At 68.8% G+C, this 114616-nt stretch carries 106 protein-coding genes, 1 tRNA gene and 3 pseudogenes (2 of these 110 cut by a window edge); 32 read left to right on the top strand and 78 right to left on the bottom strand.

The features are described from left to right. On the bottom strand, positions 1-201 hold the 5' portion of the coding sequence (locus OG555_RS30865; protein WP_329476062.1) for a phosphotransferase family protein. It extends 690 nt beyond the left edge of the window; only the first 201 of its 891 coding nucleotides appear in the window; the start codon lies at positions 199-201; its stop codon lies beyond the left edge, outside the window. 25 nt (positions 202-226) lie between these two features. Between OG555_RS30865 and OG555_RS30860 the strand changes: the two genes are divergently transcribed. Next, entirely contained in the window at positions 227-1018 is a 792-nt protein-coding gene (locus OG555_RS30860) for a class I SAM-dependent methyltransferase (protein WP_329476061.1), read from the top strand. Between the two features lies 1 nt (position 1019). On the opposite strand, the gene OG555_RS30855 is transcribed toward OG555_RS30860, so the two are convergent. After that, positions 1020-2096 (bottom strand): DUF3068 domain-containing protein, encoded by a 1077-nt coding sequence (locus OG555_RS30855; protein WP_329476060.1) that lies wholly within the window; start codon positions 2094-2096, stop codon positions 1020-1022. Positions 2097-2196: 100 nt separating this feature from the next. Here OG555_RS30855 and OG555_RS30850 point away from each other — a divergent pair, with 100 nt between their 5' ends. Continuing rightward, entirely contained in the window at positions 2197-3957 is a 1761-nt protein-coding gene (locus OG555_RS30850; RefSeq protein ID WP_329476059.1) for a hypothetical protein, read from the top strand. Beyond that, positions 3954-5177 carry an acyltransferase family protein gene (locus tag OG555_RS30845; protein ID WP_329476058.1) on the top strand — a complete coding sequence of 408 codons (1224 nt, stop codon included), beginning with the start codon at positions 3954-3956 and terminating at the stop codon, positions 5175-5177. The genes OG555_RS30850 and OG555_RS30845 overlap by 4 nt, the downstream gene beginning before the upstream one ends. Before the next feature lie 857 nt (positions 5178-6034). On the opposite strand, the pseudogene OG555_RS42990 reads toward OG555_RS30845, so the two are convergent. Together OG555_RS42990 and OG555_RS30835 are read right to left on the bottom strand one after the other, a co-directional pair. Beyond that, positions 6035-9139, bottom strand: a pseudogene (locus OG555_RS42990) (alpha-(1->3)-arabinofuranosyltransferase); the annotation flags it as partial. Next, on the bottom strand, positions 9136-9882 hold the full coding sequence (locus OG555_RS30835) for a class I SAM-dependent methyltransferase (RefSeq protein WP_329484903.1): 747 nt from the start codon (positions 9880-9882) through the stop codon (positions 9136-9138). The gene OG555_RS30835 and the pseudogene OG555_RS42990, both read right to left, overlap by 4 nt. Before the next feature lie 117 nt (positions 9883-9999). Between OG555_RS30835 and OG555_RS30830 the strand changes: the two genes are divergently transcribed. After that, on the top strand, positions 10000-11184 hold the full coding sequence (locus OG555_RS30830; protein ID WP_329476057.1) for a glycosyltransferase family 4 protein: 1185 nt from the start codon (positions 10000-10002) through the stop codon (positions 11182-11184). Here OG555_RS30830 and OG555_RS30825 read toward each other — a convergent pair. Together OG555_RS30825 and OG555_RS30820 are read right to left on the bottom strand one after the other, a co-directional pair. Next, positions 11147-11236: pseudogene (locus OG555_RS30825) on the bottom strand (DUF2613 family protein); the annotation flags it as partial. The gene OG555_RS30830 and the pseudogene OG555_RS30825 overlap by 38 nt on opposite strands. Further along, positions 11224-12921 carry a hypothetical protein gene (locus OG555_RS30820; protein ID WP_329476056.1) on the bottom strand — a complete coding sequence of 566 codons (1698 nt, stop codon included), beginning with the start codon at positions 12919-12921 and terminating at the stop codon, positions 11224-11226. The gene OG555_RS30820 and the pseudogene OG555_RS30825, both read right to left, overlap by 13 nt. Before the next feature lie 37 nt (positions 12922-12958). Here OG555_RS30820 and OG555_RS30815 point away from each other — a divergent pair, with 37 nt between their 5' ends. After that, on the top strand, positions 12959-14212 hold the full coding sequence (locus OG555_RS30815) for a lipopolysaccharide biosynthesis protein (protein ID WP_329476055.1): 1254 nt from the start codon (positions 12959-12961) through the stop codon (positions 14210-14212). Between the two features lie 22 nt (positions 14213-14234). Here OG555_RS30815 and OG555_RS30810 read toward each other — a convergent pair whose 3' ends face one another. From OG555_RS30810 to OG555_RS30800, 3 genes are read right to left on the bottom strand one after another with little or no spacing between them, the layout of a single operon-like run. Next, complete coding sequence (locus OG555_RS30810) at positions 14235-15230, bottom strand: ABC transporter permease (RefSeq protein ID WP_329476054.1); 996 nt, start codon at positions 15228-15230, stop codon at positions 14235-14237. Beyond that, entirely contained in the window at positions 15227-16165 is a 939-nt protein-coding gene (locus tag OG555_RS30805; RefSeq protein ID WP_329476053.1) for a carbohydrate ABC transporter permease, read from the bottom strand. Before OG555_RS30805 ends, OG555_RS30810 begins: the two co-directional genes overlap by 4 nt. Beyond that, positions 16162-17724: an extracellular solute-binding protein gene (locus OG555_RS30800; RefSeq protein ID WP_329476052.1), complete on the bottom strand. Its 1563-nt coding sequence runs from the start codon at positions 17722-17724 to the stop codon at positions 16162-16164. The genes OG555_RS30805 and OG555_RS30800 overlap by 4 nt, the downstream gene beginning before the upstream one ends. Positions 17725-18160: 436 nt before the next feature. On the opposite strand from OG555_RS30800, the gene OG555_RS30795 reads away from it, so the two are divergent. After that, positions 18161-18640: an NUDIX hydrolase gene (locus OG555_RS30795; protein ID WP_329476051.1), complete on the top strand. Its 480-nt coding sequence runs from the start codon at positions 18161-18163 to the stop codon at positions 18638-18640. Between the two features lie 614 nt (positions 18641-19254). Here the strand turns inward: OG555_RS30795 and polA are convergent. Continuing rightward, complete coding sequence (gene polA / locus OG555_RS30790; protein ID WP_329484902.1) at positions 19255-21957, bottom strand: DNA polymerase I; 2703 nt, start codon at positions 21955-21957, stop codon at positions 19255-19257. 119 nt (positions 21958-22076) lie between these two features. Between polA and OG555_RS30785 the strand changes: the two genes are divergently transcribed. Beyond that, complete coding sequence (locus OG555_RS30785) at positions 22077-22496, top strand: hotdog fold thioesterase (protein ID WP_329476050.1); 420 nt, start codon at positions 22077-22079, stop codon at positions 22494-22496. On the opposite strand, the gene OG555_RS30780 is transcribed toward OG555_RS30785, so the two are convergent. Next, a complete protein-coding gene (locus OG555_RS30780; RefSeq protein ID WP_329476049.1) occupies positions 22459-23100 on the bottom strand; it encodes a GNAT family N-acetyltransferase in 642 nt (213 codons plus the stop codon). The genes OG555_RS30785 and OG555_RS30780 overlap by 38 nt on opposite strands. A 127-nt stretch (positions 23101-23227) precedes the next feature. Between OG555_RS30780 and OG555_RS30775 the strand changes: the two genes are divergently transcribed. Continuing rightward, positions 23228-23968, top strand: coding sequence for a DUF554 domain-containing protein (locus OG555_RS30775; RefSeq protein WP_329476048.1), 741 nt, complete (start codon positions 23228-23230; stop codon positions 23966-23968). 44 nt (positions 23969-24012) lie between these two features. Here OG555_RS30775 and OG555_RS30770 read toward each other — a convergent pair whose 3' ends face one another. The 8 genes from OG555_RS30770 to OG555_RS30735 all read right to left on the bottom strand — a co-directional run bounded on the left by OG555_RS30770 (position 24013) and on the right by OG555_RS30735 (position 32635). Continuing rightward, positions 24013-24729, bottom strand: coding sequence for an ABC transporter ATP-binding protein (locus OG555_RS30770; protein WP_329476047.1), 717 nt, complete (start codon positions 24727-24729; stop codon positions 24013-24015). Beyond that, the gene (locus OG555_RS30765) at positions 24726-25607 is read right to left on the bottom strand and encodes an ABC transporter ATP-binding protein (protein ID WP_329476046.1); all 882 of its coding nucleotides are present in this window, start codon (positions 25605-25607) and stop codon (positions 24726-24728) included. Before OG555_RS30765 ends, OG555_RS30770 begins: the two co-directional genes overlap by 4 nt. Continuing rightward, on the bottom strand, positions 25604-27316 hold the full coding sequence (locus OG555_RS30760) for an ABC transporter permease subunit (protein WP_329476045.1): 1713 nt from the start codon (positions 27314-27316) through the stop codon (positions 25604-25606). Before OG555_RS30760 ends, OG555_RS30765 begins: the two co-directional genes overlap by 4 nt. Beyond that, positions 27313-28629 (bottom strand): branched-chain amino acid ABC transporter permease, encoded by a 1317-nt coding sequence (locus OG555_RS30755; protein WP_329476044.1) that lies wholly within the window; start codon positions 28627-28629, stop codon positions 27313-27315. The genes OG555_RS30760 and OG555_RS30755 overlap by 4 nt, the downstream gene beginning before the upstream one ends. Before the next feature lie 84 nt (positions 28630-28713). Further along, on the bottom strand, positions 28714-29955 hold the full coding sequence (locus OG555_RS30750) for a branched-chain amino acid ABC transporter substrate-binding protein (RefSeq protein ID WP_329476043.1): 1242 nt from the start codon (positions 29953-29955) through the stop codon (positions 28714-28716). 178 nt (positions 29956-30133) lie between these two features. Continuing rightward, a complete protein-coding gene (locus tag OG555_RS30745; RefSeq protein WP_328527006.1) occupies positions 30134-30667 on the bottom strand; it encodes an ANTAR domain-containing response regulator in 534 nt (177 codons plus the stop codon). A gap of 72 nt (positions 30668-30739) precedes the next feature. Next, positions 30740-31234: a hypothetical protein gene (locus OG555_RS30740; protein WP_329476042.1), complete on the bottom strand. Its 495-nt coding sequence runs from the start codon at positions 31232-31234 to the stop codon at positions 30740-30742. A gap of 153 nt (positions 31235-31387) precedes the next feature. After that, positions 31388-32635, bottom strand: a complete 1248-nt coding sequence (locus tag OG555_RS30735; protein WP_329475051.1) for an IS256 family transposase — start codon at positions 32633-32635, stop codon at positions 31388-31390. A gap of 428 nt (positions 32636-33063) precedes the next feature. Between OG555_RS30735 and OG555_RS30725 the strand changes: the two genes are divergently transcribed. From OG555_RS30725 to OG555_RS30715, 3 genes are all read left to right on the top strand, one after another. Beyond that, a tRNA-Leu gene (locus OG555_RS30725) sits at positions 33064-33137 on the top strand. Between the two features lie 46 nt (positions 33138-33183). After that, positions 33184-33933 carry a transcriptional regulator gene (locus tag OG555_RS30720; RefSeq protein WP_329476041.1) on the top strand — a complete coding sequence of 250 codons (750 nt, stop codon included), beginning with the start codon at positions 33184-33186 and terminating at the stop codon, positions 33931-33933. Between the two features lie 19 nt (positions 33934-33952). Further along, entirely contained in the window at positions 33953-34336 is a 384-nt protein-coding gene (locus OG555_RS30715) for a VOC family protein (RefSeq protein ID WP_329476040.1), read from the top strand. Positions 34337-34381: 45 nt separating this feature from the next. On the opposite strand, the gene pyk is transcribed toward OG555_RS30715, so the two are convergent. The 4 genes from pyk to gltB all read right to left on the bottom strand — a co-directional run bounded on the left by pyk (position 34382) and on the right by gltB (position 43555). Then, positions 34382-35833 carry a pyruvate kinase gene (gene pyk, locus OG555_RS30710; RefSeq protein WP_329476039.1) on the bottom strand — a complete coding sequence of 484 codons (1452 nt, stop codon included), beginning with the start codon at positions 35831-35833 and terminating at the stop codon, positions 34382-34384. Between the two features lie 99 nt (positions 35834-35932). Next, positions 35933-37483: a metallophosphoesterase family protein gene (locus OG555_RS30705; protein WP_329476038.1), complete on the bottom strand. Its 1551-nt coding sequence runs from the start codon at positions 37481-37483 to the stop codon at positions 35933-35935. Between the two features lie 82 nt (positions 37484-37565). Then, positions 37566-39032 (bottom strand): glutamate synthase subunit beta, encoded by a 1467-nt coding sequence (locus OG555_RS30700; RefSeq protein WP_329476037.1) that lies wholly within the window; start codon positions 39030-39032, stop codon positions 37566-37568. Then, positions 39032-43555, bottom strand: a complete 4524-nt coding sequence (gene gltB, locus OG555_RS30695) for a glutamate synthase large subunit (protein WP_329476036.1) — start codon at positions 43553-43555, stop codon at positions 39032-39034. Before gltB ends, OG555_RS30700 begins: the two co-directional genes overlap by 1 nt. Positions 43556-43803: 248 nt before the next feature. Here gltB and OG555_RS30690 point away from each other — a divergent pair, with 248 nt between their 5' ends. Continuing rightward, positions 43804-44628: a phosphotransferase gene (locus OG555_RS30690; RefSeq protein ID WP_329476035.1), complete on the top strand. Its 825-nt coding sequence runs from the start codon at positions 43804-43806 to the stop codon at positions 44626-44628. 445 nt (positions 44629-45073) lie between these two features. On the opposite strand, the gene OG555_RS30685 is transcribed toward OG555_RS30690, so the two are convergent. Continuing rightward, positions 45074-45892, bottom strand: coding sequence for a hypothetical protein (locus tag OG555_RS30685; protein ID WP_329476034.1), 819 nt, complete (start codon positions 45890-45892; stop codon positions 45074-45076). Positions 45893-45948: 56 nt separating this feature from the next. Between OG555_RS30685 and OG555_RS30680 the strand changes: the two genes are divergently transcribed. Further along, positions 45949-46998 carry a 1-aminocyclopropane-1-carboxylate deaminase gene (locus OG555_RS30680; RefSeq protein ID WP_329476033.1) on the top strand — a complete coding sequence of 350 codons (1050 nt, stop codon included), beginning with the start codon at positions 45949-45951 and terminating at the stop codon, positions 46996-46998. Here the strand turns inward: OG555_RS30680 and OG555_RS30675 are convergent. The 12 genes from OG555_RS30675 to hisI all read right to left on the bottom strand — a co-directional run bounded on the left by OG555_RS30675 (position 46959) and on the right by hisI (position 56294). After that, positions 46959-47684, bottom strand: coding sequence for a VIT1/CCC1 transporter family protein (locus OG555_RS30675; protein WP_329476032.1), 726 nt, complete (start codon positions 47682-47684; stop codon positions 46959-46961). The two genes, OG555_RS30680 and OG555_RS30675, sit on opposite strands and share 40 nt — an antisense overlap. Then, positions 47677-48798: a prolipoprotein diacylglyceryl transferase gene (lgt, locus tag OG555_RS30670; protein ID WP_329476031.1), complete on the bottom strand. Its 1122-nt coding sequence runs from the start codon at positions 48796-48798 to the stop codon at positions 47677-47679. The genes OG555_RS30675 and lgt overlap by 8 nt, the downstream gene beginning before the upstream one ends. A gap of 72 nt (positions 48799-48870) precedes the next feature. Further along, complete coding sequence (locus OG555_RS30665; protein ID WP_329476030.1) at positions 48871-49578, bottom strand: thioredoxin domain-containing protein; 708 nt, start codon at positions 49576-49578, stop codon at positions 48871-48873. Continuing rightward, on the bottom strand, positions 49575-50051 hold the full coding sequence (locus OG555_RS30660; RefSeq protein ID WP_329476029.1) for a MauE/DoxX family redox-associated membrane protein: 477 nt from the start codon (positions 50049-50051) through the stop codon (positions 49575-49577). The genes OG555_RS30665 and OG555_RS30660 overlap by 4 nt, the downstream gene beginning before the upstream one ends. Continuing rightward, positions 50048-50668, bottom strand: a complete 621-nt coding sequence (locus tag OG555_RS30655; RefSeq protein ID WP_328521585.1) for an SCO family protein — start codon at positions 50666-50668, stop codon at positions 50048-50050. The genes OG555_RS30660 and OG555_RS30655 overlap by 4 nt, the downstream gene beginning before the upstream one ends. 45 nt (positions 50669-50713) lie before the next feature. Continuing rightward, positions 50714-51538, bottom strand: coding sequence for a tryptophan synthase subunit alpha (gene trpA, locus OG555_RS30650; protein ID WP_329476028.1), 825 nt, complete (start codon positions 51536-51538; stop codon positions 50714-50716). Then, on the bottom strand, positions 51531-52742 hold the full coding sequence (trpB, locus tag OG555_RS30645; RefSeq protein WP_329476027.1) for a tryptophan synthase subunit beta: 1212 nt from the start codon (positions 52740-52742) through the stop codon (positions 51531-51533). The genes trpA and trpB overlap by 8 nt, the downstream gene beginning before the upstream one ends. 74 nt (positions 52743-52816) lie before the next feature. Beyond that, positions 52817-53623 (bottom strand): indole-3-glycerol phosphate synthase TrpC, encoded by an 807-nt coding sequence (trpC, locus tag OG555_RS30640; RefSeq protein WP_328521588.1) that lies wholly within the window; start codon positions 53621-53623, stop codon positions 52817-52819. Between the two features lie 13 nt (positions 53624-53636). Continuing rightward, positions 53637-53894 carry an HGxxPAAW family protein gene (locus OG555_RS30635; protein WP_329476026.1) on the bottom strand — a complete coding sequence of 86 codons (258 nt, stop codon included), beginning with the start codon at positions 53892-53894 and terminating at the stop codon, positions 53637-53639. Between the two features lie 56 nt (positions 53895-53950). Then, positions 53951-54481, bottom strand: coding sequence for a Trp biosynthesis-associated membrane protein (locus OG555_RS30630; RefSeq protein WP_329476025.1), 531 nt, complete (start codon positions 54479-54481; stop codon positions 53951-53953). Continuing rightward, complete coding sequence (locus OG555_RS30625) at positions 54478-55968, bottom strand: anthranilate synthase component I (protein ID WP_329476024.1); 1491 nt, start codon at positions 55966-55968, stop codon at positions 54478-54480. Before OG555_RS30625 ends, OG555_RS30630 begins: the two co-directional genes overlap by 4 nt. Next, positions 55965-56294, bottom strand: a complete 330-nt coding sequence (gene hisI / locus OG555_RS30620) for a phosphoribosyl-AMP cyclohydrolase (protein WP_329476023.1) — start codon at positions 56292-56294, stop codon at positions 55965-55967. The genes OG555_RS30625 and hisI overlap by 4 nt, the downstream gene beginning before the upstream one ends. Before the next feature lie 89 nt (positions 56295-56383). On the opposite strand from hisI, the gene OG555_RS30615 reads away from it, so the two are divergent. Next, positions 56384-57493: a dipeptidase gene (locus OG555_RS30615; RefSeq protein WP_329476022.1), complete on the top strand. Its 1110-nt coding sequence runs from the start codon at positions 56384-56386 to the stop codon at positions 57491-57493. Here the strand turns inward: OG555_RS30615 and OG555_RS30610 are convergent. Then, the gene (locus OG555_RS30610; RefSeq protein ID WP_329476021.1) at positions 57490-58356 is read right to left on the bottom strand and encodes a GNAT family N-acetyltransferase; all 867 of its coding nucleotides are present in this window, start codon (positions 58354-58356) and stop codon (positions 57490-57492) included. The two genes, OG555_RS30615 and OG555_RS30610, sit on opposite strands and share 4 nt — an antisense overlap. Positions 58357-58726: 370 nt before the next feature. Here OG555_RS30610 and OG555_RS30605 point away from each other — a divergent pair, with 370 nt between their 5' ends. Both OG555_RS30605 and OG555_RS30600 read left to right on the top strand, forming a co-directional pair. Continuing rightward, positions 58727-59701 (top strand): hypothetical protein, encoded by a 975-nt coding sequence (locus tag OG555_RS30605; protein WP_329476020.1) that lies wholly within the window; start codon positions 58727-58729, stop codon positions 59699-59701. A gap of 521 nt (positions 59702-60222) precedes the next feature. Then, on the top strand, positions 60223-60531 hold the full coding sequence (locus OG555_RS30600; protein ID WP_328521596.1) for a Fe-S cluster assembly protein HesB: 309 nt from the start codon (positions 60223-60225) through the stop codon (positions 60529-60531). A 217-nt stretch (positions 60532-60748) separates the two neighbouring features. Here OG555_RS30600 and OG555_RS30595 read toward each other — a convergent pair whose 3' ends face one another. Both OG555_RS30595 and OG555_RS30590 read right to left on the bottom strand, forming a co-directional pair. After that, the gene (locus tag OG555_RS30595) at positions 60749-62545 is read right to left on the bottom strand and encodes an ABC transporter ATP-binding protein (protein WP_329476019.1); all 1797 of its coding nucleotides are present in this window, start codon (positions 62543-62545) and stop codon (positions 60749-60751) included. Then, complete coding sequence (locus OG555_RS30590) at positions 62542-64389, bottom strand: ABC transporter ATP-binding protein (RefSeq protein WP_329476018.1); 1848 nt, start codon at positions 64387-64389, stop codon at positions 62542-62544. Before OG555_RS30590 ends, OG555_RS30595 begins: the two co-directional genes overlap by 4 nt. A gap of 99 nt (positions 64390-64488) precedes the next feature. Here OG555_RS30590 and OG555_RS30585 point away from each other — a divergent pair, with 99 nt between their 5' ends. Next, on the top strand, positions 64489-65130 hold the full coding sequence (locus OG555_RS30585; protein WP_329476017.1) for a TIGR03085 family metal-binding protein: 642 nt from the start codon (positions 64489-64491) through the stop codon (positions 65128-65130). On the opposite strand, the gene OG555_RS30580 is transcribed toward OG555_RS30585, so the two are convergent. The 4 genes from OG555_RS30580 to OG555_RS30565 all read right to left on the bottom strand — a co-directional run bounded on the left by OG555_RS30580 (position 65116) and on the right by OG555_RS30565 (position 69050). Next, positions 65116-65712 (bottom strand): DedA family protein, encoded by a 597-nt coding sequence (locus OG555_RS30580; RefSeq protein ID WP_329476016.1) that lies wholly within the window; start codon positions 65710-65712, stop codon positions 65116-65118. The two genes, OG555_RS30585 and OG555_RS30580, sit on opposite strands and share 15 nt — an antisense overlap. Further along, positions 65709-66473, bottom strand: a complete 765-nt coding sequence (locus tag OG555_RS30575) for an MBL fold metallo-hydrolase (RefSeq protein WP_329476015.1) — start codon at positions 66471-66473, stop codon at positions 65709-65711. The genes OG555_RS30580 and OG555_RS30575 overlap by 4 nt, the downstream gene beginning before the upstream one ends. A gap of 3 nt (positions 66474-66476) precedes the next feature. Next, entirely contained in the window at positions 66477-68597 is a 2121-nt protein-coding gene (locus OG555_RS30570; protein ID WP_329476014.1) for an alkaline phosphatase family protein, read from the bottom strand. Between the two features lie 147 nt (positions 68598-68744). Continuing rightward, the gene (locus tag OG555_RS30565; RefSeq protein WP_329476013.1) at positions 68745-69050 is read right to left on the bottom strand and encodes a hypothetical protein; all 306 of its coding nucleotides are present in this window, start codon (positions 69048-69050) and stop codon (positions 68745-68747) included. 100 nt (positions 69051-69150) lie between these two features. Between OG555_RS30565 and dacB the strand changes: the two genes are divergently transcribed. Genes dacB through OG555_RS30550 form a run of 3 tightly spaced genes read left to right on the top strand, consistent with a single transcriptional unit; the run spans position 69151 to position 72665 of the window. Continuing rightward, complete coding sequence (gene dacB, locus OG555_RS30560; RefSeq protein ID WP_329476012.1) at positions 69151-70722, top strand: D-alanyl-D-alanine carboxypeptidase/D-alanyl-D-alanine endopeptidase; 1572 nt, start codon at positions 69151-69153, stop codon at positions 70720-70722. A 45-nt stretch (positions 70723-70767) separates the two neighbouring features. Next, positions 70768-71718: a GNAT family N-acetyltransferase gene (locus OG555_RS30555; protein ID WP_329476011.1), complete on the top strand. Its 951-nt coding sequence runs from the start codon at positions 70768-70770 to the stop codon at positions 71716-71718. 5 nt (positions 71719-71723) lie between these two features. Next, a complete protein-coding gene (locus OG555_RS30550; protein WP_329476010.1) occupies positions 71724-72665 on the top strand; it encodes a GNAT family N-acetyltransferase in 942 nt (313 codons plus the stop codon). Here OG555_RS30550 and OG555_RS30545 read toward each other — a convergent pair. Beyond that, a complete protein-coding gene (locus OG555_RS30545) occupies positions 72655-73257 on the bottom strand; it encodes a hypothetical protein (RefSeq protein WP_329476009.1) in 603 nt (200 codons plus the stop codon). The two genes, OG555_RS30550 and OG555_RS30545, sit on opposite strands and share 11 nt — an antisense overlap. Continuing rightward, the gene (locus OG555_RS30540) at positions 73250-73750 is read right to left on the bottom strand and encodes an RNA polymerase sigma factor (RefSeq protein WP_329476008.1); all 501 of its coding nucleotides are present in this window, start codon (positions 73748-73750) and stop codon (positions 73250-73252) included. Before OG555_RS30540 ends, OG555_RS30545 begins: the two co-directional genes overlap by 8 nt. A 124-nt stretch (positions 73751-73874) precedes the next feature. Here OG555_RS30540 and OG555_RS30535 point away from each other — a divergent pair, with 124 nt between their 5' ends. Both OG555_RS30535 and OG555_RS30530 read left to right on the top strand, forming a co-directional pair. Then, positions 73875-74462, top strand: a complete 588-nt coding sequence (locus OG555_RS30535) for a winged helix-turn-helix domain-containing protein (protein WP_329476007.1) — start codon at positions 73875-73877, stop codon at positions 74460-74462. Between the two features lie 22 nt (positions 74463-74484). Then, positions 74485-75741 carry an MFS transporter gene (locus OG555_RS30530; RefSeq protein ID WP_329476006.1) on the top strand — a complete coding sequence of 419 codons (1257 nt, stop codon included), beginning with the start codon at positions 74485-74487 and terminating at the stop codon, positions 75739-75741. On the opposite strand, the gene OG555_RS30525 is transcribed toward OG555_RS30530, so the two are convergent. The 4 genes from OG555_RS30525 to hisF all read right to left on the bottom strand — a co-directional run bounded on the left by OG555_RS30525 (position 75738) and on the right by hisF (position 79170). Beyond that, on the bottom strand, positions 75738-77345 hold the full coding sequence (locus OG555_RS30525) for an MDR family MFS transporter (RefSeq protein ID WP_329476005.1): 1608 nt from the start codon (positions 77343-77345) through the stop codon (positions 75738-75740). The two genes, OG555_RS30530 and OG555_RS30525, sit on opposite strands and share 4 nt — an antisense overlap. Continuing rightward, on the bottom strand, positions 77345-77851 hold the full coding sequence (locus OG555_RS30520) for a MarR family winged helix-turn-helix transcriptional regulator (RefSeq protein WP_329476004.1): 507 nt from the start codon (positions 77849-77851) through the stop codon (positions 77345-77347). Before OG555_RS30520 ends, OG555_RS30525 begins: the two co-directional genes overlap by 1 nt. Positions 77852-77929: 78 nt before the next feature. Then, complete coding sequence (locus tag OG555_RS30515) at positions 77930-78412, bottom strand: MarR family winged helix-turn-helix transcriptional regulator (RefSeq protein WP_329476003.1); 483 nt, start codon at positions 78410-78412, stop codon at positions 77930-77932. Next, complete coding sequence (gene hisF, locus OG555_RS30510) at positions 78409-79170, bottom strand: imidazole glycerol phosphate synthase subunit HisF (protein ID WP_329476002.1); 762 nt, start codon at positions 79168-79170, stop codon at positions 78409-78411. Before hisF ends, OG555_RS30515 begins: the two co-directional genes overlap by 4 nt. Positions 79171-79279: 109 nt before the next feature. On the opposite strand from hisF, the gene OG555_RS30505 reads away from it, so the two are divergent. Then, positions 79280-80464 carry an SGNH/GDSL hydrolase family protein gene (locus OG555_RS30505; protein WP_329476001.1) on the top strand — a complete coding sequence of 395 codons (1185 nt, stop codon included), beginning with the start codon at positions 79280-79282 and terminating at the stop codon, positions 80462-80464. Between the two features lie 58 nt (positions 80465-80522). On the opposite strand, the gene OG555_RS30500 is transcribed toward OG555_RS30505, so the two are convergent. Genes OG555_RS30500 through priA form a run of 5 tightly spaced genes read right to left on the bottom strand, consistent with a single transcriptional unit; the run spans position 80523 to position 87314 of the window. Further along, positions 80523-81455, bottom strand: a complete 933-nt coding sequence (locus OG555_RS30500; RefSeq protein ID WP_329476000.1) for a lysophospholipid acyltransferase family protein — start codon at positions 81453-81455, stop codon at positions 80523-80525. Next, positions 81455-83035 carry a lactate racemase domain-containing protein gene (locus tag OG555_RS30495; RefSeq protein WP_329475999.1) on the bottom strand — a complete coding sequence of 527 codons (1581 nt, stop codon included), beginning with the start codon at positions 83033-83035 and terminating at the stop codon, positions 81455-81457. Before OG555_RS30495 ends, OG555_RS30500 begins: the two co-directional genes overlap by 1 nt. A 33-nt stretch (positions 83036-83068) precedes the next feature. After that, positions 83069-84265, bottom strand: a complete 1197-nt coding sequence (locus OG555_RS30490; protein ID WP_442914543.1) for a zinc-dependent alcohol dehydrogenase — start codon at positions 84263-84265, stop codon at positions 83069-83071. Beyond that, a complete protein-coding gene (locus OG555_RS30485) occupies positions 84265-86580 on the bottom strand; it encodes an HAD-IB family hydrolase (RefSeq protein ID WP_329475997.1) in 2316 nt (771 codons plus the stop codon). Before OG555_RS30485 ends, OG555_RS30490 begins: the two co-directional genes overlap by 1 nt. Then, positions 86577-87314 carry a bifunctional 1-(5-phosphoribosyl)-5-((5-phosphoribosylamino)methylideneamino)imidazole-4-carboxamide isomerase/phosphoribosylanthranilate isomerase PriA gene (gene priA, locus OG555_RS30480; protein WP_329475996.1) on the bottom strand — a complete coding sequence of 246 codons (738 nt, stop codon included), beginning with the start codon at positions 87312-87314 and terminating at the stop codon, positions 86577-86579. The genes OG555_RS30485 and priA overlap by 4 nt, the downstream gene beginning before the upstream one ends. A gap of 123 nt (positions 87315-87437) precedes the next feature. On the opposite strand from priA, the gene OG555_RS30475 reads away from it, so the two are divergent. Further along, positions 87438-88553 carry a cytochrome P450 gene (locus tag OG555_RS30475; protein WP_329475995.1) on the top strand — a complete coding sequence of 372 codons (1116 nt, stop codon included), beginning with the start codon at positions 87438-87440 and terminating at the stop codon, positions 88551-88553. Here the strand turns inward: OG555_RS30475 and OG555_RS30470 are convergent. Genes OG555_RS30470 through OG555_RS30450 form a run of 5 tightly spaced genes read right to left on the bottom strand, consistent with a single transcriptional unit; the run spans position 88531 to position 92906 of the window. After that, a complete protein-coding gene (locus OG555_RS30470; RefSeq protein ID WP_329475994.1) occupies positions 88531-89289 on the bottom strand; it encodes an SDR family NAD(P)-dependent oxidoreductase in 759 nt (252 codons plus the stop codon). The genes OG555_RS30475 and OG555_RS30470 overlap by 23 nt on opposite strands. Next, entirely contained in the window at positions 89286-90527 is a 1242-nt protein-coding gene (locus OG555_RS30465) for a cyclopropane-fatty-acyl-phospholipid synthase family protein (RefSeq protein ID WP_329475993.1), read from the bottom strand. Before OG555_RS30465 ends, OG555_RS30470 begins: the two co-directional genes overlap by 4 nt. After that, complete coding sequence (locus OG555_RS30460; protein ID WP_329475992.1) at positions 90524-91276, bottom strand: DUF1365 domain-containing protein; 753 nt, start codon at positions 91274-91276, stop codon at positions 90524-90526. Before OG555_RS30460 ends, OG555_RS30465 begins: the two co-directional genes overlap by 4 nt. Next, positions 91273-92538 carry an NAD(P)/FAD-dependent oxidoreductase gene (locus OG555_RS30455; protein WP_329475991.1) on the bottom strand — a complete coding sequence of 422 codons (1266 nt, stop codon included), beginning with the start codon at positions 92536-92538 and terminating at the stop codon, positions 91273-91275. The genes OG555_RS30460 and OG555_RS30455 overlap by 4 nt, the downstream gene beginning before the upstream one ends. Further along, complete coding sequence (locus tag OG555_RS30450; RefSeq protein ID WP_329475990.1) at positions 92535-92906, bottom strand: hypothetical protein; 372 nt, start codon at positions 92904-92906, stop codon at positions 92535-92537. The genes OG555_RS30455 and OG555_RS30450 overlap by 4 nt, the downstream gene beginning before the upstream one ends. A gap of 98 nt (positions 92907-93004) precedes the next feature. On the opposite strand from OG555_RS30450, the gene OG555_RS30445 reads away from it, so the two are divergent. Next, entirely contained in the window at positions 93005-93916 is a 912-nt protein-coding gene (locus OG555_RS30445) for a MerR family transcriptional regulator (protein WP_329475989.1), read from the top strand. Here OG555_RS30445 and OG555_RS30440 read toward each other — a convergent pair. Next, complete coding sequence (locus OG555_RS30440) at positions 93897-94661, bottom strand: class I SAM-dependent methyltransferase (protein WP_329475988.1); 765 nt, start codon at positions 94659-94661, stop codon at positions 93897-93899. The two genes, OG555_RS30445 and OG555_RS30440, sit on opposite strands and share 20 nt — an antisense overlap. 46 nt (positions 94662-94707) lie before the next feature. Here OG555_RS30440 and OG555_RS30435 point away from each other — a divergent pair, with 46 nt between their 5' ends. Continuing rightward, complete coding sequence (locus OG555_RS30435) at positions 94708-95196, top strand: GAF domain-containing protein (protein WP_329475987.1); 489 nt, start codon at positions 94708-94710, stop codon at positions 95194-95196. A 3-nt stretch (positions 95197-95199) separates the two neighbouring features. On the opposite strand, the gene OG555_RS30430 is transcribed toward OG555_RS30435, so the two are convergent. Continuing rightward, positions 95200-95976, bottom strand: a complete 777-nt coding sequence (locus OG555_RS30430) for a sulfite exporter TauE/SafE family protein (protein ID WP_329475986.1) — start codon at positions 95974-95976, stop codon at positions 95200-95202. A gap of 106 nt (positions 95977-96082) precedes the next feature. Between OG555_RS30430 and OG555_RS30425 the strand changes: the two genes are divergently transcribed. Further along, complete coding sequence (locus OG555_RS30425; protein ID WP_329475985.1) at positions 96083-96883, top strand: hypothetical protein; 801 nt, start codon at positions 96083-96085, stop codon at positions 96881-96883. Positions 96884-97192: 309 nt separating this feature from the next. Here the strand turns inward: OG555_RS30425 and OG555_RS30420 are convergent, their stop codons facing one another. The 11 genes and pseudogenes from OG555_RS30420 to OG555_RS30370 all read right to left on the bottom strand — a co-directional run bounded on the left by OG555_RS30420 (position 97193) and on the right by OG555_RS30370 (position 105765). Continuing rightward, positions 97193-98956, bottom strand: a complete 1764-nt coding sequence (locus OG555_RS30420) for a proline--tRNA ligase (protein ID WP_329475984.1) — start codon at positions 98954-98956, stop codon at positions 97193-97195. A 97-nt stretch (positions 98957-99053) separates the two neighbouring features. Then, the gene (locus OG555_RS30415) at positions 99054-99431 is read right to left on the bottom strand and encodes a DoxX family protein (RefSeq protein WP_329475983.1); all 378 of its coding nucleotides are present in this window, start codon (positions 99429-99431) and stop codon (positions 99054-99056) included. 24 nt (positions 99432-99455) lie between these two features. Then, positions 99456-100280, bottom strand: coding sequence for a GNAT family N-acetyltransferase (locus OG555_RS30410; RefSeq protein ID WP_329475982.1), 825 nt, complete (start codon positions 100278-100280; stop codon positions 99456-99458). 48 nt (positions 100281-100328) lie between these two features. Then, entirely contained in the window at positions 100329-101582 is a 1254-nt protein-coding gene (locus tag OG555_RS30405) for an MFS transporter (RefSeq protein ID WP_329475981.1), read from the bottom strand. Between the two features lie 17 nt (positions 101583-101599). Continuing rightward, a pseudogene (locus OG555_RS30400) lies at positions 101600-102081 on the bottom strand (GNAT family N-acetyltransferase). After that, on the bottom strand, positions 102078-102380 hold the full coding sequence (locus OG555_RS30395) for a hypothetical protein (RefSeq protein ID WP_329475979.1): 303 nt from the start codon (positions 102378-102380) through the stop codon (positions 102078-102080). Before OG555_RS30395 ends, OG555_RS30400 begins: the two are co-directional and overlap by 4 nt. After that, positions 102377-102529, bottom strand: a complete 153-nt coding sequence (locus tag OG555_RS30390) for a CopG family transcriptional regulator (RefSeq protein WP_328521643.1) — start codon at positions 102527-102529, stop codon at positions 102377-102379. Before OG555_RS30390 ends, OG555_RS30395 begins: the two co-directional genes overlap by 4 nt. A 77-nt stretch (positions 102530-102606) precedes the next feature. Next, positions 102607-102942 (bottom strand): thioredoxin, encoded by a 336-nt coding sequence (gene trxA, locus OG555_RS30385; protein ID WP_329475978.1) that lies wholly within the window; start codon positions 102940-102942, stop codon positions 102607-102609. Then, positions 102939-103307 carry a MerR family transcriptional regulator gene (locus tag OG555_RS30380; RefSeq protein WP_329475977.1) on the bottom strand — a complete coding sequence of 123 codons (369 nt, stop codon included), beginning with the start codon at positions 103305-103307 and terminating at the stop codon, positions 102939-102941. The genes trxA and OG555_RS30380 overlap by 4 nt, the downstream gene beginning before the upstream one ends. A gap of 65 nt (positions 103308-103372) precedes the next feature. Continuing rightward, a complete protein-coding gene (locus OG555_RS30375; protein WP_329475976.1) occupies positions 103373-104983 on the bottom strand; it encodes a thiamine pyrophosphate-binding protein in 1611 nt (536 codons plus the stop codon). Further along, a complete protein-coding gene (locus OG555_RS30370) occupies positions 104980-105765 on the bottom strand; it encodes a cyclase family protein (RefSeq protein ID WP_329475975.1) in 786 nt (261 codons plus the stop codon). Before OG555_RS30370 ends, OG555_RS30375 begins: the two co-directional genes overlap by 4 nt. A 74-nt stretch (positions 105766-105839) precedes the next feature. Here OG555_RS30370 and OG555_RS30365 point away from each other — a divergent pair, with 74 nt between their 5' ends. Beyond that, positions 105840-106346, top strand: a complete 507-nt coding sequence (locus OG555_RS30365; protein ID WP_329475974.1) for an NUDIX domain-containing protein — start codon at positions 105840-105842, stop codon at positions 106344-106346. On the opposite strand, the gene OG555_RS30360 is transcribed toward OG555_RS30365, so the two are convergent. The 6 genes from OG555_RS30360 to OG555_RS30335 are packed head-to-tail and all read right to left on the bottom strand — an operon-like array spanning position 106327 to position 111701. Further along, positions 106327-106875: a nucleosidase gene (locus OG555_RS30360; RefSeq protein WP_329475973.1), complete on the bottom strand. Its 549-nt coding sequence runs from the start codon at positions 106873-106875 to the stop codon at positions 106327-106329. The genes OG555_RS30365 and OG555_RS30360 overlap by 20 nt on opposite strands. Continuing rightward, positions 106868-107083 (bottom strand): hypothetical protein, encoded by a 216-nt coding sequence (locus OG555_RS30355; protein ID WP_329475972.1) that lies wholly within the window; start codon positions 107081-107083, stop codon positions 106868-106870. The genes OG555_RS30360 and OG555_RS30355 overlap by 8 nt, the downstream gene beginning before the upstream one ends. Positions 107084-107123: 40 nt before the next feature. Beyond that, positions 107124-108275, bottom strand: coding sequence for a flavodoxin-dependent (E)-4-hydroxy-3-methylbut-2-enyl-diphosphate synthase (ispG, locus tag OG555_RS30350; protein WP_329475971.1), 1152 nt, complete (start codon positions 108273-108275; stop codon positions 107124-107126). Between the two features lie 24 nt (positions 108276-108299). Continuing rightward, positions 108300-109610, bottom strand: a complete 1311-nt coding sequence (locus tag OG555_RS30345) for a M50 family metallopeptidase (protein ID WP_329475970.1) — start codon at positions 109608-109610, stop codon at positions 108300-108302. Next, positions 109607-110818, bottom strand: coding sequence for a 1-deoxy-D-xylulose-5-phosphate reductoisomerase (gene dxr, locus OG555_RS30340; RefSeq protein WP_329475969.1), 1212 nt, complete (start codon positions 110816-110818; stop codon positions 109607-109609). Before dxr ends, OG555_RS30345 begins: the two co-directional genes overlap by 4 nt. A 46-nt stretch (positions 110819-110864) precedes the next feature. Continuing rightward, on the bottom strand, positions 110865-111701 hold the full coding sequence (locus OG555_RS30335) for an FHA domain-containing protein (RefSeq protein WP_329484900.1): 837 nt from the start codon (positions 111699-111701) through the stop codon (positions 110865-110867). An 86-nt stretch (positions 111702-111787) separates the two neighbouring features. Here OG555_RS30335 and OG555_RS30330 point away from each other — a divergent pair, with 86 nt between their 5' ends. The 4 genes from OG555_RS30330 to OG555_RS30315 all read left to right on the top strand — a co-directional run. Next, on the top strand, positions 111788-112543 hold the full coding sequence (locus OG555_RS30330) for a type 1 glutamine amidotransferase (RefSeq protein WP_329475968.1): 756 nt from the start codon (positions 111788-111790) through the stop codon (positions 112541-112543). Further along, on the top strand, positions 112540-113115 hold the full coding sequence (locus OG555_RS30325; RefSeq protein ID WP_329475967.1) for a DUF1707 SHOCT-like domain-containing protein: 576 nt from the start codon (positions 112540-112542) through the stop codon (positions 113113-113115). The genes OG555_RS30330 and OG555_RS30325 overlap by 4 nt, the downstream gene beginning before the upstream one ends. Positions 113116-113146: 31 nt before the next feature. Next, positions 113147-114310, top strand: a complete 1164-nt coding sequence (locus OG555_RS30320; RefSeq protein ID WP_329475966.1) for an acyl-CoA dehydrogenase family protein — start codon at positions 113147-113149, stop codon at positions 114308-114310. Between the two features lie 78 nt (positions 114311-114388). Continuing rightward, positions 114389-114616: the 5' portion of a DUF6458 family protein gene (locus OG555_RS30315; protein ID WP_329475965.1), read on the top strand. The gene runs 69 nt beyond the window's last position; the window shows 228 of its 297 coding nt (coding positions 1-228); the start codon lies at positions 114389-114391; its stop codon lies beyond the right edge, outside the window.

Here is a 114616-nt window from a genome sequence, read left to right as displayed (position 1 = left end):
TCCCTCGCGCTTGGTGTCCAGCACTCGCGGAACAGGCAACAGCCCGCGGACGAGCTGGAGGAGCGCCGCGTCCACAGCAGCCCGCCCAGGGTCCTTCACATACAACTTCAGTACGGCGTCCTCGCCGCCGGCGCTGACCGCATACGTCTGACCGCCGTACCCGCCCGTCAGGGGGACCGCACTGGCCGCGAAGTCGCTCATACAGCCGAACACTAGAGTTTCCTCCGTGACCGGGCCGGTGCGGGTGGAGTTGACCGAGGCGGAGACCTCCCGGGCCAGCCGGGCCTACTGGAACTCGGCGGCCGGCGAGTATCTCGCTGAACACGGCGACTTCCTCGGCGACGACCGCTTCATCTGGTGTCCCGAGGGGGTCGACGAGGAGCACGCCCACTTGCTCGGCCCGGTTCGGGGCCGGCGCATCCTCGAGGTCGGCTGCGGCGCCGCGCAGTGCTCGCGGTGGCTGGTCAAGCAGGGCGCGGACGTCGTTGCGTTCGACATCTCGCTGGAGCAACTCCGGATCGCGCGAGAGCTCGACGCCCGCACCGGCACCGTCGTCCGGACTGTCGCGGCCGACGCGACCGCGATCCCCTACCGCGACGCCACCTTCGACATCGTCTGCTCGGCGTTCGGCGCGCTGCCGTTCGTCGCCGACGCCGGGACCGCGTTACGCGAGATCGCCCGGACGCTGAAGCCGGGCGGCCTGCTCGTGTTCTCGGTGACCCATCCGTTCCGCTGGACCATGCCGGACGACCCGACGCCGGCCGGCCTGCGGATCACCCATTCCTACTTCGACCGGACGCCGTACGTGGAGGTCGACGCCGCGGGTACGCCGGTGTACGCCGAACACCACCGGACGACCGGCGACTGGATCCGCGAACTCACCGACGCCAGGTTCGTCGTCGACGACCTGCTCGAGCCCGAGTGGCCGGCCGGGCACGACCTGGTCTGGGGCGGCTGGGGACCAGACCGCGGCCGCCTGGTCCCAGGCACCGCGATCTGGTCCGCGCACAAGCAGTAGGTCAGTCCGCCTCGGTCCGGCGACGCGTCTGCAGGAAGCCGACGGCCCCCAGCAACAGCAGTCCGAGGATCAGCGACAGCAACGGCACCCAGAAGCCGATCAGGTGCAGCTGTGCCGCCTTCGACTGGTAGCCGCCCTCGTCGACCCCGTTCTCGGTCGCGCCCTTCACATTCTTCTTCACCGTCGCGTCGTCGTACGCGATGGTGACTTGTGTCGCGGTCAGCTTGTCCTCACCGTCGTACGCGATGGTGGCGAGCTGCTTCTCCTCGCCCTTGATGATCGCTCCGGTGATCGGCTCGATCCACAAGGTCCGGGTGTTCTTGTACGTCCGCTGGACTGCGACCGAGTCCTTGCTGAAGTCGTCGACCAGACTGCCCGGCACGAGCAGCGGCTTGGCCAGCGGCACCTCCTGCTTCGGGATCTCCTGCTCGAAGACGTAGACCTTGAGCCCGTCCAGCTTGGTCTCCTTCTTGTACTGGATCGGGAACGCCTTGCGGAGCGTGGTGTCCCAGAAGGAGTACGTCTTCTTCTCGGTGCCGAACGGGAACTTCAGCACCAGACCCTCGTGTCCCTTGAACAGCGGGCTCTTCGGGTCGGGCTTGAGCCGGTCCGCCTTCTCCAGCGTGGTCGAGATGTACTCGCCGCTGTCGTCGCCACCCGACGGGTTCCAGCGCACCGCCTCACCGGTGCGCGCGTCCAGGACGACGCGTTCCTGGACGAAGCTCAGCGGCATCAGACCGGTGAGCGACGCGTCGTCGGGGAACTTGTAGTTCTTGGAGTCGTCCGTCACCACGGCCGTGTCGAACACGACCACCTTGCGATTCAGTGCCTTGCTGATCTTGTCGGCCGCAACCACGTCACCGCGGACCGTCCGCCGGGCTTCCAGCTCGACGCCCTTCTTCTCCTTCAGGTCCGCGACGCTGAAGATGGTGGCGTCCGGACCGGCCGACACCGTATGTGCGATCTGGCCCGCGGGCGCGACCGCCAGCGTTGGATACGCATAGAACCTGGCCAGCGCCGCAACGCCGACGAAGAACACCCCGAGCCCGATCAACACCGCACGACTGCGTGTCCCCACTGCATCCCCTCCCGGTCTGTCCGCGGGACGCTACCAGCGGGTAGCCAGCTTGAACAGACGATGCGGGTGGGAATTTCGAACTGTCATATAGTCGCGCCGCATGAGGGGGAACCGGACACTGCCGGCGCCACCACAGACATCGGTGCTCCGCGGTGTCGTGGTGGCGATCGCGGTGCTGCAGTCGACGGTCCTCGGTCTGCTCGCCCGCCGGGGTTCGTGGCTGAGCGACGACCTCGACTTCCTCGTCCAGGGCGGTCGCGGCTTCGCGCCCGCCGAGCTGCTGACACCGGTGAACGACCACATCGCGCCCGGGCTGCGCCTCGTCTACGCGATCTTCGCCGAGGTCGCTCCACTGAACCATGGCTTCACCATCGGCTGGCGGGTGCTGATGCAGGCGCTCGCGATCACCCTGATGGGTCTGCTCCTCCAGCGCATCCTGGGCTCGAACTGGTGGGTGGTCATCGGCACGATCTTCTACGCGATCACCCCACTCAGCATGCCGTCGTTCATGTCGCTGTCGAGTGGTGTGAACAACCTGTCCGCGCACGTCTTCGGCCTCTTGTTGCTGCACGCAACCATCGACTGGCACGACGGCCACCGCCGGCGTGCCGTTGCCTACGGCCCATTGTCGCTGCTGATCTCAGTGGCCTGCTGGGAGAAGTCCGCCCTGATCCTGGTCACGGCCGTTGCCCTGGCACTCTATCTGCGCACCGGCCCGCTCCGCGACTGGCTCCGCGGCTGGTGGCGGTACGCCGCCGCTCTCACCGTGCCGATCATTGCCTTCGGCATCCTCTACCTGACGCACGGCAATCCGTCGACCGGCCGGCTGCCCGGCCCCGGCAAGCTGCTCGAGCTCACGGCGCGCGGCTTCGGCGTGCCGCTGTCCGCACTGGTCGGCGGCCCTTGGACCTGGGCCGGCACCGGGCAGTCGATGAGCGTCGCCACGCCTCCCGTCGCGGCGTTCGCGCTCGGTGGGCTGGTCGCCATTGTGCTGCTCGCGACCGCGTGGCGGCGGGGCCGGCGTGCGCTGCTGCTGTGGGCCTCGGTCGCCGTCTACGTTCTGGTGACCGTGCTCCTCGTGTCCTACGGACGCTTCCGTGGGTTCGGCTCGATCTTCACCGTGCACTACCACTACTGGTCCGATGTCTCGATCCCACTCGCATTGGCTGTGGTGCTGTCGCTTCGGACGGTCCAGCTGCGGCTGGCCGTCGTACCCGTCGCCTGTCTGGTCGTCGGCGTGGTCGTGTCGGACGCCGGATTCGCCCGGGAGTGGGGGAACAACCCGGCAAAGGCGTACTTCGCGACCGTCACCGCGGAGCTGGATCGGGCCGGACCGAACGTGAATCTCTGGGACACCCCGATGCCGCCCTCGATCGCCACTGCGCTGATGGCAGACATCCGGCTGTCGCCTGTACTGAGGATGGCCAGGATCCCGTTCCAGTTGCAGGCACCGACCAGTGAGCCACTGCTGGTCGACGACACCGGGCACCTCCGCAGGTCGCAGCTCGCGGTCTGGTCACGCGGTGCGCCGACGTCGCAGGCCAACTCCTTCTGCAACCTGCTGGTGCGTGGCACTGATCCGGTGACCGTGCCGCTGGTGCCCACCCAGCACGGAGTCGCGACCGCGGCGTGGTTCGTCAAGGCGGCGTACTTCTCCAACCGCGAGAACACCGTGGCGATCGAACTGCTGGACGCCGACGGCAACGTCGCGGCGCTCCCTGCGGCCGACTGGCCCGCTGGAGCCGGGAACATGTACTTCGGGCCGTCCCCCCGGATCACCGCCACGCAACTGCGGCTACGCTCCTCCGATCCCGCGACCAACCTCTGCGTCGAGAACCTCGAGATCGGATTGCCCAGATGACACGGACCAGATTCCCGGCGTTGGACGGGTTGCGGGCTGTCGGTGCGCTTGCGGTGCTGACCACCCATGTCGGGTTTCACACCGGGACCTCGCTGAACGGGCCGTTCGCCGGGATCCTTGCCCGGTTGGACATCGGGGTGGCGATCTTCTTCGCGATCTCCGGGTTCCTGCTCTACCGGCCGCACGCGGTGGCGTGGTTCGAGGGGACGCTGCCGCCGCTCACACTGCCCTACCTGCGCAACCGCGCACTGCGGATCCTGCCGGCGCTCTGGCTGGCGGTAGTGCTCGCTGTCGTCCTCGTGCCGCACAAGGACGGCGTGACCTGGGCGACGTACCTCCAGCACGCCACACTCACGCAGGTCTACTTCCACGGGCCGGCGGCGGACGGACTCACGCAGCTGTGGAGTCTGGCGACCGAGGTCGCGTTCTACCTTCTCCTGCCAGGGCTGGCGAAACTGCTGACCGGGTACGAGCGTCCCACTCGACGCAGCGTGCGCTGGCGACTCGTCGTACTCGGTGTGCTGATCGTTCTCGGACCGGTCTGGATGGCCGCTGTGAACGCGACCGGTCACCCGCAGGCGGGCCTCTGGCTACCCGGGTACGTCGGCTGGTTCGCCGTCGGGATGGGGTTCGCCCTGTGGCAGGTGGCTCGCAGCAGCGGCCGGCTCGGCCCGTCCGCGCTCGACACGCTCACCAAGGTCCCAGGGACGGTCTGGGGTGTCGGTGCAGCGCTGCTGCTCATCGCTGCGAGCCCGGTCGCCGGTCCGTACAACCTGTCCGCGTCCACACCAGGCCAGGCGTTCGTGAAGGCCATCCTCTACACGGGCATCGCAGCGTGCGTTCTCTTTCCGGCACTGACCCCGACCACCCGCATCGCCGGCGTCCTCGGCGGGAGAGTCGGCCACATCGCCGGAGACATCTCGTACGGCGTCTTCGCGTACCACCTGATTGTGCTGAGTCTGGTCGAGCGGATCAGCGGCTACAACCTGTTCAGCGGCAAGTTCGCCCTGCTCTTCTTCCCGACGCTCGTCATCTCGGCCGCCGTCGCCGCAGCGAGCTACTACGGGATGGAGCGGCCCATCATGCGCCTTGGCAGGCGAGACAGGTCGTACGACGTCTCACCGGTGAACGTGGACAACAGGGCCAGCGCACATCCGAACAAGATCGACGACTGGACGACTGCCGAGGTCACTCCGGCATCTCCGTTCGGCCAGGGCTGAACGGCCGCCACCAGAGTCCCCAGCGTCACCACAGCCGCGACCACGACAAGCACCACCCGCTTCGGCAGGAACCACGAACAGACGGCAGCAACCGCAACGGCGGCCAGGCCGATCCACCCGGACATGACCGTGCCCGCGACCGCACCGAGGGCCAAAGCGACCCATGGCCCGACATTGCGGCCTTCGCGCAGGCGATGCCCCGAATGCCTTGACCGACGCCGGAAGAACACGGCCATGGCGATCACCGACAGCAGTGCGAGCAGTCCGACCAGCAGACCGCCGCGGTACGTGCGATCCGGCATGAAGCGAGCTGTCACCACCTGCTCGGGCCCGGCCGGCAGCACCCAGCCCTGCTGCCAGCCGCCGATGCGGATCGGCGTCAGCTTGTGGCCAGTGCCGTCGTACGCCTCCCAGCCGTCGTTGTAGTTCTGGGCGACGGTCAGCACGGACTGCTCGTCCGCGGCCGGCACCTCGGCGGTCAGTTCGGCAGGGTTCGGCCGCCAGACGTCCACGTCCTGCACCGGCGTGACGGACACGTCGCTGAATCCTGCCTTGGTCAGCGTGGTCTCGATAGGTACGAAGCCTCCACCGGCCAGGACATCCACGGCATGGCGTCCTGCCTGCAGTGGAACCGCGGAGTCCTTTCCACACGTGCTGAACGCGACCGGCCGTCGCTGCAGCAGGTCCCGCACCGTCGCCTTGAGCTGTGTGTCCGCCGGTACGCCGTCAACGCGCACCCCCGGCCCATAGCCGCAGTACGCCCCGGTCTGGCTGTTCAGGTCGAGTGCCTTGCGCAGATCGTCGGCGCCGATCACTCGCACCTCGGCGACGCCTACCGGCGCGGTCTGCGCCAACCCGGTAGCCGAGTCGAAGTCCACCATCGGTCTGGTCTCGGCGAAGTCCACTTCGACCGTCCGCGCCTTCCGCTCGGCGAACCGAACGTAGCCCTCGGAGTCCACTGTGCTCCGGGTCGGCGCACCACCGTCGAACCGCAGCAGCACCTCGGTCGGCTGAGAGGCCGTCAGGTACGGATCGGTCAGGAACTGCAGCCCACTCAGCTCCCTTGCCGCAGGCAACCTCAGGGTCAGGCTCGGAGCCGGGTCGCTCGGGTCCGCTACCCAGCCGGTCCCGAGATCGCGATCGACGGCAGCGCCCGGTCGCCCCTCTGGGGCCGTCACGGCTCGGGACGATGCAGACGCGGTGATGGCACCCGGCATCACGAGCATGCCGTCGAGAGTCGCGCCGTCCTTCGGCAGTGCGGTCCCGTGCAGCTGGTATGACGCCGCCTGCGGCAGCTCGATACTGCGCAAGAGGCCGGTCGGCTCCTCCGAGTCCTTCGCCACGCTCTGCCGGCACAGTGGCCGGGTGTCCACGTGAAGGCAGGCAGACCGCCCGATCTGCTCGTTCCTGAACACCATTGCGCTCGGCTGCCGCTCAGTGGCCGGCACGCTGAGCCGACTGACCGCCTGCATGCCCGGCAGGGTCACCTCCGCGATCGACACACCACTCGGGTTCTTGCCGTCGGTCACACCGACACTCAGCCGCAACCGCTTCGTCTGACCCGGTGGGGTTGGGATGCTCTGCGCATCGCCCGACCCCGAGACCACTGACGTCAGCGATCCGGCGTCCGTGTCCACCTGCAACGTCCGGACCGGCTCGGTCGTGGGTGGCGCCAGCGAGAACTGGACCTTCAGCCCGTCGACCGTGCGCGGCGAGTCGAAGGTCAGCTCCAGCCATTCCCCACTGCTCCGGCCGAACGTCCCCGAGATCCAGCGACTGGACGGATCGCCGTCTACTGCGGCGAACGGTCCGTTGCCCGGCCCGGTCCGCAATGTGGCGTCCGCATCCGATGCCGACGAGGACGCCCGTACGTCGGCAATGCCGCCACCCCACGTCCTGGTCGTACTCGGAGTTGCGGTGCCGTCGTCGTACCCGAGGGTGCGGCGGTGTTGCCGGCTCCCCTCGGCCGCGGTGAGCACGGGCGAGTAGTTCTCGGCCGGACGGCCGACCGACACCTCACGACGTTGCATGCCGTCGGTCTGGACCAGCGGGAGTCCGTCGAGTCGCCCGGCGGCGTCGGAGCTGGTCACCGCGTCACGGTCACCGCCGAGTGCCGTCAACACCGCCGGTACGTCCTCAGCCGCGCCGCGGACTTCCACCAGTCGCGACTCCGGGACCAGCCGGCCCGCACTGGTGTCACCGACGTCGTAGATCTCCACGCTCGGGTACGGCAGCCGCATGTGGCCGTCGAGCGTCACGCCGGGCTGCTCGATGGTGCTGCCGGTGGGCGGGCCGAAGGACGCGACCCGCTTGATGCCCGACTCGGCCAGGCTCTCGTGCACGGCCAGGGTCGGCGTCACCTGCGCGTCGTACCTGAGGTCGTTGCGCACCACGACGTACCTGACGCCCGCACGCGCGAGGGCTTGCCGCAGTGTCTGGTCGCCGACGCCGGACCCCAGCCGGCGCTCCACCTCGTCGAGCCATCGCGTCGTCCCGGCAGACCCCAGTGGTACGGCGTCTCGCACAGCCATGGGTCGCTTCAGCAAGGCCTGGAACGGCTCGTCCTTCGTCGAGCCCCAGGTGAAGTCCGCGAAGGATGCGGCCGGCACGACGAGGACACTGCCCGGCGCGGACTGGTTGTCGAGCCAGGACGCGGCTTCCCGCCAGTGCGCCGGGATAGCGTCGTACCCCTCGCTCCTGGGCAGTTGACCGAAGATGGCCGGCGTTGCGACCGACACGACCAGACACGCCACCAGCACCGGTACGACGCGACGGTGGATGCGATGCGATACCGCCCAATCGGCGAGGCGGCTCAGGGAATGCGCTGCGGCGAGGGTGAGTGGCAATCGGACGACCAGCTCGAACTTGTGCGTGTTGCGAAGCGCTGCGAGCGGTCCGTCGAGCAGCTCCTGCAACTGCGGCGCCCAGGGTGAGCCGACCGCACCGGCGTGGCCGAGCGTCACCAGCAGGAGTCCTGCCACGAGGGAGAGCTGCAGGAACCCGCGGTTCTTCAGCGAGCCCATCGCGAGGCCCGCAAGGCCTAGCAGGGCGATGGCCGCGGTGGTGAGGATCAGCATCGGCTGCGTGACGTAGAGCCAGCCGGCCGGCCAGCTCGGTCCGCCGCCGCCGGACAGGAAGTTGAGCCACTGCGACGTACCGCGGAAAGACTCGAACACACTCGCCATGCCGGTCGTCACCCGGGCGTTCTCGATCCAGTCGAGGAACGGCGGGCTGTACCGGCCGAGCAGCATCAGCGGCACGAGCCACCAGATCGACACCGCCACCACACAGCCGAGCCAGCCGACCGCCACCTTCAGCGTCGACCTGTCCAGCCGCCGCGTCATCAGCCAGATCGCCGGCAGTACGAGCGTGGCACCGGTCGCGACGGCGTTGACTCCCCCGACCAGTGCGAACGCCACGGCCGACCAGCCGACCCGCCACCAGCCCGAGCGGGCGCGTGGGGTGACGAGTGGCAGCAGTACCCACGGAGCCATCGCGATCGGCCACACCTCGATCGAGGTGATCGACAGCTCGCCGAGCATGCGAGGGCTCAGTGCGTAGAGCAGCGCCACGGTAAAGCGCGTCCACGGCACGCCGTACTGCAGGGCGTTGCACAGCTTCCAGACCCCGAGGAACGCGACGCACAGGACCAAGGACCACCACAGGCGTTGGGTGATCCAGTCCGGCACCGACAGCGAGTCGAGGAGCCAGTGGAACGGGCCTATCGGCAGCAGGTAGCCGTAGGCCTGGTTCTGCAGCTGACCGAAGGCACCCTGTGGATCCCACAGGTGCAGAGCCCGAACGAGGAAGCCGCCCGGTCCGGCGGTCAGGTCGAGCTTGGTGTCGGGCACGATCTTGCCGGATGCCTGATGGAAGCACAGTGCGATCAGGACCAGGCAGCCCAGCACGAGCCTCGCTCGCCAGACCGCCTGCTCCGAACTGCCCGCCTTGAGTCTCCTCATCGGCGCCGGAGGACCAGGACGAGATTCCAGGTCACGACCTCCCGCACACCGGGCACCGCGAGTACGCCGTACGCCCAGCGCGGGTGATATCTCGGCACCGCCGCGACGAGGTCCGCTGTCCGGCAGGAGCGAGCCCACCGCAGTCCCCCGGCCACTGTGATCGGGAACAGCGACTCACCGAACTGGTTCTTCGGCGGATGCCCCTGCCGGCGCTCGTAGCGGCTGGCAGCGCGGTGTCCGCCGAGGTAATGCCACGGCGCGGTCTCGTGGCCGCCGTGCGGTCCCCACCAGCCGGTGTAGGACAGGAAGACCGTCCCACCCGGCCGAGTGACTCGGACCAACTCGTCAGCCATCAGCCATGGGTCGGGCACGTGCTCGAGCACGTTGGACGAGAAACAGATGTCGACTGCGGCGTCAGCAACCGGCAGTGCCATACCGCTGCCGAGCACAGTGCCCGGTGTGGGCTCGCCGCGCCCGCTCAGCTCGCCGAGGTCGGAGTCGATCGCGTAGTACGTCGCTCCAGCCCGGCGGAACGCGTCGGCGAAGTACCCGGGCCCGCCACCGACGTCGAGCAGCAGTGCGCCGGGCAGCTCGGCGTACTGCCGGACCTGCCCGACCGAATCTGCAGCAAGCGTTTCGTAGAAGCGAGCCGGGTCCGACTGCTCGACTCCGAACGCCCGGAACAGCCGGACCGCACGGCCGAGATCGGCCGTCCACTCCGGGCTTTCCGTCGCGTTCGTCATCAGTTGCACAGGCGGGACATTAACGGATCTCGCGAGGTCTGGCGGACATCGTTACTCCTTGGTAACGTCCCCGCCCATTACCTCGGGGGAGGTGACCGGAGGGGTGGGGCTGACCAGGTGCGTGCGCAGAGCGTGCTGTTGCTGAATTGGCGGGACACGACGAACCCGGAAGGTGGAGGTTCGGAGCGCTATGTGGAGGAGGTGGCGAGAGGCCTTGCAGCACTGGGCTGGTCGGTGACCGTGCTGTGCGCGGCGTACCCGGGGAGCCCCCGCGAAGCCCGTCGCCACGACGTCCGGTACGTGTATCGAGGCTCCAAGGTCACGGTGTACCTACGCGGTCTCGTGCACACCTTGCTGCACCAACCGGACCGCGTTGTCGACGTGCAGAACGGACTCCCATTCTTTACCCGTCTCGTACGTCGCAGTGTCGTCGTACTCGTCCATCACGTGCACCAGGAGCAGTGGCAGGTCGTGTACCCGGGCTGGCGCGGCCGGCTTGGCTGGTGGCTCGAATCGCGGGTAGCACCACGGTTGTACGACGACTGCCCTTATGTGACGGTGTCGTCGGCCTCCCGCGACGAGCTCGCCGGACTCGGCGTCAGCGACATCACGGTGATCCACAACGGCACCGATCCGGCACCGCCACGCCAGCGCCCGCAATCGACAGTGCCAACGGTCGTGTGCGTCGGACGGATCGTTCCGCACAAGCAACTCGAGCACGCGGTCGACGCGATCGCTGAAGCACGCAAGGTCCTTCCCGATGCGCGGCTGATCGTTGTCGGCTCAGGTTGGTGGGAGGACTCGCTCCGTGCGTACGTCGACGAGCGTGGTCTGCGGGACGCGGTCGAGTTCCGCGGCCATGTGAGTGAGGACGACAAGCACGCGGCGTACGACGAGGCCTGGGTGCTCGCACTGCCAAGCCTCAAAGAGGGTTGGGGTCTGGTCGTCGGCGAGGCCGCGGGTCACGGCGTACCGACGGTGGCCTACCGCAGTGCGGGCGGCCCGACAGAGTCCGTCCACGACGGAGTGTCGGGTGTGCTGGTGGACAGCCCGCAGCACTTCGCCGGCGCGATCACCGCGCTGCTGCAGGACGACGCAATGCGGCAGCGGTTGTCGGAAGGGGCGTCGGCCAGTGCGGGCAAGTTCACCTGGTGTGCGGCCGCACTGGCCTTCGACCGGCTGCTGACGCCTACTTCACCCCGTAGCCGACGATCGGGTCGTCCGCCTGCCCCTGCGTCTGGCCGGGCGGCGGCGCCGGGTCGTCCTTCACCGACTGCACCACCCCGACAACCGTCGTGGTAGCGACTGCCAGTCCGGCGAGTACGGCGATGGCCGCACCGATCAGTGATCCCATGGAACGTGTCCCCTCCCGGTCAAGTGAACCGAAGAGTAACAACGCCTCGCCAGAGAAACCAGAGCGGCGATCAAGGTCGCCGCGGCAGCCGCCCAGGCAGCCAGTACGACGACGATCCGCCAGGGCGCGTGGTGTTGCGGCACGGGCGTTCCCGCGAGCCGGTAGACGGTCACGGTCGGACCGGAGAACTCCTCCTTGAGCCCGTGCAACAGCGTTGTCGGGATCGGACCACCCGCCTCGCGATCGACCACGATCCAGCCCACACCATGCTGCAGCAGAACGTCAGTCGGATCCGACCCGTCCCGCACGCCGGCCCGGATCGCGGTTGCCACGTCGGCCGCCTGTGCATCCTCGCCGGCCAGGCGGTGCCCGCCGACGATCAGTTCGTCGGGCGCGATCGAAGGCTGCGCGAAGTAGCGGGGCATCGGGTCGAGCACCGGACGGCGGCTGTTCCACACCGGTGCCCGATAGGACTCGTAGGGCCAAGGAATGAAGCGGCCGGCGACCGCGTGCTGTGCCTGCTGCCAGTCCGACGGATACTCCGAGACCCTCAGGCCGGCTCCCCCGGCCAACGCAGGCAGAGCGGCGATCGGCAACAGCACCGCAGTGACTCCCACGACACGCTGCATGCGGACGTGGCGGAGTACAGCTGTCACCGCAACACCGAAGCCGACGGACTCGAGCAGGATCAGTGGTGGAAGATAGCGCTGCCCGTCGCGGAACAGGCCGGCTCCTGGCACGTGCGCAACGACCTGGGCGAACGCACCCGGTGCGACCACGCCGGCCAGCCCGATGAGCAGAGCGACCACGGCTGCCGTCACCAGTGCGCCGACTACGCGTTCTTGTCGCCACCACAGCACTACGCCGGCCACCGACAGGACCAGCATCGCGACTGCAAAGATGGTCGGCAGTAGGTCGCCTCGATTGCCGGGGACAACGTTTGCGTTCCACACGCCACCCAGCGTGAGGAGTGTGGGCAGCACTCCCCCATAGCCCTCGTCACGTGCCGCGAATGCAGTCACCGAGGCTGGATCGCTGGTTGCACCTCCGCCATGGACGAGACCCGCCACCAGCCACGGTGCATTGACGAGCAGTGCTGCGCCCAGCGGCCAGATCTTCGGAGCCCGTGGCGGCCAGAGCAGGATCAGCCCCGCCATCAGCAGTCCGGTGATTCCACCCGATGCCGTCAGCGCACACCCGGCCGACGCCAGCACGAATCCAGGCCACCCGTGTCCCCGCCGCAGTCGTAGCGCCGACCGCACCAGCCACGGCAGGGCTGCGTACCCGAGGAGGAGGGCCCACGCACCGAGCCGCAGCCGCTCGGCGACGAACGGGTTCCACAGGTAGAGCGTGGCGGCCGCAGCGCCCGGCAGCGCGCCACCCAGCCGGACCTCGCGCCAGAGAGCGGTCATGCCGAGGCCGGAGAGTAATGGGATGGCCACGAGGACGAGCTTGTTGACCAGTACGCCGCCGACCACGTCGAGCAGGGCCACGACGACATCCGACGGGACCGCGCGCGGCATGGCCGTTGTGACACCGAAGAGGTCAAGCCGTACCGTGAGGTCCGGCACGAACACCATGTCGTAGCCGACCACGAAGCCTGGAGCGAGTAGCGGAGCAGTGATCAGCAGGGTGAGCAGGACAGGCCACAACCACGGCAGGACGCGCTTGGCACGTTCTGACATGACCACCTCCCCACCCAATGCCCTGAGGCAGTAGAGCATGAGTTCAGACACCACTCCGGAGCAAGAGCCCAGACGGTTGGCATTCCTGCGCAGTGCCACGGTCGTTGCCGTCGGCATGGCCATCATGAACGTAGCCGCCTACGGTTTCACACTGATCGGGACGCACACGCTGGTGCCCGAGCAGTTCGGCGCCATGACCGCGCTGCTCGGCCTGCTGCTGATCGGCAACGTCGCCTCGCTCGGTCTGCAGGCTACCGGCGCCCGCCGCCTCGCCACTCACAGCGGGGACAGCGCCGCGGGCTTGGCCGACACCATGCTCAAGGCGGGTCGCCGTGCGGCTGTCGGACTCACCGCGGTGTGTCTGGTGGCGACGCCCCTGTTCATGTGGATGTTGCACATCGACTCCGTGGTCGCGGTCCTGCTGCTCGCTCCCACCCTCGGCTTCCTGACGCTGATGGGCTCACAGCTCGGTGTCCTCCAAGGCAGCCAGCGCTGGACCGAGTTGGCGGCCGTCTACACCGCTGTCGGCGTCGGCCGCCTCGTGCTCGGTGGTGGTGCACTGCTCGTGCACCCATCACTCGACTCGGCGATGATCGGTCTCGCTCTCGGCGCCGCCGTACCTCCGCTGCTGGGTGGCTTCCTGCTCCGGGGATCGGCCGGCGCTACCGCCGCGGAGATGAAGGCGGTACTGCGGGAGACGATGCACGGCACGCACACCCTGCTGGCGTTCTTCGCGATCGCCAACGCGGACGTGCTGTTCGCGCGTGCGTTACTGGACGGCAGGGACAGCGGGTACTACGCGGCCGGGCTGATCGTGTCGAAGGCCTGTCTGTTCCTGCCGCAGTTCGTCATCGTGATCGTGTTCCCGTCACTCGCCAGCTCCCCCGGCGACACCCGGCGGCTACGCCAGGCGATCGCCGCCGTTGCCGGGCTCGGCGTCTGCGCCGTCATCGGCACCCTCGTGCTGCCCGACTTGATCGTCGCGATCATCGGCGGCGAGGAGAAGTATGCGCCACTCGGTCCGTACACGTGGCTGTTCGCGGTCTCCGGCTCGGCATACGCCGTACTGCAACTGGTCGTGTACGCGGCGATCGCGCAGCAGGAGAAGCGTGCCGCCGTGGTGATCTGGGTCGGCCTCGCCGTACTCGCGGTCGCGGCCGGGATCGTGCTCGGCACCGGCATCGCCACCGGGCTCAACGGCGTGAAGGTGCTGGTCGCGATGACCAGCACCTGCGCGCTGCTGCTGTCGGCCGTGCTGGCGACAGGACTCCATCGCCAGGCCAGCACTTAGCTCACCAGAGGCTGGCCGCTCTTTACCAAAGGCTAGACCGCGCGAACCGGCGGGCGAAGGTGTTCGCCAGCACGAGCAGCACCAGTCCGATGACGGAGCGGAATAACCCGATTGCCGTCGCATAGCTGAACTGCGGCACCGCCGAGGCCAGACCGATCTTGTAAACGTAGGTGTCGATCACTTCCGCGGTGTCGAGATTGAGGTTGTTCTGCATCAGCAGCACCTTCTCGAACCCGACCGACAGGATCGAGCCGATGTTCAGGATCAGCAGGATCACCGCCACCGGCACGATCGCCGGCAGGTCGATGTGCCACATCCGCCGCACCCGGGATGCCCCGTCGACAATCGCCGCCTCGTGCAGTTCCGGCGGCACGCTGGTCAGCGCGGCCAGATAGATGATCGCGGCGAACCCCATCGTCTGCCACGCCCCCGACCACACATAGATGTGCCGGAACATCCCGGAGTCGCCCATGATGTCGACCGGCCCGAAGCCGAACAGCCCGAGGAACTTGTTCGCCACCCCGGTGTTCGGGTTCGTCAGTACGACGACCAGCCCGACCACGACCACCGTGGAGATGAAGTGCGGCGCGTAGGTGATCAGCTGCGCCGACCGGCTGAACCACTTCTTCCGGATCGTGTTCAGGCAGAGCGCGAGGATGATCGGCAGCGGGAACGTGGCCACCAGTTCGTAGACGTGCAGGTACACGGTGTTCTTGATCAGCCGCCAGAACTGGTACGACTCCACGAACCGGTGGAAGTGCTTGGTCCCGACCCACGGGCTGCCCCAGATCCCGGACACCACGTTGTAGTCCTTGAACGCGATGATCACGCCGTACATCGGCCAGTAGGCGAAGATCGCCAGCCAGATCAGCGGCAGCGCCAGCATCGCGTACAGCTGCCAGTTCCGGCGCATCCGCAACCCCAGTCCGACCGCGGACCTCGCCGTACGCGTGCGCTTGTGAGCCGCCGTCCGGACCGACGAGCGCGCTTGTGCTTCGGTGGAGGTGACCATGCTCATCCCTTCAGGGAGCCGATCATGGCTCCCTTGACGAAGTGCTTCTGGACGAAGGGGTAGACCAGCAGCGGCGGGATCATCCCGATCACGATCAGCGAGTACTTCAGCTGCTGCTGCAGCTCCTTCAGCTGGATCAGCTTGCTGGTGTCGGGCATCTGGGACGGGTCGATCCTCGACTGGATCAGGATCTGCCGCAGGATCACCTGCAACGGGAACAGGTGCTCGTTGGTCAGGTAGATCAGCGCGTTGAAGAACGAGTTCCACTGCCCGACCGCGTAGAAGAGCAGGTTCACCGCGATGATCGGCTTGCTCAGCGGCAGCACGATCCGCCAGAAGAACCCGAAGTCGCTGCAGCCGTCCACCTTCCCGGCCTCGACCAGCTCCTCCGGGATCGTCACCATGAAATAGGTCCGGGTGATGATCACGTTCCAGACCGCCAGCGCGGCCGGCAGGATGATCGCCCACCGCGTGTTCAGCAGGCCGAGCTTGTCCACCACCAGGTACGTCGGGATCAGCCCACCGCTGAACATCATCGTGAACACGAACGCCGCCATGATCAGGCCCTTGCCCGGCAGCCCCTTCCGCGACAGCGGGTACGCCGCCAGCAGCGTGAGGACCGTGGCCACCACAGCCCCGACGACCGCGTAGTACACGGAGTTGCCGAAGCCACTGACAATCGAGTCGTAGTCGAAGATCGCCTTGTACGCGTCCAGGGTGAACCCGACCGGCCACAGCCAGACCTCACCGGAGGCCACCTTCTCGGTGTTGCTCACCGAGGCGCTGAGCACGTAGATCAACGGGTAGAGGACGGCGAGGCAGAACAGTCCGAGCGCGGTGTAGATGCAGGCCGACGCGATCTTGTCGCCACGGGTGTCCTGGATCGACGCCCCCACCGCGAGCCGCCGCTCGTCCGGCGGCAGCGTACCGGCCGCGCTCATGCGTTGTAGGTCTCGTAGGCAGCCTGCTGGAGGTCCAGGTACGGCTTCACGCCGATCTTGCCGACCCGGTCCTTGAAGTCGTTCCACGCGCCGTCGTCGTTCGGGTCGAGCTGACCGGTGACGAACCGCGCGAGCGACTGGTTGACCTCGGTCTCCAGGTTCGTCTTCAGCTCCGACTCCTGCGCGGCCTGGTCCTGGTCCAGGGTGACCGGCGGGAACTGCATCTCCTGCGGCTGCTTGTACGGGAAGTAGTTGTCGACGGTCTGCTGGTAGAGCGGCTTCTCGAACGTCAGGTCGGCGGGGTTCACCCGCTCGGCGAGCCGGAAGTCCTGGGACCGGTACATCGTGTTGTCCTGGCTCCAGCTGATGTTCTTCTCGGTGTTCCAGGTCGCCGAGAAGCCGTACACGGCCTGCTTGCCGTTGATCCCGAGGTCGCCCTTCTTGGCCCACTCGAACTTCGGGCCGCCGTAGCCGCGCAGGACCGCCTCGAGCTCCATTTGCGCGTCGGCCCACTGGACCAGCAGCTCCGGCTTGGCGCACTTCTTGGTGATGACGAGCTTGGCCACCTCGACACCCACACCGAGATAGTTCCAGGCGGCGTACCGGACCTTGTTCGGTCCCTCCAGCGGCGGGATGGCCAGGTACTTGCGCCAGCGTGCGTTCGGGTCCTTCTGGTCGATGTCGAGGAAGCCACCCCAGTAGTAGGACCGGGCGCCGCCGATGATCGGCTTGCCCGGCGCCTTGCCGTACCGGTCCATCTGGTCCTGGTCGGCGGTGAACACGTCCTTGTTGATCAGGCCCTCGGCGTACAGGCCGTGGATGTACTTCAGGCCCTCGCGCCACTCGTCCTTGTCGAAGGTGACGTCGACCTTGCCGTCGTTGACGACCAGCCACGGGTCGCCGGGGTTGTAGAGGAAGGAGTTCATGAAGAACGTGTCGAGCGGCGCGTCCTTGTAGCCGGCGAACGGAATGGTCCGGCCGTTGCCGCCGAGGTCGGCCTTCTTGAAGGCGCGCAGCACCTCGCGGAACTCGTCGGTGGTCTTCGGGACGTCCAGGCCGACCTGCTTGATCCAGTCGGTGTTGAGGAACGTCCGGCTGTTGCTGGCCCGGCAGTGGTAGCAGTCGTTGATGTTCGGGAACGAGTAGATCTTCTTGTCCGGCGCCTGCACCAGCTTGCGGGTGTCCGGGTAGTCCTTCATCGCCTGCTGCAGGTTCAGCGCGTACCCGTCGATGTACTGGCCGACGTCGGTGAACAGTCCCTGCTGGCCGTACAGGTACAGCTGGGAGCGGGTGAAGTGCACACCCATGAACGCGTCCGGGATGTCGCCGGCCGCGATCATCGCGTTCACCTTGGTCATGATGTCGTCGTCGGTCCCGCCGACCTGGTTCCACTCGATGTGGATGTTGGTCTTCTGCTCCAGCCACTTGGTGAAGGCGTTGGTCTTCCAGTCGCCGATCGTCACGTCCTGCGGTACGACGATCTTGAAGGTGACCTTCTCGCTGGTGATCGGCTTCAGCTCCCGGGCGACCGGTCCGACGTACCCCTCCGGGTACTGCACCGTGGTCAGCTTCGGGCCGAGGGTGACGCTGGGCGCGGCCTGGCCGGCCCCGGCGGCAGCACCGCCGGCGCTGCTCGAACTACTCAGGCACTGAGCAGACCGCCGCCGGCTGTCGCGGCGGTCAGTCCGAGTGCCCCCGCGATGAGTGATCGACGGCTGAGTCCGGTGCTCCGGGCATCGAAGTTCGGCATGGGGTTCCTCCAAGGCGGCGGGGTCGGAACGACACGAAATATCCGAGAGCAATATCCGATAGGATCTCGGATCTTGCCCGGGAGGATGACAGAGAAAAAGACGGTGCGGAAGACCTCGACGGCAACCGACCGGAATCAGTCGCTCACTGTCCGCATCTTGCGTGCAAACGCTTTCCACTTGCTGTCAATCGGACACCTTTCTTGCGGAAAGTAAGTCCGGGCAGCGGCTCGATAGGGTGCTGCGCATGACGACCCCGAAGTTCATCCTCGAACTGCGCGAGAAGATCGGGCATGACCTGCTCTGGCTCACCGGCATCACGGGTGTGGTCCTGAACGACCGCGCGGAGATCCTGCTCGTCCGGCGCGCCGACAACGGGCGCTGGAGCCTGGTTGCCGGCATCCTCGAACCGGGCGAGCAGCCGGCCCACGGCCTGGCCCGCGAGATCCACGAGGAGACCGCGGTCGACGTCGCCGTCGAGCGCCTGGTCAGCGTCACGGCACTGCCGCCGGCCAGCTACCCCAACGGCGACCAGGTCCAGTACCTCGAACTCTGCTTCCGCTGCCGCCCGCTACGCGGCGAGCCCCGCGTCAACGACGACGAGTCCCTCGAGGTCCGCTGGTGGCCGTTGGCCGACCTGCCCCCGCTTACCTCCCGCGAGCACGAGTCGATCGCCAACGCCCTCTCCCCCAACCCGCTGCCGCTACTACCGGGAGTCGGGGGCTGAGACACCTCCCGGCTGCCTGAGACACGAAACAACGGCTGTCCTGCCGTTACCGTGGGTCCCCCCGGGGAACAACCCATCCCAGCGGACACCACTACGCCAGCCCGGTCGCTGGCCGCCGCCACTCCACCCGCCCGGCTGCCCGACAGCCCCGCCTCGCTACCCCGCGCGGCCGCCTTGGTCGGCCACTTTGTGCACCAGATCCGCACGGCGCCGGCCCTCCGCGTACTGAACTGGTGCACAAAGTCGATGTCTCTGCTGTGGCCGACACCCGCAGACAACCCAGCACGCGTCCGGACATCCGGTCCACTATCCCGGGGTGCCGTTGGGCGGGCCGGGGCGCGGACACCAGGTCGGGGCCTCGGACAACTCATGACTTGTCCCAGGTCCCGACACCTTGTCCCAGGCCCCGACACTTTTGCCCTAGCCCCCTGCTCCGGCCCGAAATCCCCGCCCACCGGCTCGGTGCTTGATCGGTGCACAAAGCCCGGCGGGGCCGAGACCCACAGGAACGACAGGAGAGCCGAAATAGCCTGCCTCGGCACACCAGTTCCTGTTTACGCCCCCGGCAACTGTCCTGCGGGCATGCGTACCTCCGGGCTGGAGGAGGCCGCCCGCTAGTGCGCGGCCTCGTGCCAGGTGCGGCCGATGCCCACGGAGACATCGAGGGGGACGGTCATCTCGACCGCGTGGCCCATGTCGCGGCGGACCAGTTCCTCGAGCGCCTCGCGCTCGCCGGGGGCGATCTCGAAGACGAGCTCGTCGTGGACCTGCAGGAGCATCCGCGACTTCAGGCCGGACTCGCGCAGTGACGCGTCGACCTTCAGCATCGCCATCTTGATCACGTCCGCGGCCGAGCCCTGGATCGGGGCGTTCAGCGCCATCCGCTCGGCCATCTCACGGCGCTGACGGTTGTCGCTGGTGAGGTCCGGCAGGTACCGCCGACGGCCCAGGATCGTCTCGGTGTACCCGCTCTTGCCGGCGTCGATGACGATCGACCGCAGGTAGTCCCGGACGCCGCCGAACCGCTCGAAGTACTCGTCCATCAGACCGCGCGCCTCGTCCACGCCGATCTTCAGCTGCTGGCTCAGCCCGTACGCCGACAGGCCGTACGCGAGCCCGTAGTTCATCGCCTTGATCTTGGCCCGCATCTCCTGCGTCACCTCGGACGGCTCGACCGAGAAGACCCGCGACGCCGTCACCGAGTGGAAGTCCATGCCCGAGTTGAACGCCGAGATCAGCCCCTCGTCCTCGGACACGTGCGCCATGATCCGCATCTCGATCTGGCTGTAGTCCGCCGACATCAGCGCCTCGTTGCCCTCGCCGACGATGAACGCCTGCCGAATCCGGCGGCCCTCCTCGGTCCGGATCGGGATGTTCTGCAGGTTCGGGTCGGTCGAGCTGAGCCGTCCGGTCGCCGCGATCGTCTGGTTGAACGTGGTGTGGATCCGGGCGTCCTTCGGGCTGATCGTCTTCAGCAGCCCCTCGACGGTCTGCCGCAGCCGGGTCGCGTCGCGGTGTGCGAGCAGGTAGGCCAGGAACGGGTGCTCGGTCTTCTCGAACAGCGCCTGCAGCGAGTCCGCGTCGGTGGTGTATCCCGTCTTGGTCCGCTTGGTCTTCGGCATCTGCAGCTCGTCGAACAGCACCACCTGCAGCTGCTTCGGCGACCCGAGATTGATCTCCTTGCCGATCACCTCGTACGCCGCCGTCGCGGCCTCCCGGACTCCGGTGGCGAACCGCTCCTCGAGCTCCTCCAGATACGGACGGTCGACCGCGATCCCGTCGCGCTCCATCCCGGCGATCACGTCGATCAGCGGCAACTCGACGTCCGCGAGCAGCGCCGTGCCGGCCTGCTTCTCGAGCTCGGCGTCCAGCGTGTCGGCCAGGTCGGCGATCGCCCGGGCACGCAGCATCGTGTGGTCCGCGGCCGGGCCGCCCTCGATGTCGTCGAAGCTGAGCTGACCGTTCTCGGCCTCCTCGTTGCGCAGCTCGCGCTTGAGGTAGCGCACGGTCAGGTCGGCGAGGTCGTACGAGCGCTGGTCCGGGCGGGCCAGATACGCGCTCAGCTGGGTGTCCGAGCTCAGGCCGGCCAGCGTCCAGCCACGCTCGAGGAAACCGAGCAGCGGGCCCTTCGCGTCGTGCAGCGCCTTCGGCTGCTTCGGGTCGGCGAGCCAGGCCTGCCAGGCCGCGTCGTCGTCCGGCGTCAGTGCGATCGGGTCGAACCAGGCCGCCGCGCCGGAGGTGTTCGCCAGCGCCAGGCCGGTGATCTCGCCGGTGCCGCGGCCCCAGCTGCCCTGCACCGCCACGCCGACGCGCTCGCCGGCGCTGACGTGCTCCTTGAGCCAGCCGGCCACCTCGCCCGGCTTGAGCTGCACACCGTCCAACTCGAACCCGTGGTCGACGGTCGCGTCGACCTCCTCGTGCTCGGCCACCAGCCGCTCGCGCAGCACCCGGAACTCGAGGCTGTCGAACAGCGTGTGCACCTTGTCCCGGTCCCACGGCGTGCGGACCAGGTCGTCGACCGTGACGTCCAGGGTCAGGTCGCGGACCAGCTCGTTGATCTGCCGGTTCCGGATCACGTCGGCGAGGTGCTCACGCAGCGACTCGCCGGCCTTGCCCTTGATCTCGTTGACCCGGTCGACCACGTCGTTCAGCGAGCCGAACTGGTTCAGCCACTTGGCCGCGGTCTTCGGCCCGACCCCGGGCACACCGGGCAGGTTGTCGCTCTGCTCCCCCACCAGCGCCGCGAGATCCGGGTAGAGCCGCGGGGTCACGCCGTACTTGTCCTCGACCGCCGCCGGGTCCATCCGGGCGATCTCGGACACGCCACGCTTCGGGTACAGCACCGTGACGTCGTCGCTGACCAGCTGGAACGCGTCCCGGTCACCGCTGCTGATCAGCACCTCGAAGCCCTGCTCGGCGGCCTGTGTGGCGAGGGTGGCGATGACGTCGTCGGCCTCCCAGCCGTCGATCTCGGTGGTCGGGATCCGGAGCGCCTCCAGCACCTCCTTGACCAGCGAGACCTGCCCCTTGAACTCGTCCGGCGACTTCGACCGGCCCGCCTTGTACTCCGCGTACTGCTCGGAGCGGAAGGTCTTGCGGGACACGTCGAACGCGACGCAGATGTGCGTCGGCTGCTCGTCGCGGAGCATGTTGATCAGCATCGAGGTGAACCCGTACACCGCGTTGGTGTGCTGCCCGGTGGTGGTGGAGAAGTTCTCCACCGGGAGCGCGTAGAACGCCCGGTACGCCAGCGAGTGCCCGTCCAGCAGCAGGATCCGCGGGCGGCCGGCGCCGGCCTGCGGGGTGTCCTTGGTCATCGTCGAGGTGTCGGTTTCTGGAGCCACACACCGACTCTAGTGGTTCCCACGGACACTTTTCCTTCCCCGCCCCTCCGCCCCGGACAGGCAGTTCCCGCACACCCGCGTAGTCTGCCTCTGTGACTGATCGAATAGACCTCGGGCCGGGCATGGGCATGGAGGGCACCCTGCTGCAGCTGATGGGAATCGTTGTCAGCGAAGCGACCCCGGACAGGGTGATGGCGACGATGCCGGTCAAGGGAAACACCCAGCCGTACGGACTGCTGCACGGCGGCGCTTCCTGCGTACTGGCGGAAAGCCTCGGCTCCATCGGATCCGCGCTGCACGCGGCCGGCTACGGCAAGGTCGCGGTCGGTGTCGACATCAACGCCACCCACCACCGCGCGGTCCGCGAAGGGACCGTGACCGGGGTCGCCACTCCGATCTACCTCGGCCGGACCACGACGTCGTACGAAGTGGTCATCACCGACGACCGCGCCAAGCGGGTCTGCACCGCGCGGATCACGTGCCAGCTGATTCAGGCTCCGCCGGGTAGCTGACGTCGGTGCCCAGCGCCGGCCCGTCGACCGGCAGCGGGCGGCCGAGCTGGGCACGGCGGGCGATCGCGGACCGTCGCGACGAAAGCAAGGCGAGCAGGTTCGGCGCGTGCTCGGCGGCGAGCCGGCGGCGCACCGTGTGCGTGGTCGCGAACCGCAGTACGCCGGCCTGACCGAGACCCAGCCGCGCGAGGAACCTGTTCGCCTCGCGAGCGATCGCGGGCGCGACCACGGCCAGGTGTGCACAGCACTCGTACTCGGCCCAGGCGACCGCTTCCGCGATCAGCGCCTTGCCGAGTCCGTGCCGACGGGCGGCGTCGCTGACGTGCAGGTACTCGATCGCCACCGTCTGGTCATCGTGCAGCGGGGTGACCGGGGTCCGGCGCAGGTAGGCCATGCCGTGCACCTCCCCGTCCAGCTCGCCCACCAGCAGCCGGCCGAACGGATCGTCCAGGTGCTTGCTGACGGCAACCTCGACGGCGGCCGCGGACGGCGTCGCGGGCAACCGGGACGGATGCGCGCCGGCGCCGGCCAGCTCGCGCCACAACGCGACGAGGGCATCGGCGTCACCCCGCCGGGCGTCCCGCACCTCGATGGCTGCTGCCACAGCGACCTCCTGGTCTGGTCCACCCCCGAGGTGAACGGAGACGGCGGTTACGCTCGTCCTCGCGCAACAGTAGGCCCTCGGAGGTCACTTGCAAAAGCAGCGCCGCACGGGGTGATCGGAGACAGTTTTGTTCATCGGAATCGGCACCGTGGTGAACGTCGCGACGGTGCTCGTCGGGTCGGTACTCGGCGTACTCATCGGCCACCGCCTGAGTCACCGGACCCGCGATCTGGTCACCGATGCGATCGGCCTGGTCACGCTGGTGATCGCGATCTCGGGGGCGCTCGCGGTCAGCGATCACGTCCTCAGTGAAGCCGTCGGCGACAGCGCTCCGGTACTGATCGTGCTCGGCGCGATGCTGATCGGCGGGATCGCCGGTTCGCTGCTGCGGATCGAGCTGCGGCTGGAGGGTTTCGGCGCGTGGATCCAGCAGCGGTTCGACCGGGGTGAGGGGCAGAGCACCTTCGTCGAGGGCTTCGTTTCGGCGTCGATGGTGTTCTGTGTCGGGCCGCTGACGTTCCTGGGGTCCTTGTCCGACGGGCTGGGCCGCGGCGCGGATCAGTTGTACCTGAAGGCGGTTCTGGACGGTTTCACCTCGATCGCGTTCGCCGCGTCGTTCGGCTGGGGCGTGGCCGCGTCCGCGCTGGTGGTGCTGGTCGTCCAGGGCTCGGTGACCGCCGTCGGTGCCGTACTGGGCGACGTACTCCCGGAGGCGCACGTGACCGCACTGGGGGCCACTGGTGGGGTGATGCTGATCGGTGTCGCACTGAGGCTGCTGAAGCTCAAGCAGGTCGCGGTGGCCGATCTGCTGCCGGCGCTGATCGTTGCTCCCCTGCTTGTGCAACTGCTGGTTGTCATCCGCGACTGAGCCCCCTGGTGCTGTGTCGCACCAGGGGGCTCAGAGCAACGGAGTCAGTCCTCGCCGAGGTAGGCCTTGCGGACCTCGTCGTTGACCAGCAGGTCGCGGCCGGAGCCGGACAGCACGATCTTGCCGACCTCCAGCACGTAGCCGTAGTCGGCCCGCTTCAGCGCCGCCTGCGCGTTCTGCTCGACCAGCAGGATCGTGGTGCCCTGCTGCTGCAGTTCGGTGACCGTCGACATGATCCGCTTCATCATGATCGGCGACAGCCCCATCGACGGCTCGTCCAGCATCAGCAGCTTCGGCCGGCTCATCATCGCCCGGCCCATCGCCAGCATCTGCTGCTCACCACCGGAGAACGTCCCGGCCGGCTGCTTGCGCCGCTCCCCCAGGATCGGGAACAGGTCGTACGCCGCGTCCAGATCGGTGCGCACCCCCGCCGGGTCCTTCCGGGCGAACGCGCCGAGCAGCAGGTTCTCCTCGACCGACAGCCGGGGGAAGATCCGCCGCCCTTCCGGCGAATGCGCCAGCCCGCGCGCCACGATGTCGTGCGCCGCCACCTGCTCGATCCGCTCGCCCTGGAACAGGATCTCGCCCGACGTCGGCCGGAGCAGGCCCGAGATCGTCCGCAGCGTGGTGGTCTTGCCGGCGCCGTTGGTGCCGATCAGCGACACCACCTGCCCCTGCTCCACGCTGAAGCTGATCTTCTTCACCGCGACGATCTTGCCGTAGGCAACTTCCAGGTCGCGGACCTCGAGCATCGCGGTCATTGTTCGTCCTCCCCGCCGTCGACGACATCCTGCGGCGGCTGCGGCACGACGTCCTCGGCCTCCTCCTCGTCGTCCTGCTCGCCGGTGCCGATGTAGGCCTCGATCACCCGCGGGTCGGACTGCACCTCCTGCGGCGTGCCCTCGATCAGCGCCTCGCCGCGGACCAGGCAGAGCACCCGGTCGCAGAGGTTGAAGATAAACCGCATGTCGTGCTCGATCACCACGACCGACAGGCCCGAGTCCCGGATCTTGAAGATCAGGTCACTGGCCTGCCGCGTCTCCAGCGGGTTCATACCGGCCGTCGGCTCGTCCAGCAGGACGAGTTTCGGGTCGGTGGCCAGCGCTCGCGCGATCTCGAGCCGGCGCTGGTCGCCGTACGGCATGTTCCGGGCCAGGTGGTCGGTGGACTTGCCGAGGCCGACGAAGTCGAGGAGCTCCTGGGCCCGGGCGATGGTGGCAGCCTCCTCGCGGCGGAACTTCGGCCCGCGCAGGACCGAGGTGAGCGCGCCGGAGCTGGTCCGGCAGTACCGGCCGACCATCACGTTCTCCAGCGCGGTCATGTTGGCGAACAGCCGGATGTTCTGGAACGTCCGCGCCATCCCGGCCTTGACGACCGCCCGCGGCTTCGGTGGCAGCGGCGTACCGGCGAACCGGACCTGGCCGCTGGTCGGCTTGTAGAGGCCGGTGAGGCAGTTGAAGAAGGTCGTCTTGCCGGCCCCGTTCGGGCCGATCAGGCCGACGATCTCACCTTCGCGAACGGTCAGGTTGACGTCGTTGACCGCCAGCAGACCACCGAACCGCATGGTCACGCCGGTGGCTTCCAGCACCGCGGCGCCGGACGCCCGGGCCGGTGCCGGGGTCGTTTCGGTGACGGTCATTTCGCCTCCTCGACGAACAGGTGCTCTTCGTCGATCTCGACGGCCAGCTGCTCGTCCTCTTCGTGGAACTCCAACTGGCGGCGTCTGTTCGCGACCAGACCCTCCGGGCGGAACCGCATCATCAGCACCAGCAGCAGGCCGAACAGCAGCAGCCGGTACTCCGAGAAGAACCGCAGCTTCTCCGGCAGCAGCTTCAGGATCGTTGCCCCCAGCAACACACCGGCGATGGTGCCCATACCGCCGAGCACGATCGCGGCGAGCAGGAACGCCGACTCCAGGAAGATGAACTGGTCCGGGCTGACCGCGCCGTCCTGATGGGCCTTGATGGTGCCGGCCAGGCCGGCCAGGAAGGCACCGGTCGCGAACGCGAGCAGCTTCAGCCCGAACGTGTTCACGCCCATCGCCTCGGCCGCCTTCTCGTCCTCCCGGATCGCCACCCAACCACGGCCGATCCGGCTGTTGTTCAGCCGCGAGAAGACGAGGATGACGAAGCCGGTCAGCACCAGCAGCAGGAAGTAGTAGTTCGAGAACCGGCCCAGCTCGATCCCCGCGACCGTGTGCACGTCGCCGAAATTGAAGCCGCCGATCTCCAGGTCCGGGATGCCGGGGACACCGTTCGGGCCGTTGGTCAGGTTCGGGCCGTTGTTGCCGTCCAGGTTGAACATCGAGAACCGGAAGATCTCACCGAAGCCGAGGGTCACGATGGCGAGGTAGTCACCCGAGACCCGCAGTGTCGGCGTGCCGATGATCAGACCCAGGGTCGCCGCGACACTGGCGCCGATCAGCATCACGACCAGGAACGGAGGCTTCCACCCGATGGTCGCGAACGCCGACGTCGACATGGTGGCGGCCACGTAGGCGCCGCATCCGAGGAACGCGATGTACCCGAGGTCGAGCAGGCCGGCCAGACCGACCACGATGTTCAGGCCCATCGCGGTCGCCGCGAAGACCAGCACCTGGGTGGCGATCGACATGTTCGCGTCCGAGCCACCCTGGGTGAAGGGGAACAGGAACGCGACCACGACCGCCGACAGCGTCAGCACCTTGCGCTGCCGCTGCGAGGCATGGCCGACCCAGGACATTGCCCCGGTCCGGAACAGTACGGCCACGACCGCGGCGATGAACACCAGGCAAAGGATGAACGACCAGGCGTCCTCCAACCCGAGCGCGTACGCCGCGAGGAACAGCACGCCGGCCATCAGCAGCGCGATCGCGAGGATCTCGACCCAGGCCGGCAGCTTGGCCTGGCTCATGTCGCGCAACTGCCGCAACGGCAGCATCCAGGCGCTGACCAGGATCAGCACGGCACCGACGAACGAGATGTACGCGCCGGGGTTCACGTTGATCAAGCCGTCGGAGTCGACCGAGATCGCGATCAGGACCAGCAGCATGTACAGCGTCAGAGTGAAGCCCAGTGCCCGGAGACCGGCCGTGGCGTCGAGCCACACGCCCAGCTTCGTCAGCGGGCCCTTCTCGGCCAGCAGCAGGACCAGCGCGAGCAAGGCGAGGATGATCGCCAGGATCTGCAGGCCACCCGGGTAGAAGTTGATCGACAGGTCGCCCAGGATCGTGCTGTCGTAGCTCCACGACAGGAACGAGCCCACGACGACCAGCACCACACCGGCCAGGCCCAACGGCCAGGCGAACCGGTTGGCGTGCGGCTGAGCCGTAGTCCCTGGCTCCGCCGGAGGCGTCTTCACATCGGTCATGCCCGGTCCACCACCCTCGCGCCGAGCAGGCCCTGCGGCCTGAACACCAATACCAGAATCAGGATCACGAAGGCCCAGACGTCCTTCCAGGTGCTACCACCGAACTGGCCCGGAATGTACTGCGTCGCCATCGCCTCGATGACACCGAGCACCAGACCACCGACGACGGCGCCGTAGATGTTGCCGATACCACCGAGGACGGCGGCGGTGAACGCCTTCAGACCTGCGAGGAAGCCCATCCGGAAGTCGATGTTGTTGTTCTGCAGGCCCTGCGACACACCCGCGATAGCCGCGAGTACGGCGCCGAGTGCGAACGCGACCACGATGATCCGGTCCACGTTGATACCCATCAGCCGGGCTGTGTCCGGGTCCTGCGACACGGCCTGCATACCGCGGCCGAGCCGGGTCCGGTTGATGAAGAACCACAGCAGGATGGCGCAGATCGCCAGCGCGCCCATGGTGAAGATCGCGGACCGCTGGATCGTCACGCCGCCGATCTCGATCGCCGTTCCGGTCACCACATCGATCTGCGGGAACGGGATACGCTGCTTGGCGCTCGGCCAGGTGATGCTGTTGATGAGCTTCTCGAAGAGCACCCAGCCCACCACCGCGGCGACGGCTGCGGTGGCCGCGGACGCCGCGATCGCCGGGATCTTGATCTCCGTGCGCGCCCTCCGTCGTGCGGCCAGACCGGCCAGCCAGCCGATCGCCGTGCCGACGATCGCGCCCACGATGACCACGCCCACCACCAGCACGGCGGTCAGGTCGTTGTTGATCTGCCGTACCACTGCCCAGACGGCGACGGGGCCGACCACGGCGCCGATCAGCGCGGCACGGTCGTACCACTTGGTCACCGGGTGGTTCAGCTCGGCCTTCGACACCCGCGTGCCGACGTAGTAGCCGATGCCCAGCGCCATGCCGGCGAAGGCGAACAACGTCCAGCCCGGGCGCTCGTAGAACAGCCGGACGAACTCCTGCAGGAAGACCGAGATGCCGATCGCGGTGATCAGCGGTGCGAGTCGTGGCGCGTTCCGCAGGGGACGGTACGCGACACGTTCCATCGCCACGGCCGTGCCGACCGAGGCGAAGATGGCGCCAATGATCATGATCGGCAGGATCCAGAGGTTGGTCTTGCCGTCGAAGAACAACAGGTACGTCGTCAGTGCGCCGAACGCACCGATCATGAAGACCTCGCCGTGGGCGAAGTTGATCAGCTGCACGATGCCGTAGACGACGGTGTAACCGACCGCGATCAGGGCGTACAGCGACCCCAGGGTGAGCCCGTTCACGAGTTGCTGGAAGAACTGGTCCACGTCGACCTCCCATCTACCTCAGCTATGACACACCACGGGGGTGGGAGGATCGCTCCCACCCCCGTGGTATGAGGTCGACTCCGGTTACTTGGCCTCGAACGCCTTGGTCTCGACGGTGGCCCACTTGCCGCCGGCGACCTTGTACACGGTGAGCACCTTCGACGTGGTGTCGCCGTACTGGTCGAAGGCGACCTTGCCGGTCACACCGTCGAAGGAAACCTTGCTCATGGCATCGACCGTGGCCTGGCGGGCCGACTCGGCGTCGCTGGCGTCCTTCAGCGAGGTCTTCAGCGCGTTGATGATCGAGTTGGCCGCGTCGAAGGAGTAACCGCCGTACGCCGCGTACGGGTCCTTGTAGCCCTGCGCGTTGTAGTCGGCGACGAACTTCTTCGCCGAGTCCAGCGTGTCCACCGGCGCGCCGACCGAGGTGGCCAGGTCGTTGTCGCTGGTCTTACCGGCCAGGGTGATGTACTTCGGGTCGTAGATGCCGTCGCCGCCCATCAGCGGGACGTTCAGACCGGCGGCCTTCATCTGCTGCGAGAGCGGACCGGCCTGCGGGTACTCACCACCGTAGTAGATCGCCTGCGGGCCGGACGGCTTGATCGAGGAGATCACGGCCTGGTAGTTCGAGTCGTCCGGGTTGATGGTCTGGGCCGCGACGACCTGACCACCCAGCTTCTTGAACTCCTCGGTGAAGGTGCCGACCAGGCCCTGGCCGTACGCCTTCTTGTCGTGGATCGTGGCGACCTTGGTGATCTTCGCCGTCTCGTACAGGTAACGAGCCGCGAACGGACCCTGGACCGCGTCGGTGGTGCAGGTGCGGAAGTACGTCGGGTACGGCCGCTTCGGGTCGGTCTGCCAGTTGGCGCCCTGGGTCAGGCCCGGGCCGGTGTTGGCCGGCGAGACCTGGACGATCTTCGCCGCGGCGAGGACCGGCTGGACCTGCTGGCTGACGCTGGTGTTCAGCGTGCCGACCACGCCGATCACGTCCTTGTCACCGGCCAGCGCGGTCGCGGCGTTCTTACCCGGGTCGGGCTTCGCCTCGTCGTCCTTCGGCACGACCTCGAGCTTCCAGCCCGGAATCGCGTTGGAGTCGTTGGCCTGCTTCACGGCCAGCTCGACCGAGTGCTGGATGCCCAGGCCCAGCGCCGACAAGTCTCCCGACAAGGGCGCGATCACGCCGATCTTGGCAGTTTTCGTCGAACCTCCGGAGTTCCCCCCGGAGTCGTTGCCACTGCGTGAGCCGCAGGCAGTCAGGGCCAACGACGCAACGATCAGCGACGCGCCGACCCTTACTACGGAACGCTGGTGCACTGTTCCTCCCATGTCTGGATAGTCCGGAGATCCCGGACCCCCGCGTTTCCCGCGAGCACCCGCAGGTTAGACCTCAGCAAGCTCTCCCGGCGATGTGACGGAGCGTGTGTTGTGAGGTCGTTACAGCGGTAAGCAGTGTGAGGATCAGTGATTGCTGTACACCCGCTCACGCCTGTGAGCGGAGAGTGATTCAGTCGCTACCGCCAGCCTCGTCAACAACCAACTCCGCGACCTGACGCATGGAAACTCTTTTATCCATTGCGGTTTTCTGGATCCACCGGAACGAGTCCGGCTCGGACAGCCCGAACTTCGTCTGCAGGATCGATTTGGCCCGGTCGACCAGCTTGCGGGTCTCCAGCCGCTCGGCCAGGTCGGCGACCTCACGCTCCAACTCGGCGAGCTCGACGTACCGGGAGGCGGCGATCTCGATCGCGGGCAGCAGGTCGGCCTTGGAGAACGGTTTCACCAGGTACGCCATGGCGCCGGCGTCGCGGGCCCGCTCGACCAGCTCGCGCTGCGAGAACGCGGTCAGCATCAGCACCGGAGCGATCCGGTCGCCGGCGATCTTCTCCGCCGCGCTCAGGCCGTCCAGCTTCGGCATCTTCACGTCGAGGATGACCAGATCCGGCCGATGCTCGGTCGCCAGCCGGATGGCCTCTTCCCCATCCCCCGCCTGCCCGACGACGTCGTACCCCTCCTCGGCCAGCATCTCGGCCAGATCCATCCGGATCAAAGCCTCATCCTCAGCGATCACCACACGCTTAGCAGTCACAACTGACACCTTATCGACCCGGAGTCAGCTCTTCGGACCCACGAAGGCATCCAGCGCGGCGACACCCTCCTTCCGGCTCACCGCGATCACGTTCCGCCGCGGCTGCCGCCAGGGGATGCCCAGCAGGTCGAGGGTTCGCGTGAGGATGCTCAGGATGTCCTCGGACTCGTTCGAAAACATGTAGCGCAGGTAGTCGTACCGTTTGCCTCCGGGTTTGCGGGCCCAGTTATGCGCACGACATCCGTCGGAGTGGAACAGCCCCCGCAGCAACTGTTGGGGGTACTTAGCAACAATCTCCCACTGCCAGGGCTCCAGTTCGATCTTCCGCAGGTGCTTTCGTCCGGGGCCATGCTGCGGGAACACACACGGCCAATGCTTCCACCGCGCCTCGATCCGGATCGCAGTCGACCCGCCACGCAGGCACGGACTCGCGTTCGGCTTCACCCGCTTGATCGTCGCCGCGATCTCCTGATTCAGCTCCGGATACTTCTGATCGTTCGCGATCTGCAGTGTGAACACACCCCGCCGCGCGCGTGCGATGGACCCGTCACCCAGATACCACCCGAGCAACAGCGCGTACGCCGCCTCATCCAGCTCGGCACCATCACACCGCGGACACGGCGGGTCAAGTCCCTTGTGGTGGTGTAGCGCTGCGCGATCCTTGGGCGGTTGTTAGGCGGTGAGTGCGGGCAGGTCGTCGGCTCCGATCTCGGGGTTGGTGGTGGGGATGGTGGTGAGGCGGCAGCGGGCCAAGATCTCGAGGCCGAGGTAGCGGCGTCCTTCGGCCCATTCGTCGGTCTGTTCGGCCAGGACGGCGCCGACGAGGCGGACGATGGCGTCGCGGTTGGGGAAGATCCCGACGGCGTCGGTGCGGCGGCGGATCTCCTTGTTGAGTCGTTCGGCGGGGTTGTTGGACCAGATCTGGGTCCATACGTCCTTGGGGAAGGCGGTGAAGGCGAGGACGTCCTCGCGGGCGGCGGCGAGGTGGTCGGCGACGGCGGGGAGTTTCTCGGCGACGTAGTCGAGCAGTCGGTCGAACTGGGCGTGCACGGCGGTCGCGTCGGGCTGGTCGTAGACCGAGTGCAGCATCGCTTTCACCGCCGGCCACATGCTCTTGGGGCAGATCGACATGAGGTTGGCGGCGTAGTGGGTGCGGCACCGCTGCCAGCTGGCGCCGGGCAGGTTGGCTGCGATCGCCTCCCGCAGGCCGGCGTGGGCGTCGGAGGTGACGAGCCGGACACCGGCCAGGCCGCGGGCGACCAGATCGGCGAAGAACTCGTTCCACGCCGGCCCGGTTTCGCTGGTGGCAACGCGCATGCCGAGCACTTCGCGGTGCCCGTCGCCGTTGACTCCGGTCGCCAGCAGGACCACGGCGTTGACCACGCGGCCGCCCTCGCGGACCTTCATGGTCAGTGCGTCGGCGGCCACGAACGTGAACGGCCCGGACGCGTCGAGGGGACGGTGGCGGAAGTCGTCCACGATCGCGTCCAGGTCGGCAGCCATCCGCGACACCTGGGACTTCGACAGCGAGTCGATGCCGAGGGTCTTGACCAGCTTGTCCATCCGCCGGGTGCTCACCCCGGCGAGGTAGCAGTCAGCCACGACCGTGATCAGGGCCGCTTCGGCGCGTTTACGGCGCTCGAGCAGCCACTCGGGGAAGTAGGTGCCCTTGCGCAGCTTGGGGATCGCGACGTCGATGGTGCCGACGCGGGTGTCCAGGTCGCGGTGGCGGTAGCCGTTGCGCTGAGCTGCACGGCCCGGGCTGGGACGGCCCCACTCGGCGCCGGCGACGGCATCGGCATCAGCCGACAGCAGGGCGTTGATGATCGACTGCAGCAGGCTGCGCATCAGATCGGGCGAGGCCTCGGCGAGCGCTTCGCCAAGCAGGCCGGCAGGGTCGACAATATGTGGTGCGGTCATCGTGGTTGGTCCTCGAGGATTCTGTGGAAGGTTGACTCGAAGGATCACGCGGTGGCCGCTTCTTCGTCCGACGTACACGCCGGTGACGAACTCGGCGACCGCGCTACACCACTATCGGGGACTCAACTACACGGCGTCCCCGGATACGCGGCACCCCCGCGAATCCGTCCCTCAAGCCGATATCGCCGCCGCCACGTCCGAATGGTCTGCAACGCAACGCCATGGATGTCAGCGTTGACACGATCGGGGATGCCTTCGTCGGACATCCGCAACGCCCACTCGACCGTCTCCCGCGACCTGAAGTGACCCATGTCTGATGCTCGGACAGAGCACCGACAGTTTCCTCGACGGCTGTCGGACCGCGTGCCCTTGTCACGTTCTGCCCGACCGGATGGGCTAGGATCTTGGAGCGCACATCGAGCGTAGATGCCCTGGTAGCCCAATCGGCAGAGGCCGTGCTCTCAAACAGCATCCAGTGTGGGTTCGAGTCCCACCCAGGGCACACATACGACTGACAAACTGTCGGTTGCGCCTGCAAATCTCGGCTCATGTACGACGAGCAGGTGCGTGCCGTAGCGCGGGCGGCGATGGCGGCCGGCGAGAGCCTCAACGCGATCAGCAAGCGGCTCGGGGTGAGTCGGGCTACGCTCCGTGATTGGCGGGACGGAGAGGGACGTAGGCCTTACCCGAGCGGCTGTCCCCGCTGCACGGACGGGGAGCTGGCGGAGGCGTCGTACGCGCATCTCCTCGGCCTCTACCTGGGCGACGGATGCCTTTCGAAGCACCGGAAGGACGTCTTCGCCCTGCGGATCGCCTGTGGCGATGCCTATCCGCGGCTCATCGACGAGGCGGAGGCGGCGATCGTCGCCGTTCACCCGAGCCGACCGGTGCACCGGGTCCAGGCTGTTGGTTACACGTCCGTCGTCTCGTACTGGAAGCACTGGCCGTGTTTGTTCCCCCAGCACGGTCCTGGGCCGAAGCACCGGCGCCGGATCGAGCTGACGACCTGGCAGCGGGAGATCGTTGCCGAGCACCCGGACCGGTTCCTTCGCGGGCTGTTCAACTCCGACGGCTGCCGGGTGGCGAACTGGGCCACGCGGACGGTTGGCGGCGAGGTGAAGAGGTACGAGTACCCGCGTTACATGTTCTCCAACGAATCCGCCGACATCATGCGGCTCTGCCAGTGGGCGCTCGACTTGCTGGGCCTCCCCTGGCGAATGCCTCGGCGGAACGCGTTGTCGGTCGCCCGGCGCGAGGCGGTCGCCCGACTGGACGAGTTTGTCGGGCCGAAGTCGTAGGCGAGGTGCTCGTCGTACTGTGAGGCTGGAGGGAGAGGAGTACGGCGTGTTTGTTGGGGCTCATGTGATTTTGTACAGCGGGGATGCGGAGGCTGATCGGGGGTTCATTGCGGAGGTGCTGGGGTTTCCGCATGTGGATACCGGGGGCGGGTGGTTGATCTTTCGGTTGCCGCCGGCGGAGGTCGCGGTCCATCCGAGTGATGGGGACGAGTGGCACGAGTTCTATCTGATGTGCGAGGACATCGAGGCGCTGTTCGACAAGCTGGCCGCTGCCGGGGTGGAGGTCTCGCGTGAGATCAGCGAGGAACGCTGGGGCCGGCTCGCCAGCATCCCGCTGCCCAGCGGCGCCCGCCTGCCCGTGTACCAGCCACTGCACCCGGTCGCCTACAACCTGCAGGAATGACGAGAGGCGGACAGCCGACTCGGCTGTCCGCCTCACCTCAGGTGGTTACGGGTTGGGGCTCCGGTAGGCCGGGGCAATGCCTTCGATCGCGTCGCCCATGCGGTGGACCCGGAGGGCGTTGGTGGAGCCGGGGATGCTGGGTGGGGAGCCGGCGACGATGACGACCAGGTCGCCCTTCTGGAGTTTGCCGAGCTCGAGCAGCCGCTGGTCGACCTGGCGGACCATCTCGTCGGTGTGGTCGACGGTGGGGACGATGTGCGTCTCGATGCCCCACACCACGCTGAGCCAGGCGCTGACCGACGGGACCGGGGTGAACGCGAGCAGCGGGACCTCGGTGCGGTAGCGGGCCAGCCGGAGCGCGGTGTCGCCGGACTGGGTGAAGGCGATCAGGTACTTCGCCTCCAGCCGCTCGGCCACGTCCGCGGCGGCCCGCGCGATCACGCCGCCCTTGGTCCGCGGCTCCCACTCGATCGACTGGACCCGGCTGAGGCCGTGCTCCTCGGTCGACTCCACGATCCGGGACATCGTCTTGACGGTCTCGATCGGGAACCGGCCGACGCTGGTCTCACCGGACAGCATCACGGCGTCGGCACCGTCCAGTACGGCGTTCGCGACGTCGGACGCCTCGGCCCGGGTCGGCCGCGGCGCGGAGATCATCGACTCCAGCATCTGGGTGGCGACGATCACCGGCTTCGCGTTCAGCCGGGCCTGGTCGATGATCAGCTTCTGCACCAGCGGGACCTCCTCGAGCGGGAGCTCCACGCCGAGGTCGCCGCGGGCCACCATGAACCCGTCGAAGGCGTCGATGATCTCGTCCAGGTTGGCGACCGCCTGCGGCTTCTCGATCTTGGCGACGACCGGGATCCGCAGACCCTCCTCGTCCATGATCTTGTGCACCAGCTGGATGTCGGCGGCGTCCCGCACGAACGACAGCGCGATCATGTCGGCCGGCAGGTGCAGCGCCCAGCGCAGGTCCTCGGCGTCCTTCTCCGACATCGCCGGCACGCTGACCGCGACACCCGGCAGGTTGATGCCCTTGTGGTTCGACACCGGGCCGCCGACGGTGACCCGGCAGACCACGTCGGTCAGGGTCACCTCCTCGGCGACCAGCGCGATCCGGCCGTCGTCGATCAGCAGCTGGTCGCCCGGCTTCACGTCGCCCGGCAGGCCGTCGTACGTCGTACCGCAGATGGTCGCGTCACCAGGCACCTCCCGGGTGGTGATGGTGAAGCGTTCGCCGTAGGTCAGCGTGGCCTTGCCCTCGGCGAACTCGGCCAGCCGGATCTTCGGGCCCTGCAGGTCGACGAGGATGCCGACGTTGTGGCCGGTCTCCGCCGCTGCGGTACGGATCCGCTGATAGATGCGTTCATGCTCGGCATGGGCACCGTGGCTGAGGTTCAGCCTCGCGACGTCCATACCGGCTTCGACGAGTTCCAGGATGCGCTCGGGGGCGGCCGTAGCCGGGCCAAGCGTACAAACGATCTTTGCGCGACGCACGTCACAAAACCCTACTCCTACAAACCACTACACCCGGTGGTCCGCCCCCCTTACTGGACCGTCAACAGGTGATGACAACCGGAGACGAAGCCTGAATCGTCAAGAAGGCAAGGGTGTGTAGGCGCCAACTGTGATGTCGCCGGTCAGTTCGGCGGTGACCGTCTGGAGGCCGATCGGCTGACCCTTCTGGTACGTGATGAGGGTGACCTCACCTGGCCGGCGCAGCGTGTAGCCGAGGGCGAAGGCGTACGCCGCTCCCCCGGTCGTGCCGTTCGTGTACGTCGTGACCGGGCGGTCGTCGACGACCTTGCTCTCGGGGCCGACCTGCCGGTGCAGGTGACCCGACAGCAGCAGGGTCGCGCAGCCCCGGGCGGCGGTGTCGGCGAACGACGACGGGTCGTGGACCACGAACGTCGAGATGCGCTTGTCCTCGGGCTGCTCGCAGGCGATGTCCGCCAGCCGCTTCGACTGCTCGGAGGTGGTCTCGTCGCCGGGCTGGTCCGCACTGCCCAGGCCGGTCTTGGTCGGATCGCTGTCACCGAGGAACCGGATGCCCTCGACCTCGACCGGCTTGCTGTCGAGCACCGTGAAACCGTTCTTGCGCATGGCGTTCTCGACGTGTCCACCGGCGTCGTGGTTGCCCGCGACGGCGACCACTTTGAAGTCCTTGAAGTGCTGGCGCAACGAGTTGATGCTGAACACCTCCCAGGACTGACCCGACGAGGTGTCGTCCCCGGCGTCGATCAGGATCTTCGCACCGGCCGCCTTCGCCACCTCGGCCGCGAAGCCGTCGATGCCGATGTTGTCGTGCCGGTCGCTGACCTGGATCGCGACCTTCTGGCCCTCGCCGGGCTGATGGATCTCGTCCGCGACGTCCCCGACCCGGTCCTTCAGCTGACCGTAGAACCGGGTGGATCGCTGGTACGTCTCGACCGCCGTACGGATCACCCCCACCCCACCCGTGGTGGAGAACCCGGACGCGACCTCGACCCCCTGCAGCTGTTTGTCCAGGGGGATCTCCGGCAGCAGCTGGGCGAGCGGGCGCCACTCGGTCGGCGGTACGTCGGCCGGCCGCATCCGCGCCGGGCCGAAGATCGACGCGATCGTGATCAGCATCGCGACCAGGACGACGATCGCGCGGTGCTCGACGCGTCGTTCGTGCCGGTGCACCAGGTGCCACAGTTCGCGGCGGCGCCGGGCGCCGATCACCGCCCAGACGGTCGCCACCACCACGACCACGAGCAGACCGGAACCGGCACCGGCCAGCCCGTCGTCGACAGCCATGGCCTGCACGACCTGCTGGATCCGCGCGATCTCACCGTCGGGCTGCGAGGCGATCAGGGCGTCGCGGTTGATCAGGTCGGTCAGGTTGTCGGCGTCGGTCTCCTGGACGTCGATGTTCACGCCGAGCCCGAGCGGATTGTGGGCGGCGATCCGCAACCGGGGCAGCACGGCACCGAGGTCGACGGTGGCGTGCCCGTCGAAGGTCGGCGAGACGGTTGCCGCATGGGCGCCGATCGTGACCCGCTCGGAATCGTTGGCGAACGCGAACAGACCGATCGCGACCGAGGTGACCAACCAGAGCGCGGTCAGTGCGGCCCACGGCGCGATCGCACGGAGCCGAGCCTTGGTCACCAGGCGCGTAGCCACCCTCTCAACCTATCGGGACGCCCCACCTTGGGCACCGACCAACCACTTCTCGTGACGAATCGTGGTTGGCGGGTGCACAAGGTCAGACCGCCAGCGGGCGGGCGGTCGGGGGGATGGGGGTGGGTAGGGTGGACGAACCGGTTAGGTGGGTGTCTACGCCGTTGGCGCAGGAGCGGCCCTCGGCGATGGCCCAGACGATCAGGGACTGGCCGCGGCCGGCGTCGCCGCAGGCGAAGACGCCCTCGACCGAGGTCTGGTAGGTCTTGTCCCGCTTCACGTTGCCACGCTCGTCGAGCTCGACGCCGAGCTGCTCCAGGAAGCCCTCGCGCTCCGGACCGAGGAAGCCCATCGCGAGCAGTACCAGCTGCGCCGGGATGGTCCGCTCGGTGCCCTCGACCGGGACGAACCTGCCGTCCTTGAACTCGACCTCGACCAGGTTCAGCCCGGAGACGTTGCCCTCGGCATCGGCCTCGAAGTTGACGGTCGAGACCGAGTAGACCCGCTCGCCACCCTCCTCGTGCGCCGAGGCGACCCGGTAGATCATCGGGTACGTCGGCCATGGCTGCCCGGCCGGCCGGTCGTCGCCAGGGCGCGGCATGATCTCCAGCTGGGTGACCGAGCGAGCACCCTGCCGGTGCGCCGTACCCAGACAGTCCGCGCCGGTATCGCCGCCACCGATGATCACCACGTCCTTGCCAGTGGCAACGATCTGGTTCTCGACCAGCTTGCCGAGCGAGGCCCGGTTGGACTGCGGCAGGTACTCCATCGCCTGGTGGATGCCGCCGTGCTCGCGGCCCGGCACCGGCAGGTCGCGGGCCGCGGTGGCCCCGGTCGCGATCACGACCGCGTCGTACCGCTGCTTGAGCTGGGTCCCGGTCACGTCCACGCCGACGTTCACGCCGGAGCGGAAGACCGTGCCCTCCTCCTTCATCTGCTGGATCCGGCGGTCGACCTGTTCCTTTTCCATCTTGAACTCGGGGATCCCGTACCGCAGCAGACCACCCGGGGCGTCCGCACGCTCGTACACCGCGACGGTGTGGCCCGCGCGGGTCAGCTGCTGGGCAGCGGCCAGGCCGGCGGGGCCGGAACCGACGACCGCGATCGTCTTGCCGGTCAGCCATTCCGGCGGCTGCGGCTTGACGTCACCGGACTCCCAGGCCTTGTCGATGATCGCGACCTCGACGTTCTTGATCGTGACCGGTTCCTGGTTGATGCCGAGCACGCAGGCCGGCTCACACGGCGCCGGGCAGAGCCGGCCGGTGAACTCCGGGAAGTTGTTGGTCGCGTGCAGCCGCTCGATCGCGCCGGTCCAGTCGTCGCGCCAGACCAGGTCGTTCCACTCCGGGATCAGGTTGCCCAGCGGGCAGCCGTTGTGGCAGAACGGGATGCCGCAGTCCATGCAGCGACCTGCCTGCTTGGTGATGATCGGCAGCAGCGCCTTGCCGGGCCCACCGGGGTAGACCTCTTTCCAGTCCTTCACCCGCTCGTCCACCGGGCGCCGCTCGGCGACCTCACGCCGGGTGGTCAGGAATCCCTTCGGGTCAGCCATCAGATGGCCTCCATCATCGCTCGCGTGGTGGCGTCCTCGTCCAGCCCGTCGCGCTCGGCGGCCGCCTTGGCCGCCAGCACCCGGGCGTAGTCGCGGGGCATCACCGTGGTGATCCTGGCGGCGGCCGCGGGCCAGTCGGCGAGCAGCTTGGCCGCCCGTTCCGATCCGGTCTCCTCGAAGTGCCTGCGGACCAGGTCGTGCAGCAGTTCGGACTCGTCCGTGGTGACCGGGTGCAGATCCACCAGCTCCGGGTTCACCAGGGCGTGGTCCAGATCGAGCACGTGGGCCACGCCGCCCGACATGCCCGCCGCGAAGTTCCGGCCGACGGCGCCGAGTACGACGACGCGCCCACCGGTCATGTACTCGCAGGCGTGGTCGCCGACCGATTCGACGACCGCGGTGGCGCCCGAGTTCCGGACACAGAACCGTTGCCCCACGCCACCACTGATGAAGAACTCGCCGGACGTCGCGCCGTACCCGATGACGTTGCCGGCGATGATCTGGCCGGCCGCGTCGAACCGCGCGTGCCGATCCGGCCGGATCACCACCCGGCCACCGGACAGGCCCTTGCCGACGTAGTCGTTGGCGTCACCCTCGAGCCGCAGCGTGACACCGCGCGGGACGAAGGCGGCGAACGAGTTGCCGGCCGACCCGGTGAAGGTCAGGTCGATGGTGCCGTCGGCCAGGCCGGCCGCGCGGTACCGCTTGGTGATCTCGTGACCGAGCATCGTCCCGACGGTCCGGTTGACGTTGCGGATCGCCAGCTGTGCCCGGACGGGTTCGCCGCTGTCCAAGGCCGGCTGGCAGATCCGGATCAGCTCGTTGTCGAGTGCCTTGTCCAGGCCGTGGTCCTGCCCGACCACCTGGTGCCGCGAGGCGCCCTCGGGCAGCGCGGGCACGTGCAGGATCGGCGACAGGTCGAGCCCGTCGGCCTTCCAGTGGTCGACCGCGCGCTGGATGTCCAGCACCTCGGCGTGCCCGATCGCCTCGTCCAGGGACCGGAAGCCCAGCTCGGCCAGGTACTCACGGACTTCCTCGGCGATGAACTCGAAGAAGTTCACCACGAACTCGGGCTTGCCGGAGAACCGCTCGCGCAGTACCGGGTTCTGCGTCGCGACGCCGACCGGGCAGGTGTCCAGGTGGCAGACCCGCATCATGATGCAGCCCGACACCACCAGCGGCGCGGTGGCGAAGCCGTACTCCTCCGCGCCGAGCAGCGCCGCGATGACCACGTCCCGGCCCGTCTTCAACTGACCATCGGTCTGGACGACGATCCGGTCGCGCAACCCGTTGAGCAGCAGGGTTTGCTGGGTCTCGGCCAGCCCGAGTTCCCACGGACCACCAGCGTGCTTCAGCGAGGTCAGCGGCGCCGCACCCGTGCCACCGTCGTGACCGGAGATCAGTACGACGTCCGCGTGCGCCTTGCTGACCCCCGCGGCGATCGTGCCGACGCCGACCTCGGAGACGAGCTTCACGTGGATGCGCGCCCGCGGGTTCGCGTTCTTCAGATCGTGGATCAGCTGGGCCAGGTCCTCGATCGAGTAGATGTCGTGGTGCGGCGGCGGCGAGATCAGGCCGACACCCGGCGTCGAGTGCCGGGTGCTCGCCACCCACGGGTAGACCTTGTTGCCGGGCAGCTGACCGCCCTCGCCCGGCTTGGCTCCCTGCGCCATCTTGATCTGGATGTCGTCGGAGTTCGTCAGGTACTCCGCGGTGACGCCGAACCGTCCGGACGCCACCTGCTTGATCGAGCTGCGCCGGGCCGGGTCGTGCAGGCGGTCGGAGTCCTCGCCGCCCTCACCGGTGTTCGACTTGCCGCCGAGCCGGTTCATCGCGATCGCCAGCGTGGTGTGCGCCTCGGCGCTGATCGAGCCGTAGCTCATCGCGCCGGTGGAGAACCGTTTGACGATCGCGCTGACCGGCTCCACCTCGTCGACCGAGATCGGCTCCCGGTCGGAGTTGAAGCCGAACAGGCCGCGCAGCGTCATCAGCCGCTCGGACTGCTCGTCCACGCGGGACGTGTACTGCTTGAAGATGTCGTAGCGCCCGGTCCGGGTGCTGTGCTGCAACCGGAACACCGTGTCCGGGTCGAACAGGTGCGGCTCACCCTCACGGCGCCACTGGTACTCGCCACCGATCTCCAGCTTGCGGTGCGCGGGCAGGATGCCGTCCGCCGGGTACGCGCGCAGATGCCGGCGGCGCACCTCCTCGGCGATCGTGTCGAGCCCGATGCCGCCGAGCTTGGACGACGTACCGGTGAAGTAGGTGTCGACCAGCTCCGGAGACAGACCGTTCGCCTCGAAGATCTGGGCGCCGGTGTATGACGCGACCGTCGAGACACCCATCTTCGACATGACTTTGAGCACGCCCTTGCCGAGCGACTTCACCACGTTGCGCACGGCCTGCTCGGGCTCGACGCCCGGCAGATAGGTACCGCGCCGACAGAGGTCCTCGACCGCTTCCAGCGCGAGATACGGGTTGATCGCGGCCGCGCCGTACCCCATCAGGAGGGCGACGTGGTGGACCTCGCGGACGTCGCCGGCCTCGACGACCAGACCGACCTGCGTGCGGGTCTTCTCCCTCACCAGATGGTGATGAACCGCGGCGGTCAGCAGCAGCGACGGGATCGGGGCGCTGTCGGCGTTCGAGTGCCGGTCGGACAGAACCAGGATCCGGGCCCCGCCCCTGATCGCCTCGTCGGCCTCGGCGCAGATCTCGTCGAGCCGTGCCTTCAGCGCCTCGCCGCCGCCCTCGACGTCGTACACCCCGCGCAGGACCGTGGTGGCCAGGCCCGGCATGTCGCCGTCGAGGTTGATGTGGCGGAGCTTCGCGAGCTCGTCGTTGGTGATCACCGGGAACGGGATCACTACCTGACGGCAGGACGCCGGGCTCGGGCTGAGCAGGTTCGCCTCCGGGCCGAGGCTCGACGACAGCGAGGTGACGAGCTCTTCGCGGATCGCGTCCAGCGGCGGGTTGGTGACCTGCGCGAACAACTGGGCGAAGTAGTCGAACAGCAGCCGCGGCCGGTCGCTCAGTACGGCGATCGGCGTGTCGGTGCCCATCGAGCCGATCGGCTCGGCGCCGGCCCTTGCCATCGGGGTGAGGATGACGCGGAGCTCTTCCTCGGTATACCCGAACACTTGCTGGCGGCGTGTCACCGACGCGTGGCTGTGGACGACGTGCTCGCGCTCGTGCAGGTCCTCGAACCGGATCAGGCCGGCGTGCAGCCATTCGTCGTACGGGTGCTCGGTGGCGAGCGCGTTCTTCACCTCGGAGTCGGTGATGATCCGATGCGCCTCGACGTCGACCAGGAAGATCCGGCCGGGCTCGAGCCGGCCCTTCTCGGTCACGGTCGCGGGGTCGATGTCGAGGACGCCGGCCTCGGACGCGAGTACGACGAGACCGTCCTCGGTGACCCAGTAGCGCGACGGCCGGAGACCGTTGCGGTCCAGGACCGCGCCGACCTTGGTGCCGTCGGAGAAGACCACGGACGCCGGGCCGTCCCACGGCTCCATCAGCGTCGAGTGGAACTCGTAGAACGCGCGCCGCTTCGGATCCATCGTGGTGGCGTTCTCCCACGCCTCCGGGATCATCATCAGCATCGCGTGCGGGAGCGAACGGCCGCCCAGGTGCAGCAGCTCCAGGACCTCGTCGAACGAGGCCGAGTCCGACGCGCTCGGCGTACAGATCGGGTAGAGCTGCTCGAGGTCGCCGGGGATCAGGTCGCTGCTGAGGAGCGCCTCACGGGCGCGCATCCAGTTGCGGTTGCCCTGCACGGTGTTGATCTCGCCGTTGTGGGCGATGTACCGGTACGGATGGGCCAGCGGCCAGGACGGGAACGTGTTGGTGGAGAACCGCGAGTGCACGACACCGATCGCGGAGGCGAAGTCGGGATCGGTCAGCTCGGGAAAGAACTTGTCCAGCTGGTCGGTGGTCAGCATCCCCTTGTAGGTGATGGTCCGGCCGGACAGCGACGGGAAGTAGGTCTCGGTCTCCTTCTCGGCCCGCTTCCGCAGCCGGAACGCCATCCGCTCCAGCGCCAGGCCGAGCACCCGGCCGGCCTTCGCGGCGACGAACAACTGCTTGAAGGTCGGCATCACCGAGCGTGCGGTCGCGCCGAGCAGGTCCGGGTCGGTCGGGACGTCCCGCCAACCCAGGACTTCCAGGTTCTCCTCGGCGGCCAGCTCCTCGATCCGGTCTGTTGCCTTTGCGGCGTCGTCAGGGTCGGCCGGGAGGAACGCGATGCCGGTGGCGTAACCGCGCTGCACCGGCAGCTCGAACTCGCACACCTTGCGGTAGAACGCGTCCGGGATCTGGATCAGGATGCCGGCGCCGTCGCCGGAGTCCGGTTCGGCGCCGGACGCGCCGCGGTGCTCGAGGTTGCGCAGGGCGGTCAAAGCCTTGGCCACGATGTCGTGGCTCGGTTCACCGGTCAGGGTCGCGACGAAGGCGACACCACAAGCGTCGTGCTCGTGCTGTCCGTCGTACAAACCCTCGCTCGGGAATGGGGGGCGACCAAACATTCAGGGGCTCCCGTCGTCCTACGGTCAACAACTGGCCGCGGGACAACATTGGCCCAAGCCGGGTGTCCCGAGACTACCTCATGACGCTCGACAGATGGACAGCCATTCCACCGTCACAACGCCCTCATAACCCTCAGTAGGCACGCGCTCACTGCCAGCCTCCATCATCCCCGCCAACCGCCCACACAACCACCCACAGCACCTGAAATTCACCTGCTGAGACCGCCCGTCCCTGATAAGCCACAGCCATGTCCTGGCACCCCTCCCCCGACTGGCAAGCCCTCACGTCCGGCACCGGACAAGCCACCGGCGGGGTCTGGCTCACACCCGACCAACAGGTCGTCAAACGCCTCGTCCCCGGCGTCACCGACCCACGCCACCACGCCTACTGGGAACGCCAGGCCTTGGTCGCCGAATCCGGCATCGTCGCGGCCACTCCAGGCCTCCGCGCACCGGCGTGTCTGGGCGTCGAACGCGACCCATCCGGCATCACGCTGCGGATGGCGTTCGTACCCCCGGTCGCGTCGACACCAGTAGCTCTGGCTGCCGCTCTGGGCCGCTTCGCACGCTCCCCGACGCCAGCGCCCGCCTGGGCCGCTCGGGACGTACTCCGAGACCGCCTGACGACCGTAGAGCGGCGCGGTGGGTGGAGTGCGTTGGCGCGCGCCGGGCTCAGCTCGGCGGCGACGGACGCCCTGTGGCGGCGGCGAGACGCAGCGCTGGCGGTCCTGGACGACCTGCCGCGAGTCCCCACCCACGGTGACGCACACCCCGTGAACCTGCTCGGCCGCGACGGCGACGACGTACTGGCCACCGACTGGGAGCAGTTCGGCCACGGCCCGGCCGGCTTCGACCTCGGCTACCTACTGCTGGCCGTGGACACGCCACTCGATCAACTACTGGCAGCTCACGGCGGCGACCTGGACGCCGTTCGACGAGGTGCGGTGCTGGTGGCGGCGTACACCGGCTTGTCGCGTACGGCCTGGGCACTCGGCCAGCCAGACCCCAACGATCACGTCGAGCGGCTCGTCAGGCTCTCCCCGGTGGTCGAAGAGGCAGTCGCGTATGCCTGAGCGATCCGGAAAGGGCATAACGACAGGAGGTAGTCGATCCAGCGCAAGACCCGGACAGGAGTTCAGGCGGGGACCGCCCCCGGGCCGGCGGCGTCGAACCGACTACCTCCTGGCGTTACGGCTCTTCGGCACAACCGACGCATCCGTCCACCAGCTGAACACGCGGCGCCGAGCCCGCGGACATCCTCTGGGGACCGCGGACAGAAATAGCGGCTGTCCTGCCGTTCCATGGGTGGCCCGGGGGCCAACCCCACCCCGGCGGACACCACTGCGCCAGCCCCGGCCGCTGGTCGCCGCCACTCGACCCGCCCGGCTGCCCGACAGCCCCGCCTCGCTACCCCGCCTCGGCTGCCTCGGTCGGTCACTTTGTGCACCAGATCCGTACGGCGCCGGCCCAGCGGGTACGGAACTGGTGCACAAAGTCGATCTCTCCTAGGCCGAAACCTCACCCAGGCGTGAGGCCGGCGGTCCGCCCGGCCGCGTGCCACGCCCGGTAGAAGGCGTCGTAGCTGGGATAGCGGGTGGTGGTGGCTTCCTGAAGTACGGCGTACTGGGCGTCGGTGCCGCGGAAGGCGGTCCGGTCCAGGCTGGCGTCGGAGAGGAAGACGAGGGCAGCGCGGGCGAGGACGTAGGCGGTGGTGCGGGTGTCGATGGGGGCGCCCAGGGAGTGTTGTTCGGGGGCCATCAAGCGGGTCGAGCCGAACATGCGGCCCATCGTGTTGCGGAAGGGGCCTCGATGGTAGGTGTCCAGATCGATGACGGTGAGTTGGCGGGCGTCGAAGTCGTAGAGAAGGGCGCCGTCGTAGAAGTCGCCTTCGATCCAGCCGGCCGCGTCGAGCCGAGCATGGAGGTCGTAGAGAGCATCCAGGGCGGCGAGGATCTCCGGCACCGGCAAGGCCTTGAAGCGTTGATGGGCGCTGACAGGGTCGTCGCGGTTGGTGCCGAGGTGTTCGCCGATGCGCCAGTCGTAGACGAGGAGCGGGCCGGCTGGGGACTCGATGACGGCGTGGAGGGCTGGGAGGGCCGGGTGTACGACGGACTCCGCAAGGGCGGCGGCGTTGCGCAACAACGCGACCCGGCCGTCGAAGTCGAGGTACGGCGCGGAGTCCGCGGGATCGCCCGCGGTCTTCACGAAGTACGTCCGGGTGGCGGTTCGGACGCCGTACGAGATGTTGCCGGAGTCCTGGGTGGTGAAGCGGGTGAAGATGGTGCCCAGGTGATTGAGGTAGGTGGCTGGGAGTACGTCGATCTCGCCGGGGAACATCTGGGGGACGCTAGTCAGGACCACGCCGGACGGCGACCGAGTTTTGGGAGGAACGTATGGCGCTGGGTGACTTTCCGCGGTATCCGCTCACGTTCGGGCCGAGTCCGGTGCATCCGCTCGATCGGCTGAGTGCGCACCTTGGTGGGGCTCGGGTCTGGGCCAAACGGGAGGACTGCAATTCGGGGCTCGCCTACGGCGGGAACAAGACCCGGAAGTTGGAGTACCTGATTCCGGATGCGCTGGCGCACGGTGCGGACACGTTGGTGTCGATCGGGGGCTATCAGTCCAACCACACCCGGCAGGTCGCGGCCGTCGCGGCGAAGGTCGGGTTGAAGGCCGTGCTGGTGCAGGAGAACTGGGTCGACTGGCCGGACGCGCTCAACGACCGGGTCGGGAACATCCTGCTCAGCCGGATCATGGGCGCCGAGGTCCGGCTCGATCCGGCCGGGTTCGGGATCGGCTTCAAGGACAGCTGGAAGGAGGCGCTGGCCGACGTCGAGGCGCGCGGAGGTACGCCGTACGCGATCCCGGCAGGTGCTTCGGACCACCGGCTCGGTGGACTCGGCTTCGCGAACTGGGCGGTCGAGGTCGAGCAGCAGGAGCGGGAGCTCGGGGTCTTCTTCGACACCATCATCGTGTGTGCGGTGACCGGGTCGACACAGGCGGGGATGATCGCCGGGTTCGCCGGGCACGACCGGCCGCGGCGGGTGATCGGGATCGACGCGAGCGCGAAGCTGCAGGAGACCCGCGACCAGGTCGAGCGGATCGCCCGCGCCACCGCCGAGCTGATCGAGCTCGGCCGCGACCTGCGCGACGACGAGATCACCGTGCTCGAAGGCTGGGCCGGCGACCGGTACGGGATCCCGGTGCAGTCCACGCTGGACGCGATCCGGCTCACCGGTCAGCTCGAAGGGATGATCATCGACCCGGTCTACGAGGGGAAGTCGATGGCCGGCCTGATCGACCTGATCCGGAACGGCGACATCCCCAAGGACGCCAACGTCCTCTACGCCCACCTGGGTGGCCAGCCCGCGCTCAACGCCTACAGCGGGCTGTTCACGCACAGTCAGCCGATGCCGGGTCCGACCAACGTCCCGACGCCATAGGTGAGTGCTGCTGCCAGACCACCGAGGAGGAGTTGGCGGAAACCGGAGTACCACCAGGACCGGCTGGTCACGCGGGAGACGATCGCACCGCAGACGAAGAGCGCGGTCAGCGACATGATCAGGGCCGGTACGACGCTGCCCGCGCCGAGCAGGTACGGCAGCAGCGGGATGAACGCGCCGACCGCGAAGCAGATGAACGACGACGCGGCCGCGATGACCGGGTTCGGCAGGTCGTTGGGGTCGATGCCGAGTTCTTCGCGGACGTGTTCCTGGAGGGCCTGGTCGGGGTCGGTGTGGAACTGTTTCGCGACCTTGCTGGCCAGGTCCGGGTCGAGGCCCTTGGCCCGGTAGGTCTCGGCGAGCTCGATCTCCTCGTCGATCGGGTGCCGCTGGATCTCCTTGCGCTCTTTCTCGATCTCGGCCCGGGCGAGCTCGCGCTGCGAGGCGACGGAGGTGTACTCCCCCGCCGCCATCGAGAACGCGCCCGCGGCCAGGCCGGCCAGCCCGGCGAGCACGATCACACTCGAGCCGGACGCCGTACCGCCGTCCATGCCGGCGATCAGGGCGAAGTTCGAGACCAGGCCGTCCATCGCGCCGAACACGGCCGGGCGCAGCCAGCCGCCGTTCACATCACGATGAGTGTGATCTCCGTGATGCTCGGCAGAAACCTCGGGAACCTCAGTCACGAGACCCATCTGATTCGGAACCGTTGGTCGCGTCAACCTTCGGCTTGTCTGCTGGCGTCGCCTCGGCAGCCGGTCCTCCGGCCGGCTCTGCCGAGGCGGAGGTGGAATCGCCGGAGCCCGTCCCAGCGGGCTTCGCGGAGCTCGCCTCCGGCGTCGGCGCGTCGGCGGCCGCGTCCTCCCCAGTGCCGGCTTCCGGTGTCGCCGCGTCGGCTTCGTCGGAGTCGGTGCCGGTTTCCGGCTTCTCGCTGTCGGTGGGCTTGCCGGCGGAGGGGCCGGTGGAGATGTCTTCCTGGCCGGGGTACTTGCGGGCGCTGATGATGAAGGCGGCGACGGCGAGGACGAACAGGATGATGGCAGTCCAGACGTTCAGCCGGAGGCCGAGGAAATGGTTGACCGTGTCGATGCGCAGGTTCTCGATCCAGGCGCGGCCCAAGGTGTAGCCGGCCACGTAGAGGAAGAACGCCCGGCCGTGGCCCAGCTTGAAGCGGCGGTCGACCAGGATGACCAGCGCGACCACGCCGAGGTTCCAGATCGCTTCGTACAGGAACGTCGGGTGGAAGGTGGCGAAGTCGGCGTACCCGTCCGGGCGGTGCTCGGGCGAGATCTCCAGGCCCCACGGCTTGGTCGTCGGCTTACCGAACAGCTCCTGGTTGAAGTAGTTGCCGAACCGGCCGAACACCTGCGCCAGCGCGATCCCCGGCGCCATCGCGTCCGCGACCGCCAGGAACGGCACCTTGGCCCGCCGGCAGGCGATCCAGGCGCCGAGCGCACCGAAGCCGACCGCGCCCCAGATGCCGAGCCCGCCGTGCCAGATCTTCAGCGCGTCGATCGGGTGCCGGCCCTCGCCGAAGTACAGCTCGGCATCGGTGACGACGTGGTAGATCCGGGCGCCGACCAACCCGAACGGGATGGCCCAGAACATGATGTCGGCGAGCACGGTCGGTGAGCCGCCGCGGGCGACCCAGCGGTGGCGGCCGAGCCAGTAGCCGGCGAAGATACCGGCCAGGATGCACAGCGCGTACGCGCGGATCGGCAGGCCGGCGATGTGCCAGACACCCTGGCTCGGGCTGGGAATGAACGCCGGAACCATCACGGCGGGAATCAGACTAGACATGGCAAAGGGGAACGCTACTCGACCGGCCAGGGCACGACCAGAAACTCATGGTCACGATGGGGACTCGGTGCGTCAGCTCGCGATGTCATCGACGGCCTTCTGCAAGCCGTCGGCGGTCAGCTGGTTGGCTTCCAGCTGCTTGTCGTTGACGTAGACCGTCGGCGTCCCGGTCACGCCGCGGTCGTCCGCGGCCTTCGATACCGTGTCGAGCCAGCCGCCGTAGGTGTTGTCCCGCACGGCCTGCTGGAACTTCGCGTCACCGATGCCGAGTTGGCTGCCCAGGTCGAGCAGCTGGTCCGTGGTCCACGACTTGCTGAAGTCGCCGTACATCTCGTCGGCGTAGCTGAGCGCCTTGCCGTTCGCGGCCGCGGCGGCGAAGGCGTTGGCCAGCCGGGGCGAGGCGTCCGGGTTGACGAAGGCGAGCGGCCAGTAGGTCAGCGTCGCCGTACCGTCCTGGACGAGTTTGTCGACTACTCCACCGGTCGACTCCTCGAACTCCGCGCAGTGCGGGCAACGGAAGTCGAGGTAGATGTCGATGTGCACCTTGGCGTCGGCGTTGCCGACGGTGACGCCCTTGCCGGACGTGCCCGGGCCGGTGATCACCGTGGGCTCGGGTTTGCCGTTCGAGCTCACCTCGACCTTGGAGTGCCCGCGCCAGTACTGCACGCCGACGCCGCCCGCGAGGGCCAGCACCAGCACGATCACCACGATGATCCCGGGCGAGATCCGCCGCTTCGGCGGCTGCAGCAGCGGATTCGCGGGGGCCTTGGTGTTGCTCACGACGCAATGACTCCTTGCGGTTCGGGTTCCAGGGCGAACTTGCTGGTGGGGTTCAACCACAGCCAGGCCGCCAGCAGCAGCAGGCCGACGTCCCGCAGGATCTCCTGCAGGTACTTCGTCTGACCGGGGGCGACCTGGCCACCGCCGCCGAAGCAGCCGCAGTCGATCGCCAGGCCGCGCGCCCAGGCGGACGCCACCGCGGCGATGAACACGACCAGGAAGACACCCGCGGCGGCCGCCGCGGCGCGGACACCGAAACCGACGATCAACAGCAATCCGATCGCGATCTCCAGGAACGGCAGCCCCCAGCCCACCGGCGCCGCCAGCGACGCCGGCAGCAGCTCGTACGCGCGGACCGCCTGGGCTGCCGTCTCCGGATCGGTCACCTTCAACGCGCCCGCCACCAGCATCACGCCGCCGAGCAGGAGCCGCGCTCCCAGCGAGACCCATTCGAACCAGGGTCGACGATTCACTGGTTGTCCTCCACCAGCTTCCCGAAGTCGTGGGCCAGGTCGCCGATGGCGGCGTTCGACAACCAGAGCACGTTCGCCTTGTCGTTCTTGCCGAAGCCGATCACCTGCGCACCGTGACCGACCTCGTACCCGCCGGAGGGCAGCTTCTGCATCCCTTCCACCGGTACGCCGACGGCCTTCGCGATGTCCTTGATCGACGTCAGCGAACCGGTCAGCCCGACGAACGACGGATCGAACCGGTCCAGGTACTTGCGAATCACCGGGCCGGTGTCACGGGCCGGGTCGGTGGTGATGAACAGCAGCTGGACCTGGTCCCGCACCGGCTGGTCCAGCTTGGTCAGCGCGGACGCCACATCGGCCATCACGGTCGGGCACACGTCCGGGCAGTTCGTGTAGCCGAAGAACACCAGCGTGACCGGCTTCTTGGTCGAGGTGACCAAGTTGAACGGGTTCCCGCCGGTGTCGGTCAGCGTGGCCGCCGGCAACGAGTACGGCCGGTCCAGCGTCGCCCCGCGCAGACCGTTCGGATCCTGCGTGGTGCGGATGATCGCACCACCGGGGTTGTCCGCCTTCTCCTTGTCGCCGCCACTGCAGCCCGCGAGGGCGAGCAGAGCCACCGCGGCCAGTAGAAGTGCCGCGTTCCTGGTTCGACTCACGGCGTACTAACGACTCGCGGCGGCGCTGGGTTCCCTGCGGACGCCTTCGGACAGGGCTTCCGCGAGCGCGCGGACCCCGGCCGGGCCGCCGTCCTCGAGCGCCTTGACGAGGGCCGCGCCGACGATCGCCGCGTCCGCGAACGCCGCCACACCGGCCGCCTGGTCGGCGTTCGAGATTCCGAGGCCGACGCCGACCGGCAGGCCGGTGACCGCCTTCGTCCGCGCCACCAGTGGCGCCGCCAGCTCCGACGGCTTGTCCCGAGCACCGGTGACACCCATCACAGCGGTCGCGTAGACGAAGCCGCGGCAGGCGGCCGTGGTCATCCGGATCCGCTCGTCGGTCGACGACGGTGAGACCAGGAACACCTTGTCCAGGTCGTTCTTGTCCGCGGCCGCGATCCACTCCGCACCCTCGTCCGGGATCAGGTCGGGCGTGATCAGGCCCGCTCCCCCGACGCCGGCGAAGTCCGCGGCGAACCGGTCCACGCCGTACCGCTCGACCGGGTTCCAGTACGTCATCACGAGCACCGGGACATCGGAGTACGCCGCGACCTTCTCGATCGTGCTCAGCACGTCGCGGGTCCGCAGCCCGCCGGCCCGGGCCACCTCGGTGGCGCGCTGGATGGTGACGCCGTCCATCACCGGGTCGCTGTACGGGAGGCCGACCTCGACCACGTCGACGCCGCCGTCGATCATCGCCTTGATCCCGTCCACACCACCGTCGTACGTCGGGAAGCCGGCCGGCAGGTAGCCGACCAGGGCGCCGCGGCCCTCGTCGTTGGCCTTCCGGATCGCGGTGCCGGCCTTGCCCAGGGCAACCAGATCACTCACCGGTGGCCTCTTTCTCGCCGAGGCCGAACCAGGTGGCGGCCGTGTCCATGTCCTTGTCCCCGCGACCGGAGAGGTTCACCAAAATGGTTGCCTCCGGCCCCAACTCCGTCGCGATGTCGAGCGCGCCGGCGACCGCGTGCGCGGACTCGATCGCCGGGATGATGCCCTCGGTCCGGGACAGCAGCTTGAACGCCTCCATCGCCTCGGCGTCCGTGATCGGCCGGTACGACGCCCGCCCGGTCTCGGCCAGCCACGCGTGCTCCGGCCCGACCCCGGGATAGTCCAGCCCGGCCGAGATCGAGTGCGACTCGATCGTCTGACCGTCCTCGTCCTGCAACAGGAACGACCGCGCACCATGCAGTACGCCGACCTGCCCGGCGGTGATCGTGGCCGCGTGCCGGCCGGTCTCGAACCCGTCGCCACCCGGCTCGATGCCGTACAGCTTCACGCTCTCGTCGGGGATGAACGCGGTGAACAGGCCGATCGCGTTCGACCCGCCGCCCACGGACGCCACCGCGGCGTCCGGGAGCTTGCCGAGCAACTCGAGCGACTGCTCCCTGGCCTCGTCGCCGATACCGCGGACGAAGTCGCGCACCATGGCGGGGAACGGGTGCGAGCCGGCCGCCGTACCCAGGATGTAGTGCGTCTTGTCCACGCTGGCGACCCAGTCCCGCAGGGCCTCGTTGATCGCGTCCTTCAGCGTCCGGCTGCCGGTCTTCACCGAGATGACCTCGGCGCCGAGCAGCTGCATCCGGGCCACGTTCAGCGCCTGCCGCCGGGTGTCGACCTCACCCATGTAGACCACGCACTCGAGGTCCAGGTAGGCGCACGCGGTCGCGGTCGCGACGCCGTGCTGGCCGGCGCCGGTCTCGGCGATCACCCGGGTCTTGCCCATCCGCTTGGTCAGCAGGGCCTGGCCGATCGCGTTCCGGATCTTGTGCGCACCGGTGTGGTTCAGGTCCTCGCGCTTCAGCAGGATCCGGGCGCCGGCCGCGTCGGACAGCCGGGTCGCGTCGTACAGCAGGCTCGGGGCGCCGATGTACTCGTGCAGCATCCGCTCGAACTCACCGGTGAACTCCGGGTCGGCCATGGCTTCGCGCCACGCCGTAGTGAGCTCGTCGAGTGGCGCGATCAGCGCCTCCGGCATGAACCTGCCGCCGAAACGGCCGAAGTGCCCGAGCTGGTCGGGCAGCACACTACTCATCCGACAAACCTTCCAAAACCCGGCTCTACAGCGCGGGAGAGTGTCCGTCCCGGTGCCGTTTGGACCGGCCGGGTCTAGTGCCGCTGCTGGATGGCGGGATGCGATCCGGCGGCGACGAGGTCGGCGACCGAGGCGCGGGGGTCGCGGCCGGTCACCAGGGTTTCACCGACGAGGACGACATCGGCCCCGGCGCGCGCGAACTCGATTACATCATGCGGGCCGCGAACTCCGGACTCCGCCACCCGGACCAGGTTCGACGGGATCGTCGGCGCGACCCGGGCGAAGGTGTCCCGGTCGACCTCGAGAGTCTTCAGGTTCCGGTTGTTCACGCCGATCAGCTGAGCGCCGGCATCCACCGCACGCCGGGTCTCCTCCTCGTCGTGCACCTCGACCAGCGGGCACAGGCCGATCGAGTGCGCGCGCTCGATCAGTGAGACCAGGGCCTCCTGCTCCAGCGCCGCGGCGATCAGCAGCACCATGTCGGCGCCGGCCGCACGGGCCTCCCAGAGCTGGTACGACGAGACGATGAAGTCCTTCCGCAGGACCGGGACGTCGACCCGGCCGCGCACCGCGCGCAGGTCGTCCAGGCTGCCGTTGAACCGGCGCCGCTCGGTCAGTACCGAGATCGCCGCCGCGCCGCCCTCCTCGTACTCCCCGGCGAGCGCGGCCGGGTCGGTGATCTCGGCCAGCTCGCCCTTGGACGGGCTGGATCGCTTCACTTCGGCGATGATCGCGATCCCGTCACCGCGGAACACCGGCATCGGGTCCTTGGCGTCGGGCTTGCGCTGGGCTTCCTGCTTCAGGTCGTCCAGGCTGACCCGCGCCTGGCGCTCCGCGAGGTCCTCCCGGACCCCCGCGAGAATGTCGTCAAGCACAGTCATGTCCGTCCGCCCCTCAGTGGTCGCCGTCGGCCGGGACCCCGAACCCCAGCAGTTGCATGACCTTGCCGGTCAGCGCACCCAGCACAGCGATGGCGACCGCGATCCAGAACAGCACCCAGTTCGGACCGAGCACCATCGCGATGGCGCCGACCGTGAACGCGATCAGCACGATGGTCACCGCGGTCCACGCCGCCGGGCTGTTGCCGTGCAGGTCGTGGGGAGCCTCCTCGCTCACCCGCGTCGCTACTTGATCGGCCGTCGTATTGTCCATGGTTGGCGCCACTCCTCGTTGTCGTCCCGTCCTATTGTGGCGGTAGGCCGCCGCGGTCAGAGAGTCGGGTCCTCCCCGGCGTCGATCGCCTTCCACTGATCGGCCGGTGCGGCGGCCGGATCACGCTCGTAACGCGCGGTCGCGCGACGCCAGCGATGCGCTGTCAGCAAGGCGATCAGACCAGTCGCGACCAGCGCGACGCCCCCGGCCAGGGCAAACCAGGGCGCCGGACCGCCGGACAGACTCACGTGGTCGGTGACCGCCTGACTGAGCTCCGGCCGGATCCTGCTCAGCTCACTCACGTCGGGCCGCACCTGCAGCGCGACGGCGATCGCGGCAACGCCCATCAACAGCACCAGCGCACCCAGCACGCGACGCAATGCTGTACCTGCGAGTTTCGTAACGACGATCGCGACCACCGACGCGAGTGCCAGCGTCACCGGTGCCTTCGTGACGGTGTATCCGTTGAAGTCCACACTCGGACGCCCGCTCCCCGGGTGCGCCGTAGACCACGTCAGGTACGCCGACAACCCGAGCAGGACCAGCGCCACGACGGCGAGGAGATCGACGAGTCGCTGCGGCTTCATACGTCGCTGAACGTTCCCGCGACCGCGATCGCGTTCAGGACGGCGGCCGCCTTGGTCCGGCACTCGGCGTCCTCGGCGGCCGGGTCGGAGTCGGCGACGATGCCCGCGCCGGCTTGCACGTACGCCGTGGAGCCGCGCAACACCGCGGTCCGGATGGCGATCGCGGTGTCCACGTCACCGGCGAAGTCCAGGTAGCCGACGACACCGCCGTACACACCGCGCCGGGTCACCTCGAGCTTGTCGATGATCTCCATCGCCCGCGGCTTCGGCGCACCGGACAGCGTCCCGGCCGGGAACGCGGCGGTGAGCGCGTCGAACGCGGTCTTGCCGGCCGCCAGCTGCCCGGTGACGGTCGATTCCAGGTGCATCACGTGGCTGTAGCGGCGGACGTCCATGAAGTCGACCACCTCCACGGTGCCGGGCGCGCAGACCCGGCCGACATCGTTGCGGCCGAGGTCGACCAGCATCAGGTGCTCGGCGCGCTCCTTGGCGTCGGCGCGCAGCTCCTCCTCCAGCGCGTGGTCCTCCTCCGGCGTAGCGCCGCGGCGGCGGGTGCCGGCGATCGGGTGCAGGATCACCTTGTTGTCGGTGACCTTGACCAGCGCCTCGGGACTCGATCCGACGATGTCGAAGCCGTCCAGGCGGACCAGGTACATGTACGGGCTCGGGTTGGAGCGGCGCAGCACCCGGTAGATGTCGAGCGCGGACGCCGTGGTCTGCAGCTCGAACCGCTGGGACACGACGATCTGGAACGCCTCGCCGGCGCGGATCTCCTCCTTGGCGTGCTCGACCGCCTCCCGGTACTCCGCGCTGGACCGCTGCCGGTGGGGATCCGGCACCGCGGTCCGGTCCGCGCGCACGACATACGACGGGGTTGGCTGCGCCAGATCCGCCTCCATCGCGTCGAGGCGGCGTACGGCGTCCGCGTGGGCCTCGTCGACGCGCTCGTCGGAGTCGTCCCAGTTGACCGCGTTCGCGATCAGCCAGATCTCGCCGGTCTCGTGGTCGAGGGCGGCCAGGTCGGTGGCGAACAGGAACGTGAGCTCGGGCAGGCCGAGGTCGTCGGTCGTTGTGTCGGGCAACCGTTCGAGCCGGCGGACCGCGTCGTACCCGAGGAAGCCGACCATGCCGCCAGTCAGCGGCGGCAGGTCGGGCAGCCGGGGCGTGTGCAGGATCTCCAGCGTCTCGCGCAGCGCCTTCAGCGGGTCACCGGTCTGCGGCAGGCCGACCGGCGGGTTGCCGGTCCAGATCGCCTCGCCGTCGCGCTCGGTCAGCGTCGCCGCGCTGCGGACGCCGATGAACGAGTAGCGCGACCAGACGCCGCCGTTCTCCGCGGACTCCAGCAGGAAGGTGCCTTCGCGCTCGGCAGCGAGCTTGCCATAGACACCGATCGGCGTCTCCGCATCGGCCAGCAGCCGCCGCGTCACCGGGATGACTCGACGGTCCTTGGCATAGTCGCGGAAGGTCTCGAGGTCCGGTGAGTTCATGCCTTGACCTCGATCTGGCCGTGCTCGAAGCAGGTGCGGGTGCCGGTGTGGCAGGCCGGGCCTTCCTGGTCGACGAGGACGAGCAGGGTGTCGGCGTCGCAGTCGACGAGGATCTGCTTGACGTGCTGACGATGGCCGCTGGTCTCGCCCTTGACCCAGTACTCCTGCCTGCTGCGGGACCAGAACGTGCTCCGCCCGGTCGCCGCGGTCCGGCGGACCGCCTCGGCGTTCATCCAGCCCACCATCAGGACCTCACGCGTGTCGTATTGCTGCACCACTGCTGGGATCAGCCCGGCCGCGTCGAAGGTCAGCTCGTCAATACTCACCCGCCCATTGTCGCCGATCACCAGGAGCACTCCGAACACGGTGCCTCGCGATGAACACGCGTAGTGGGACGGGCTGACAGTATGAGGGCATGACGACGAGTGAGGCACGCGTCCAGGAACTGCTGACCGAGCACCCGGTGATCGACGGCCACAACGACCTGCCGATCGCGTTCTACGAGCTGTGCGGGTACGACCTGGACGCCCACGACCTGAGCGGCTCGGTGCCGTCCCTGCACACGGACCTGCCCCGGTTGCGGACCGGACACGTCGGCGCGCAGTTCTGGTCCCTGTGGGTCCCACAGGACGAGCACTCGGTACGGCGTACGTTCGAGCAGGTCGACTTCGTGCATCGGCTCGTGGAGCGGTTCCCGGCCTGGCTCCAGCTCGCATCGACCGCGGATGACGTCGACGCCGCGATCAAGGCCGGGCGGGTCGCCTCGTTGATGGGGATGGAGGGCGGCCACTCGATCGGTGAGTCGCTCGGGGTGCTGCGGGTCATGCGGGAGCTGGGCGTGCGCTACATGACACTCACCCACAACAACAACGTGTCCTGGGCGGACTCCGCGACCGACGAGCCGGTCCTCGGCGGGCTGAACGAGTTCGGCGAGGAGGTCGTCCGGGAGATGAACCGGATCGGCATGCTGGTCGACCTCTCGCACGTCTCCGCGGACACCATGCGGCACGCGTTGCGGGTGACCAGCGCGCCGGCGATCTTCAGCCACTCGTCGGCCCGCGCGATCTGCGACGTACCGCGGAACGCGCCGGACGACGTGCTCGAGACCCTGGCGGGCAACGACGGCGTCTGCATGGTGACCTTCGTCCCGTACTTCGTCTCCCAGGCGTACGTCGACTGGGTCAAGGGAGCCAAGGAGGCGCAGCCGGACCTGAACCCGATGAACCCGGCCGACCAGGCGAAGCTGGCGGAGTCGTACGACGTGCCGAAGCCCGAGGTCACCCTGGACGACGTGGTCGAGCACGTCGACCACGTCCGCGGTATCGCCGGCGTCGACCACATCGGCCTCGGCGGCGACTACGACGGCTGCCCCGAATTCCCCACCGGCCTCGCGGACGTCGCGTCGTACCCGGCCCTCTTCGAGGCCCTCGCCGACCGCGGCTGGAACGACACCGAACTGGCAAAACTTGCCAGCGGCAACATCCTCCGCGTCCTCCGCGCCGCCGACGACGCAGCCGCTGCCTAAGCGTCCCGGTAGTGGTCTCTGGTCTCGGGCAACCGCTCGAAGCCGGCCGCTTCGTAGGTGGCGATCGCGCCGACGTTGAAGCCCGGCGTGCACACGACCGCGCTGCACGAACCCAGCTCCTGCAGAGCTCTCGCCGCCGCGACGGTGATCGCCGTGCCGTAGCCGCGCCCGCGGTGCAGTCGATGCACGCCCATCGGCTCGATCAGTCCTGGCTTGTCTGCCCCCGCGGACCACACGGTCACGGCCGCCACGGACTCACCCAGCTGGTTGCGGCCCACGAGACAGCGCGCGTCGGCGTACGGCTCGCCGTCGGCCATCGCGTGCCACCGGGCGTCGGTGAACGTCGACCCGTCGAACGACGCCCGCTGGACGGCGGTCCGCTCGTGCGCCTCCTCGGCACCGATGACATCGACCCGCAGGCCGGGGTCCGGCACGGGCTCGCTCAGGTCGCGCCGCAGCGGCACCCACGGGTCCGCCGTCATCCAGCCGTCCTTGGAGAGCAGGTCCTGGACGAGCGCTCCCATCGGCGCCTCCACGTACACCTTGCCCTCGATCAGTACGCCGGCCTCCGGCGCGGACACGTCCTCGACCAGGCGCTGCGCGAGCTCCTCGTCACGCTGAGCCTCCGGCGCGATCGCGAGCCGCAACAACTCCGGATCGTCGAGCAGGCCGACGGCAATAATCTCGCCGCCCCGCCTCCACGTCCTGGTAGCGGCCGCGGTCTGCCCCACCCCGAACCGCCAGAACCACCCCAAGTCCCCCGGATGCAGCTGCACCGGACCCTCGTCGCACTGCCACTCCCGCAGCACCCGCACAACCTCGCCCAACCCATCGATCCCCAGAGTCCCCAACACAATCGCCATCCCCCGATCACACACCACCCCACCGACACCCGCACCCGACTTTCCCATCCACCACCCCCACCGCCAGGCCCCTCAGGCCCTTCCTCCAGGCGCCCGGACCCGGCTCCCGCCCCGAGGTCCGCCCTTCCCCCCAGTCCCCGGCTCCCGCCCCGAGGTCCGCCCTTCCCCCCAGTCCCCGGCTCCCGCCCGCACGTCCCCCCTCGCCCCCGGCCTCCGGCCGTCCGCCCTCGGCCCTCGGTGCCGCCCAAAGAGGCGACTTTGTGCACCACGTCCGTACATTTCGCGAGCCGCCGTACGGATCTGGTGCACAAGGTCGGGTTATCCACAGGCGCCTGAGCGGTCGGGCGGCGATCTCGGGGAGGATCGGGCGGTGGAGAGGCTCGGGGACGACGTGCGGCAGCGGCTCGTCGATCAGTGGGGCAGACCGCTGCGGCACCTGGAGCTGATGGAACTCGGCTTGCAGAAGTACGACGTGGAGCGGCTCGTCCGAGGCGGTCAGCTTCAGACGGCCCACGCTCGCTATGTCGGCGGGCAGGTTGACGCACGTCTCGCCTGCATCGCCTGTGCTCAGGCGGCCCATCCGAGGTCCGTCATCAGCCATTTCACGGCTGCGGAGCTGATGGGGTTGAGAGTCTGGACGAGCCAAGACCGGTCTCCGGACATTGTCTGGCTCAGCTGCGAGCCGGGTTGCCGTCGCAACCTGAAGCGCGCGGACGTGGTACTCCGCCGGGCCGCCCTCACCGAGGCGGACCTCCGACTGCACCGGGGGCTGTGGCTCACCTCAGAAGCACGAACCACAATCGACATCGCCCGGGAACTGCCCCTGCGTGAGGCGGTTGTGACGATTGACCACGCCTTGTCCGGATTCGTGTCCCGCGCCGCGCTCGAGGCGGCACTCGAGCGCCAGTACCGCTGGCCCGGTGTGCAGAACGCACGGGCAGCAGTAGGCCTCGGGGACCCGCGCTCCGAGTCGGCGCTGGAGTCGTTCGCGCGTGCGGTGTTCGTGGAGTGTGGTCTGCCGGCGCCGATCCTTCAAGCGGAGTTCTGGAACGGTTATCGCTGGTTGGCGGACCGGGTCGACTTCTGGTGGCCGGAGTTCCGGACGGTCGGCGAGGCGGACGGGCTGGCGAAGTTCGAGGCGTCGACGGCCGCCGAGCGCCGGTGGCTGCTCCGACGGGCGTTCGAACGCGACCAGCGACTGGCCGATCGTGGTCTCGAGCTCGTCCACTTCGGCTGGGAGGACGTCGTACGCGGCCCCGACGAGCTCGCCCACCGCTTCCGCGCCGCGTTCGACCGCGGATCGCGCCGTACCGAGCCCTCACCCACCTGGCGCCCCGCAGCCTGACCCGCCCAGCCCGCCACCCTCAAGCAGCCCTGTCCCCGCGACTTGCGTACGGCGGGCAGCCCGGCCGGCGTAGTTGCGCCGGGCGGTGGTGGGGGCGGCGCGGCCAGGGCGGTTGCGTACGGCGGACGGCCCCGGCCGGTGCGGTTGCGCCGGCCGGTTGCCTACGCCGGCTGCCGCGGCCTGACCCGCCCGCGCCGCCACCCTCAAGCCGCCCTGCCTCGCTGACTTTGTGCACCACGTCCGTACCTTTCGCGTCCCGCCATACGGATCCGGTGCACAAAGTCGCGGACTTGCGCACGGCGGCCGGCCCGGCCGGCGTGGTTGCGGCGGGCGGGCGTGTTGCGGGGTTGCGGGCGGCGAGCGGCGCGGGCGGCGTCGTGGCGCCAGGTGCTTGCGGTCGGCGGGCGGCGCGGCTGCATGGTTGCGTACGGCGGGCGGCGGGGTGGTTGGGGGCGGGTTGTTTGGGGTTTGGGTGAGGGGGCACGGGGCGGGTTCAGTGTTGACCGACGGATGGAGTGGTTGTGCTTACCCTGACTGAGAACGCGACGCTGGTGATCAAGAGCATCACCGGGGTCGAAGGCGCGCCGGAGGGGGCCGGAGTGCGGATCTCGCAGGAGAACCCGGCGGATCCGGCGCTCGCGGTGACGACGACGGAGGCGCCGCGGCCCGGTGACCAGGTGGTCGAGGAAGCCGGAGCGCGGGTGTTCCTGGAGCAGAACGCGGCGAACGCGCTCGACGACAAGATTCTGGACGCGGCGGTCGACGACAAGGGCGGGGTCGAGTTCCTGCTGGTACCGCAGCCTGGTGCCGGCACTGCGCCGACCGCCTGACAGGTGAGACCGCGAACGGCCGGGACCCTCTCCTCCCTGAGGTCCCGGCCGTCGCGCTACGTGTAGACGGCCCGACGTCGCGCACGTCCAGACGAGCCCAGCTGCCGCGCACGGCCAAGACCATCCCGCCCGTCCACACGGCCCCAGCCCATCGCGCCGGTCTAAACGGTCCCAGCCGTCGTTGCCCGTCCAGACGAGCCCGGCCGTCGCGCGGGTCCTAGACGGCGCTTCGTTGGGCGATCCAGCTGTCGTGGAGGCGGGTGTAGACGCCGCCGGCGTCGACCAGGTCCGCGTGCGGGCCTCGCTCGACGATCTCGCCGTTGTCGAAGACCAGTACCTCGTCGGCCGCCTCCGCGGTCGACAATCGGTGCGCGATGGTGACCGACGTACGCCCGGACATCAGTCGCTCCAGCGCTGCGTTGACCCGCACCTCGGTGCCGGGGTCGACGGCCGATGTCGCCTCGTCGAGCACGAGCAGATCGGGGTCGGCGATGTTCGCCCGCACCAGCGCGACGAGCTGACGCTCACCCGCGGACAGCGACTCGCCCCGCTGGCCGACCGGCGACTGCAGACCGTCGGGCAGCGACTCCAGCCAGTCGGTCAGCCCGAGCGACTGGAACGCATCGAGTAACTGCTCGTCCGTCACCTCCGGACGCCCGAACCGCACGTTCTCGGCCAGTGGCGCGTCGAACAGGTACCCGTCCTGCGGCACCATCACCACCCGCTCCCGCAACGACTCGAACGAGATCTCCCGCGCGTCCACCCCGTCCAAGCGGACCTCGCCCGCGGTCGGATCCATCAACCGGGTGAGCAGTTTCGCGAACGTCGTCTTGCCGGACCCGGTCTCACCCACCACCGCGACCCGCCGGTGCGGCTCGATCCGTACGTCGACATCGCGCAGGACGAGCTCGCCTTCCGGGTAGGCGAAGTCCACATCCGCGAAGTCGACCGTGATCGGACCGCGCGGCTGCTTCACCCCCGTCTCACCCGGGTCGACCACGTCGGCCGGGGTCGCGATCACCCCGAGCACCCGACGCCACCCGGCGAACGCACTCTGCGCGTCGGTCAGCACCTGGGTCGCGATCTGCACCGGATCCGAGAACAGCGCGACCAGGAACATGAACGCGAGGAGCTCCCCCAACGTCGCCTGCTTGTCGACACCCAGCAGCACACCGACCGACAGCACACCGGCGTTGGCCAGGCCCGCTGCCAGACCGCCGATCGAGAACGTCAGACCGGTGAGCGCCTGCGCCCTGGTCGCGGTCCGCCGGTAGTCCTCGATCGAGGCGTCGATGCGGTCCTGGGTCCGCTTCTCGACCGCGTACGCGCGGACCACCTGTGCGCCGACCACGGGCTCCGAGATCGCGGACAGCATCTCGCCGACCTTCGCCCGGACCACACCGTAGGCCTTGGACATCGCGCGCTGCAGGTACTTCAGGCTGGCGAACAGCGGGATGAAGCACCCCAGCACGACAAGGGCCAGCTGCCAGGAGTAGAAGAACATCACCACGGTCGCGAGCAGCATCTGCCCGATGCTGACCAGGAAGATGAACCCGCCGAACTGCAGGAACTGCGACACCGTGTCCACGTCCGACGTGACCCGGCTGACCAGCGCACCGCGCCGCTCCGTGCTCTGCGTCAGGACCGGCAGGTCGTGCACGTGCCGGAACGCCTTGATCCGCATCGTCGCGAGCCCGTGCTCGGAGTTGATCGCGAGCCGCACGGTCGTCAGGTACGACGCTCCCGCCGTGACCACGATGCCCAGCGTGCAGACCAGGCACATCCACGCGACGTACGAGATGTCCGGCCCGCCCGCACCGGACAGGCCCTTGTCGATCGTCTGCTGAACCGCGATCGGTACGACAATCCGCCCGGCCGTCATGGTCAGCGCGAGGATCCCGGTGACCCACCAGCCGTTGGCCAGCTCGGGCGAGACCTTCAGCCCCTGCCGCAACGTGTCCAAGCCACTCGCGTCGTCGGCATGGTCGAGCCGACTTGCTTCCGCCCCGCTCACGCGGATGCTCCTTCCGTGTCCAGATCGTCGAGCTCGGCGGCCAGGTCCGCCTCTTCCTGGCGGCGCTCCGCGTCCTTCTCGTAGGCGTCGACCAGGTTGCGGTAGGCAGCCGACGTCTCCTGCAGGTCGGTGTGCGTCCCCTGCGCCGCGATCCGGCCCTCGTCGAGGAACAGCACCTCGTCGGCGAGCGAGATCGTCGCCTTCCGGTAGGCGATCACGAGCACGGTCGTCGCGGCTTCGGCACCCTGCACCGCGGACCGCAGCCCGGCCAGGATCCGCGCCTCGACCTGCGGGTCCACCGCGCTGGTCGCGTCGTCCAGGATCAGCAGCCGAGGTCGCCGTACCAGCGCCCGGGCCAGGGCGATGCGTTGCCGTTGGCCACCGGACAGCGTCGTACCGCGCTCGCCGACCTTGGTGTCCAGACCATGCGGCAGCCCCTTCACGAAGCCGTCGCCCTGGGCGATCCGCAAAGCGTCCCAGACGTCCTCGTCGCTGTAGTCGCCGCCGAGCGTGATGTTGCCGCGGATCGTGTCGTCGAACAGGAACGCGGTCTGCGCCACCAGCGCGACCGAGCCGGCCAGCTGGTCCCGGGCCAGGTCGCGCAGATCGACGCCGTCGAGCTTGATCGCACCCTCCTCCGGGTCGATCAGCCGGGTCAGCAGCGTGGTCATCGTGGACTTCCCGGAACCCGTCGGTCCGACCATCGCGACGGTCCGGCCGGGCTCGATGACGAAGTCCACGCCGGCCAGTACGTCGCGCTCCGGCAGGTACCCGAACCGTACGTCGGCCACCTGCAACCGGGCCGCCTTCGCCGACGTCAGCACGGCGTCGCCGTACTCCATCCCGCCCTCGGCGGTGAGCACTCGCTGGATGCGATCCCACCCGACGACCGAGCGCGGCAACTCGCCGAGCACCCAGCCGAGCGCACGGATCGGGAACCCGATCAGCGTGAACAGGAACGCGACCTGGACCACGTCACCCGCGTCGGCGCCGCCGGAGCTGACCCGGTAGACACCGACCAGCAGCACCCCGAGCACCCCCAGCCGGGGCAGGCCGTCGATCACCGGATCGAACATGCCGCGGGCCTTGTTCACCGCGATGTTCGCGTCCCGGAGCGCGTACGTCGGGGCGCGGAAGCGCTCGGTCTCGGCGGACTCACGGCCCAGCGTCTTCACCACGAGCGCACCGTCGAACGACTCGTGCGCGACCTCGGAAACATCCGCGCGCAACTGCTGCGCCCGGGTGGCGAGCGGCTGCAGGTAGCGCTGGAAGATCACGTTCGCCAGGAACACCAGCGGGAACACCAGGCAGCCGACCAGCGCGAGCCAGACGTCGGCCGCGAACATCGCCACGGTCGCGAACCCCAGCATCGCCAGCACCCCGATGGCCATCGGCAGCGGAGCGATCACGAACCAGGTCGACTCGACGTCCGCGTTGGCGTTCGAGAGCAGCATGCCGGTCGAGTGCTGGTGGTGCCACTCGAGCGGAAGCTTCAGGTACTGCCGGGTGACCCGGCGGCGGTACGTCGCCTGCAGCCGGAACTGCATCACACCGGCGCCGAGCCGACGCCCGACCACGCCGATCGCGTTCAGGATCGCGATCCCGATGAACAACCCGATCAGCGAGGCGATCGCGGCGAAGGTGGTCTCACCGCTCTCGAAGGCCGGCCGGAGCACGTGGTCGGTGGCCCAGCCGAGCGCCAAGCCGCCGGCCACCGTCATCGCGCCGTACAGCATCGCGGCCAGCACGGACAGCGCGAAGATGCGCGGCTCCTCCCAGATCGCCACCCGCAGAACCGCGAGCCCTCTCCGGGTGACGCTGCCCTTGTCGGGGACCTTCGGCATGGGCAAGACGCTCTCCAGGTCAGTCAGGTGCGAACACCGGGCATAGGCATGACAACGATTGACATTCTGCCATTGGGAGCCGACAACTACGATCGAGTTGTGACCGACTACAGCCGGGTAGAACGACTCGCTCTGTGTGATCTGTTCGACCAGTTGGGGCCTGACCAGCCCACGCTGTGTGAAGGGTGGTCGACGTACGATCTCGCCGTCCATCTGTATGTCCGGGAAGCGGATCCGATGGCCGGGCCGGGGATCATGATCGCGGCGCTGGCGGAGACCACCCAGCGGCGGATGAAGCGGGCCAAGGAGCGCTACAGCTTCACCGAGGTGGTCGACAAGGTCCGTAACGGGCCGCCGCCGATCTCGATCTACGCGTTCCCCAAGTTCGGTCACCAGCTGAACACGACCGAGTACTTCGTGCACCACGAGGACGTCCGCCGGGCACAGCCGACGTACGACATTCGCACACTGCCGGCCGATCAGGAGGCGGGACTGTGGAAGTCGATCCGGCTCGGCGCGAAGACGCTGACCCGAAAGGCGCCCAGTGGCCTGGTGCTCCGGCTCCCGGACGGGACGACGTCCGTCGCGAAGCGGCCGACCGAGCTGGGGTCGGTGACCATCACCGGCGCGCCGGCCGAGCTGGTCCTGTTCTGCATGGGCCGCCAGCAGGTGGCCGACGTGAAGCTGGACGGCGACGCGGAGACGGTCGAGCGGCTCCGCAGCGCCTCATTCGGAGTCTGACTTCGCGGCGGCCCGCTTGCGCCGGGCCCGCTGGACCAGGCTGCTGAGCACGGTCACGAGCACGACGAGCACGATCGCCGCCAGCACGCCCTGCCACGGCTCGTCGAAAAGCGCGTACCCGAGCAGCCCGATGGCCATGTAGACCGCGGCCCACAGCGACGACGCGGCCAGGTCGACCAGCGCGAACCGCTCCCACGGGTACCCGGCCAGGCCGGCCGCGAGCAGCACCGGCACCCGGCCGCCCGGGATCAGCCGGGAGGTCAGCAGCACGCTGATCTCGTGCGCGTCCAGCCGGACCCGCAGTGCGTCGAGCGAGGCATTGTCGCGCAGCCACCCGACCCGCTTGGCCAGCCGTTCACCGCCGAACCGGCAGCCGGCATACACGATCAGGTCGCCGGCATACGCGCCGGCCATACCGGCGATCAGTACGCCGCCCAGCCCGATCGGATTGTTGTGCAACGCGAGTACGGCGCCCGCCGAGACGGCCGCGCCGGTCGGGAGCACCGGCAGGACCGCGCCGACCAGCACCGCCCCGGCCAGCGCGATGAGATACCACAGATCGAACCGGGTGTCCCCACTCACGCGTCGACCTCGGTCGACTCTCCCGGTGCCAGGACCTCCACCGACGCCTCAGGAGCCACTTCGGTCATCGCGGTCTTGAACTTGTCTCCCGGTGGCAGGAACAGATCCGGCTTCAACCAGTCGCACCCGATCGGCCAGAACGTCCCGAAATGGATCGGGATCGCGATCCGGGCGCGGACCAGGCGAACCGCTTCCGCCGCACGGACCGGATCCAGGTGTCCCGGACCGAGCGACGGCCCCCAGCCACCGACGGGCACCAGGGCCAGGTCGACCGGTCCGGCTTCCGTGGCCAAGTCGTCGTACAGGTCGGTGTCGCCGGCGAACCACACGCTGGGCGAACCTTCGACCCGGTATCCCAGGGCCGGTCCCGCGTACGACGACCACGGCAGCCGGCGCCCGTCGTGCAGGGCGGTGACCGCGGTGATGTCGAGCGACCCGATCCGGATCTGGTTGCCCGGGGCAACTTCGATGCAGCGGTCCGAGAACGCGGCGCCGCTGTCCTGGTGGATCAGCTTGGCCGCGCCCCGGGGCACCACCAGCGCGGCGTCCGGCGCGACCAGCGGCAGCGAGCTGAGGTGCAGGTGGTCGGCGTGCATATGCGAGACCAGTACGGCGTCACACTGGCCGGCCTCGGGCAGCGGAGCCGGTCCGCGCCGCCGGCGCACATGCGCGATCCGCGAGGTCAGCACCGGGTCGGTCAGGAGCCGCGTGCCGTTGGCCTCGATGGTGGTGGTGGCGTGCCCCCACCAGGTGATTCGCACGCTTCAGGCCTCCACACTCGACTCGACCGATTCCCGCAGGTCCTTGCGCTGACCGAGCTTCTCCAGCCAGCTGATCAGCAGTTCGTGGACCGCGTCGGAGCCTACGGGAGGCTCCTTCAGGACCCAACGACTCGGGTGCACCAGCACCGCCTCGGTCTGCCAGCCGCCGATGCCGCCGTGGCACCCGACCAGCTCCTCGAACGCCGCCACCTCGTGGGTGTAGTCGTCCAGCCGGCTGACCACCACGATGTCGCCGTTGTGCGGCATCTCGGCCTGCCGCAGCATCGACGCCGGCGCGAACGGCCCGTACGGCGCCAGTGGGTCGTCCCCCTCGATCCGGCCGGACCGCAACACCCGGACCCCGGCCCGCCCGATCGCGACCGGTCCCTCGGCCAGCGAGTCGACCACGATGAACCCGACCCCTGGGTGCGTCGCCAGACCGTTGACCAATTTCGGGTGCAGCAGCTCGATCTCCTCGAGCGGCACCCTGCCCGGGGTAGTCGCGAGGTAGATCAGCGCGAGGTTGCCCGAAGCGGTGACCACGACCTGCTCGTCGGCGGCGACCGGCGGCTCGCAGTCCTTCGGGCCGAGCTCGACCTCACCGCTCCTGGCCTTGCCATGCAGCGCTCTGCGGGTGACGGTTCCGGCCACGCTCCGGCGCAGCGACAGCTCGGTCAGGAACGCGTTCACCGGACCCCAGCCCTCGGACCTCCCGACCGCCGCGACCGGCTGCTTGGTGGTATCGACCAGGTCGTCGACGACCTGGGTGAGCGTCCGGCCGTACCGCTGCAGGAAGGTCGAGCCCTGGCTCTGGCCGTGGTCGGACAGGACCACGATCTCGTACGAGTGCGGCAGGATGTCGATGATCCGCTGCAGTGCGCCGAGCACCCGGTCCAGACCTTCCAGCGTCTGCATCGACTCCGGCCGGGTCGGGCCGGCGTGGTGCGCGACCTCGTCGTAGTCGACGAAGTCGCAGTAGATCACCGGGGTGCCCTTGACCAGTTCGTCGGTGATCAGCGAGACGTTGAGGTCGCGGAGCAGGACGTTGCTGATCGCACGCAGGAAGATGTAGGACCCACCGCGCTTGACCCGTGGGACCAGGTGCCGGACTCGCTGTCGCCGGGCTTGGTGCAGCTCCTTCACCATCTCGGCGACGCACAGGATCAGACCGCGGGCCGCACCCTGCGGACTGGAGAAGAACCGGACATAGCCGCGGCTCCGGCTGTCCGGCAGACCGGCCCGGCTGAACACGAGTTCGCACTTGTCCGCGTCCCCGGACCAGTTGTTGCTGATGCTGACCCCGCCGTCGGCCAGCAGCCCCCGCCCGGTCGACATCCGCGTCTCGATCTCGGCGGCGTCCCGGCCCCGGTTGGTCACCATCACCCGGCCGGTGTCCTTCTCGTACCACCGGAACGCGGGGATCTGCCCGGAGCCGCCGTGCAGGATGCCGGCCTGACTGGCCGGAGTGGTCGCCGGTACGCCGGTGTGCCAGCCGACCATCGAGTGCCGGCCGTCCCGGATCCAGCCGCCGAGGTTGGGCAGGTTCCCGGCCAGCACCATCCAGTTCAGCAGCGGCTCGGACAGCCCGTCGATCTGGATGATCAGCATCCCTGTCTTCGGCGCCGCCTCGATCTTCCGGGCCCGCCGGTGCACGACCCGCATCACCTCGGCGACGTACGCGTCGTCGGTGCCGGCGTACGCGACCCAGCCGACGAACGCGCTCACCGTCGACATCCAGATCGCGACCAGCAGCGGCGCCTCGACGCCGCCGTGCAGAGTCACGCCCGGATCCACGGTGATGCCGAGGTAGACGACGCCGAACTGCGACAGCAGTCCCCCGACCAGGACGCCGATCGAGCCGATCAGGATCGCGACCCCGGCCAGCGCCCAGCGCATCAGCATCGAGAAGACCGCCAGCAGCACGACCAGCCGCAGGATCGGCAGCCGGCCGTCACTGCTGATCTGCGGCAGCGTCCAGAACACGATGATCAGCGAGATCAGCGAGGCCAGACCACCGAGCAGCATCGCCTGCAGGCCCCGGCCGGTCCGGCGCAGGTCCAGCCAGATCGGCCGCGGGCGTCTCCGCCGCCGGTCGCCGGACATCTGTTCTGGTGGTTTCGTCATCGCCCGCTTCATGCTCCCCGTCGGTCCCGCTGTGCTCTACGAGGGTACGAGGCGCGCCGCAGGGCCGTGGCACCACGCCACGCGCCGGACGGGTGGTTCCCGGGTCAGGACCGGGGTCACGCGGGGTGATCCCCTGACCCGGCAGCCTCATTGCAACTCGAGGTAGTCGACCTCCGTGTGCAGATCACCCTTCGTCAGGCGGATCGTGTTCCACCCGGCGTTGAGCGTCACCGAGACCGGCTGCCAGTTGTCCCAGCCGGTGACCGGGTAACTGAGCACACCCTGACTGTTGCCGTTGACAACGAGTCCGTGGCTGGCGGTCGCACCCGAGCCGTTCGCGTACCCGACGTGCAGCGTGTAACCACCCGCGACCGGCGCGAAGACCGAGTTCTCCACCCAGGAGTCGGCGTAGTCGGGCGGGTACCTGTGCGGAGAACTTTTCCATCGATTCACCTGAAGAGCGAGAGGTCAATCGCGCTGATCACTGGACCCGGGGCGATCCGGGGTGGAGACTCCCGCTAGTTGATTTCCGCCTGGGTTGAGGGAGTTTCTCGTGAAGTATTTACCGAGAGTGTCGGGGCGCGCGATGGTCGCCTCCGTCGCCGCAGTGGCGGCGGCCGTCGGTGGGGTGGTCTCCCAATCGGCCGGAGCGCCGACCGCCGTCCAAGGGACGGCGCTGCAACAGCGGCTGGACAGCCTGCTGAACGACAGCCGGTACGACGGCTCGCAGGTCGCGCTGGTGGTCCGCGACGCGACGACCGGCGAGACGTTGTACGACCGGAACGGCGCCCAGCGGATGCTGCCCGCGTCGAACACCAAGCTCTTCACGTCGACGGCCGCGATGCACGTCCTCGGCCCGTCGTACCGCTTCCACACGGATGTGCTGGCGACCGCGCCCGTCGTCGGCGGCAAGCTGCGCGGCAACCTGTACCTCAAGGGGTACGGCGACCCGACCGCACTGGAGTCCGATTACGTCGGACTGGCCAAGCAGCTGAGCGCGGCCGGCGTACGCCGCGTCGACGGTGACCTGATCGCCGACGACACGTACTTCGACCACGTCCGGCTCGGTGACAGCTGGGCCTGGGACGACGAGCCGTTCTACTACAACGCCCAGATCTCGGCCCTCACGCTCGCCCCGAACACCGACTACGACTCGGGTACGGCGATCGTCGAGAGCCGGCCCGGAGCGGCGGCCGGTACACCGGTGAAGCTCTCCCTGGTGCCGGCGAACGGCGTCATCAAGCTGATCAACACCGCGACGACCGGCGCGGCCGGGTCGTCCAACACGCTGAACATCGAGCGCGATCACGGCACCAACATCGTCCGCGTGACCGGTTCGGTTCCGCTCGGCGCCTCGGTGGGTCAGGAATGGGTGACGGTGTGGGAGCCGGAGCTCTACGCGGCCGACGTGTTCCGGCGCGCACTGGCATCCCAGGGCATCCAGGTCAGCGGCCGGATCGAGAACGCCGCCACTCCCTCGACCGCCAAGCAGCTGGCCCGGGACGAGTCGATGACGGTCGGCGAACTGATGACGCCGTTCCTCAAGCTGTCCAACAACATGCACGCCGAGACGCTGGTCAAGGCGATGGGCGCGGTCGTCGAGGCCGACGGCAGCTGGTCGGCCGGACTGGGCGTCGTCACTGACTACGCCCAGAGCATCGGCGTCGACACCAGCCGGATCCGGCTCTCGGACGGCTCCGGCCTGTCCCGCAAGGTGAACGTCACCGCCGACAGCGTCACCGACGTACTGATCGGCGCCAAGAAGGAGCCGTGGTGGCAGCAGTGGTACGACGCGCTGCCGATCGCCGGCAACCCGGAACGCTTCGTCGGAGGGACACTGCGCAGCCGGATGCTCAACACCCCGGCCGCCAACAACCTGCACGGCAAGACCGGCTCGCTGACCGGTGTGACGGCGCTGTCGGGTTATGTCAGCACCAAGGACGGCCGCAAGCTGGTCTTCTCGATGCTCAGCAACAACTACCTGGTCAGCCCGCGTTCGATCGAGGACGCGGTCGGCGTCACGCTGGCCTCCTGGTCGGACCAGGCCGCTCCGGCGGCAGTCTCGCCCAACAGCCTCAAGACCACCCAGACCACCTGTGACCTGGAGTGGGACAAGGCTTGCTGAGCTAATCCGTTCGACAGTACGGCGGTCGTTCACCACGATGGGTGAATGACCGCCGTCCTGCCGGATACCCACACCGTTCGCCCACCGACGAAGGACGACGCGGAGGCGGTCTTCGACCTGGTAGCCGCCGCCAACACCGCCGTGATCGGGTTCGCCGACTACACGCTCGACGACATGATCGACGAGCTCACCGATCCGGGATTCGAACCCGAGACCGACGGCTGGCTGGTCTTCGACGGCAACCGGCTGGTCGGCTACGGCTCGGTCTTCGGCAAGGGCGACCATCACCAGCTTGCCATCGACGTCATCACCGCCGATCCGGCGGTGATGGGCTACCTGCTCGGTGAGATCACCCGGCGTTCGCGCGAGATCGCCGACGCGTTCGGGCATTCGTCCGTGCTGCTGGATATCGGTGTCTACCGCGCCGACGAGTTCCGCGCGGCCTGGCTGGCCGAGAACGGCTTCACGTCCGGTACGACCTACCACCGGATGCGGATCGACCACCACGGGCCGGTGGACGCGCCCGAGGTCCCGGCCGGGATCACGGTGCTCCGGGGTGCGCCCGACGATGCGAGCCGGCGGACGGCGCAGGGCGTGCTGAACGCGTCCTTCGCAGGCCAGTTCGGATTCAGCCCACGCTCGTACGAGGAATGGCATGCGGCACACGAGAACCAGTCGACATTCGAGTGGTCGCAGATCACGCTGCTCGACCTGGACGGCCGGACGGTGGCGTTTCGCGAGTGCACAGATCAGTACGTCGAGGACGAGAACTGCACCTACATCGGGCGGTTGGGAGTTGTGCCGGAGGCCCGTGGAAGGGGGCTCGCGACGTTCCTGCTCGGCGACCAGTTCGCCTTGGACGCGGCGGCGGGCCGGACCGGCACGATCCTGCACGTGGACACCAACAATCCGACGCCGGCGCTTGACCTGTATCTCTCGGTCGGCATGACGGCGTCGCTCGTGATCGATGTCTGGCAGCTGGAGGTGGAGGCCTGACGATCTTGCCCGCCGGCTACACCGCCCGGCCGATGCGGCTGGACGACGCCGCGACGATCGCCGAGCGATCCGGCGCGTACACGCGGGCGTTGCTCGGCTTTGCGAAGCACAGCCCCGAGGACGTCGCGAACTATCTGGGCGACCCCGGTTTCCACCCCACGACGGACGGATGGGTCGTGCTCGACCCAGACTGCCGCTTCGCCGGATCCGCGACTGCCATGTCTTCCGGCGACGGGTCGCGAGTGAACGTCGAAGCGCTGAGTGAGACGCCCGCGATCGTGACGTGGCTGCTTGATCGGGCCGCGCGCCGGGCCGTCGAGGTCGCGCAAGCCGCTGGACGAACCGACGTGCTGATGAGCGTCGCGGTCATCCGGCAGGACGAGTTCCTGCGAGGAATCGTCTCCGCCCGGGGGTTCGAGCTCGGTACGTCGGTGCATCGCATGCGCATCACCTTCGACGGCCCGGTCCCGGCACCCGCGGCGCCGGACGGTGCAGTGGTACGGCGCGGGGCCCTCGACGAACCGAGTCGCCGGGCGGCGCACGCCGTACTGATCGAGGCTTTCAGGGGGCAGCCGTCGGCGTTGCCGCGGCCGTTCGAGGAGTGGGCGGCGTCGCGGGAGAGCCGATCGACCTTCGACTGGTCTCAGCTGACCACGGTTGAACTCGACGGGCAGGCGGTCGCTGTGACCGAGTGCAACGACAACTTCGTCAGCACCGACAACTGCGGGTACATCGGGCGGCTGGCCGTGGTCCCGTCGGCTCGCGGTCGCGGCCTGGCCAAGTTCCTGCTGCATGACGCCTTTGCGGTCGACGCCGCCGCCGGACGATCCGGCACGATCCTGCACGTGGACAGCAGCAACCCCACGCCGGCGGTCGCGCTCTACACCGGGGTCGGCATGCGGCCCGACCTGATCAGCGACATCTGGCGCCGGACCATCACGGTCTGAGGACGACTCGCTGACCGGTGCTGCCGGCGTACACGGTGCGGCCGTCGAGCGGGCTCCGCAGCCTGATCCGCAGCGTGGTCGGCGCCCTGCTCCGCTGGGCGCACAGATGGCCTTCGTTCTGATCCGGTCCGACGCCGTACCGGTACGCCGCGACCCGGATCGACTGGTCGTCCTGGGACAGGATCCGGACGATGGTGTTCGGCGCGCACGGCTCGATCGCGATCTCGTCGGGCGCGACGTTCACGATGAGCACCGATGCGTCGCGAGGATCCGGGGTGACCGCTGTCACCGCGATCTCGCCACGCAGCAACAGCCGGATGGAACCGATCCTGAACTGCTGCGGCGGCGGACCGTCGTCCAGCGCCGTCGGCGCCGGCACCGTGGGCGTCGGCTGCGGGGTGACCGGTTCACGCAGTGCCCGCGGAACCCCGATGCCCGCAATGATGCCGGCCACGACCACGACCGCCGCGACTGCAGCGGACACGACGTACTTTCGCCGGCGCCGCTCCCGGACGGCCTGCTCGACGTACTCGAACGGCGGCGCCTCGTCCGGTGTCTGTTTGTCGACGTACTCGACCAGAGGGCTACGCATTCTCGGACACCTCCAGCACCGGACCGAGTGCATGCCGGGCTCGGGCCAGCCGGGACTTCACCGTTCCCGGCGGGACTTGCAGTTCTTCTGCGATCTGCTCCACCGGCAGATCCATGACGTGATGCAGTACGACGACCGCCCGCTGATCCGGCGTGATCCGGGCCAGCGCGGCCGCCACGTCGAGGGCATCGCCATCCGGTCCCCGAACCGTTCCGGGCCGGCCGGTGAGCTTGGACAGCGCCCGGTGTGCGACCTGCTGCCGGCGCAGCCGGCTGATCAGCGTCCGGACCGCGACCGCCCGGACCCAGGCCTCCGGATCGTCGTACCGGCGGATCGAGTCCCAGCGGGCGAGGAGCTTCACGTACGCGTCCTGGGCGACCTCCTCGGCATCGGCCCGCGATCCCCCGATCGACACCAGCACGCCGATCAGCCGCGGCCAGGTCCGTCGGTACAGCGCGGCCACGTCCGACACCAGCTCAGGGTCGTCCGGCACCCGGTACCACCTCCCCACCGCTCATTACACGGCTAACACGCGCGACCTGCCAGTCCGGTTCCGTCCGCCGGGGAGAAAGTCTCCGGGGTTGCCCCCCGGAGATCTGAGAGATTACTCTCGAAACATGTCTCTCAGAAATCCGTACGGCGATTTCGAGATCACCGACCCACAGGCCATGCGGGCGCTGGCGCATCCGGTTCGGCTCGCCGCGCTCAGCTACCTGCAGAAGAACGGCCCGGCCACCGCCACGCAGTTGTCCGAGCACGTCGGTGCCTCGCCGTCGGTCACCAGTTGGCACCTGCGGCATCTGGCGACCTTCGGCCTGGTGGTCGACGGCCCACCACCGAGTGGGTCGGACCGGCGGCAGCGGTGGTGGAACGCGGTCGCCCGTGGGTTCCGGTACGCGATGCCGGACACCCCGGAGGGCACCGAGGCGGGGCGCCTGCTGCGGACCGAGATGATGAACCAGGCGCTCGAATCCGCCCAGCACTGGATCGCCGAGACCGAGCCCGTCCTCGATCCCGAGTGGAGCCGGCTGGCCGGATCCGCGAACACCCTCCTGGTCCTCACGCCCGCGGAGGCCGAGGCGATCGAGTCCGCGATCGAGCAACTGCTCGCGCCGTACGTCCAGCGCCGCGACGCCGGCGACACACCGGCCGGCGCGCAGCCGGTCCGCTACCTCCGCATGTCATTGCCCGAAGCAACCACCTGACCCGGATCCTGGGGGGATTACTGTGCGGACACTCTCCGCCACCAGCCTGTGGCGCGACCGACGATTCCGGACCTTCTGGTCCGCGCAGACCGTGTCCGAGTTCGGCGACCGGATCACCGAGCTCGCCCTGCCGCTGATCGCGGTCACCGTGCTCGACGCCTCCCCCAGCCAGGTCGGCTTCCTGACCGCCGCGGTCTGGCTGCCGAACCTGGCCAGCCTCTTCATCGGATCCTGGGTCGACCAGCGCCGGGACAAACGGCCGTTGATGATCGCCGCCGACCTGGCCCGGACGATCCTGCTGCTCACGCTTCCGGCGGCGTACTGGCTGGACCTGCTCACGCTCGGCCAGCTCTACGCGATCGCGATCCTGACCGGTACGGCGCACGTCGTGTTCAACACCGCCTACGCGTCGTTCTTCGTCCGGCTGGTCGACCGGGACCACTTCCTCGAGGCGAACAGCAAGCTGTCCGTGACCCGATCCATCTCGTTCATGGGCGGTCCGGCGGTCGGTGGTGTGCTCGTGCAGTGGCTGAGCGCGCCGGTCGCGATCGTCGTGGACGCGCTGTCCTTCGTGTTCTCGGCGGTCCAGATCAGCCGGCTCGACATCCCACCGGGCGAGGCCGACGAGGCATCGGAGCCGCTGCTCAGCCGAGCCCGGGCCGGCATGCGCTATGTGCTCAAGCACCCGTATCTGCGGGGCAGCCTCGGCTGTGCGACCACGGTCAACTTCTTCAACATGATGGGAATGGCACTGCTGGTGCTGTTCGCGAGCCGCACCCTGGGGCTGTCCGCCGGCACGATCGGTCTTGCCTTCGGCATCGGCGCTTCCGGCGGACTCCTCGGCGCGATCGCCGCCGGGCCGTTGACCCGGGTCTTCGGGGCCGGCCGGGTGATCGCAGCCGGAGCGATCGTATTCCCCGGCGCCATGGCGTTGGTGGTCCTCGCCCAGGGGCCGGTCTGGGTTCGCGCCGCCGCGCTGGCCGCAGGCGAGTTCGTCGCGTCCTTCGCCGTGATGTGTTTCGACGTACCGCTGAACTCGTTGCAGGCCGCGGTCATCCACGACCACATGCGCAGCCGCGTCGCGGGCGCCTTCAGCAGTATCAACTACGGCGTCAGGCCGCTCGGCGCGGTCGTCGGAGGATTCCTCGGCACCTGGATCGGTGTTCGCGAAACCCTTCTCGTCTCCGCGGCCGGCGGCCTGTTGTCCGTGCTCTGGCTGGTCCGTTCACCGATCATCCGCACCCGCGACCTGACCGGTCTGCAACCACCTGAGCTTTAGTCGTGCACGCTGCTGTCGACCAGGTCCTCGATCTCGTCGACCTTGGCGACGGTGCGCCGCAGCGGAACCTCCTTGATGAAGAACACGGCCACCAGGCTGACCAGGGCGCACGCGGCCGCGATCAGGAAGACCCGTCCGGTGGCGTCGCCGTACGACTGACGCACCAGCTCGGCCAGCTGCGGCGGCAGGTGGTTGACGTCCAGCAGGCTCGTGCCGCCGGATCCACCCTCCTGCAGCTTCCGCGCCGCCTCGGCGCCGCCCGGTCCGGCCAGCAGACCCTGGATGATCAGGTCCTTGACCCGCGCCGCGAGTACGGCGCCCAGCACCGCCACGCCGACCGCACCACCGAGGCTGCGGAAGAACGAGACCGTGGCACTCGACGCGCCGATCTCCCGGACGTCGACCGTGTTCTGTACGGCGAGGACCAGGTTCTGCATGGTCATACCCATGCCGAGCCCCATCGCCAGCATGCCGATACCGGTGTACCAGTACGGCGTGGTGTGGTCGATCGTGCCGAGCAGGACCAGGCCGATGACCAACAGGATGGCACCACTGACCAGGTACCGCTTCCACTTGCCGTAGCGGGTGATCATCTGCCCCGAGCCGATCGACCCGAGGAACGAGCCGAGCATCATCGGGATCGTCAGCAGGCCGGCCTCGGTCGGGCTGTAGCCACGGGCGATCTGGAAGTACTGACCGAGGAACAGCGCGCTGCCGAACATCGCGACGCCGACCGCTACGCTCGCCACGATCGCCAGCGCGGTGGTGCGCTGCTTGACGACCTTCAGCGGAACCAGCGGCTCCGGGCTCCGGCTCTCGACCAGTACGGCGAGGAGGCCGAACAGGAGCGTGCCACCGACGAACAGGGCCGACTGCCAGGAGATCCAGGCGAAGTCCGAGCCGGCGAAGCTGACCCAGAGCAGCGGCAGGCTCGCGGCCACGGCGATCAGGATCGCGCCGAGGTAGTCGATCCGGACCTCACGCTTGAAGGTCGGCAGATGCAGGTACTTCTGCAGGATCACCAGGCTGATCACGGCCAGCGGGACGCAGACGTAGAAGCACCAGCGCCAGCCCAGCCAGGAGGTGTCGACGATGACGCCGCCGATGAGCGGGCCGCTCACGGTCGCGACCGCGATCACCGCACCCATGTAGCCGGAGTACCGGCCGCGGTTGCGGGGCGGGATCGCCGCGCCGATGATGGCCTGCGCCAGCGCCATCAGACCGCCCATCGCGAGGCCCTGCAGGACGCGGGCACCGATCAGGAACGGCACGTTGTGGGACAGGCCGGCCAGAGCGGAGCCGACCACGAACAGCGAGATCGCCAGCTGCACCAGCAGCTTCTTGTTGATCAGATCGGCGAGCTTGCCCCAGATCGGGGTGGACACCGTGGTGGCCAGCAGGCTCGCGGTCAGCACCCAGGTGTACTGCGTCTGGGTGCCTTCGAGGTCGGCGATGATGGTCGGCAGAGCGTTGCTGACGATCGTCGAGCTCAGCATCGCCGTGAACAGCGCGGCGAGCAGGCCGATCAGGATCTCGAGGATCTCGCGATGGGTGAGTTCCGGTGCAGCGGGCAGGTGCTGCTGCCGGGTCTCCGTGACAGTCATCAGTCTCCAGTCGATTGGGTGCGCCGCACGACCTGACTGGCCTCGGTGATGGCGTGCGCGATCCGCTGCATGGTGTCCGCAGCGGCCAGCAGCGCGTCGTCGTCGAGGTCCGCCAGGGCGGCACGAAGATGCTGGGTGTAGGACGAGTAGAGGGACTCCAACTGGGCCCTTCCGCGCGGCGCCAGGCAGACCAGCCCGACCCGGGCATCGGCCGGGTCCGGTCGACGGCTCACCAGTCCGTCGGCCTCCAGGGCGGTCAGTTGCCGGCTCACCACCGACGCGTCGACGCCGAGCTTGGCGGCGATCTCGCCACCACGCTGCTCGCCGTCGCGCAGCAGGACCTTGAGCACACTCGCGTCGGAACGGCGCAGACCGCCGTCGGGCATCAGGTGCCGATGTTCGATACAGCGCACGGCCCGCACCAATGAGCTGACACCTTCGAGCAGCTCCTGGGCCGACGCGTCCCGCTCTACCCCCGGGACAAGGGGTTGCTGAGCTAGTTGCATAACCCAACTATATACCGAATTAGTTGGTTTCCACAACCATCTACGCAGCCTGTGGATACCTGCTGACTGCGGGTGAACTCAGCCCAGGTCGGTGTTGAGGCGGGCCAGGAGGCGTCCGAGGTCGGCGAGGTCGGTGGGGTTCCAGCGGGTCAGGATCGCGCGGAACTCGGTCTGGCGCTGGGCGCGCATCGCGTCGAAGCGCTCGGCGCCGGTGGTGGTGAGGCGGAGCAGCCGGGCGCGGCCGTCGTCGGGGTCGCCGACCCGTTCGATCAGGCCCAGGTTCTCGAGCTGGGTGATGCCGCGGCTGACCGTGGACTTGTCCAGGCCGAGGACCTGGGCCACGTCCGACGCACGGACCCCGGCGCCACCGCTCGCCGTACCGAGCTCGATCTGGGAGATCAGCGCGTAGCCGGCCGCGTCCATCTCGGGGTGCACCCGGCGGGCGAGCCGCAGCGAGGCAGACCGGGATCGGCGGAACAGGGCGGACAGTTGCTGCTCGATGTCCGCGACCAGTTGCTCGCCGTGCTCCGATCGTCCGGTGTCCGGCATCTGCACACTCACCGGACCACGATCCCGGCGTCGCGCAACGCCTTCTTGACGTCCGCGATCCGGAAGTCCCCGAAGTGGAACACACTGGCGGCGAGTACGGCGTCCGCCCCGGCCTCGACAGCGGGCGGGAAGTGCTCCGGCGCCCCCGCTCCCCCACTGGCGATCAGCGGTACGTCGACCACCTCGCGGACCGCCCGGATCAGTTCGAGGTCGAAGCCCTGCTTGGTGCCGTCGGCGTCCATCGAGTTCAGCAGGATCTCCCCTGCGCCCAGCTCACACCCGCGCTGAGCCCACTCGATCGCGTCCAGTCCGGCCGACCGGCGGCCGCCGTGGGTGGTCACCTCGAACCCGCTCGGCTGCTCCGCGGAACGCCGTACGTCGAGGGACAGCACCAGCACCTGGTTGCCGAAACGGTGGGCGATCTCCCGGATGACTTCCGGCCGGGCGATCGCGCCGGTGTTGATGCCGACCTTGTCCGCACCGGCCCGCAGCAGCCTGTCCACGTCCGCCGCTTCGCGGACCCCGCCGCCCACGGTGAGCGGGATGAACACCTGCTCGGCGGTCCGCCCGACCACGTCGTACGTCGTCTCGCGCGAGCCCGAGGACGCGGTGATGTCGAGGAAGGTGAGCTCGTCGGCGCCCTCCGCGTCGTACACCTGGGCCATCTCTACCGGGTCCCCGGCGTCCCGCAGGCCGGTGAAGTTCACACCCTTGACCACCCGCCCGGCATCGACGTCCAGACAAGGGATCACGCGCACGGCAAGAGTCACGCGGAAAGGGTACCGACTCGAACCTCGCAAACCTGGTCTTCCTCGAAATCTAGTTGCATTGCAACTAGATGCCCTGCAACTATCGGATCTTCCCTACGAGAGGACCACGATGCGCACCACCCTGCTCGCCGCGCTTGCCTTGACCGCCGCGGCGCTCGTCACGTCGCCGGCGCAAGCCATGCCTCGCGATCCCACCTGGTCGGCTGCCTGGGCGACGGCGATGCAACGTCCCACCCCGGCCACCGGCAACTGGAGCACGACCGGCTTCCATCACCAGACGATCCGGCAGACGATCCGGCTCAGCACGGGCGGCCGGAGCCTGCGGATCCGGCTCTCGAACCAGTACGGCACCAAGCCGCTCCACCTCACCGGCCTGACACTCGGCGAACGGCACCTGACGGCGACCTTCCACGGCTCACCGCGGACCACCATCGCGACCGGCCGGACGATCACCTCGGACCCGCTGAACCTCGCGACCACCGCCGGTGAACAACTCACGTTCTCGCTGTACGTCGACGGCGCCACCGGGCCGGCCACCTTCCACGAGGACGCCCTCACCACGACGTACGCGGCCGACGACAACCATCTGTACGACGACGCGGCCGGTGGCGAGACCAGTCACTCGGTCTACTACCTCACCGGCGTCGACGTGACCGGCGCGACCGGCACTGTCGTCACGTTCGGCGACTCGATCACCAACGGACACAACTCGACCGTCGGTGCCGATCACCGCTACTCCGACGCATTGGCACAGCGGCTCCGGACACGTCGGCTCGGCGTGGCCAACGTCGGTATCACCGGCAACCTGCTGCTCAGCGAGTTGCCCTGCTTCGGCGCGCAGGGCGTGTCCAGGTTCGATCGCGACGCCCTGGGGCAGCCGGGGGTTCGCACCGTGATCGTGGAGGAAGGCGAGAACGACATCTGGGACAGCGAGCACAACTTCGGCTGCGGCGTCACTCCGAGGGTCACCGCGGAGCAACTCATCGGCGGTTACCGCCGCATGATCGCCGCCGCGCACGCGCACGGTGTGCGGATCGTCGGCGGCACGATCACGCCGTTCAAGGCCGATTACATGGAACCGGCCGAGTTCGCCCGGGCGGAGGCCATCCGCGACCAGGTCAACCACTGGATCCGCACCTCGGGCCAGTACGACGCGGTCGCCGACTTCGCCCTGGCCGTCGGTGATCCGGCGGACGAGCAGCGGCTCGACCCCGCGTACGACTCCGGCGATCACCTGCACCCGAACGACGCCGGCTACGCGGCGCTGGCCGCTGTCGCCGCCGGCACCATCTGACCGTTGCGTCCGAAGATCTGAGGCTGATAGCCCACAGATCTTCGGACGTAACGAGGTTCTACTTCCAGGCGCGGTGGTTGGTGCGGGCCGGCTTGATCGGGGCGGTGGATTCCCAGACGCGGCGCCAGCGGGCGGCGTCGGGACCGGACTGGGACGGGGACTGCCCGGCCGCGACGCGACGGCGGGACTCGTACCAGGTGGTGGACTCCTCGTCGAGGAGGGCCGAGACCGCGGCGGAGATCTTCGGCGCGAACTCGCGCGCGCTCTCCCCCTCGGCCGGGTGCAGCGGATCGCCGTACCGGACCGCGACCGCCGGGCGGCCGGGGATCGGCCAGCCGCGGCCACGTGGCATCGCGGCGAACGAACCCTTGATGCCGACCGGGATCACCGGCACACGGTGCTCGACGGCGAGGTACGCCGCACCCATCCGGAACCGCTCCATCCAGCCGTCGGGCGAGCGCGTCCCCTCCGGGAAGACGACGACGTTCCAGCCGTCCGCGAGCAGGTCGCCCGGGGTCGAGCTGAGCTTGCCGCCCCGACGCTCGATCGGGAACGTGTTGAACACGATCGCCGAGGCGGTCGCCCGCCACCAGGTGTCGAAGAAGTAGTCCGCTGCCGCGGCCACCGCGGTCTTGCGACGCATACCGTCCGGCAGCGTGCACAGCAGCAACGGAGTGTCCAGGTGCGACGAGTGGTTCGCCACGATCAGCGCGGGGCCGTTGAGCTTCAGCAGCGAGTCGAGCCCGCTCACCTGCGGGTTCACCTCGAAGCGCAGCACCGAGTTGAGTGCGCCCTTCTGCAGCACCTCGCGGACCGCGATCGCCGCCGGCGTCCGGGCCCACTTCGTCGGGAAGACCGAGGTCTCCTTCGGGATCACGTACGGCTCGGCCGACCGCGGCACCTGCGGCCGCCGGCCCCACCGCCAGCCGCGCGCGACCTGCTTCACGTCACGCGCGGTGTCCCGGCTGAACTTCACCAGGCCGGTACCCATCAGCGCACGTCCGCGAGCAGGTGCGGCGGGTTGTGCAGGTAGGTGATCGACGGCGACCGGCCGACCGAGTGGCTGACCATCTCGAGCGCGTCCTGGAGCGTCGATGCGGACCGGAAGCCCATCCGCTCGACCGTCTTGCGGTTCGCGCCGACCCAGACGATGTCGCCGCAGTGGTCGAGCGCGTGCGAGATCCAGTACCACATGTAGAACGGGTGCACGCCGTGGTACGCGTACGACGTCCGGTACAGGTGGATGTACCACGGGTCCTCGGCGTACTGCTTCTCGAACTTCGCCTCGATCGTCGCCGGGTCGGTGCTCTCCGAGAGCACCTCCTCGAAGAAGTCGACGTACGACGGGTGGTGCAGCTGGCTGAACTCGTACGGCACCGGGTGGTAGAGGATGACCGCGCCGTCCTTGCGGACCACGGGATTGCCCCGGTACGAGTTGAAGTAGTAGCCCAGGCCCATGCAGGCGGCCAGGATCGGGTTCATCACCGAGTTCACGTTGTACGGGCCGACGAACGGCACGCCCATGATCGCGACGTCGGACTGACCCTGCACCTCGACCAGGTGCTGGCGGTGCACGTTCGCGATGGTCTTCTCGTGCACCGGCTCGATCGCGCCGGCGTGGATCCCGGTCAGCCCGTAGTTCGACCGGACGTCGGTGAAGATCCGGTGCCGCAGCTTGTTCGGCGCCGCCGCGAGCGCGCGCTTGGTGCCGAGCATCGAGGCCTGGTCCTTGATCGACCACTCCCACTCGCGCTTCTGCAGGAACTCCAGCGGACCACCGAAGATGTCGTTGTTCAGCGTCGTCTCGATCTGGAACACCTTGACGTGCTGGGTCAGCACCTCACCCATCCGCCAGGCGGAGTGGTGCATCTTCGAGGCCTTGTGGTCCATGAACGAACGGGAGTGGATCATCGTGTGGCTGTTGTGGTGGTGCTTCAGCGACTTGTACGACGCCAGCCCGATCGACGTCGACTTGTGGCCGCCGTCCATCGCCACCAGGTTCACGTTCACGTAGACCAGCAGGTCGGACTCGGCCGCCCGCTTGGAGATCTCGACGTCCTCGCCGTGCTTGGTCTGGCCCAGGTGGGTCAGGTTCGCGGTGTCCTCGGCGTCGAAGTTGTAGAGCTTGCCGTCGGGGAAGAACGACCGGAAGACCCGCTCGCCGACGATGTCGCGCAACTCGTTCGGGGTCAGCCGGCGGTGCAGCGCGTTCGCCGAGATCAGCTCGACGTCGTCGACGCCCGCGTCGGCGGCCAGCGTCAGGACGGCCTCGATGACGCGCTGGCGGATGTCCGGCTTCTTCATCGGCGGCAGCGGCAGCGAGATGTCGTCGAAGGCGATGGTCAGCCGCATCCCCGCGTGCAGCAACTCCGGCAGCGGCTCGGAGTCGATCGGGTTCAGCAGCGCGTTCTGGATCGCCTCCTCGACGTCCCGGACCGGCGGCAGCGCCTCCGGCGGGTACACCACCCGGGTGCCGAGCGGGAACCGCTCCAGCAGGAAGCCCTCACCGTTGTGCACGAGCAGCGGCGGCGTCCGGTCGTCAACCTCAAGCACAAACCCTGGCCGAGACATGTCAGAACCTCTCTCGTCGTACGTTCGGCGCCCTCATGAGGCCCTCACATCGAATGCGACCTTGACCGTGCCGAGTCGGCCGGCCGAATGCGCGTGGTCGATCGCCTCGCGCCAGCGGTACAGCGGGTAGCGGGCCCCGACGATCCCGTCCAGCGGGGCCCGGCCGGCCAGGTCGAGCGCGGTCTCGAACGCCGGGCGGCCGTTCGGTTCCTCCCGCGCGGACGCGTAAGTGCCGGTCACCTCGAGCTCACGGAACCACACCGGCGACAGGTCGGCGCCGCTGGCCGGCATCCCGGACAGGACCACCCGGCCGCCGGCCTTGGTGACCCGCAGCACGGTGTCGATCGAGTCCTTGCTGCCGACCGCGTCGACCGCGACGTCCACACCACCGAGCAGGAACTCGCCCGCCCCGAAGTCCGGCTTCAGCCGGAACGCGCCGGTCGACCGCCGGACGCCGCGGAACACCTCGTCGGGCGCGACCACGTCGCTGGCACCGAACGCCCGCGCCAGCTCACGCTGCCTCGCGTGCTTGGCGACCACCGTGATCCGGCCGGCCTGGGTCAGCTCCCGCAACGCGAGCGTGGCGAACAGCCCGACCGCACCGGCACCACTGACGAGCACCGACTGCCCCGGCTCGACCTTGGCCCGCAGCGCGGCATGCACCGCACCGGCCAACGGCTCGACCAGCACGGCCCGCTCGTCGGACATCCCGTCCGGTACGGCGTACAGCTGGCTGCGGTGCGCGATCATCACGTTGCCCCAGCCACCACCGGTGTCGTGGCAGAACCCGGTCTGCAGGCCCGGCGCCACGTGGCCGACGGTGATCCGGTCGCACCGGTTGGTGTTGCCGGACGCGCAGCCCGCACAGGGCTCGACACCACGGGCGGCGCAGGTCAGGACGGAGTCCATCACGACGCGGGTGCCCTTCGGCAGGTCCTCGCAGTCGTCGAGCAGCTCGCCGACGATCTCGTGGCCGGGCACGAACGGCATCGACACCACCGCGGAGAAGTACAGCTTGGTCGACCCGGTCACCATGCCGAGGTCGGAGCCACAGATGCCGGACAGGATCGGGCGGATCCGCGCCCAGCCCTCCCGCTCGGCCTTCGGCTCGTTGATCGTGACAAGACGCAGCGGCGCGGCCGGACCGGTCAGGATGCCGGGGATGCGGCCGCCGACCGCCTTGGCCGCCAGGAACTTGGCCGGCGACCGGTACATCTCGAGCGCGAGCATCATCGGGCGTTCACCCCAGGGAGCTCCAGTCGGGACGAGGTGGATGGGGTCTTCCAGTCGACGATCTGCCAGCGCGCGGCCCGGGCGGCCCGGAACAGCGACACGTCCGGCGAGACCGCGACCGGATTGCCGACGGTCGTCAGCATCGGCAGGTCCGAATGGCTGTCGGCGTAGGCGTAGGACTTGGACAGGTCGATGTTCGTACCGCGGGCGCGGTGCTTGATCCACGCGGCCCGGGACTCACCGACCAGCGGCGGCCCGGACAGGAAGCCGGTGCAGCGGCCGCGGTCGTCAACCGCCAGCTCGGCGGCGACGATCTCGTCGAACAGCGGCTCGAGCGGCCGGGTCAGCGGCCGGATCGCGCCGGTGATCAGGATCGTCTTGTGCCCGGCCGCGCGATGCTCGCGGATCCGTCGTACGGCAGCGCCGCTCAGCCGTTCCAGCACATGCTCGGCGAGGATCTCGTCGACGATCCGGTTCAGCTCCTCCAGATCGGCGCCCTCGTAGCGGCGGTAGATCGTGCGGAGGAACGTGCCCCGGTCCTTGCGCTCGGCCGAGATGAGCTTCGGCAGCCGGCGCAGCATCGAGCCGATCTCGCCGACCCGCTGGTGACTGTCGAGCTCGGGCAGCCGCATCCACAGGTAGGTCTCGATCACGTTCGACGACAGCAGCGTGCCGTCCATGTCGAACGCGGCGATCACCTCCGCGTCTGTGTTGCTACCAGCCGGCTCGTCGATTTTCTTGAGCACCCCGGCGGACTCGGCCAGCGCCTTGTTCCGCTTCTTGCGTACGACGTCCAGCCGGCGGAGCGAGTCGGTGACACTCGGGCAGTGCACCTCTTGCAGGTAGTGCTGCCAGTCGACGATCGAGGTGTCGCACCAGAACTTCTCCTGGTCGTCGCCTTCGAGCGCGTTGTGCAGGGCGAGCACGTTGTCGTCGATGAACTGGAGCTCCGCCTGGGCGTACTCGGAGTACAGATCCATGTAGCGGCGGAGGAAGTCGAGCCGGCGCTTCTGCACATCGAGCTCGCGGGCGTACTTCCGGGTCCGCTCGCCGCGCGGGACGCGGGTGATCACGGCGTCGGCCAGCTTGTGCGCGCGTTCGCCGTACCGGAGCATCGACTCGACCGAGTCGCCGCCGGGGAACTTCCACACCGGCAGCCGGACCGCGCCGCGCTCACCCAGGTCGAACGGGTGCTTGGAGAAGTACGCGCGGACTCCGGCGTACAGCTGTTCGAAGGTCAGCGGGTTCCGCGCCCCGGAGCTGACGTGGTAGTACTCCGGCTTCGACAGCTCCGGCTCGGTCGCCATCACGGCGCAGATCGCGCCGACGACGTGGTCGACCGGGATGATCTCGACCACGGAGTCCGGGCTGGCCGGGAACTCGGGCAGCTCGCCGCGGCCGTAGGCCAGGATCAGCGGCTCGGCCATCTTGAAGCCCTCGATCCAGCCCGGGTGCGGGCTCTGCACCGCGGACTCGATGATGGCCGGCCGGACGATCGAGGTCGGCAGCTTCGACGAGAACTCCTCGACCACGCGCTCGCCGAGCGCCTTGGTGAACGTGTAGCAGTCGGTCCAGCCGAGGCTGCGGGCCCGCTCCGTGCCGGTCTCGACCAGCTTCTTCGCGACCCACTCGGTACGGCGGCGCTCGGTGTCGGCCGCGGCCGTCAGGTGACCGGCGCGACGGTGCAGCTTCTCGGCGTCCTTGCGGAACTTGCCCAGCATCGGCGCGGACCGGGACTGCTCCTCGATCCGGGACTTCATCGCCATCCCGGCCTCGGCCTCGGCCCGCCAGTCGACGGTGTGCTCGACCGACGCCTCGGGAATCGCGCCCCGGCGCCGTCCGGCGGTGTACGCGGTGGAGATGTGCACGTAATGAATACGACGGCCGGTCCCTGCGCGGCTTTCATCGATGCGCTCGAGCAGGCTCTTGGTGCCGAGCACGTTGGTCGTGAACGCCTCGTGGATCGGCGGGTCGAAGCTGACGTCGCCGGCACAGTGCACGACGATGTCGAGATCCGTCGGCAGCTCCGGTACGTCGGACAGGTCGCCGTCGATCACCCGGATCCGGGCCGCGGACAGCGCCTCGGCGTCGGCGTGCTCGGTGCCCTCGCCGTAGAACGGCTTGAAGATGTCCTTCTTCAGCAGCTGCGCCATCCGGTCGGTGCCGGTGAGCGAGCCCTTCGGGCGGATGATCGCGACCACGGTGGTGCCCGGCAGGTCGCCGATGATCCGATGCAGCAAGGCCTCACCGACGAACCCGGTGACGCCGGTGACCAGGACCTTCTTGTCCTTGAGCTTGTCGGCCAGACTCACTTCTCGCCTCCACGCGTGAGCTCGAGTGCCTCGGTCAGGGTGAACGCACCGGCGTACAGAGCCTTGCCCACGATGACGCCTTCGACGCCGTCCGGGACCAGTGTGCTCAGCGCCTTCAGGTCGTCCAGGCTGGAGACGCCGCCGGAGGCGACGATGGGCTTCGCGGTGCGCGCGCACAGATCGCGGTACAGGTCCAGGTTCGGGCCCTGGAGCATGCCGTCCTTGGTGACGTCGGTGACCACGTACCGCTCGCAGCCGGCCGCTTCCAGCCGCTCGAGCACCTCGTACAGGTCGCCGCCTTCCTTGGTCCAGCCGCGGGCCGCCAAGGTCCGGCCGCGGACGTCGAGCCCGATCGCGACCCGGTCGCCGTACTGCTGGATGATCCGGTCACACCACTGCGGGTCCTCGAGCGCGGCGGTGCCGATGTTGACCCGGCGCGCTCCGGTCGCGAGCGCTGCCTCGAGCGAGTCGTCGTCGCGGATGCCACCGGAGAGCTCGACCTGGACGTCCAGCTTGCCGGTCACCTCGGCTAGCAGTTCACGGTTGCTGCCCCGGCGGAACGCCGCGTCCAGGTCGACCAGGTGGATCCACTCCGCACCCGCGTCCTGCCACGCCATCGCAGCGGCCAGCGGATCGCCGTACGACGTCTCGCTTCCGGCCTCGCCCTGCACCAACCGGACCGCCTGACCGTCCGCCACATCCACGGCAGGCAGCAGCACCAGGTTCTCAGACATGGCCCACACCCTAGAGGGCGTTCCTCCGGGATCCGTAACCCGGAGGCCCGCTGAGTCGTTGAGATCCAATCTGTCTCAGCAATACCAGTCTACTCGCTGGTCTCATCGATCTAGGGTGGCTGCGTGGTCACCCTGGAGGAACTCGAGACAGATCCGCACCCGGCCCTCGCCGCGCTCCGGCCGGTGGGGTGGGTGGAGGCGCTCGGCGGGTGGGTGGTGTCGTCGCGCGGGCTGGCTCTCCAGGTTCTGCGTGATCCGGAGACCTTCACCGTTGACGACCCGCGGTTCTCGACCGCGCAGGTGGTCGGACCCTCGATGCTGTCGTTGGACGGCGCCGCGCATGCCGCGCACCGCGAGCCTTTCGATCCGCCGTTCGGTCTTGCCGAGACCCGCCACCGCTTCACCACCTTCGTGCAACAGACCGTGGACGAGCTGCTCGCGGCCGTCCAGCCCGCCGGCGCCGACCTTCGGACAGCTCTTGCCGGGCCGTTGTCCGTTGCGGTGGTCGCGTACTCGCTCGGGTTGCCGCCGGCCTCTGCCTCGACGGTGCTGGGCTGGTACACCGCGATCTCCGACTCGGTGTCCGGTGTCTCGGCCGGACGGCAGATCACCGCCGAGGGCGCCGCCGCCTTCGCGGAGTTGCACAAACACGTTGCCTCAGGCATCGACTCGTCCGACTCACTGGTCGCGGCGGCGGCGCAGGCCGGACTCGGTGTGGACGAGGTGGTGGCGAACGCCGCCGTGCTGATGTTCGGCGGGATCGAGACCACCGAGGGCATGATCACCAACGCGCTGTGGCATCTGCTGACGCACCAGGATCAGCTGGATCTTGTGCTCGCCGACCGCTCGTTGCTGCCCAACGCGATGGAGGAGTCGCTCCGCCTCGAACCGGCCGCGGCCGTGGTCGACCGCTACGCCACCCGCGATGTCGACCTGGCCGGTGAGTCCATCCGACAGGGCGACTTCGTCACCGTGTCGCTCGCCGGCGCCGGCCGGGATCCCGCGGTCTTCGAGTCGCCCGACGAGTTCGACGTACGGCGGTCCAACGCGCGACGCCATCTCGCCTTCGCCAGCGGACCGCACATCTGCCTCGGGATGCACCTGACCCGTCTGGAGACGCTGACCGCGGTTGACGCCGTACTGCGGCTGCCCGGCCTGCGACTCGCAGCTGGGTCACCACCACCGCGGGGTCTCGTCTTCCGCAAGCCGTCCGCTCTCAACGTGCTGTGGGACGGCTGACCCGCTGCATCGCGGTCGCCCAGAGGCGGACCGGAAGCAGGCGGGCGATCTTCATCAGCACGGCCATCGGCAGCGGGAAGACGATCTCGGCCCGGCCCCGTTCGAGTCCGTCGCAGATCGCCCGGGCGGCCTGATCCGCTTCGATGATGAACGGCATCGGGAACGAGTTCCCGGCGGTCAGTTCGGTCTTGACGAACCCGGGACAGACCGTGACGACATCGACTCCCCGCCCGGCGACCGCGATCCGCAACGCTTCCAGCAGGTTGATCTGCGCGGCCTTGGTGGCGCCGTACGCCTCGGCCCCGGCCAGGCCGCGATATCCCGCCACGGACGACACCCCGACGAACCCGCCACGGCCACGCTCGAGCATAGGTGGCAGCACCGCGCCGAGAACGTTGTTGAGGCCGAGCAGGTTGACCTCGATGTGCCGGGCAAAGAGGTCCCGGTCCCAGGCTGCGGCGTCCAGTTGCTCCCAGACGCCGGCGCTGAACACGACCAGGTCCGGCGCACCGATGAGGCCGGCGACCTCCTTGGCGGCCGCATCGACAGCTATCCGGTCGGTCACATCGAGCGGTACGGCGAACATCTGATCGTCGGCGACATCCTTGAGCTGATCGGCCCGCCGAGCCGAGATCGCCACCCGCGCGCCCCGGACGACCAGCTCGGCAGCCAAGGCGGCACCAATTCCGCTGGAGGCGCCGATCACCCAGACCGCCCGGCCTGCGAGGGCGCTCATCGCGATCCTCGGGTCAGCCGCAGCTGACCGACATCGAGATAGCTCGACGCGAAGCCGGCCTCGCAGTAGGCCAGATAGAACTCCCACGTCCGACGGAAGCTCTCGTCGAACCCGAACCGCCGGAGCTGTGGCCACTGCTCCTCGAAGCGTCGCCGCCAGCGCCGTAGCGTCTCCGCGTAATGCGGACCGAACCGATCATCGGCGACGATCCGGAGCCCGGTGTTCGCGGCCAGGCTCTCCTCGATCGCCCGCCGAGACGGAATCAGACCGCCCGGGAAGATGTACTTCTGGATCCAGCTGAACGAGTTGCGCGTCGCCAGCATCCGGTCGTGGTCCATCAGGATCGCCTGCAACGCGATCGTGCCACCAGGAGCCAGCAGGCGGTCGAGTGCGGCGAAGTACGTCGGCCAGTACTCCTCGCCCACGGCCTCGATCATCTCCACGCTGACGATCGCGTCGAACTCACCCCGCACCGACCGGTAGTCCTGCAGCCGCAGCTCAATTCGATCGCCGAGACCGGCGTCGGCCACCCACTTCGTCGCGAGGTCGAGCTGCTCGCTGGACAAGGTCACGCCGGTGACCAGTGCACCCCGGCCTGCGGCCGCGATCGCGAGTGCGCCCCAACCGGTGCCGATCTCGAGCAGCCGGGTGCCCTCGGTCACTCCGGCCAGATCGAGGATCCGGTCGATCTTGCGACGCTGGGCCGACTCCAGACTCTGAGCGCCGTACGGCGGCTGTCCGTCGAACACCGCACAGCTGTAGCTCATCGTCGGGTCGAGGAATCGGGCGAAGAGCTCGTTGCTCAGGTCGTAGTGCGCACTGACGTTGGCGCGTGCCCCGGAGAGCGAGTTGCGCAACCGGCGAGGAACGCGCTGGTCCACGAGACCGCGCAGCCGGGTCAGCGGGCGGGGCAGCAACGCGGTGAGCCGGGCGGCGAACGGCGTCAGCAACTCACCGAGATCGGTGCCCTCGGCAACGGTCCAGTCGCCGGCCGTGTAGGCCTCGCCCAGACCGATCTTCGGGTTGCGCCCGAGCCGGTCGAAGAACGCGACGGGCCGGACGATCCGCAGGGCCGGATCGTCCGGGCCGCCGCCACCCCGGACGGTGCCGTCCGGGTAGAGCGCCCGTACCGGCACGCCCGCCAGGACCCGGTCCACCAGGGCTCGGGTGAGCCAGGCCCGGGGACGTAGCGGGCCTGGCCGATTGTGGATGCGCGGCGAGGTGATGATCGAGGTCATCGGACTCCTTCCGGTGGTTGGTGAACTGGTCGGGACAGCACCGGCAGGCCGCGGAGCCACAGCCAGATCCCATGCGCGCGGATCAGGATCGAGGCGCGCTGCGGCATCGCCGGCAGGACGAGTGCGGTCTTGGCCACGGCCATGGCCGTCGCCGGGCGGATCCGGCCGCCGAAGCCGGCCGCGAAGACCGGTCGGTCGCCACGGTTCAACGTGATCGAGATCGACAGGAGCTCCGGCGACACCGCGAACCGGAAGGCATAACGGCCGGAGACGTCATTGAACGGCGACACGAAGAACTCCTTGCCGACTTCCGCCGTACCGTCGGCCTCGGGGCGGAGCAGGTACGCGTGCCGCTCGCCGTACGTGTTGTGCACCTCCGCCACCACGCATCGGAGCGCGCCGTCGGCGGCGAAACACCAGAACACGGTGAGCGGGTCGAAGACATAGCCGAGAACCCTGGCGTTCGCGAGCATGACGACGCGGTCGCCGGATCCGAGTACGACGCCTTGGTGGGCCAGGTAGCGCTCGACAGCGGGCTTGATTCCGGCGGATCCGCTGCCCAGGTGGTCACGTGCGTCGAACGTGGCGAGCGGCCGCAGCCAGGGTGGAAGCTGGGGCAACTCGTCAAGGTCGACGAGCCACAGGTACGCACGATGCCGGAACTCGTGCCGGACCGGGATTCGGCGCCGGTGCCAGACATGTCCGACGACGAGCGCCGGGAGCGTCGGCAGATCGCTCAGTGTCGTCACCACTCGACTCCGAACGCGGCGGCGGCCGCGACGCCCGAGCGGCAGCCGTCCTCGTGGAAGCCCCACCCGTGGTACGCGCCCGCAAACGTGGTGCGATCGGTGTTCAGGGTTGGGAGCCGTGACTGGGCGGCGACCGCGGCCGCGTCGTAGACCGGATGGCGGTAATCCATCACCGCGAGCACCGCGGCCGGATCGATCCGCTCCCGGGCGTTCAGCGTGACCAGGAACTGGGTTTCGGTGTCCAGACCTTGCAGCCGGTTCATCCAGTAGGTCACCACCGGGGGCCGATCGTCGGAGGTGGTGCGGAAGTTCCACGCCGCCCGGGCCTTCGGCGTCCGTGGCAGCAGCGACGCGTCGGTGTGCAGCACTGTTTCGTTGCGCGAGTACTCGAAGGCGGAGAGGACCTCCTTCTCGGCCGGATCCGCATCGGTCAGCAACTCGAGCGCGGTGTCGGCGTGGGTCGCGACGACCACCCGGTCGAAGCACGCCGTCTCGCCGGCGGCGTCCGTCACCCGTACGCCGTCGACGCCACGAACGATGCCCCGAACCGGCCTGCCCGCACGGACCGACTCGAGCCGGTCCGCGATTGCGTCTACATAGGTCCGCGAACCACCCACGACCGTGGACCATTGCGGCGAGTCCCGGAAGGACAACATGCCGTGCCGCTCGAGGAAGCGGAACAAGTAGCGGGCCGGATACTGCAGCGACGACTGTGCACCGGTCGACCAGACACACGACACCAGCGGTACGGCGTACAGCCGCCGGAACCGGGGTGAGAAGCCCTCCGAGTCCAGGAAGTCGCCAAGGCTGGTCAGGTCCACATCACTGGTCGAGGCCAGGAACGCAGCCGCCCGCCGATGGAACCGGCCGACCTGGCCGAGGACACCGAGGAACCGGGGATCGGCGACCCGGCGACGCTGGGCGAAGACCCCGCCGGCTCCGAGACCTCCGGCGTACTCGAGGCCAGTGGCCGGATCGCTGATGCTCATGCTCATCTCGGTCGGCCGGGTCGCGATGCCGAGCTCTCCGAACAGCTTGCGGAGCTTGGGGTAGGTGCGGTCGTTGTGCACGATGAAGCCCGTATCGACCGCCAGTGGAGCGCCGGCGGCGTCGCGGACGACCTGGGTGTTCGCATGGCCGCCGAGCCGGGGCTCGGCCTCGAACAAGGTGACCGAGTGCGAGCGCGACAGCAGGTACGCCGCAGTCAGGCCGGAGACACCGGCTCCGACGACCGCGACCGTCGGCTGGGTGGTGCGGGTCATCGGCGGTCCCGCGCAGCCGCGAGCGAGGACGCGCACAGCAGTCCCCAGCCAGCAGCGATGCCGGCCACCTTGGCCCGCGATCGTGGTGGTCCGGCCAGGCCGAAGCCGGCCACATCGGTGAGGTCGCACGCGACCCGGGCGACAATCGCCGCCTGCAGCGGGCGACCCGCCGGGGCCAGCAGCATCGTCGCGCCCGACAACACATCCCGGACCCCGATCACCGTGCCGAGCACCCGCCCGGACCGGCCGATCGGCAGGCCGTCCGCCAGATCCGCGGCCCGGATCAGCGAGTCCGGGCGGGCTGCTGTGTAGGCGCCGTACCCGAGGGTGAGCAGTCCTAGGAAACGGGGCAGGAGCTGAGCTCTCATCGGGTGGCCTTCCATGCTGTCTAGGTTCTGTCTAGGAATACTAGAGCAATCAGGCCAACTCTGTCTAATGTCCGTCTAAGGAATGTAGAGTGTCTGCCATGGATTCCGCGGACGGGCCCGGATTGCTCCGGATCGGCGAGCTGAGCCGCCGGGTCGGCGTCAGCGACCACGTCCTGCGCGCGTGGGAGAACCGGTACGGGTTGCTCTCCCCGGTGCGGTCCGCCGGCGGCTTCCGGCTGTACTCCGAGAACGACGAGCGCCGGGTACGACGGATGCAGGCCGAGCTGGCCAACGGGCTGTCAGCCGCTCAGGCGGCCCGCGTGGCCTTGGCCGGGGAGCTGCCGGTGGGCGTAGCTGACCGCGCGGTCCACGAAGTGCCGCCCGTTGACGGCGCCGCGGCGGCATTCGGCGTCGCGCTGGACGCGATGGACGAGCCGGGCGCACAGGGCGCGCTGGACCAGCTGCTGAACGAGTTCACCGTCGAGACCGTGCTCCGTGACGTCGTGATCCCCTACCTGCACGACTTGGGCGAGCGCGTCGCGCAGGGCGTCGTCGGGATCGGTCAGGAGCACTTCGCGAGCCACGTGATCCGAGGCCGGCTCGCCGGGCTGGCCCGAGGCTGGGGCGGTGGGCGCGGACCACACGCCGTACTGGCGTGCCCGTCCGAGGAGCACCACGACCTGGCGCTGATGGTGTTCGGCATCGTGCTGGCGCGCAACGGGTGGCGGATCGGCTATCTGGGCGCAAACACCCCGATTGCCGACGTACTCCGGATCGCCGAGGACAGCGCCCCCGAACTGGTCGTCCTCGCCGCCACCGTCCCAGAACGCCTCACGCCGATCGTCGGCGAGCTGCGCCGACTCGCGTCGGCCGCACCACTGGCGCTGGCCGGGGCCGGTGCGAGCCAGGCGATCGCCGACGAGACCGGAGCCTGGCTGCTCGCCGGCGATCCGGTCAGCGAGGCGCTCCGAGTGACGCGCGCCGCTGACCTCACCGACCGGGGCGCGTGAGGACCAGCATCGCGGCGGAGTAGACGGGCACGAGGCGATCCGGGTCGCGCTGCACGTCGACCGCGAAACGCTCGAAACCGGGCGCGATCTCGTCCTCCGGCAGGTGCTCGAACGTCGAGAGCGCCCGCAGCTTGAGCCGCTCGTACGCCGCGCGGAACGTGCGTGGTTCCTCGGTCGTCACCCAGACCAGCTCATCGTCCGGGACGAGCCCGGCCTGTCGCGCAAGCTGTTGGGACTGCTCGACGGTGAGATACATGCCGGCATCGACCGCGCGGGCGGACGGGAAGTAGTCGTACCAGAACAGGTCCGGCATCAGGTTGGCGAACTGGCTGCGCAGGAACGCCACTCCCCCGGGCCGCAGCACGCGGTGCACCTCCTGGAGCGCCTTGAGCTGGTCCGGAAAGTGATGGAAGGACAGGAACATCAGCACCCCGTCGACCGATGCCTCAGGCAACGGAATGTCCTCGGCGCTGCCCTTCAGGTAGGTGACTGCGGGGTGCGCGGCGGCCCTCTCCGCCGTCTCCCGCATCCGGTCCGACGGCTCCACGCCGTACACCGGACCGTGGAACTCGTCGGCCAGTCCGGGGGTGAAGCGGCCGCTGCCGCTGCCGAGGTCGAGGATCTGCACGGGTCGCCGCTCAGGGAGGTACGCCGCGAGCGCGGCGGTCCACCGTCGTACTCCTTCGGGGGACATCCCCCGGCCGGCGACGTACACACTGCCCATTCGACCGTCGTAGTCGACCATGACGCCGACCCTATCGCCTGAGGCGGATCAGCCGGAGAATGGCCGCATGACGGAGTTGCTGGCTGGACTGGACGCGGCGCAGACCCTCGGCGAGGTCGGCGAGGTCGTGCGCGTCGAGGCGCGCCGCCGGACCGGAGCACAGGGCGCGACCTTCGTCCTCCGCGAGAACGACCGCTGCTTCTACGCGGACGAGGACGCGATCGCGCCCCTGTGGAAGGGACAGCGCTTCCCGATCGCCACCTGCATCAGCGGCTGGGCCATGCTCCACGACGAGACCGCCGTCGTCCCCGACATCTCCGTCGACGACCGCATCCCCCTCGAGGCCTACCTCCCCACGTTCGTCCGCAGCCTTGTGATGGTCCCGGTCGGCTCGCCCACCCCCGTCGCCGCCATCGGCGCCTACTGGTCCCGCCACTACCACGCCACTCCCGCCGAGATCGCCGCTCTGCAGGCCCTGGCCACCCAGACCTCCATCGCCATCCACCGGATCGGCCTCGACAACGCCCCCTGGGCTCCCACCTTCACCAAGCACTAGGAGTCAGCCGTGGAAGACGTCGTACGCCAGGCGGAGGATGAGGGCTGAGACGACGATCAGGAAGATGACGCGGACGAAGCGGCTGCCGCGGGCTACGGCGGTGCGGGCGCCGAGGAGGCCGCCGAGCATGTTGGCGGCGCCCATGATCAGGCCGAGGAGCCAGAGCGGGGAACCGTGCAGCGCGAAGATGATGATCGCGCCGAGGTTGGTGGCGACGTTGGCGATCTTCGCCTTGGCGCTCGCCTGGAGGAAGTTGTAGCCGAGGAAGCCGACCAGCGCGAAGATCAGGAACGAACCCGTGCCCGGACCGACGGCGCCGTCGTAGAAGCCGATCACTACGCCGATCCCACTCGCGGCGACGTAGTGGTCACGGCCGTCGAAGCGGAGCGCGGTCCGTGCGCCCAGTGACGGCTTGAGCGCGGTGTAGATCGCGACGCCGATCAGCAGCACCAGCACGATCGGCTTGAACCATGACATCGGGATCCTCGTCGCCACCAGCGCCCCGGCCGCGGCTCCCAGTCCGGCCAGGATCGCCATCGGTACGACGGTCTTCTTGTCGGGCCGTACTTTCACCCCGAACGTGACCGCGCTGGTCGCCGTACCGCACAAGGACGAGATCTTGTTGGTCGACAGGATCTGCGCCGGCGACGCGTTCGGCAGTCCGAGCAGCATCGCGGGCAGCTGCAGCAACCCGCCTCCGCCGACCACCGCATCGATCCAGCCGGCCGCGAAGGCCGCGATCACCAGGAAGACTAGGGTCCACAACGAAACATCAGGCACGGCGGCAAGTCCTCACGCACCGATGATCAGGTAAGCCCATAGTTCGGCTCAACCCTTACACCGGGGAATGAGAGACAAACCACGTCCACGATGCCACAGTGGGCAGATGGCGTCCTCGATCCTGCCACCTGAGGGCGAAACCCTCGCCACAGGTTGGGAACCGGAGCTCGCGGCGGCCGACTCACTCGTCCGGCAGGCCGTCCTCGCGCACGCCTCCTGGGCGATCGACGCGCCCCGCCGCGCCGGCCAACCCTGGTACGACGGTGACACCTGGGCCGGCGGGATCCTCGGCGACCGCGGCCCCCTCACGAACTGGGTCGTCCCGAAGCAACCCGTCGACCCGGCGGAGGTGATCACCGAGGCCGCGCGCGAACTGCCGAACAACGTGCCGTACCTGTTCGTCAGTGCCTGGCCGACGCGCGATCTACGCGAGCACGGCCTAGCCCTGGCCGGTCACCCGCCGCTGATGGTCCACCTCCCAGCGCTTCCCACCACTCCCCCGGTCACAGATCTCGAGATCCGTCAGGTCACCGACGCCGCCGGCCTGGCCGACGCCGAACGCGTCCTGGTCGAGGGCTACCCGCTCCCCGAGCTCCAGCCGTTCCAGCCCGGCGCCTTGTACGACGTCTCGTTCCTCGAGGGCTCCGCGGTCTGGGTCGGCTACGACGGCGACGTACCCCTGGCAACCTCGACCGCCCACCACGCCGCCGGCCTCACCGTCGTCGAGAACGTCGCCGTCATGCCTGCCGCGCGCGGCCGCGGCGCCGGAGCAGCCATCACCTGGGCAGCCACTACCCACCACCGCGACCACCCCGCCGCCCTGATCGCCTCAGACAACGGCCAGCCCGTCTACCAACGCCTCAACTACCTCCGCCTGGAACGCTGGACCGTTTGGGTCAGGCCCTAACCCACCAACCCCACCCGCTCCCAGCTGGACTGCGGCCAGCTCGACGTAATCAGCCGCCCGGGCGACGTCGTGGTGGTGGTGGGGAAAGAATTCGTCGCCAGATGCAAACTTCTTTCCCCACCGACCTCTCCGGGCCGGGCTGCCTCGGCTCTGGATGTTGTTGAAGCCGACCGAGCGAAGCTTCCGGAACCGAGGACGTGCCGCCATATAGGCGCCGAGATCGCGAGTACGGCGAATCGCTGCGGACAGGCGACACGCGAGACGTGGTGCAGGCCGGCCCCCACTCCGCTGGAGCGGGGGCCGATGCGGTTAGCCGCGGACGGTGGCGACCAGGTGGTCGACGACGTCGGCGACTGGGATGTCGGTGCGGGTGCCGGTGCGGCGGTCCTTGACCTCGATGGTGCCGTCGGCGAGACCCTTGCCGACCACGGCGATGGTGGGGACGCCGAGCAGCTCGGCGTCCTTGAACTTCACGCCCGGGGAGACCTTCTCGCGGTCGTCGTAGATGACGGACAGGCCGCGGGACTCGAGCTCGGCGGCCAGTGCGGCGGCCTTCTCGAACAGCTCAGCATCCTTGCCGGTGGCAACGAGGTGGACGTCGGCGGGGGCGATCTCGCGCGGCCAGATCAGGCCGAGCTCGTCGTGGTTGCCCTCGGCGATCGCGGCCACCGCGCGGGTGACGCCGACACCGTAGGAGCCCATGGTGACCGTGACGAGCTTGCCGTTCTGGTCGAGCACCTTGAGGTCCAGGGCCTCGGCGTACTTCTTGCCGAGCTGGAAGATGTGGCCCATCTCGATCCCGCGCGCGCTCGACAGCGGACCCGAACCGTCCGGCGCCTCGTCGCCGTCGCGCACCTCCGCGGCCTGGATCGTGCCGTCGGCGGTGAAGTCGCGGCCGTGCACCAGGTTCATCACGTGGAAGCCGGGCTTGTCCGCACCCGTCACCCACGCCGACCCCTCGCCGACCCGGGGGTCGAGCAGGTAGCGGATGCCCGATGTGTTCTCGGACCCGAGCACACCCGGCCCGATGTAGCCCTTCGCGAGGGAGGGGTGCTTCTCGAAGTCAGACTCCTCGAAGGCCACGACCTCGGCCGGCTCCACCTGCGCGCCGAGCCGCTTCTCGTCGATCGCCCGGTCCCCCGGTACGCCGATCGCCAGCGGCGCACGCGTGCCGTCCGGATTCACCAGCATGACGAGCACGTTCTTCAACGTGTCGGCGGCGGTCCACTCCCGCCCGTCGGTCCGGGCGTGTTTCGCGTTCATCGCGTCCACCAGCGTGTCGATGGTGGGCGTGTCCGGAGTGTCGACGACCTCCGCGGCGGGCACGGCCGACGCGTCGACCGGCGCGGCCTGCGGGACCACGACTGCCTCGACGTTGGCGGCGTACCCACCGGGCGAGCGGACGAAGGTGTCCTCACCGTTCTCCGCGATCGCGAGGAACTCCTCCGAGCGCGAGCCACCCATCGCACCGGACATCGCCTTGACGATCACGTAGTCGAAGCCGAGCCGGTCGAAGATGTTGATGTACGCCTTGCGGTGCAGCTCGTACGACGCCGCGAGGCCGTCGTCGTCGACGTCGAACGAGTACGAGTCCTTCATCACGAACTCGCGCCCGCGCAGCACGCCGGCCCGCGGCCGCGCCTCGTCGCGGTACTTGTTCTGGATCTGGTAGATCGACAGCGGCAGGTCCTTGTACGACGAGTAGAGGTCCTTCACGACCAGCGTGAACATCTCCTCGTGCGTCGGCCCGAGCAGCATGTCGGCGCCCTTGCGATCCTTCAGCCGGAAGATGTTCGGCCCGTACTCGGTCCAGCGGCCGGTCGCCTCGTAGGGCTCGCGCGGCAGCAGCGCCGGGAACACCAGTTCCTGCGCGCCGATCGCGTCCATCTCCTCGCGCACGATCCGCTCGACGTTGCGCAGCACTCGCAGCCCCAGCGGCAGCCAGGTGTAGATGCCGGGCGCGGCCCGCCGGATGTACCCGGCGCGGACGAGCAGTTTGTGGCTCGGGACCTCCGCGTCCGCCGGGTCCTCGCGAAGGGTGCGGAGGAACAGCGACGACATACGCAGAATCACGGGAGTCTCCAAGCGTGCAACGGGTCAGGAATAAAACAACGGACGGGACAGAGAATATCGGCCCGGCGGTAATGCTCTCACCACGTTATCCACAGGCTCACGCCGCCCGGTCCTCGCGGGCGGCCTTCAGCGCCCAGCGGATCAGCGGCAGCTGCAGCGGCAACCGGGCCCAAGCGATCGCTTGAGCCGGCCGGGATCCCTTGCGCTGCAGGTCGGCGGCCATCTGCACGTTCGCCGGGAAGATCGCCACCAGCAGCCCGGCGCTGGCCAGGCCGGCCACCCGTCGCGTGCGCGGGTGGAGCAGACCGCCCGCGCACGCCAGTTCCGCCACTCCGGATGCGTAGACGAGTTCCTTCTTCCGGGGCAATGCCCGCGGAACGATCTGCTCGAACGGCCGCGGCTTCAGGAAATGCAGCGTGCCGAGAACGCCGAACAGAACGGCGAGGCCGGTGGTGGTCCTGCTCCGAGACGCCATGCGCGGGAGCTTACTCGCTGGTAGTCAGAACAGAATCGTCGCGAACGTCTCGATCGTCCGGAACCCGACCCGCTCGTACGCCGCCCGCGCCGGCAGGTTGAACGCGTTGACGTACAGCGTCACCACCGGCGTGATCTGCCGGGCCAGCTCGACCACCGCCGCCATCCCCGGCGCGGCGAATCCCTGGCCGCGGAACTCCGGATCCACCCAGACGCCTTGGATCTGGCAGACGCCGCTACCGACCGACCCGACCTCGGCCTTGAACACGACGCGCCCGTTCTCGATCCGGGCGAACGCACGCCCGGCCCGGATCAGCTCGGCGACCCGCGACCGGTAGAACGTCCCGTCCGGCCCGGTCTGCGGCGGTACGCCGACCTCCTCGGTGTACATCGCGACACAGGCCGGGTACAGGATCGGCAGTTCGACCGGCTCGACCGCGCGGACCAAGGGATCGGGCGCGATCACCGGCGGGCCCTCGATCACCATGAACGGCTGGTTGTCGCGCACCTCGCGGGCCGGTCCCCAGTGCGGTTCGAGGATGCTCCACAACTGCTCGACCGCGCGGGCCTGGCCGAGGATCTGGAAACAGTTCCGGCCCCGGCGCATCGCGTACGCCGCGAACGCGCGCAACGCGGCGTCGTCCGCGCCGACCGGCACCATGTTGCCGCCCGCGTGGCACAGGGCCTCCAGCGCGCCCTTCTCGACGTACCCCCAGACCTCCGCACCCCGGCGCGGATCGAGTCCGGACGCCTGCACGAGGCTGTCGACGAACACGTTCACGACCGGATCGCGGGCGATGACCGCGCGCGCCGCCGCGAGGTCACGAGGACCGAGAACCCGTACGCCCACGCGCAGAACCTAGCGGATGTTCTGCAGTTCGGCATGCAAGGGGCCGGATCAGACCGCCGCCGGATCGTGTGTCGCCGCGATCCGGCGCAGCGGCGATGTCCACGCGACCACCACCGCGACGAAGCCGGCGAGTCCCATCACCACCATGCCGGTCCGGATGCCGAACTCCTTGCCGAGTACGCCGCCCACCACCGAACCGAACGTCCAGCCAACACCCCACGACAGCATCCGGGCGGCTGTGTTGACCCGTCCGAGCAGCTTCTCGGGTGTGACCTGCTGTCTGTAGGACACCGCGTTGACGATGACGAGCACGTACGCCGAACCCCACACCAGCAACGCGATCGCGGCCGCGACCCACCCGGGCGCCAGCGGCGACAGCACCCCCAGGAACGCCGAGACCGGCAGCGCGTAGAGCGTGATCGCCGCCGGCGACAGCCGCTTCAGCAACCGCGGCAGCGCGACCGCGGCGATCAGCCCGCCGATCCCCCACGTCCCCCACACGAGCCCGAACCGGAGTCCCGACGTACCGACGTGAAGGACCTGGTCGCACCAGACCACGATGAGCGCCATGAACCCGCCGCCACCGAACGACTGCAGGCTGCCCACGATCGTCATCGTCCGGACACCTGGGTGACGGACCAGATAGCGAAGCCCTTCAGCAATGTCGGTCAGAACCACTCGCGGTCTCAGCGGCGCCAGCCCCTCGCGCCGCTCCGACATCGCCCGCACGATCCCCCGCACCGCGAAGGCCGACGCGGCGAAACTCAACGCGTCGAGCGTCAGCAGGCTGGCCGGATCCAGCACCGCGAGGAGCAGACCGGTCAGCGGCGGGACGAACAACTCGATCAGACTCGACGCCGTCCAGACCGCGGAGTTCGCCTGCGCGACCCGGGCCCTGCCGACCAGCACGGGCAGGGCACCGAAGTTCGCTCCGTCGAAGAAGGTGTAGACGCTCTGGACCGTGAACGCGACGACCAGCACCTGCGCGACGGTCAGTACTTCGAGCAGATGCGCGACCGGGATCGACCCGACCAAGACCGCGTTGACCAGGTCGGCGCTCACCATCACCCGGCGCCGGTTCCACCGGTCGGCGAGCGCGCCGGCGAACAGCCCGGTGAGCAGGTACGGCGCTGATTCGAGCGCGGTCACCAAGGCCGTCAGGACGGTCGAACCGCACAACCGGTAGACGAGCACCGGCAGCGCGATCGCGGTCACCATCGATCCGGTGATCGACAGCGCCCGGGCCAGCCAGTACCGCCGGAAGTCCGGATCGTCGCGCAGGCGCGGCGCAGCAGTTGTCATGGCGGAATCTTGCAACCTCACGTCGGCTGGAGGTCAATGACCATCCACATCAGGTCGACGCCGAGATCCCGGTCCGGGGTTGCCCGCGCCTCGGTGAACCCGTGGGCCCGGTAGAAGCCGATCGCCTTCTCGTTGGTGACCAGGACGTCCAGCAGCAGTTCCGTCGCACCTTCGGGAAGCGCGGCGATCGCGGCGTCGAGCAGTGCCGTGCCGATCCCTTGCCCTGGTGCTCGGGCAGCACGTACAGCTTCCACATCACCCACGAGTCGCCCTCGCGTCCGAGGCCGACCATCCCGACCAGGTCGTCGCCTTCCGCCGCGACCAGGGTGATCCCGTTGCGGATCCCCCACTCGACCACCTCCGGCGACCACCACTGCGCGATTCCGTCGGTGATGAACTCATCGGACGCCAGACCGGCGTACGCGACCGGCCAGGTCGTCACCCCGATCTGCCGCACCGCGTCGACCTCGGCGAGTTCGGCCTTCCGGATCTCGATCATCCGTGCACGACCAGGAGTTGCCCGTCCGGATCCACGATCTCCAGCATTTCTCCAGTCTGCGTCACCTGGTGGCCGCTGAGTCGCCGCCGTACGTCATCCAGGTCTTCGGTGGTGGACAGATCCAGGCGTACGGCGTACTCCGCGTCGGCCGGCCCGAAGCGCAGGGTCGCGTCGGCGCCGACTAGTTCGAGCACCTGCAGCCAGGCCGCCGGATCCACGCCGGTCAGGTACGGCGTGACCGACCAGCGATCGTCCGGCCGGGACTCATGCAGCTTGTAGCCGTACAGTACGTCGTTCATCCGCGGGCCTCCCCGTGCTTGTCCAGGTACTCGGTCAGGGCCTGCTCCACCAGCGCCGACAGACTCGCCGCCTCGTCGATCGCCTTGTGCTTGACCCGCCGCACCAACTCCGGCGGCAGATACACGTTGAACTGCACTTTCTCGGCCATGGCTATATTGCTAGCATCCTAGACAGCTAATCGACAACAAGCTGACGGAGTTTGCTGGTCTCCGTCAGCTTGACGACTCAGACTGCGGCGAGAAGGGCGTCGTCGATCTCCTTGAGCAGCTTGTGCTTCGGACGAGCGCCGACGACGGACCAGATCACCTCGCCCCGGCGGAACAGCATCAGCGTCGGTAGCGCCATTACCCGGTAGTTGGCCGAGATCGCCGGGTTCTCGTCGGCGTTCAGCTTCAGCACGGTCAGCTGGTCCTCGCGCTCGGCACCGATCTGGGCGAGCACCGGCGCGATCTGGTGGCACGGCGGGCACCACTGGGCCCAGAAGTCCACCAGCACCGGCTTGTCGGAGCGCAGTACCAGCTCGTCGAAGGTCGCCTCGTCAACGGTCCGCAGGTCACTCATTGTTGGTTCATCCTCCAGCTCTCGGCATCGGTCAGGAGGTCGGTCAGCCGGGCCCGCAGGTCGGTGAGCTCCGCGATCCGGCGATCCACGTCGGCGATCCGGCTCCGGTACGCCGTCAGCGAGGCCGGGCAGACGTCCGCCCGCTCGTTGCCGGCCCGCAGGCACTCGATGAACGGGTACGTCTGCTCCGCGGTCAGCCCGAGGCTAAGCAGCGCCTTCACTTCGCGGACGACGACCACGTCGTCCGCCTCGTACGACCGGTAGCCGTTGGGCTCCCGCCGCGGCTTGAGCAGCCCTTGCGACTCGTAGTACCGCACTGCCTTGACCGTCACACCGGCCTCGGCCGCCAGATCACTGATCCGCATTCCGCCTCCTTCACCCAACGCTAAACCTTGCCCCCAGGGTCAAGGTCAAGCCAGGATAGCCGGGGTCAATGGCCGCGGAACGCCTCTTCCAGCCACCAGGACGGATGGTCCGCGACGACCTTCGCGTCCACGAGCATCGGCGCCGACCGCTGTCCGTTCAGCCAGTCCGTGACCGCCGCGAGGTCGCCGGCTGTGCGGACGGTCGCGGCCTCGAAGCCGTAGCCCCGGCCGATCGCGGCGAGGTCGGTCGGCGGGAACGTCACCGTGTCCAACGGGTGCCCGCCCGGACCGAAGTGGTGCACCTCGGCGCCGTACGCGTCGTCGTTGTACACGACCACCAGCATCGGCAGGCCGAGCCGGCGTACGGTGTCGAGCTCCGCGGCGCTCATCAGCGCACCGCCATCGCCGAGTGCGGCGACGGGCAGCCGGTCCGGCTGCGCCAGCGCGGCACCGATCGCGGTGGCAAGCCCCAGCCCGACCGACTGGAACGCTTGGGTGAAGCAGAGGCCGTTCTCGTCCGGCACCGACAGGTAGGCGCTCGGGTAGCCCATGAAGTTGCCGGAGTCGACGGCGACCACGCGTTCGGCCGGCAGGAGGTCGTCGAGCGCGATACTCAGCGTCCGTGGGTCGATCCGCTCCGCCGTGCTCGTGTCGTCGTACGGGACGTCCCGCCAGCGCACGCTCCCGATCTCGGCCGTGCGAAAGCCGACCCGCTGCTCGCCGAACGCCTCGAGCACCATCGTGGCCGTGAGCTGGACGTCGCCGGTGACGCCCAGCTGGATCTCGCGGTGGGCGCCGAGCGCGGACGCGTCGTCGTCGACCTGCACCACCGTCGCGTCGGGTCCGATCAGCTGACCGTGCCGCATCGTCCACATGTTCAGCGCGCATCCCCATCCGACGATGAGGTCGGCGCCGCGGATCAGCTCGGCGGTCCGTGGCGAGGCGAAGCCTCCCGAGATCCCGAGCGACCATGGGTTGCCGCGGAACAGACCGTGCGCGACGGCCGAGGTCGCGAGCAGCGCGCCACAGCGTTCCGCCAGCAATTCGAGGGCTTGCCGACGTCCACGGGACCCACGACCCGCGACGAACACCGGTCGCTCCGCACGCCGCAGCAGGTCGGTCAGCGCGGCGACCTCGGTGGCGTCCGGCACGACGGCATCCCGCGAAGGCGGTGGCGCGACCGTCGGTGCCGCAGTCTCCAACGCCTGCACGGGAAGCGGAACGTTCAGCAGCACCGTACGACGCTCCCGAACGGCCGTCGCCACGGCGTCCAGGGCCTCCGCCACCGCGGTCTCCGCCGAGGTGACCCGGACCGGCACCGCACCCACCGAACGGGCGAGCGCCGCCTGGTCGACGTAGAAGTTCGACCGCGGCTCGGTCACCTCCGCTGCCACCACGATCATCGGCGTCCGGCTCTTCGCCGCCTCGGCGATCCCGGTCATCGCGTTCGTCAGGCCGCACCCCTGATGGACCGAGACCGCGGCGACCGTCCCGCTCATCCGCGCGTACGCGTCTGCCATCGTGGCCGCGCCGCCCTCGTGCCGCGCGGCGACGAACCGCGCGCCGCCGGCCACCATCGCATTGGTCAGATGGAAGTTGCCCGACCCGATCACGCCGAAGACCTGGCGGACGCCCGCGGCCGCCAACGCCCGGCCGACGGCGACCGCGACGTTCACCGGCGTTCGACCAGCGCGAGCACTCGTGCGGGAGCACCGGAGCCGCCGACGATCGGCAACGGTCCGGCGATGACGACGGCGCCGGTCGGCGGCAGCTTCGCGAGGTTCTGCAGCTGCGTCAACCCGTACTTGTCACTGCCCATCAGGTAGGAGTGGCACGGGAACGGCGGGTCGAACGAGTGCGCCTTCCCGGCGTCGGTCCCGACGGTTTCGACGCCGAGGCCGAGGACGGGCGATTCCTGCGCGACCCAGCGTGCGCATTCCGGCGACAGGCCCGGCGTGTGGGGCCCGGCCTCGTCGGCGTTGAGGAACGCCTCCTGCGAGTGTGACCGCGCGGCCCACCCGGTGCGCACGAACAGCCAGCCACCGGCGGGCAGCGGTACGTTCTCCGCCTCCCAGGCCTTGAGGTGGTCGACCTCGACGAGGAAGTCGGGGTTCTTCTCGACCTCGGCGGTGAAGTCGAGCACGACCACCGGCGCGATCAGCCGGCCGGCCGGGACAGACGCCACGTCGGCGAGGTCCTTGCCGGTGACCCAGTGGTTCGGTGCGTCGAAGTGCGTGCCGGTGTGCTCGCCGCTGGTGAAGTTGTTCCAGTACCACGCCGGCCCGCGGTCGTCGTACCTGCTGATCTGCTCCAGCGCGAACGGCGCCGTCTGCCCGAACTCCGGCGGCAGCTGGATCACCGGCGTCGACGCGGACAGCGGCGACGTCAGGTCCACCACCTCGATCGACCCGTCCGCGAGTGCTCCGACGAGTACCGACAAGGGCGACGAGCCGGGCATGCGGACCTCCAGGGGAGTGGCGTACGAGACCCTGACACCGACCTTGGCCCCAAGGCCAAGTCAGCATAGACCGCATGCTGCTAGGGACCTTTCGTTCACCCGAACTCCAGCCTGGCGGACGGCTGGTCGAGCGGACCGCGGTCCGGGGTGTGCTCTTCCGCGGGCGGGAGTTGCTGCTGCTCTCGTCGCGCCACGGCGACTACAAGTTCCCCGGCGGCGGTGTCGAGCCCGGCGAGTCGTTCGCGTCGGCGCTGCATCGCGAGTTCCGCGAGGAGTGCGGGTACGCCGACGTGGTGGTCGGCGCCGAACTCGGCACGACCCGCGAAGAGGTGCCGGCGGCCGAGCCGGAGTACGACGTCTTCGGCATGACCTCGCACTACTTCGCCTGCTCCGGTGGATCGCCGGTCGGCGGCCAGCAACTCGAGGGCTACGAGGCCGACCTGGAGCTCACTCCGTGCTGGGTAACGGTCGGCGAGGCCCTGACCGCCAACCACGCCGTGCTGGCCGGCGGCGTCGGTGTCATGCGCTGGCTCACACGCGAGACCGCCGTACTCGACTGGCTCAGTCGACGTACGCGCTGACCCACTCCCCCAGCACCTTCGCACTGGCGTCCACCAGGGCCGGCCAGTCAAGCGCCGCCTCGTTGGCCGAGTCGGACACATGCTTGACGACCCGCACCGGCACGCCGTACTCCCAGCACGCGTAGACGACGCCGTACGCCTCCATGTCGACGAGCTGCGCCCGCTCCGCAAGCCGCGCCCGTACGACGGGATCCGTGACGAACACGTCCCCCGACGCCAGCACCGTCCCGTCCCCACCCTCGACGTGCAACTCCTCCTGCGGATCCAGCCCGATCCCCCGAATCGCCTCGGCATTCAGATCGTGATTGATCACCGTGCTCGGCAGGTACACCCCAGACAGCCCGTCAACCAGAGCTCCCGTCGTACCCACGTTCAGCACAACCAGCTCCGATGTGTCCCGCCCCGCCAGCATCCGCGACGTGGCCACCGCCGCAGCGGTCTTCCCGACCCCGGTGATCACCACAGGAACGCCTTCCGGCATGTACCGCGCCTCACCAGCCACAGCACTGACCACGACAAACTCAGTCACCAGCGAAACCCTCAGCTTCGCGGGCCTTCGAACGGCGTGCGTCCTCCGCCAATCGGCTCAGATCGCGGCCACCGCCGTACCTCCAGCCGTCGGCCGATCCGCTGAAGTCCCAGTCCACCGTGTCGAACGCAGCGACGATCTGCTGCGCTCGCCGGCGGCGTTCCAACTCGTCCGCGCGGTCGGTGCTTCGCCGATCGGCATGAGTCATCTGCAGCTCCGAGGGTACGGCGTCGTGCGGGCTGTGCAGGTCAGCCGACGGTGACGGTGGGGTCGCCGGATTCGGCGGATTCGCCCATTTGTTCGGCGATGCGCATGGCTTCTTCGATCAGGGTTTCTACGATGGCGGCTTCGGGGACGGTCTTGATGACCTCGCCCTTGACGAAGATCTGGCCCTTGCCGTTGCCGGAGGCTACGCCGAGGTCGGCCTCGCGGGCCTCGCCGGGGCCGTTGACGACGCAGCCCATCACGGCGACGCGGAGCGGGACCTCCATGCCTTCGAGGCCGGCAGTGACCTGCTCGGCGAGCGTGTAGACGTCCACCTGGGCGCGGCCGCAGGACGGGCAGGAGACGATCTCGAGCTTGCGCTCACGCAGGTTCAGCGACTGCAGGATCTGCAGGCCGACCTTGACCTCCTCGACCGGCGGCGCGGACAGCGACACCCGGATCGTGTCGCCGATCCCCTTCGACAGCAGCGCGCCGAACGCGACCGACGACTTGATCGTGCCCTGGAACGCCGGCCCGGCCTCGGTCACGCCGAGGTGCAGCGGCCAGTCGCCCCGCTCGGACAGCAGTTCGTACGCGCGGACCATGACGACCGGGTCGTTGTGCTTGACCGAGATCTTGAAGTCGTGGAAGTCGTGCTCCTCGAACAGCGACGCCTCCCAGACGGCGGACTCGACCAGCGCCTCCGGCGTCGCCTTGCCGTACTTCTGCAACAGCCGCGGGTCCAGCGAGCCGGCGTTGACGCCGATCCGGAGCGACGTGCCGTGGTCCTTCGCGGCCTGCGCGATCTCCTTCACCTGGTCGTCGAACTTGCGGATGTTGCCGGGGTTCACCCGGACCGCCGCACAGCCCGCCTCGATCGCGGCGAAGACATAGCTCGGCTGGAAGTGGATGTCGGCGATCACCGGGATCTGCGAGTGCTGAGCGATCTCCCGGAGCGCGTCCGCGTCCTCCTGCCGCGGACAGGCGACCCGCACGATGTCACAACCGGCGGCGGTCAGCTCGGCGATCTGCTGCAGCGTCCTGTTGACGTCGTTCGTCGGTGTCGTCGTCATCGACTGCACCGAGACCGGCGCGTCCCCACCGACCAGCACCTTGCCCACCTTGATCTGGCGGGTCTTGCGGCGTGGCGCCAGGGTCGGCGGCGGCAGCGCGGGCATGCCCAGGTTGATGCTCATGAGTCCTTAACCGTTGGTGTGAGGTCAGCCGTTGAAGAGCTTGATCGGGTTCACGATGTCGGCGATGACGAGCAGTACGCCCATCACCACGATCACACTGGCCGCGACGTACGCGATCGGCAGCAGCTTGGCCACGTCGACGTAGCCGGGGTCGGGCCGGTGCAGCAGCTTGGCGAAGCCGCGCCGGATGCCCTCCCAGATCGCGCCGATCATGTGCCCGCCGTCCAGCGGCAGCAGCGGGATGAAGTTGAACAGGGCCAGGAACAGGTTCAGCGAGGCGAGCAGCGAGACCAGGAACGCGATCCGCTCACCGCCGGTCAGCGACTGGTTCGACGCGATCTCGCCGGCCACCCGGCTGGCGCCGACCACACTCATCGGGCTGTTCTCGTCGCGGGTGCCGCCGACGATCGACTTGGCCACACCGACCAGCTTCTCCGGGAAGTTGCCGATCGCCTTCACCGTCGCCACGCTCAGCTCGCCCATCTTGCCGACCACGAAGCCGAAGTTCTGCCGCTCGAGCTTCATCTCCGGCGAGACGCCGAGGAACCCGACCGAGACGATCTTGTCCGACCCGGCCTGGTCGGGAATCTGGTTGACGATCGTCTTCGTCTGCAGGGTCTGCTGCTGACCGTTGCGCTCGACAACGATCACGGCCGGTTTGTCGGTGTTCGCCCGGATCAGCGGGGTGAGCTGGTCCCAGCTGGTGATCTGGGTGCCGTTGAACGAGACGATCTTGTCGCCGACCTGGAACCCGGCCGTCTTGGCCGGCGAGACCTGGTCCCCCGGCTCGCACTTGCGGTCGGCGGTCGCCTGCGAGGCCGGGATCACGCAGTCGGTGACCGTGGCCACGCTCGTCTGCGCGACGTTGGCGCCGTACAGCATGAACAGGCCGCCGAACAGCACGAAGGCGATGACGATGTTGACCATCGGCCCGGACGCCATCACGATCAGCTTCTTCCACCACACCTTCTGGTAGAAGAGCCGGCCGTCGTCCTCGGGCGCGACCGTCTCGTACTCCGCCGACCGCGCGTTCTCGACCATCGACTGGATCGGCCCGGTGTTGGCCTTGCGGACCTTCGTCGGGTCCTGGCCCTTCGACGGCGGCATCATGCCGATGATCCGGACGAAGCCGCCGGCCGGGATCAGCTTGAAGCCGTACTCGGTCTCACCGCGCTTGGTGGACCACACCGTCCGGCCGAAGCCGACGAAGAACTGCGTCACCTTCATCCCGAAGGCCTTGGCGGGCACCATGTGGCCCATCTCGTGCAGCGCGACCGAGATCAGAATTCCGGCCACGAACAGCACGATGCCGACGAGGGTGAGAAGCGCGCTCATGCCTGGTTGGTCTCCTGTACGGCGGTCAGTTCGCGGGCCCGGGCACGGGCCCAGCCGTCCGCGGCGAGTACGTCGTCGATGGACAGTTCCTCATACGAGGGTACGTCGTGTTCGGTCACCACCCGGGCCACGGTGTCGACGATCGCCAGGAAGGGCAGCCGCCCGTCCCGGAACGCCTGCACGCAGACCTCGTTCGCGGCGTTGTAGACGGCCGGCGCGGTCCCGCCCCGCGTCCCCGCCTCGCGGGCGAGCTGGACCGACGGGAACGCCTCCCCGTCGAGCGGCAGGAACTGCCAGGTGCTCGCCTCGGCCCAGTTCCACGGCGGCGACGCGTCCGGTATCCGGTCAGGCCAGCCCAGGCCGAGCGCGATCGGCACCGTCATCGTCGGCAGCCCCACCTGCGCGATCGTGGCGCCGTCGGAGAACTCGACCATCGAGTGGATCGCCTGCTGTGGGTGTACGACGACCTCCACGCGATCCATCGGGATGCCGAAGAGCAGGTGCGCCTCGATCAGCTCGAGGCCCTTGTTGACCAGAGTGGCCGAGTTGATCGTGACGACCGGACCCATCGCGAAGTTGGGGTGGGCAAGAGCTTGCTCGACCGTGACGTCCGCGAGCGCGCTGCGCGGTCTGCCCAGGAACGGCCCACCGCTCGCGGTCAGTACCAGCTTGCTCACCTCGCTGGCCGAACCGCCGCGCAGGCACTGGGCGATCGCGCTGTGTTCGGAGTCCACCGGAACGATCTGGCCCGGTTTCACCCGGCGGGTGACGATCGGACCGCCGATGACCAGCGACTCCTTGTTGGCCAGCGCGAGCGTGTTGCCCGCGTCGAGTGCGGCGAGGGTCGGCTTCAGTCCGACCGAGCCGGTGATGCCATTGAGAACCACGTCACACGGCACCGCCGCGAGCTCACTGGAGGCGTCCGGGCCAGTGATGATCTTGGGGATCTTGAACTCGCCCTGCGCGTACCCCTTGCGCTGCGCCTCGGCGTAGAACGCGAGCTGCAGGTCCTGGGCCACCGTGGCCTTCGCCACCGCGACCACCTCGACGCCGAACTCCAGCGCCTGCTCCGCCAGCAGCGCCACGTTGTCGCCGCCCGCCGAGAGGGCGAGGACGCGGAACCGGTCGCGGTTACGGCCGATCAGCTCCAGCGCCTGGGTGCCGACCGAGCCGGTCGAGCCGAGGATGACGACGGTTCGCGGGTTCACGGCGCCATTGTCCCAGGTGTGCACCCATGGTGACGATCCGGTGCGTTCACGCGAGGTAGAGGCGCAGCGGGAGGCTCCCGAGGCGGATCTCGGCGCCGTCACCGACCATCGCTGCCTCGACCGGTACGCCGTTCACCCGGGTCCCGTTGGTCGAGCCGAGGTCGCGCACCTCGTAGGTCATCGCGTCGATCCGGAGCAGCTCGGCGTGGTGTCTGCTCACCTCCGGATGGTCCAGGATCAGATCGCAGTCCGGCGCCCGCCCGATCCGCACCAGGTCCAGGAGGGGTACGACGTCCCCGTCCGCTCCCACGAGCACCGGCTGTGGCCCGGACTCCAGCGCCGACACGATCTCACCCACGCCGGCGGTGTGGATCGCCAGCGAGACGATCAGGTCGTCGCCCTTGTCCACATGCAGGTTGTGCTGAGCGCCGTACCCGACCAGCAGGTTGTCGTACTCGTCGATGACCACAGCGGACACGTGGTAGTAGCCGGGAGGCAGCTGCGCGTACGCCGCTCCGCCCAGGGCCGTGGTGAGCACGACAGCGTCGTACTCGCGGTGGCTGACATCGGTGATCGTGATCAGCACCGGGTTGTTGGCGGTGAGATGTGCCTCGGCCCCACTGTCGCCCGGAGTGAACTCGACTGTCAGCAGCGGCGCCGGCCGGGCCTCCTCGAGCCCGACTACCCGGTCAACGGCAGGGACTGTCCCAGTGGGGATGGACAGCGGGGCGTACTGACCGTGAGACCGCACGAGCAGGTTCAGCCGCGGTCCCAGCGAGCTGTCCTTGCTGCGTGCCAGCAGGAACGCACTCACCATGCCTTTGCCGAAGACGAAGGCAACGTCGCCCACCACGGCCCGCACGAATCCACTGATCGGCTCCATCGTCACCCCCGGCACATCAGTATCCCGGAACGACGAGCCCGGTACGGCGGAACGCGGTGTGCCGCCGTGGTTTAGCGTTGGCGACTGTGTCTGAAGCTGCCACCCACCCGACGACAGTGTTGATCATCGAGAACGATCCCGGGAGCGGTCCGGGCCGGTTGCTCGACTGGCTCGAGGAGCGGAGCCTCTCAGCGGTCGTCGTCCGCGCGTGGGACGGCGAGCCGATCCCGGTGAGCACCGACGGCCATGCCGCCCTGATCCTGCTCGGCGGCGGGATGCTGCCAGACGCAGACGACGCCTCTCCCTGGCTGGCCGCCGAGCGCGAGTTGCTGCGCGCGACGACAGAGCAGGACCGGGTGCCGGTGCTCGGCATCTGTCTGGGCGCGCAACTGCTGGCGCACACGTTCGGTGGTGAGGTACTGGGCAAGCACGGCCTTCCGGAGAAGGGCGTCACCGAGTTGACCCTGCTGCCCGGTGCCGAGGACGATCCGTTGCTCGCCGGCTTGCGGGCGAAGGTGCGGGCAATCGAGAGTCATCAGGATCAGATCACCCGGCTGCCGACCGATGCGGTGCTGCTGATGTCCAGCGAACGCTGCCCGCATCAGATGCTGCGGATCGGCCGCAGCTGGGGTGTCCAGTTCCATCCCGAGGTCAGTGCCGACCGAGTGCGGCGCTGGAGCGTCGACACGCTGCGCTCGTTGGGCTTCAGCCCGGAGGACGTGATCGCGGAGGCCGAGCGGTACGACGCCGAGCTGGAGCAGATCTGGTCCGGAGTGTTCGGCCGCTTCCTGGACCTCGCCGGACCTCGGGAACCTGCCGCGGCGCTACCTTTGGGGGCATGAGTCTGGAGCAGCCGCCGCCCGGTCATCGGGCGTCTGACAACGACCGCGAGCGCGCCGCCGCCGTGGTCCAGGAAGCACACAGCGACGGGCGGTTGGACTTCGAGGAGCTGGACGAGCGGCTGACCCAGATCTACTCGGCGAAGACACAGCTCGAACTGCGGAACGCGACGGCCGATCTGGTGCCGGTGCGGTCTAACAACCGGGCCGAGATCGTCATCAAGGCGACGCACAGCTCGCAGAAGCGGGAGGGCGCCTGGAATGTGCCGGAGCGCGTGGTGACGCAGGCGAGGCACTCGTCGGTGCGGCTCGACTTCACCGACGCGGTAGTCCAGTGGCCGGAGGTCCAGGTGGCCGCCGACATCCAGCACAGCTCGATCGTGATGATCGTCCCGCAGGGCTGGTCGGTCACCATCGACGACGTCGACCTGCATGGCAGCTCGACCAAGAACAAGGCGACCGCGTCCGCCCCGAACGGCGTCCACCTCTACGTCACCGGCCGCGCGCGCCACAGCTCGGTGACGGTCCGGCATCCGCGGAAGCGGCACTGGTGGTGGCCCTGGTACCGGAAGTGATCCGGGAGCCCGTTGCGGCTAGCGTTCAGGCATGACCGTTTCGCTGGATCTCGTCGACGTCGACTCCCTGCTGACCGAGGAGGAGGTCGACGTCCGGGCGGCCGCGCGGCGGTTCGCGGACGAGCGGTTGCGGCCGTCGTTGCCGGAGTGGTTCGAGTCGGCGTCGATTCCGGCGCGCGAACTGGCGAAGGAGCTGGGAGCGCTCGGGTTCCTCGGGATGCACCTGACCGGCTACGGGTGTGCCGGCCTCGGACCGGTCGCCTACGGGTTGGCGTGCCTGGAGATCGAGGCGGCGGACTCCGGGATGCGGTCGCTGGTGTCGGTGCAGGGGTCGCTGGCGATGTACGCGATCTGGAAGTACGGCAGCGAGGAGCAGAAGACCGAGTGGCTGCCGCGGATGTCCGCCGGTGAGGCGATCGGCTGCTTCGGGCTGACCGAGCCCGACTTCGGCTCGAACCCGGCCGGGATGCGCACCAACGCCCGCCGCGACGGCGACGACTGGGTGCTGAACGGCTCGAAGATGTGGATCACCAACGGTTCGGTGGCCGATGTCGCGGTGGTCTGGGCCCGGACGGACGACGGCGTGCGCGGCTTCGTCCTACCGACCTCGACGCCTGGGTTCTCGGCGCCGGAGATCACCCGGAAGATGTCGCTGCGGGCGTCGGTGACGTCGGAGTTGGTGCTCGAGGACGTCCGGCTGCCGGGGTCGGCTCAGCTGCCGGAGGCGCGCGGACTGTCCGGCCCACTGGGCTGCCTGAACGAGGCCCGCTTCGGCATCATCTTCGGCGCGATGGGCGCGGCCCGGGACTGCCTGGAGACGGCGGTCGCGTACGCCGGTGAGCGCATCGTGTTCGACAAGCCGCTGTCGGCGTACCAACTGACCCAGGCGAAGTTCGCGGACATGGCCGTCGAACTCAACAAGGGCATCCTGCTCGCCGTACACCTCGGCCGGCTGAAGGAGAAGGGCAGGCTGCGCCCGGAACAGGTCTCCGTCGGCAAGCTCAACAACGTCCGCGAGGCGATCGCGATCGCGCGCGAATGCCGCACCATCCTGGCCGCGAACGGGATCAGCGGCGAGTACCCGATCATGCGGCACGCGAACAACCTCGAATCCGTCCTCACCTACGAGGGGACCTCCGAGGTCCACCAGCTCGTGATCGGCCAGGCGCTCACCGGCCAGGCCGCCTTCCGCTGACGGCTCGCGCATGATGCTCCCCCGGTCTGGGCACCGGGGGTGGGATCAGCTACTGCGAGTGTTCGGGAAGGAGCAGGTATGCGGATCGGGGCCGGAATCGCACTCATCGTGGCAGGGGCCATCATCGCCTTCGCCGTCCGCGACACGTCCGACACGCTGAACCTGACCGCCCTGGGGATCATCATCATGCTGGGTGGCGGCGCCGGAATCTGGTTGTCCTACCGCCTCGCCAACCGGCGCCGGCGCAGCGAAACGGCTGTCATCGACCCGGAGGTGGAGAAGCAGTACCGCACCGAGCCGCCGCAT

The organism is Kribbella sp. NBC_01484 (assembly GCF_036227145.1).
Classification (GTDB): Bacteria; Actinomycetota; Actinomycetes; order Propionibacteriales; family Kribbellaceae; genus Kribbella.
Note: the sequence above shows the minus strand (reverse complement) of the source record. Positions and strands in the feature narration are given on the sequence as shown.

What these genes read in the sequence shown, in the direction of transcription:
- OG555_RS30850 (WP_329476059.1), top strand. Translation starts at nt 2,197, where the DNA reads ATGAGGGGGAACCGGACACTGCCGGCGCCACCACAGACATCGGTGCTC.
- OG555_RS30845 (WP_329476058.1), top strand. Translation starts at nt 3,954, where the DNA reads ATGACACGGACCAGATTCCCGGCGTTGGACGGGTTGCGGGCTGTCGGT.
- OG555_RS30835 (WP_329484903.1), bottom strand. Translation starts at nt 9,882, where the DNA reads ATGACGAACGCGACGGAAAGCCCGGAGTGGACGGCCGATCTCGGCCGT.
- OG555_RS30820 (WP_329476056.1), bottom strand. Translation starts at nt 12,921, where the DNA reads ATGTCAGAACGTGCCAAGCGCGTCCTGCCGTGGTTGTGGCCTGTCCTG.
- OG555_RS30815 (WP_329476055.1), top strand. Translation starts at nt 12,959, where the DNA reads ATGAGTTCAGACACCACTCCGGAGCAAGAGCCCAGACGGTTGGCATTC.
- OG555_RS30810 (WP_329476054.1), bottom strand. Translation starts at nt 15,230, where the DNA reads ATGAGCATGGTCACCTCCACCGAAGCACAAGCGCGCTCGTCGGTCCGG.
- OG555_RS30805 (WP_329476053.1), bottom strand. Translation starts at nt 16,165, where the DNA reads ATGAGCGCGGCCGGTACGCTGCCGCCGGACGAGCGGCGGCTCGCGGTG.
- OG555_RS30795 (WP_329476051.1), top strand. Translation starts at nt 18,161, where the DNA reads ATGACGACCCCGAAGTTCATCCTCGAACTGCGCGAGAAGATCGGGCAT.
- polA (WP_329484902.1), bottom strand. Translation starts at nt 21,957, where the DNA reads ATGACCAAGGACACCCCGCAGGCCGGCGCCGGCCGCCCGCGGATCCTG.
- OG555_RS30770 (WP_329476047.1), bottom strand. Translation starts at nt 24,729, where the DNA reads ATGACCGCGATGCTCGAGGTCCGCGACCTGGAAGTTGCCTACGGCAAG.
- OG555_RS30765 (WP_329476046.1), bottom strand. Translation starts at nt 25,607, where the DNA reads ATGACCGTCACCGAAACGACCCCGGCACCGGCCCGGGCGTCCGGCGCC.
- OG555_RS30760 (WP_329476045.1), bottom strand. Translation starts at nt 27,316, where the DNA reads ATGACCGATGTGAAGACGCCTCCGGCGGAGCCAGGGACTACGGCTCAG.
- OG555_RS30750 (WP_329476043.1), bottom strand. Translation starts at nt 29,955, where the DNA reads ATGGGAGGAACAGTGCACCAGCGTTCCGTAGTAAGGGTCGGCGCGTCG.
- OG555_RS30745 (WP_328527006.1), bottom strand. Translation starts at nt 30,667, where the DNA reads ATGGATCTGGCCGAGATGCTGGCCGAGGAGGGGTACGACGTCGTCGGG.
- OG555_RS30735 (WP_329475051.1), bottom strand. Translation starts at nt 32,635, where the DNA reads ATGACCGCACCACATATTGTCGACCCTGCCGGCCTGCTTGGCGAAGCG.
- OG555_RS30720 (WP_329476041.1), top strand. Translation starts at nt 33,184, where the DNA reads ATGTACGACGAGCAGGTGCGTGCCGTAGCGCGGGCGGCGATGGCGGCC.
- OG555_RS30700 (WP_329476037.1), bottom strand. Translation starts at nt 39,032, where the DNA reads ATGGCTGACCCGAAGGGATTCCTGACCACCCGGCGTGAGGTCGCCGAG.
- gltB (WP_329476036.1), bottom strand. Translation starts at nt 43,555, where the DNA reads ATGTTTGGTCGCCCCCCATTCCCGAGCGAGGGTTTGTACGACGGACAG.
- OG555_RS30690 (WP_329476035.1), top strand. Translation starts at nt 43,804, where the DNA reads ATGTCCTGGCACCCCTCCCCCGACTGGCAAGCCCTCACGTCCGGCACC.
- OG555_RS30685 (WP_329476034.1), bottom strand. Translation starts at nt 45,892, where the DNA reads ATGTTCCCCGGCGAGATCGACGTACTCCCAGCCACCTACCTCAATCAC.
- OG555_RS30680 (WP_329476033.1), top strand. Translation starts at nt 45,949, where the DNA reads ATGGCGCTGGGTGACTTTCCGCGGTATCCGCTCACGTTCGGGCCGAGT.
- lgt (WP_329476031.1), bottom strand. Translation starts at nt 48,798, where the DNA reads ATGTCTAGTCTGATTCCCGCCGTGATGGTTCCGGCGTTCATTCCCAGC.
- trpB (WP_329476027.1), bottom strand. Translation starts at nt 52,742, where the DNA reads ATGAGTAGTGTGCTGCCCGACCAGCTCGGGCACTTCGGCCGTTTCGGC.
- trpC (WP_328521588.1), bottom strand. Translation starts at nt 53,623, where the DNA reads ATGACTGTGCTTGACGACATTCTCGCGGGGGTCCGGGAGGACCTCGCG.
- OG555_RS30635 (WP_329476026.1), bottom strand. Translation starts at nt 53,894, where the DNA reads ATGGACAATACGACGGCCGATCAAGTAGCGACGCGGGTGAGCGAGGAG.
- OG555_RS30630 (WP_329476025.1), bottom strand. Translation starts at nt 54,481, where the DNA reads ATGAAGCCGCAGCGACTCGTCGATCTCCTCGCCGTCGTGGCGCTGGTC.
- OG555_RS30625 (WP_329476024.1), bottom strand. Translation starts at nt 55,968, where the DNA reads ATGAACTCACCGGACCTCGAGACCTTCCGCGACTATGCCAAGGACCGT.
- OG555_RS30615 (WP_329476022.1), top strand. Translation starts at nt 56,384, where the DNA reads ATGACGACGAGTGAGGCACGCGTCCAGGAACTGCTGACCGAGCACCCG.
- OG555_RS30610 (WP_329476021.1), bottom strand. Translation starts at nt 58,356, where the DNA reads ATGGCGATTGTGTTGGGGACTCTGGGGATCGATGGGTTGGGCGAGGTT.
- OG555_RS30590 (WP_329476018.1), bottom strand. Translation starts at nt 64,389, where the DNA reads ATGCCGAAGGTCCCCGACAAGGGCAGCGTCACCCGGAGAGGGCTCGCG.
- OG555_RS30570 (WP_329476014.1), bottom strand. Translation starts at nt 68,597, where the DNA reads ATGACGAAACCACCAGAACAGATGTCCGGCGACCGGCGGCGGAGACGC.
- OG555_RS30555 (WP_329476011.1), top strand. Translation starts at nt 70,768, where the DNA reads ATGACCGCCGTCCTGCCGGATACCCACACCGTTCGCCCACCGACGAAG.
- OG555_RS30545 (WP_329476009.1), bottom strand. Translation starts at nt 73,257, where the DNA reads ATGCGTAGCCCTCTGGTCGAGTACGTCGACAAACAGACACCGGACGAG.
- OG555_RS30535 (WP_329476007.1), top strand. Translation starts at nt 73,875, where the DNA reads ATGTCTCTCAGAAATCCGTACGGCGATTTCGAGATCACCGACCCACAG.
- OG555_RS30525 (WP_329476005.1), bottom strand. Translation starts at nt 77,345, where the DNA reads ATGACTGTCACGGAGACCCGGCAGCAGCACCTGCCCGCTGCACCGGAA.
- OG555_RS30520 (WP_329476004.1), bottom strand. Translation starts at nt 77,851, where the DNA reads ATGCAACTAGCTCAGCAACCCCTTGTCCCGGGGGTAGAGCGGGACGCG.
- OG555_RS30505 (WP_329476001.1), top strand. Translation starts at nt 79,280, where the DNA reads ATGCGCACCACCCTGCTCGCCGCGCTTGCCTTGACCGCCGCGGCGCTC.
- OG555_RS30500 (WP_329476000.1), bottom strand. Translation starts at nt 81,455, where the DNA reads ATGGGTACCGGCCTGGTGAAGTTCAGCCGGGACACCGCGCGTGACGTG.
- OG555_RS30495 (WP_329475999.1), bottom strand. Translation starts at nt 83,035, where the DNA reads ATGTCTCGGCCAGGGTTTGTGCTTGAGGTTGACGACCGGACGCCGCCG.
- OG555_RS30490 (WP_442914543.1), bottom strand. Translation starts at nt 84,265, where the DNA reads ATGCTCGCGCTCGAGATGTACCGGTCGCCGGCCAAGTTCCTGGCGGCC.
- priA (WP_329475996.1), bottom strand. Translation starts at nt 87,314, where the DNA reads ATGTCTGAGAACCTGGTGCTGCTGCCTGCCGTGGATGTGGCGGACGGT.
- OG555_RS30470 (WP_329475994.1), bottom strand. Translation starts at nt 89,289, where the DNA reads ATGAGCGCCCTCGCAGGCCGGGCGGTCTGGGTGATCGGCGCCTCCAGC.
- OG555_RS30465 (WP_329475993.1), bottom strand. Translation starts at nt 90,527, where the DNA reads ATGACCTCGATCATCACCTCGCCGCGCATCCACAATCGGCCAGGCCCG.
- OG555_RS30455 (WP_329475991.1), bottom strand. Translation starts at nt 92,538, where the DNA reads ATGACCCGCACCACCCAGCCGACGGTCGCGGTCGTCGGAGCCGGTGTC.
- OG555_RS30450 (WP_329475990.1), bottom strand. Translation starts at nt 92,906, where the DNA reads ATGAGAGCTCAGCTCCTGCCCCGTTTCCTAGGACTGCTCACCCTCGGG.
- OG555_RS30445 (WP_329475989.1), top strand. Translation starts at nt 93,005, where the DNA reads ATGGATTCCGCGGACGGGCCCGGATTGCTCCGGATCGGCGAGCTGAGC.
- OG555_RS30440 (WP_329475988.1), bottom strand. Translation starts at nt 94,661, where the DNA reads ATGGTCGACTACGACGGTCGAATGGGCAGTGTGTACGTCGCCGGCCGG.
- OG555_RS30435 (WP_329475987.1), top strand. Translation starts at nt 94,708, where the DNA reads ATGACGGAGTTGCTGGCTGGACTGGACGCGGCGCAGACCCTCGGCGAG.
- OG555_RS30425 (WP_329475985.1), top strand. Translation starts at nt 96,083, where the DNA reads ATGGCGTCCTCGATCCTGCCACCTGAGGGCGAAACCCTCGCCACAGGT.
- OG555_RS30415 (WP_329475983.1), bottom strand. Translation starts at nt 99,431, where the DNA reads ATGGCGTCTCGGAGCAGGACCACCACCGGCCTCGCCGTTCTGTTCGGC.
- OG555_RS30405 (WP_329475981.1), bottom strand. Translation starts at nt 101,582, where the DNA reads ATGACAACTGCTGCGCCGCGCCTGCGCGACGATCCGGACTTCCGGCGG.
- OG555_RS30395 (WP_329475979.1), bottom strand. Translation starts at nt 102,380, where the DNA reads ATGAACGACGTACTGTACGGCTACAAGCTGCATGAGTCCCGGCCGGAC.
- OG555_RS30390 (WP_328521643.1), bottom strand. Translation starts at nt 102,529, where the DNA reads ATGGCCGAGAAAGTGCAGTTCAACGTGTATCTGCCGCCGGAGTTGGTG.
- trxA (WP_329475978.1), bottom strand. Translation starts at nt 102,942, where the DNA reads ATGAGTGACCTGCGGACCGTTGACGAGGCGACCTTCGACGAGCTGGTA.
- OG555_RS30380 (WP_329475977.1), bottom strand. Translation starts at nt 103,307, where the DNA reads ATGCGGATCAGTGATCTGGCGGCCGAGGCCGGTGTGACGGTCAAGGCA.
- OG555_RS30370 (WP_329475975.1), bottom strand. Translation starts at nt 105,765, where the DNA reads ATGCCCGGCTCGTCGCCCTTGTCGGTACTCGTCGGAGCACTCGCGGAC.
- OG555_RS30365 (WP_329475974.1), top strand. Translation starts at nt 105,840, where the DNA reads ATGCTGCTAGGGACCTTTCGTTCACCCGAACTCCAGCCTGGCGGACGG.
- OG555_RS30355 (WP_329475972.1), bottom strand. Translation starts at nt 107,083, where the DNA reads ATGACTCATGCCGATCGGCGAAGCACCGACCGCGCGGACGAGTTGGAA.
- ispG (WP_329475971.1), bottom strand. Translation starts at nt 108,275, where the DNA reads ATGAGCATCAACCTGGGCATGCCCGCGCTGCCGCCGCCGACCCTGGCG.
- OG555_RS30345 (WP_329475970.1), bottom strand. Translation starts at nt 109,610, where the DNA reads ATGAGCGCGCTTCTCACCCTCGTCGGCATCGTGCTGTTCGTGGCCGGA.
- OG555_RS30335 (WP_329484900.1), bottom strand. Translation starts at nt 111,701, where the DNA reads ATGGAGCCGATCAGTGGATTCGTGCGGGCCGTGGTGGGCGACGTTGCC.
- OG555_RS30325 (WP_329475967.1), top strand. Translation starts at nt 112,540, where the DNA reads ATGAGTCTGGAGCAGCCGCCGCCCGGTCATCGGGCGTCTGACAACGAC.
- OG555_RS30320 (WP_329475966.1), top strand. Translation starts at nt 113,147, where the DNA reads ATGACCGTTTCGCTGGATCTCGTCGACGTCGACTCCCTGCTGACCGAG.